The organism is Sinobacterium norvegicum (genome assembly GCF_923077115.1).
Classification (GTDB): Bacteria; Pseudomonadota; Gammaproteobacteria; order Pseudomonadales; family Sinobacteriaceae; genus Sinobacterium; species Sinobacterium norvegicum.
On the sequence record NZ_CAKLPX010000004.1, the window covers coordinates 287,891 to 380,595 of the forward strand.

Annotated in this window: 86 protein-coding genes (1 of these 86 cut by a window edge); 35 read left to right on the forward strand and 51 right to left on the reverse strand. The window is 50.8% G+C overall.

The features are described 5' to 3' along the window. Positions 1-537, reverse strand: the 5' portion of a protein-coding gene (locus L9P87_RS15895; protein WP_237445746.1) for an alcohol dehydrogenase catalytic domain-containing protein. 498 nt of this gene lie to the left of the window's left edge; the window shows 537 of its 1,035 coding nt (coding positions 1-537); its start codon is at positions 535-537; its stop codon lies beyond the left edge, outside the window. Positions 538-755: 218 nt separating this feature from the next. Here L9P87_RS15895 and L9P87_RS15900 point away from each other — a divergent pair, with 218 nt between their 5' ends. The 3 genes from L9P87_RS15900 (at position 756) to L9P87_RS15910 (ending at position 3,610) form a co-directional block, all read left to right on the forward strand. Beyond that, positions 756-1,517 (forward strand): SDR family NAD(P)-dependent oxidoreductase, encoded by a 762-nt coding sequence (locus L9P87_RS15900; protein ID WP_237445747.1) that lies wholly within the window; start codon positions 756-758, stop codon positions 1,515-1,517. A gap of 95 nt (positions 1,518-1,612) precedes the next feature. After that, the gene (locus L9P87_RS15905; RefSeq protein ID WP_237445748.1) at positions 1,613-2,392 is read left to right on the forward strand and encodes a ThuA domain-containing protein; all 780 of its coding nucleotides are present in this window, start codon (positions 1,613-1,615) and stop codon (positions 2,390-2,392) included. A gap of 30 nt (positions 2,393-2,422) precedes the next feature. Continuing rightward, positions 2,423-3,610: an acyl-CoA dehydrogenase family protein gene (locus L9P87_RS15910; protein WP_237445749.1), complete on the forward strand. Its 1,188-nt coding sequence runs from the start codon at positions 2,423-2,425 to the stop codon at positions 3,608-3,610. A 138-nt stretch (positions 3,611-3,748) separates the two neighbouring features. Here L9P87_RS15910 and L9P87_RS15915 read toward each other — a convergent pair whose 3' ends face one another. Both L9P87_RS15915 and L9P87_RS15920 read right to left on the reverse strand, forming a co-directional pair. Next, positions 3,749-4,255 (reverse strand): nuclear transport factor 2 family protein, encoded by a 507-nt coding sequence (locus L9P87_RS15915; RefSeq protein WP_237445750.1) that lies wholly within the window; start codon positions 4,253-4,255, stop codon positions 3,749-3,751. Positions 4,256-4,277: 22 nt separating this feature from the next. After that, entirely contained in the window at positions 4,278-5,060 is a 783-nt protein-coding gene (locus L9P87_RS15920) for an SDR family oxidoreductase (protein ID WP_237445751.1), read from the reverse strand. Between the two features lie 315 nt (positions 5,061-5,375). Between L9P87_RS15920 and L9P87_RS15925 the strand changes: the two genes are divergently transcribed. Next, positions 5,376-5,882 (forward strand): pyridoxamine 5'-phosphate oxidase family protein, encoded by a 507-nt coding sequence (locus L9P87_RS15925; RefSeq protein WP_237445752.1) that lies wholly within the window; start codon positions 5,376-5,378, stop codon positions 5,880-5,882. A gap of 169 nt (positions 5,883-6,051) precedes the next feature. Here the strand turns inward: L9P87_RS15925 and L9P87_RS15930 are convergent, their stop codons facing one another. The 17 genes from L9P87_RS15930 to L9P87_RS16010 all read right to left on the reverse strand — a co-directional run bounded on the left by L9P87_RS15930 (position 6,052) and on the right by L9P87_RS16010 (position 26,625). Continuing rightward, positions 6,052-7,305, reverse strand: a complete 1,254-nt coding sequence (locus L9P87_RS15930; RefSeq protein ID WP_237445753.1) for a cytochrome P450 — start codon at positions 7,303-7,305, stop codon at positions 6,052-6,054. A gap of 174 nt (positions 7,306-7,479) precedes the next feature. Next, positions 7,480-8,403 (reverse strand): alpha/beta hydrolase, encoded by a 924-nt coding sequence (locus L9P87_RS15935; protein ID WP_237445754.1) that lies wholly within the window; start codon positions 8,401-8,403, stop codon positions 7,480-7,482. A gap of 104 nt (positions 8,404-8,507) precedes the next feature. Continuing rightward, positions 8,508-9,020 (reverse strand): pyridoxamine 5'-phosphate oxidase family protein, encoded by a 513-nt coding sequence (locus tag L9P87_RS15940; RefSeq protein WP_237445755.1) that lies wholly within the window; start codon positions 9,018-9,020, stop codon positions 8,508-8,510. Positions 9,021-9,096: 76 nt separating this feature from the next. Next, entirely contained in the window at positions 9,097-9,852 is a 756-nt protein-coding gene (locus L9P87_RS15945; protein ID WP_237445756.1) for an SDR family NAD(P)-dependent oxidoreductase, read from the reverse strand. 142 nt (positions 9,853-9,994) lie between these two features. Next, positions 9,995-11,137, reverse strand: a complete 1,143-nt coding sequence (locus L9P87_RS15950) for an acyl-CoA dehydrogenase family protein (protein WP_237445757.1) — start codon at positions 11,135-11,137, stop codon at positions 9,995-9,997. A 40-nt stretch (positions 11,138-11,177) separates the two neighbouring features. Beyond that, the gene (locus tag L9P87_RS15955; RefSeq protein ID WP_237445758.1) at positions 11,178-13,319 is read right to left on the reverse strand and encodes a 3-hydroxyacyl-CoA dehydrogenase NAD-binding domain-containing protein; all 2,142 of its coding nucleotides are present in this window, start codon (positions 13,317-13,319) and stop codon (positions 11,178-11,180) included. A gap of 32 nt (positions 13,320-13,351) precedes the next feature. Then, the gene (locus L9P87_RS15960) at positions 13,352-14,560 is read right to left on the reverse strand and encodes an acetyl-CoA C-acetyltransferase (RefSeq protein WP_237445759.1); all 1,209 of its coding nucleotides are present in this window, start codon (positions 14,558-14,560) and stop codon (positions 13,352-13,354) included. A 99-nt stretch (positions 14,561-14,659) separates the two neighbouring features. Continuing rightward, entirely contained in the window at positions 14,660-16,288 is a 1,629-nt protein-coding gene (locus tag L9P87_RS15965) for an AMP-binding protein (protein ID WP_237445760.1), read from the reverse strand. Positions 16,289-16,324: 36 nt separating this feature from the next. Beyond that, positions 16,325-17,098, reverse strand: a complete 774-nt coding sequence (locus L9P87_RS15970) for an SDR family NAD(P)-dependent oxidoreductase (RefSeq protein ID WP_237445761.1) — start codon at positions 17,096-17,098, stop codon at positions 16,325-16,327. A gap of 21 nt (positions 17,099-17,119) precedes the next feature. Beyond that, on the reverse strand, positions 17,120-18,502 hold the full coding sequence (locus L9P87_RS15975) for an aromatic ring-hydroxylating oxygenase subunit alpha (protein WP_237445762.1): 1,383 nt from the start codon (positions 18,500-18,502) through the stop codon (positions 17,120-17,122). A 34-nt stretch (positions 18,503-18,536) separates the two neighbouring features. Further along, a complete protein-coding gene (locus tag L9P87_RS15980; RefSeq protein WP_237445763.1) occupies positions 18,537-19,679 on the reverse strand; it encodes a thiolase family protein in 1,143 nt (380 codons plus the stop codon). A gap of 50 nt (positions 19,680-19,729) precedes the next feature. Continuing rightward, on the reverse strand, positions 19,730-20,152 hold the full coding sequence (locus tag L9P87_RS15985) for a Zn-ribbon domain-containing OB-fold protein (RefSeq protein ID WP_237445764.1): 423 nt from the start codon (positions 20,150-20,152) through the stop codon (positions 19,730-19,732). A 25-nt stretch (positions 20,153-20,177) separates the two neighbouring features. Beyond that, complete coding sequence (lpdA, locus tag L9P87_RS15990) at positions 20,178-21,596, reverse strand: dihydrolipoyl dehydrogenase (protein WP_237445765.1); 1,419 nt, start codon at positions 21,594-21,596, stop codon at positions 20,178-20,180. Between the two features lie 24 nt (positions 21,597-21,620). Beyond that, complete coding sequence (locus L9P87_RS15995; RefSeq protein WP_237445766.1) at positions 21,621-23,099, reverse strand: dihydrolipoamide acetyltransferase family protein; 1,479 nt, start codon at positions 23,097-23,099, stop codon at positions 21,621-21,623. Further along, complete coding sequence (locus L9P87_RS16000) at positions 23,096-24,109, reverse strand: alpha-ketoacid dehydrogenase subunit beta (protein WP_237445767.1); 1,014 nt, start codon at positions 24,107-24,109, stop codon at positions 23,096-23,098. The genes L9P87_RS15995 and L9P87_RS16000 overlap by 4 nt, the downstream gene beginning before the upstream one ends. Positions 24,110-24,158: 49 nt before the next feature. Further along, entirely contained in the window at positions 24,159-25,130 is a 972-nt protein-coding gene (locus tag L9P87_RS16005; RefSeq protein WP_237445768.1) for a thiamine pyrophosphate-dependent dehydrogenase E1 component subunit alpha, read from the reverse strand. 85 nt (positions 25,131-25,215) lie between these two features. Beyond that, positions 25,216-26,625: a carotenoid oxygenase family protein gene (locus L9P87_RS16010; RefSeq protein WP_237445769.1), complete on the reverse strand. Its 1,410-nt coding sequence runs from the start codon at positions 26,623-26,625 to the stop codon at positions 25,216-25,218. Positions 26,626-26,763: 138 nt separating this feature from the next. Between L9P87_RS16010 and L9P87_RS16015 the strand changes: the two genes are divergently transcribed. Then, positions 26,764-27,216 (forward strand): nuclear transport factor 2 family protein, encoded by a 453-nt coding sequence (locus tag L9P87_RS16015; RefSeq protein ID WP_237445770.1) that lies wholly within the window; start codon positions 26,764-26,766, stop codon positions 27,214-27,216. An 87-nt stretch (positions 27,217-27,303) separates the two neighbouring features. Here L9P87_RS16015 and L9P87_RS16020 read toward each other — a convergent pair whose 3' ends face one another. Together L9P87_RS16020 and L9P87_RS16025 are read right to left on the reverse strand one after the other, a co-directional pair. After that, positions 27,304-28,044, reverse strand: a complete 741-nt coding sequence (locus L9P87_RS16020) for an enoyl-CoA hydratase (protein WP_237445771.1) — start codon at positions 28,042-28,044, stop codon at positions 27,304-27,306. Positions 28,045-28,081: 37 nt separating this feature from the next. After that, complete coding sequence (locus L9P87_RS16025; protein ID WP_237445772.1) at positions 28,082-29,095, reverse strand: NADP-dependent oxidoreductase; 1,014 nt, start codon at positions 29,093-29,095, stop codon at positions 28,082-28,084. A gap of 210 nt (positions 29,096-29,305) precedes the next feature. Between L9P87_RS16025 and L9P87_RS16030 the strand changes: the two genes are divergently transcribed. From L9P87_RS16030 to L9P87_RS16045, 4 genes are all read left to right on the forward strand, one after another. Continuing rightward, positions 29,306-29,647: a putative quinol monooxygenase gene (locus tag L9P87_RS16030; protein WP_237445773.1), complete on the forward strand. Its 342-nt coding sequence runs from the start codon at positions 29,306-29,308 to the stop codon at positions 29,645-29,647. Positions 29,648-29,704: 57 nt separating this feature from the next. Continuing rightward, positions 29,705-31,870, forward strand: coding sequence for a molybdopterin-containing oxidoreductase family protein (locus tag L9P87_RS16035; RefSeq protein WP_237445774.1), 2,166 nt, complete (start codon positions 29,705-29,707; stop codon positions 31,868-31,870). Positions 31,871-31,940: 70 nt separating this feature from the next. Beyond that, positions 31,941-33,407: an NAD-dependent succinate-semialdehyde dehydrogenase gene (locus tag L9P87_RS16040; RefSeq protein ID WP_290368524.1), complete on the forward strand. Its 1,467-nt coding sequence runs from the start codon at positions 31,941-31,943 to the stop codon at positions 33,405-33,407. 259 nt (positions 33,408-33,666) lie between these two features. Next, complete coding sequence (locus L9P87_RS16045) at positions 33,667-34,365, forward strand: TetR/AcrR family transcriptional regulator (protein WP_237445775.1); 699 nt, start codon at positions 33,667-33,669, stop codon at positions 34,363-34,365. An 87-nt stretch (positions 34,366-34,452) separates the two neighbouring features. Here L9P87_RS16045 and L9P87_RS16050 read toward each other — a convergent pair whose 3' ends face one another. Continuing rightward, positions 34,453-35,589 (reverse strand): acyl-CoA dehydrogenase family protein, encoded by a 1,137-nt coding sequence (locus L9P87_RS16050; protein WP_237445776.1) that lies wholly within the window; start codon positions 35,587-35,589, stop codon positions 34,453-34,455. A 206-nt stretch (positions 35,590-35,795) separates the two neighbouring features. Between L9P87_RS16050 and L9P87_RS16055 the strand changes: the two genes are divergently transcribed. The 7 genes from L9P87_RS16055 (at position 35,796) to L9P87_RS16085 (ending at position 42,752) form a co-directional block, all read left to right on the forward strand. Continuing rightward, positions 35,796-37,361 (forward strand): coniferyl aldehyde dehydrogenase, encoded by a 1,566-nt coding sequence (locus L9P87_RS16055; RefSeq protein WP_290368525.1) that lies wholly within the window; start codon positions 35,796-35,798, stop codon positions 37,359-37,361. Between the two features lie 108 nt (positions 37,362-37,469). Beyond that, positions 37,470-38,447, forward strand: a complete 978-nt coding sequence (locus L9P87_RS16060; RefSeq protein WP_237445778.1) for an NAD(P)H-dependent flavin oxidoreductase — start codon at positions 37,470-37,472, stop codon at positions 38,445-38,447. A 53-nt stretch (positions 38,448-38,500) separates the two neighbouring features. Further along, positions 38,501-39,271 (forward strand): SDR family NAD(P)-dependent oxidoreductase, encoded by a 771-nt coding sequence (locus tag L9P87_RS16065; RefSeq protein ID WP_237445779.1) that lies wholly within the window; start codon positions 38,501-38,503, stop codon positions 39,269-39,271. Positions 39,272-39,367: 96 nt separating this feature from the next. Beyond that, complete coding sequence (locus L9P87_RS16070) at positions 39,368-40,504, forward strand: CaiB/BaiF CoA transferase family protein (protein ID WP_237445780.1); 1,137 nt, start codon at positions 39,368-39,370, stop codon at positions 40,502-40,504. A gap of 28 nt (positions 40,505-40,532) precedes the next feature. Further along, positions 40,533-41,315, forward strand: a complete 783-nt coding sequence (locus L9P87_RS16075; RefSeq protein ID WP_237445781.1) for an enoyl-CoA hydratase/isomerase family protein — start codon at positions 40,533-40,535, stop codon at positions 41,313-41,315. Between the two features lie 88 nt (positions 41,316-41,403). Continuing rightward, positions 41,404-41,772: a nuclear transport factor 2 family protein gene (locus L9P87_RS16080; RefSeq protein ID WP_237445782.1), complete on the forward strand. Its 369-nt coding sequence runs from the start codon at positions 41,404-41,406 to the stop codon at positions 41,770-41,772. Positions 41,773-41,897: 125 nt separating this feature from the next. Beyond that, on the forward strand, positions 41,898-42,752 hold the full coding sequence (locus L9P87_RS16085) for a bifunctional transcriptional activator/DNA repair enzyme AdaA (protein ID WP_237445783.1): 855 nt from the start codon (positions 41,898-41,900) through the stop codon (positions 42,750-42,752). 74 nt (positions 42,753-42,826) lie between these two features. Here the strand turns inward: L9P87_RS16085 and L9P87_RS16090 are convergent, their stop codons facing one another. Together L9P87_RS16090 and L9P87_RS16095 are read right to left on the reverse strand one after the other, a co-directional pair. Next, entirely contained in the window at positions 42,827-43,831 is a 1,005-nt protein-coding gene (locus L9P87_RS16090) for a Rieske 2Fe-2S domain-containing protein (protein WP_237445784.1), read from the reverse strand. 74 nt (positions 43,832-43,905) lie between these two features. Then, on the reverse strand, positions 43,906-44,913 hold the full coding sequence (locus L9P87_RS16095) for a Rieske 2Fe-2S domain-containing protein (protein ID WP_237445785.1): 1,008 nt from the start codon (positions 44,911-44,913) through the stop codon (positions 43,906-43,908). Between the two features lie 285 nt (positions 44,914-45,198). On the opposite strand from L9P87_RS16095, the gene L9P87_RS16100 reads away from it, so the two are divergent. The 3 genes from L9P87_RS16100 to L9P87_RS16110 are packed head-to-tail and all read left to right on the forward strand — an operon-like array spanning position 45,199 to position 47,487. Then, positions 45,199-46,077, forward strand: a complete 879-nt coding sequence (locus tag L9P87_RS16100) for an SDR family NAD(P)-dependent oxidoreductase (protein ID WP_237445786.1) — start codon at positions 45,199-45,201, stop codon at positions 46,075-46,077. 60 nt (positions 46,078-46,137) lie between these two features. Beyond that, the gene (locus L9P87_RS16105; RefSeq protein WP_237445787.1) at positions 46,138-46,758 is read left to right on the forward strand and encodes a TetR/AcrR family transcriptional regulator; all 621 of its coding nucleotides are present in this window, start codon (positions 46,138-46,140) and stop codon (positions 46,756-46,758) included. A gap of 51 nt (positions 46,759-46,809) precedes the next feature. Continuing rightward, on the forward strand, positions 46,810-47,487 hold the full coding sequence (locus L9P87_RS16110; protein ID WP_237445788.1) for a nitroreductase: 678 nt from the start codon (positions 46,810-46,812) through the stop codon (positions 47,485-47,487). Here L9P87_RS16110 and L9P87_RS16115 read toward each other — a convergent pair. The 4 genes from L9P87_RS16115 to L9P87_RS16130 all read right to left on the reverse strand — a co-directional run bounded on the left by L9P87_RS16115 (position 47,484) and on the right by L9P87_RS16130 (position 53,689). Then, positions 47,484-48,860 (reverse strand): MATE family efflux transporter, encoded by a 1,377-nt coding sequence (locus L9P87_RS16115; RefSeq protein ID WP_237445789.1) that lies wholly within the window; start codon positions 48,858-48,860, stop codon positions 47,484-47,486. The genes L9P87_RS16110 and L9P87_RS16115 overlap by 4 nt on opposite strands. Positions 48,861-48,982: 122 nt before the next feature. Continuing rightward, positions 48,983-50,095: a ketoacyl-ACP synthase III gene (locus L9P87_RS16120; RefSeq protein ID WP_237445790.1), complete on the reverse strand. Its 1,113-nt coding sequence runs from the start codon at positions 50,093-50,095 to the stop codon at positions 48,983-48,985. 137 nt (positions 50,096-50,232) lie between these two features. Next, the gene (gene hexR, locus L9P87_RS16125; protein ID WP_237445791.1) at positions 50,233-51,096 is read right to left on the reverse strand and encodes a transcriptional regulator HexR; all 864 of its coding nucleotides are present in this window, start codon (positions 51,094-51,096) and stop codon (positions 50,233-50,235) included. Between the two features lie 550 nt (positions 51,097-51,646). Then, positions 51,647-53,689 (reverse strand): LTA synthase family protein, encoded by a 2,043-nt coding sequence (locus L9P87_RS16130; protein WP_237445792.1) that lies wholly within the window; start codon positions 53,687-53,689, stop codon positions 51,647-51,649. A 218-nt stretch (positions 53,690-53,907) separates the two neighbouring features. Here L9P87_RS16130 and uvrD point away from each other — a divergent pair, with 218 nt between their 5' ends. Both uvrD and L9P87_RS16140 read left to right on the forward strand, forming a co-directional pair. Further along, complete coding sequence (uvrD, locus tag L9P87_RS16135) at positions 53,908-56,070, forward strand: DNA helicase II (protein ID WP_237445793.1); 2,163 nt, start codon at positions 53,908-53,910, stop codon at positions 56,068-56,070. Positions 56,071-56,107: 37 nt separating this feature from the next. Then, positions 56,108-57,250 (forward strand): TRAP transporter substrate-binding protein, encoded by a 1,143-nt coding sequence (locus L9P87_RS16140; protein ID WP_237445794.1) that lies wholly within the window; start codon positions 56,108-56,110, stop codon positions 57,248-57,250. Positions 57,251-57,319: 69 nt separating this feature from the next. Here the strand turns inward: L9P87_RS16140 and L9P87_RS16145 are convergent, their stop codons facing one another. Genes L9P87_RS16145 through L9P87_RS16160 form a run of 4 tightly spaced genes read right to left on the reverse strand, consistent with a single transcriptional unit; the run spans position 57,320 to position 61,187 of the window. Further along, complete coding sequence (locus L9P87_RS16145; protein ID WP_237445795.1) at positions 57,320-57,706, reverse strand: acyl-CoA thioesterase; 387 nt, start codon at positions 57,704-57,706, stop codon at positions 57,320-57,322. A gap of 14 nt (positions 57,707-57,720) precedes the next feature. Continuing rightward, positions 57,721-59,097, reverse strand: a complete 1,377-nt coding sequence (locus L9P87_RS16150; protein ID WP_237445796.1) for a TRAP transporter large permease — start codon at positions 59,095-59,097, stop codon at positions 57,721-57,723. Continuing rightward, positions 59,097-59,627, reverse strand: coding sequence for a TRAP transporter small permease subunit (locus L9P87_RS16155; RefSeq protein ID WP_237445797.1), 531 nt, complete (start codon positions 59,625-59,627; stop codon positions 59,097-59,099). Before L9P87_RS16155 ends, L9P87_RS16150 begins: the two co-directional genes overlap by 1 nt. 21 nt (positions 59,628-59,648) lie before the next feature. After that, the gene (locus L9P87_RS16160; protein WP_237445798.1) at positions 59,649-61,187 is read right to left on the reverse strand and encodes a M48 family metalloprotease; all 1,539 of its coding nucleotides are present in this window, start codon (positions 61,185-61,187) and stop codon (positions 59,649-59,651) included. 91 nt (positions 61,188-61,278) lie between these two features. Between L9P87_RS16160 and L9P87_RS16165 the strand changes: the two genes are divergently transcribed. From L9P87_RS16165 to sthA, 4 genes are all read left to right on the forward strand, one after another. Next, entirely contained in the window at positions 61,279-61,740 is a 462-nt protein-coding gene (locus L9P87_RS16165) for a DUF4265 domain-containing protein (protein WP_237445799.1), read from the forward strand. Positions 61,741-61,800: 60 nt separating this feature from the next. Next, positions 61,801-62,568: a peroxide stress protein YaaA gene (gene yaaA / locus L9P87_RS16170; protein WP_237445800.1), complete on the forward strand. Its 768-nt coding sequence runs from the start codon at positions 61,801-61,803 to the stop codon at positions 62,566-62,568. 156 nt (positions 62,569-62,724) lie between these two features. Then, a complete protein-coding gene (locus tag L9P87_RS16175; protein ID WP_237445801.1) occupies positions 62,725-63,864 on the forward strand; it encodes an enoyl-CoA hydratase/isomerase family protein in 1,140 nt (379 codons plus the stop codon). 36 nt (positions 63,865-63,900) lie between these two features. Continuing rightward, entirely contained in the window at positions 63,901-65,292 is a 1,392-nt protein-coding gene (sthA, locus tag L9P87_RS16180; RefSeq protein ID WP_237445802.1) for a Si-specific NAD(P)(+) transhydrogenase, read from the forward strand. A 57-nt stretch (positions 65,293-65,349) separates the two neighbouring features. Here the strand turns inward: sthA and L9P87_RS16185 are convergent, their stop codons facing one another. The 3 genes from L9P87_RS16185 to L9P87_RS16195 form a co-directional block, all read right to left on the reverse strand. Beyond that, positions 65,350-65,892 carry a chalcone isomerase family protein gene (locus L9P87_RS16185; protein WP_237445803.1) on the reverse strand — a complete coding sequence of 181 codons (543 nt, stop codon included), beginning with the start codon at positions 65,890-65,892 and terminating at the stop codon, positions 65,350-65,352. A 76-nt stretch (positions 65,893-65,968) separates the two neighbouring features. Next, entirely contained in the window at positions 65,969-66,841 is an 873-nt protein-coding gene (gene ubiA / locus L9P87_RS16190) for a 4-hydroxybenzoate octaprenyltransferase (RefSeq protein WP_237445804.1), read from the reverse strand. A 147-nt stretch (positions 66,842-66,988) separates the two neighbouring features. Beyond that, positions 66,989-67,576, reverse strand: coding sequence for a chorismate--pyruvate lyase family protein (locus L9P87_RS16195; RefSeq protein WP_237445805.1), 588 nt, complete (start codon positions 67,574-67,576; stop codon positions 66,989-66,991). A gap of 238 nt (positions 67,577-67,814) precedes the next feature. Here L9P87_RS16195 and L9P87_RS16200 point away from each other — a divergent pair, with 238 nt between their 5' ends. Next, on the forward strand, positions 67,815-69,170 hold the full coding sequence (locus L9P87_RS16200) for an FAD-dependent oxidoreductase (protein WP_237445806.1): 1,356 nt from the start codon (positions 67,815-67,817) through the stop codon (positions 69,168-69,170). A 225-nt stretch (positions 69,171-69,395) separates the two neighbouring features. After that, on the forward strand, positions 69,396-69,671 hold the full coding sequence (locus L9P87_RS16205) for an HU family DNA-binding protein (RefSeq protein ID WP_237445807.1): 276 nt from the start codon (positions 69,396-69,398) through the stop codon (positions 69,669-69,671). Between the two features lie 49 nt (positions 69,672-69,720). On the opposite strand, the gene recG is transcribed toward L9P87_RS16205, so the two are convergent. Then, on the reverse strand, positions 69,721-71,796 hold the full coding sequence (recG, locus tag L9P87_RS16210) for an ATP-dependent DNA helicase RecG (RefSeq protein ID WP_237445808.1): 2,076 nt from the start codon (positions 71,794-71,796) through the stop codon (positions 69,721-69,723). Positions 71,797-71,903: 107 nt separating this feature from the next. Here recG and L9P87_RS16215 point away from each other — a divergent pair, with 107 nt between their 5' ends. After that, entirely contained in the window at positions 71,904-72,761 is an 858-nt protein-coding gene (locus L9P87_RS16215) for an NAD-dependent epimerase/dehydratase family protein (RefSeq protein WP_237445809.1), read from the forward strand. Between the two features lie 46 nt (positions 72,762-72,807). Here the strand turns inward: L9P87_RS16215 and L9P87_RS16220 are convergent, their stop codons facing one another. The 8 genes from L9P87_RS16220 to L9P87_RS16255 form a co-directional block, all read right to left on the reverse strand. Further along, complete coding sequence (locus tag L9P87_RS16220; protein WP_237445810.1) at positions 72,808-73,191, reverse strand: RidA family protein; 384 nt, start codon at positions 73,189-73,191, stop codon at positions 72,808-72,810. Between the two features lie 73 nt (positions 73,192-73,264). Then, positions 73,265-75,382, reverse strand: coding sequence for a RelA/SpoT family protein (locus L9P87_RS16225; protein ID WP_237445811.1), 2,118 nt, complete (start codon positions 75,380-75,382; stop codon positions 73,265-73,267). A 144-nt stretch (positions 75,383-75,526) separates the two neighbouring features. Continuing rightward, positions 75,527-75,781 (reverse strand): DNA-directed RNA polymerase subunit omega, encoded by a 255-nt coding sequence (gene rpoZ, locus L9P87_RS16230; RefSeq protein ID WP_237445812.1) that lies wholly within the window; start codon positions 75,779-75,781, stop codon positions 75,527-75,529. Between the two features lie 133 nt (positions 75,782-75,914). Next, on the reverse strand, positions 75,915-76,538 hold the full coding sequence (gene gmk, locus L9P87_RS16235; RefSeq protein ID WP_237445813.1) for a guanylate kinase: 624 nt from the start codon (positions 76,536-76,538) through the stop codon (positions 75,915-75,917). A 172-nt stretch (positions 76,539-76,710) separates the two neighbouring features. Beyond that, positions 76,711-78,855 (reverse strand): c-type cytochrome, encoded by a 2,145-nt coding sequence (locus L9P87_RS16240; protein ID WP_237445814.1) that lies wholly within the window; start codon positions 78,853-78,855, stop codon positions 76,711-76,713. A 2-nt stretch (positions 78,856-78,857) separates the two neighbouring features. Next, entirely contained in the window at positions 78,858-79,475 is a 618-nt protein-coding gene (locus tag L9P87_RS16245) for a cbb3-type cytochrome c oxidase subunit II (protein WP_237445815.1), read from the reverse strand. Beyond that, on the reverse strand, positions 79,472-80,887 hold the full coding sequence (gene ccoN, locus L9P87_RS16250) for a cytochrome-c oxidase, cbb3-type subunit I (RefSeq protein WP_237445816.1): 1,416 nt from the start codon (positions 80,885-80,887) through the stop codon (positions 79,472-79,474). Before ccoN ends, L9P87_RS16245 begins: the two co-directional genes overlap by 4 nt. After that, positions 80,884-81,228 (reverse strand): c-type cytochrome, encoded by a 345-nt coding sequence (locus L9P87_RS16255; RefSeq protein ID WP_237445817.1) that lies wholly within the window; start codon positions 81,226-81,228, stop codon positions 80,884-80,886. The genes ccoN and L9P87_RS16255 overlap by 4 nt, the downstream gene beginning before the upstream one ends. Positions 81,229-81,309: 81 nt before the next feature. On the opposite strand from L9P87_RS16255, the gene L9P87_RS16260 reads away from it, so the two are divergent. Next, positions 81,310-81,450, forward strand: coding sequence for a hypothetical protein (locus tag L9P87_RS16260; RefSeq protein ID WP_237445818.1), 141 nt, complete (start codon positions 81,310-81,312; stop codon positions 81,448-81,450). Here L9P87_RS16260 and L9P87_RS16265 read toward each other — a convergent pair. After that, positions 81,409-82,290, reverse strand: a complete 882-nt coding sequence (locus L9P87_RS16265) for a YicC/YloC family endoribonuclease (protein WP_237445819.1) — start codon at positions 82,288-82,290, stop codon at positions 81,409-81,411. The genes L9P87_RS16260 and L9P87_RS16265 overlap by 42 nt on opposite strands. A gap of 206 nt (positions 82,291-82,496) precedes the next feature. Between L9P87_RS16265 and rph the strand changes: the two genes are divergently transcribed. Continuing rightward, positions 82,497-83,216, forward strand: a complete 720-nt coding sequence (gene rph, locus L9P87_RS16270; RefSeq protein WP_290368526.1) for a ribonuclease PH — start codon at positions 82,497-82,499, stop codon at positions 83,214-83,216. Positions 83,217-83,266: 50 nt separating this feature from the next. Here rph and L9P87_RS16275 read toward each other — a convergent pair whose 3' ends face one another. Then, the gene (locus L9P87_RS16275; RefSeq protein ID WP_237445820.1) at positions 83,267-84,040 is read right to left on the reverse strand and encodes an exodeoxyribonuclease III; all 774 of its coding nucleotides are present in this window, start codon (positions 84,038-84,040) and stop codon (positions 83,267-83,269) included. Positions 84,041-84,318: 278 nt separating this feature from the next. Between L9P87_RS16275 and pyrE the strand changes: the two genes are divergently transcribed. Together pyrE and L9P87_RS16285 are read left to right on the forward strand one after the other, a co-directional pair. After that, the gene (pyrE, locus tag L9P87_RS16280) at positions 84,319-84,960 is read left to right on the forward strand and encodes an orotate phosphoribosyltransferase (protein WP_237445821.1); all 642 of its coding nucleotides are present in this window, start codon (positions 84,319-84,321) and stop codon (positions 84,958-84,960) included. 48 nt (positions 84,961-85,008) lie between these two features. Continuing rightward, the gene (locus L9P87_RS16285) at positions 85,009-85,635 is read left to right on the forward strand and encodes a hypothetical protein (protein WP_237445822.1); all 627 of its coding nucleotides are present in this window, start codon (positions 85,009-85,011) and stop codon (positions 85,633-85,635) included. Between the two features lie 28 nt (positions 85,636-85,663). On the opposite strand, the gene slmA is transcribed toward L9P87_RS16285, so the two are convergent. The 4 genes from slmA to coaBC all read right to left on the reverse strand — a co-directional run bounded on the left by slmA (position 85,664) and on the right by coaBC (position 90,991). Further along, a complete protein-coding gene (gene slmA / locus L9P87_RS16290; RefSeq protein ID WP_237445823.1) occupies positions 85,664-86,266 on the reverse strand; it encodes a nucleoid occlusion factor SlmA in 603 nt (200 codons plus the stop codon). A 91-nt stretch (positions 86,267-86,357) separates the two neighbouring features. Then, positions 86,358-87,257 carry an acetylglutamate kinase gene (argB, locus tag L9P87_RS16295; protein ID WP_237445824.1) on the reverse strand — a complete coding sequence of 300 codons (900 nt, stop codon included), beginning with the start codon at positions 87,255-87,257 and terminating at the stop codon, positions 86,358-86,360. 57 nt (positions 87,258-87,314) lie between these two features. Continuing rightward, entirely contained in the window at positions 87,315-89,708 is a 2,394-nt protein-coding gene (locus L9P87_RS16300) for a phosphomannomutase/phosphoglucomutase (RefSeq protein WP_237445825.1), read from the reverse strand. A gap of 83 nt (positions 89,709-89,791) precedes the next feature. Continuing rightward, positions 89,792-90,991, reverse strand: a complete 1,200-nt coding sequence (gene coaBC / locus L9P87_RS16305) for a bifunctional phosphopantothenoylcysteine decarboxylase/phosphopantothenate--cysteine ligase CoaBC (RefSeq protein ID WP_237445826.1) — start codon at positions 90,989-90,991, stop codon at positions 89,792-89,794. A gap of 100 nt (positions 90,992-91,091) precedes the next feature. Between coaBC and radC the strand changes: the two genes are divergently transcribed. The 3 genes from radC to rpmG all read left to right on the forward strand — a co-directional run bounded on the left by radC (position 91,092) and on the right by rpmG (position 92,381). Beyond that, a complete protein-coding gene (radC, locus tag L9P87_RS16310) occupies positions 91,092-91,766 on the forward strand; it encodes a RadC family protein (RefSeq protein WP_237445827.1) in 675 nt (224 codons plus the stop codon). Between the two features lie 196 nt (positions 91,767-91,962). Beyond that, positions 91,963-92,199, forward strand: coding sequence for a 50S ribosomal protein L28 (gene rpmB, locus L9P87_RS16315; RefSeq protein ID WP_237445828.1), 237 nt, complete (start codon positions 91,963-91,965; stop codon positions 92,197-92,199). Positions 92,200-92,210: 11 nt separating this feature from the next. After that, complete coding sequence (gene rpmG / locus L9P87_RS16320; RefSeq protein WP_123713664.1) at positions 92,211-92,381, forward strand: 50S ribosomal protein L33; 171 nt, start codon at positions 92,211-92,213, stop codon at positions 92,379-92,381. Positions 92,382-92,705 lie beyond the last annotated feature (324 nt).

A 92,705-nucleotide genomic window follows, 5' to 3' on the forward strand; every position in this document is an offset into this window, starting at 1 on the left:
TGCCGTGGTAAGGCCAATTGGGCCCGCTCCCATGATAAGAATACGGCTGCCAGCGGTGAGTTGCGCAACCCGAACGGCGTGCAAACTGACGGCCAGTGGCTCCACTAAGGTGGCTGTTTGTAGGTCTAGCTCATCGGGCAGAATCAAGGTCTCACGACTGCCGGTGGTGACAAACTCGGCAAAGCCGCCCTGATCGTCCACACCGGAAACTTTCTTATTGGCACATTGGAAAAATTTCCCCGAGGCACAGGGTAAACATTTGCCGCAGGCGATAAAGGGCATGGCGCAAACGCGATCACCGACCTTCCAGTTGCCTGATGATTCGCGGCCCACTTCGACAATTTCGCCGACATACTCATGACCTAATATCTGATCACAGCAAGCGGTGGTCAGGCCTTCTCGGGTGGCGTGTAAATCAGTGCCGCAGACGCCGCAATAGGAGACTTTTACCACCAGTTCTGATGACTCAGGAGCCGGATCGGCAACCTGTTCTACGTGTAAGGGTTGTCCAACTTCTTTGAATACCGCTGCTTTCATTGTGTTATCTCAGCCTCAATTTTTTATTATTACTTAGCGGTGTTTTTCCACCACTTCTGTGATCCACACTAGCCCACAGAAAATAAACAGTCAATTCTGATTGTTTTTGTTTTTTAGCTTTGATACCGTGATTTCAGTCACTGATTGAGTCATAACAATAACAACAGCCCGCGAACGGCATCGAAGTGGAACCGTTGCGGCATTTTTAGGAGAGCACTATGGACCTCGGACTATCTGGAAAAAAAGCCCTGATTACAGGTTCTACTCGCGGCATTGGCCGTGCCATCGCTAACTTGCTGGCTGACGAGGGCGTTGATTTAGCCATCTGTTCTCGCAACCAGGCAGAGGTTGACACTGCCGTCGCTGAACTCAGCGCCAAGGGCGTAAAAGTTACCGGTGCCGTTGTCGATGTAGCCGATAAGGCGTCATATCAGGCATGGGTTGCCAGCGCTGCTGATGAACTCGGCGGCTTAGATATCTTTGTACCCAATGTCAGCGCCGGCGGCGGTGATATGTCAGATGAAGGATGGATTAACGGCATTAACATCGATGTGTTAGGCACTACCCGCGGTATCGAAGCGGCCATGCCATACCTGGAAAAGTCATCGGCCGGCTCTGTCGTTATTATCTCCAGCACCGCTGGGGTGGAAACCTTTATGGGGCCGCAGCCCTACAATGCACTCAAGGGCGCCTTAGTCATCCACGGCAAACAGCTTAGCCAAGCTCTGGCTCCTCAGGGTATTCGCGTTAACTGTGTGTCACCGGGTCCTGTGTATATTGAGGGGGGTGCCTGGGAGTACATCAAAGAAAATATGGCCGATCTTTATAATGACACTGTTGCCCAAATTCCACAGGGTCGCATGGGCAGTGCAGAAGAGATTGCCAATACGGTTGCTTTCTTGGCCAGCCCAGCTGCCAGCCTGATTACCGGCGTCAACCTTGTCGCCGACGGTGGTTTCACCAAGCGCGTTCAGCTGTAAACAGTCACGGCCAGCGATAACAACAATGGCCCCGATAGCCAGGCTGGTAGCACACCAGCCTGGCCAGCCTCTTATTTAAAGTAAGGTATCAACCCATGTCAAAGAGCGATCGTATCGATGTGTATTTCATCGCCGGCGGCAAGTACCACAATATCGACTATGCGCGACTAGAAATCATGAAGTTACTGGCTGAGCAAAGCCAGATTAAAGTGCGAGTCAGTGAAGATTTCAGTGATATCGACGCCATCTGCGCCTCGGATTTTCTGATCACTTATACCTGCGATATCATTCCTACTGCCGAACAAACGGAACGCCTATGCGACTATATGCGCAGCGGCAAGAAATGGTTTGCATTGCATGGCACCAACTCAATTCTACGCTTCCTGACCAAAGAGGATGGCAGCTTTACGGTTGAGTGCCCAGAAGAGAACAAGCCTTTCATGGAAATGCTGGGCAGCCAATTTATGGCCCACCCACCTATTCAGGAATATCAAGTACAGGCGACCGAGCCCGATCACCCGCTGGTTAAAGATATTCCGACCTTTACCGTAGATGACGAACTGTACCTGTGTGAATTCCACGGTGAATACCAGACGTTACTTCACACCGAATGGTCTGAGCCGGTCGAGGAGTTTCTCTCCGACAGCTGGATGAAAGAAGACGCTATTCAGCCTGTCCTCTACATCCACCCCTATGGCAAGGGTCAGGTGCTGTATCTGACACTGGGACATTGTCGTGGAAAATATGACATGCAGCCGTTGATCGAGGAATACCCCGCCCCCGAACATGGCGCTTGGAAGACCGAAGAATTCTACGAGTTGCTCAGGCGTGGTATCGCTTGGGCGATGACCGACGAAACCCAAACAGACAGTTAATCAGTCGCAATAAATTTACAGGTTAAACCGATGAATTTAAATTTCACCGAGAGTGAACTTCAGTTTCAGGATGAAGTCAGACAGTTTCTCAATGATCACCTCCCTGCCCATATTGTTCAGGCCACCGGCAATAACAGTTCGGTGTTTGTCGACAAGGCTATTGCGCTAGAGTGGCAGGAGATCCTCGTTAAAAAAGGCTGGGCCGTGCCACAGTGGCCGGTAGAGCGAGGCGGCACAGATTGGACGCCTGCTGAAAAGTATATTTTCAGTAAAGAGTGTTATCTCGCTGGCGCCCCCATGCTCATTCCACTCGGGTTGCTGATGTTAGCGCCTGTTATTATGGCGTTTGGCACCGAAGAGCAAAAAGAAGAGTATCTACCGAAGATCCTCAGTGGCGAGCATTACTGGTGTCAAGGTTACTCTGAGCCTGGCTCTGGCTCTGACTTGGCCAGCTTGAAACTGAAGGCGGAATCCGACGGTGATGATTATATTCTCAACGGTTCTAAAATTTGGACTACCCACGCTCACTATGCCGACCATATCTTTTGCTTGGTGCGAACTGACAATAGCGAACGGCCACAAAAGGGAATCAGTTTCCTACTGATCGACATGAATACCCCAGGTGTTAAGGTCGACCCGATTATTACTATGGCCGGCGATCACGAAGTGAATCAGGTGTTTTTCCAGGACGTGCGAGTACCAAAGTCCAACCGTATTGGCGAGGAAAACAAGGGCTGGACCTACGCCAAGTATCTGTTGGAATTTGAGCGCGGCGGCGGCTTTTATTCACCCCGCATCACCTATGAACTCAATCACCTGAAATCATTAATCGGTGAACAAAAAGCGAAAAATCCAAGCTTTGACAGCAGCGGTAGCATCCAAGAGAAGGTTGCCCGTATCGAGATCAATCTTAAGGCATTGGAAATCACCGAGCTTCGCATTTTATCTGACGTTAGCAGTGGCGGTAACCCCGGCCCTGAGTCTTCTATCATGAAGGTTACGGCGGTGGATATTGAGCAGGCAGTCAGTGAATTGGCGGTGGAAGTCATCGGCTACGAAGGTGTGGCGATGACTCCGCCGGCAGATAACACCGGTTATCGTGAAGATTTCATTAGCTCAGTGGTGCCGAGTTATCTTAATACACGCGCAGCGTCTATTTTCGGTGGCTCACAGGAGGTTCAGCGAAATATCATCGCCAAGATGGTACTCGGTTTATAAACGACCGAAGTCGACAAAAAACGCCATAGCCGAAAGGCTATGGCGTTTTTTTTATGCGCTAAAAAAGCGCTGATATAATGTGTTAGTTGTTAAGAACTTGGCTGCGAGCACAAGACTAGCTCGCGGCCAACAGCCATCTTAGGCGGCGTTTTCAGCCGCTCTTTGTGCCGAGCGGGCAAACAGTTCGGCCTCACCAGAGGTCCAATGTACCGCCAATTTTGACCGGATTATCTTCCAGCCGGCATCGGTCTGTCGATAGTGATTAGTGTACTCTCCGACCAGACGAACGACATCGCCATCCAGTGCGTGTAAAAGCTCTGGGTGACTAAAGATCACGTGATCGGCATCGAGATAGACTCTACAGCAAGCCGTATCACCCTCGAGGCTGATACGATGGTTCGTCATCGTATGGCGAGTGATGTCAAAGCCATTGATAGCACTCTGCAATACCTTGACCCAATCGTCTGCCGACTGTAAAACATCAGGGGCTCCACCGGCGGCGCTCAGCTCACCGTAATCCAGTGCTACCTGGTCATCGAAGCAGGCGCGAACCATTGCCCAGTTCTTGCTATCAATACCTTCAGCGTAGGCATTACAGCTATCGATCAACGACTGCTGCAGTAATAATGCATTTGTATCAGACATGTTGTGTCATCCTATTCAGCGGTTAACCCGCGGCACCGGTCATGGGCACCGCGCCCTCAGTAATCGTGGTGGCATTGTCCACAACCATTTCTGCACCGTTGACGGCCTTGGATTCATCCGAGGCTAAAAACAGCACCATATTGGCCACATCATCCGGTTGACCAACCCAAATACCCGACATTTCTTCAGCAGTAACAGGGTCTATTTCGGCGAAGGTAGTCTGCATTTCGATCAGCATGGGGGTTTCCATATTGCCGGGATGAACCGAATTACAGCGAATACCGTAACCGGCCTGGGTGCTTAAGCAGGCAATAGATTTAGTCATGCCACGAATGGCGCTTTTGGAGGCTGCATAGGCGAACACCAAGGGGGCTCCCATAATAGAAGCCGTCGAACACATATTGATGATAGAGCCGCGACCCTTGGGCTTCATGACGCGCAGGGCGTGCTTACAGCCGAAAAAGGTGCCGTCTGTCCCCACGGCGTTCACTTTGCGCCAAAGGGCCTCTGTGGTGTCTTCAATGGTCGCCAACTCGGCAATACCGGCACAGTTTACTAACACGTCAAGTTGGCCGTGTTCGGATATGACCTGATCGGCCAGTGTCTGCCATGCTTGTTCTGAGGTTACATCCATACGGTAAAAGCTGGCCTGTGCGATATCGGCGGCGGCGGTATTACCCAGTGCTTCATTAATATCAACCATGATGACTGTGGCGCCCTCCAGGGATAAGCGCTTAGTAATTGCCAGGCCTAAGCCCGATGCTGCACCTGTGACTATCGCCACCTTGTTCGCTACTCTATCCATAATCCGTTCTACCTCTCTAGTGTAATTATTATTTTAGATAACTTAAGACAAACTGTATTTCGATTGCTGAATTTGATGATGTCGTCAATCTGTCTATCGTGCCATGACGACGGGCAAAGGCAAGCTATATACGCCGGAAAAACCCCGTCAAGCATTGCAAAAAAATCAAGCCGTGATAGCCTGACTAAGAAACAGTCAGTGCGTACGGTTTGTTTGATATTAAAGGAATATTAAGGGTGAGTAAACGTGCTGAGTAACACTAAATAAGATAATAAAGTTAAAACGTAAATCGAGTAGCAAACGGAGTGATAGCGGATGAGTTCTGAAAAAGTAGAAAACTACGACGACGTAACAATGTATGGCTTAACGGCCTCAAAAGAAGAGTTATTACTGCAGAAGCAAAATGAATTAACGTTTATCTGGAGCAATAAATCTGGCCACGGTGTTGGCGTGACAATGAGTTACATTTGGCGTAACGGTCGTATCTGGTGTACTGCGACTGAGCAGCGGGCGCGTATGAAGGCATTGGCCCGTGACCCCCGTTGCAGTGTGGTGATATCCAGTGCTGGCACCGACATCGATGTCAGCCAGTCAATTACCTTTAAAGGCACTGCAGTATTGCATCGCGATCAGGCGACCAAGGACTGGTTCTATCCTGATTTTTCACGCAGTGTGCACAGCCCTGCACCAACGCCGGAAGATTTTGCCAAGCTACTGGATACCGATTGCCGAATTATTATTGAGGTTGTACCAGAGAAATCGATCAAATTTGACGGTGGAAAAATGCGTGAAATGACAACTGCTGCCTTAGAAAACAGCTAGTACTTTTAGGGTGCTCGACAATGTTAAACATTGTCGAGCACTATAATTTTTACAAAAAAAAATTCAAACCAAAAAAGCCACCATCCTGACCAAGTTTAAGGATAGCGGCTGAAAAGACCTAAATGTAAAGCTATTCAGCGCCAGCCAAATGACCGACGCCTGTAACGATTTATGGCTCGATAACCACGCGAATTTCTTCCAGCCCGCGCAATAAAATATTAGGCATATACTCGAGATCCTCATCGGCTTCGGCAAGGCGGAAATTACTGCTATTGGCAAACAGTCTTTCCCAGGCAATCGTCATTTCTAATTTTGACAAATGCTGACCAATACAGACATGAGAACCGAAACCGAAGGCAATATGACGCTTAACATTCTTGCGTGTCACGTCGAACTTCAGAGGCTCGTCAAACATTTTTTCATCGTGGTTTGATGAGAAATATTTAAGTAGTACTGTTGAACCAGCAGGGATGGTAGTACCGCCAAGCTCGTAGTCGCTCTTACAAATACGCCACATATTTGATGTGGGTGATGCAATACGCAATGACTCGTCAACAAGATTGGGTATCAATGACAGATCTTCGCGAATCATTTTCTGTTGATCGGGGTTGAGGCAAAGCTGACGCATGCTTTCGGCCAGGGTCGCTGTCGTTGTTTCGTTACCGGCTACCATGAACTGCGTACAGTGCGAGAGTTGCTCTTCGATGGTTAATGGACGACCCTCGAAGGTGGCTTGCGAGATGAAGGTAATCAAGTCATCACGTGGGTTTTCTCTGCGGTCGTTCAACGCATCAACAAACCAATCGTATTCGTCTTTAAGGCCAGCATGGGCAGCTAATAAGGTTTCTTTGTCGCCAACTTGAGAGAGCGTGGTGACGTTATCGACAGTCCATTTAAACGCCTGATCGCGCATGCTTAATGGCATGCCTAAGACGTGCATAATAACGGAAAGTGGTAAAGGTCGAGTAAAGTTCTCAATGAAATTGAACGGCTCGTTTTTAGGCAGTGTTGAGAAAAGTGTATCTGCTAGGTCTTCAATCCATGGGCGATACTTAGCAACATTGTTAGCCAAGAAAAAAGATTTAAGCTCGTCGCGGTAGGTTTTATGCGCTGGGTCATCAATGGTCACCAACGTGCCTTTTCCCAGATCATAAGTGCGGGACATTGCCTCGGCAATATCTTCGTCCAGCTCTTGATTAGCACCCAGGGCCAGGGTGAATTCATTGGAGAAAACTTCCGGCGCCTTATGCGCTTCACGTACTAGATCGTAGGTGGATACGACATAGACACCAGACTCAGGATCCTGGTAGACAGGACTGGTATCACGTAATGTTTTGTCGTAGTGGTAAGGGCATTTAAGCGTTTCGCTGTCGAAGAGAGTCATCTCTGGCAGTGTTTTGTTATTATCTTTTGGTGAAATCACGAAAAATCTCCATAACTCGTTTTAAATGATTATGTTGCAGCACTAAAAACAGTCAGTTGTGATTGTTTTGATTTATTATGGCGCAACATTAAAAAACAGTCAACCCTGACTGTATTGTAATATGCAATTTATCTGTTTTTTTGCTGCCAATGAAGATGTTAGAGCACTGTACACTCAGTTATCGGCGCTAGGTATTGCCTTTGATACGGTGGAATCATCGGTAACTTTGGCTAAAAAATGCTGTACTCGGGCTAGTGCATCACCCTGGCTGAAGCGATAATCGCCATGGGTATAGCCGCGATAATGATAAAACTCTGAGGGGATATCATGTGCTAACAAAGCCTGGTGCATCAACTCACTGTGCAGCAGCGGTACCACCGGATCGTCATCGCCATGCAGTAATAATGCCGGTACCGATTGCTGATTTACATAGGCTATTGGATTGGTGCTGGCTGTCAGCGGATCACCGGCCACGGCCTGATGACCGAGGAGTCGGCCTATCGGTGAATCCTCATCTTGATAATCAATCAAGCCGTCGAAGTCGCCGACATTAAGAAAATCTGTTGGTGGATAAAAGGCAATCATTGCATGAATATGGTTTGATTGATTGTTGCACTCGCCCAAGCTGCCGTTGAGAAACTCATCATCGGCACTGGTACCGAGTATGCAGGCGGTGTGAGCACCCGCTGACATACCCCAGGCGATAAACTGTTCGGAGTTGATATTGAATCGCTTGGCGTTGGCACGTAACCAACGCACAGCAGCCTTGCACTCATGGGCTTGGACAGGCCATTGAGCGGCATCGCTAAGGCTATAGCTGACGCTGGCCAGGGCAAAGCCTCGTGACAGTTGCTTCAGCGCAGCGAGTTCAATGGATTCTCTGCTCCCCACCTGCCAACCGCCGCCGTGAAACCAGATGATTAATGGTGTGGCTTTATTGTCGCTGTTGTTCGGGAGAAATAAATCAAGCTTGAGGGGGAGGCCATCTCGTGTGGCATATTGATAGCTTTTAAAGGTGTGTTTGCGCCGTTCAGATTGCCCTTTAATAATACCGACAACCATCAACGTTAGAAATTTAATTTGACTGAATATCTTCACAACACACCCTACTGTTTCAATGTGATGGCCTGGCATAATCTATCCGTGATTCTAATAGCCAGTACTGACAAAGCCAGTACCGGCTTACCAAGAGATGTTAAGACTTAGACTTCTTGGCCTGGCACCTTGCCGGTATACGATGCTTGAGAAATCTTATCACCGTCAAACTTAATTGTTTTCTCCGGTACTAACTCTAAAACAACGCGTAGCGGGGTATCCAAGTGTACCATTGCAGCCTCAGGTGTCGGGGCTGGGTAGGGTGATATTACATCGGCCATGGCCGGGTAAAACCAATCTTTGGTGGCTTGATCTTCATGTATTTTAACCACGCCCTTATAGGTAATGGTTTTGCCTGCACCCATGTCGGTACCCATGCTTGAAATAACCACCGACGCACGCGGGTCACGGCGCAGCGCTTTAATTCTTGCCCGCTGACTGGTCGCCGTCAGCCAGATAGAACCGTCCTTGGCGACATAGTTCATGATGACGCCCAGGCCGTGGCCGGCTTTATTGGTCCAAATAAAATTACATTCGTTCTGCTTATCAAGCAGCTCTTGTTCACGTTCGTCAGATAATTCATAGACAGTAACGTCTTCATAACCCTGTGTTTTAGCCATGGTATTTTCCAATTATTATTATGTTCAGGGCGAGCAATTATTGGCTCGCCGCAGTCAAAAATGTGATTAACGAGATCTACACGCGCGGTAGATGTCCCATTTGTAAACCACCGGATAAGTCGATGACTTGGCCATTAATAAAGCCAGATCGTTTGTCATCCGCTAAAAACAATGCCGACTCTGCCATGTCATCCAGCGTTCCCATTCTGCCGGCTGGTGTTTCTCTCACGTGAGCTTGGATAATGGCATCCATGGTGAAAAGGTCACCGGTCATGTCGGTGTTAATCAGGCCAGCGGCTATCGAATTAAAGCGAATACGCTGTTGCTGATATTCCTGTGCTGCAACCTTGATGGCGTAATCGATACCCGCTCGAGCACCGGAGTAAGTCGCCATGCCTTCACCAGGAATACGGGCGGTGAGTGACGAGATGGTAATAACAGATCCGTCTTCCTTGATTGCCGCTGCTGCGTGTTTAAAGAACAGCAATGCACCGATAAAACTCACCTCTAGGGTGGGGCGAATAGACTCAGCGGTTAATTCGCTGATCATGCCCATTGAATAAATACCGGCCGAGTTCACCGCAATATCTACACCGCCGTAGACCTCAGTGGCGCGAGCAAATAATGCTTCAATTTGCGACTCATCACCCATATCACAGGATACTGCCAGGCCATTAATATCCGAGGCCAGTGTTTCAAGTTTCTCCTTTCGGCGAGCTGAAACAACGACATTGGCGCCTTCTTCTGCCAGACGTCGAGCGATGGCTGAGCCAAAGTTATGATCGCCTGAGGCGCCAACTACGACAGCTGTTTTTCCGTTTAACATTCCCATTATAATCTCCTACTGATTGGCATAGCACTGGCTACACTTTTCTATTTTTATTATTTAATGCACGTTGCCTTGTGCAATTTCATACCGCTGTACTCTCAAAATCAACCATTGAGCTTGTTGCCAAAACTGGCTGATTGTACTGCTACGCCAGACCTAAAGATCTTGCGATAATTTCTTTCATAATTTCCGAGGTGCCGCCAAAGATACGGGTAATTCTCGCATCACAGTAGGCCTGACTAATGGGGTACTCATCCATAAAGCCATAACCACCGAATAACTGCAGGCATTCATCGACAACACGGCCCTGCATTTCGCTGGAAAATAATTTTATTTTGGCTGCGTCTTCGGCACTGAGTTGATCGTCATTCAAGGCTTCGACACAGCGATCGATATAGACCTGACAAATATCTAACTCGGTGGCCATCTCGGCCATTTTGAATCGTGTATTTTGAAACTCTGCAACCGCTTGACCAAACGCCTGTCGTTCGTTGACATAGTCACGGGTCCAGTCAAAGGCCGACTGAGCAGAGGCATGGTTAATACACGATACAATCAGTCGCTCTTCGGCGAGACATTCCATCATATAGTTCAAGCCTCGACCTGGGTCGCCCAATAAATTAGCCTTGGGGATTGTCACGTCGTTGAAAAATAGCTCGGCGGTATCCTGAGATTTCAAACCCATTTTATTGAGATTGCGACCCCGTTCAAAGCCGGGCATATCGCGTTCGACGACTAACAAACCGATTTTCTCTTTACCTTCAACTTGAATCTTTGCCGCCACGATGACGTAATCGGCAAGTATGCCATTGGAGATAAATGTCTTGCTGCCGTTGAGTTTGTAGTGGTCACCACAGTCAACGGCGGTGGTCTTCATACCGCGAAGATCGCTGCCTGCGCCGGGTTCCGTCATGGCAATGGCGAGAATTTTCTCGCCGCTGATGCAACCGGGCAATAAGCGTGACTTCTGCTCGTCGTTACCAAACTTGTCGATATAGGGTGCGACCAGTGAACCATGCAAATGCAAGTAGAACCCGGTCTCACCGACACGGGCCATCTCTTCCATCATGATTTGAGAAAGACGAAAATCACGCAGACCTAAGCCGCCGTATTGTTCGTCTGCCCAATACAGTAGGAAGCCGTTTTCACCTGCCTTACGCCACACCTCGCGCGAGACGATACCATCCTCACGCCACTGCTCTTGATGCGGTACAACTTCTTTTTCGACAAAGCTGCGAAACGCATCGCGGAACATGGTGTGCTCTTCATTAAAACCTAAACGCTGCACAGTGAACTCTCCACTTGAATAGTTGAACTAGGCACACACATTAAAACTGTGTACCAGCTTCGGCCATTTGTAGTAATAACGCTGGCGGGGTGAATCTGTCGCCAAAGCGGTTTGCCAGATCCTGTGCGCGTTCAGCAAACTTTCTTACACCGACGCTGTTAACAAACTGCAGGTGACCACCGGTATAACGCGGGAAACCTAGGCCGAGAATGGAGCCAATATTGCAATCTTCTACGCTGCGCAAAACACCTTCTTCCAAACATCGAATGGCTTCAAGCGATTGACAGTACAGCAGGCGATCTTGGATATCTTGGTAAGAAATATCCTGTGTCTGCTGCGGCTGGATGTTACTAAGCTCTGGCCATAGGCGCTTGTTTTCACCCTGCGGATAGTCGTAATAACCACCGCCATGTGCGCGGCCCGAACGACCGTGTTCATTGACCATACGCTCCAGCCACTGGTAGGGCGCACGGTTGGTGTCATAGCTTTTACCGGCCTCTTCCAGCGCCAGTTTTGTCGCCTTTTTGATATCCAATAAAAGCTGCTGAGCGACTTCATCATTGGCGGCCAATGGTCCTACTGGCATGCCTGCTTGTTGTGCCAGGTTCTCGATCAGCGCTGGCTTAACGCCATCCTCAAGTAACCAACCGGCCTCATCCTGATAAATTTCATAGACGCGTGAGGTGTAGAACCCACGGCTGTCATTGACCACGATAGGTGTCTTGCGTAGCTGTTTAACGAAATCATAAGCCTTGGCCAGCGTTTCATCACTGGTCTGCTCGCCGCAGATAATTTCAACCAATGGCATTTTGTCCACCGGTGAGAAAAAGTGCAGGCCAATATAATGAGCTGGAGAGACACTGTGGGTGGCCAATTCGCTGATTGGCAGCGTCGAGGTATTGCTGGCAAATATTGTGGTGCTGTTTAACTGCTGTTGCGCCTCAGTCGTTACCTGATGCTTAAGCGCCTTGTTTTCAAACACCGCTTCAATCACCAAATCGCAGTCAGCCAAGTCGGCCATCTGATCGGTGGCCTGTATCAGGCTCAGCGTTGTTTGTTTGGCTTCCTCTGTTGAGCGGCCTTTGGCGATCAGCTTATCTAATACTGATTCGCTATAGGCTTTACCCTGCTGAGCCTTATCGGCACTGACATCACTCAGTACCACAGCGATGCCGGCGGTCGCGGCGCTATAGGCAATGCCAGCGCCCATCATGCCAGCACCAATGACTCCTAACTTAGTCACTTTGCTGCGTTCAAAACCTTCTGGGCGAGAAGCGCCTGCGCGAATTTTCTGTGTTTGGAAAAAGTAGGTAATGAGGTTTTTCGATTCAGGGCTGACGGCCAGGTAACCGAGGTAGCGACTTTCAATACGGCTGGCGGATTCAATATCAACGCGCATACTTTCGATGGCAGTATTGAGAATGGCGCTCTGTGCCGGATAAAGGCCTTTTTTCTGCGCCAATAATGTGGCACCGGCAAAGGGGATAAACGCTTCAACAGCACGGCTGTCGACGTTGCCGCCGGGGAAGGTAAATCCTTTCACATCCCAGCTCTGACAGGACTCAGGATTTTGTTTAATCCATTGACGAGCCTTGTCAATCATCGCCTCAGGGCTGTCGGCAATGTCATCGATCAAGCCGGCTTTTAATGCTGCCTGCGGGGTGAAGTTACGGCCATTGCTAAGCACGGGCAGGGCTGCCTGCAATCCTAACAAACGCACGGTTCTTACCACGCCGCCAGCGCCAGGCAATAAGCCTAAAGTCACTTCAGGCAGGCCAATTTGAACACTGCGATCATCCAGTGCAATACGGTGATGACAGGCCAAGCAAATTTCAAAACCGCCGCCCAGTGCCGCGCCATTAATTGCCACAACCACTGGCTTGCCCAGGGTTTCCAGGGTTCTAAGGCTGGCCTTGATTCTCATGCCAGTGCGACCATACTCGGCGGCTTGATGGGGTTCCAGCGCCAGGATTTCATCCAGGTCGCCGCCGGCAAAAAATGTTTTCTTACCCGATTTAACAATTACCCCGGCAATGTTATCAACGTCTTCTTCCAGTTGATTAACCGCCTGCTCCATGCCTTCGATATAGGCTGGATTCATTACATTGACCGAACGACTGCTGTCGTCCAGTGTCAGCGTTACAATATTATCAGCGTCTTTTTCTAACGTTACATATGTCATTTTAAAAACCTCTTATCAGCGTTGTAACGCTATTAAACTCGCTCAACAATGGTGGCAATACCCATGCCGCCGCCAATACACAAAGTGATCAGACCGAAGCGAGCCTGACGACGCTCCAGCTCTTCAATTACCGTACCCAAGATCATACCGCCGGTGGCGCCCAGTGGATGGCCCATTGCGATGGCACCACCGTTGACGTTGATTTTTTCATCGGGGATGTTGAGGTGTTTTTGAAAGCGCATGACCACAGAGGCAAAGGCCTCATTGAGTTCAAAAATATCGATGTCATCGACTGTCATGCCCGCCTTGCGCAACACTTTTTCAGCGGCCGGTGTGGGGGCTGTCAGCATAATGGTGGGCTCATCACTGGTCACTGCGGTGGCGATAATTTTCGCCCTTGGCGTCAAGCCTAATTCCTTACCCTTGGCTTCACTGCCAATCAATACCAAGGAGGCACCGTCGACAATACCAGAGGAGTTACCCGCGGTGTGAACATGATTAATCGCTTCAATTTCTGGGTAACGCAATTTAGCCACGTCATCCAACAACGCCTCACCGGGTTGTTTGAAAACGGCTTTGAGCTTGGACAGAGACTCGACCGATGAACCTGGACGAATCAATTCATCATGGCCGAGGATCAGTTCGCCATTAATGCCCCGAACAGGGATTATTTGATTATCAAAAAAACCATTATCGCGCGCATAAGCAGCACGTTCATGTGAGCGCGCAGCAAAAGCATCGACATCGGTACGGCTGAAACCTTCCAGTGTTGCGATAAGGTCTGCACCAATGCCCTGAGGAACATAATTCAGCTTTGCGTTAACATCTGAGTCGAGAATCCAAGCACCGCCATCGCTGCCCATGGTGACCCGTGACATCGATTCGACGCCGCCAGCGACAACCAAGTCTTCCCAGCCTGAGGCGATCTTCATCGCGGCGGTATTGACAGTTTCTAAGCCTGAACCACAAAAACGGTTGACCTGTTGACCGGCAACACTGACATCCCAGCTTGAGGCTAACAGGGCTAACTTAGGTAGTACTGCACCCTGTTCTCCAACAGGAGAAACGCAGCCCAAAACCACATCGTCGACCTGCGAGGTGTCGAGGTTGTTACGTTCTTTCAGTGCTTCAAGCAGACCGACAACCAGGTTGACTGGGCTGACTTCATGAAGGCCGCCACCGACCTTGCCCTTTCCTCTGGGCGTTCTTATTGCATCGTAAACAAATGCTTCAATAGGCATAACTTATTTCTCCAAAGTAGGCACACAACGACGGTGCCTGCTGTTTCCAATTCAGTAAAACGTAAAACGTTATTTCGCGGCCGGTTGAACCGCGGTGTATCAGCCTTCGCTGGCAGCGAGGGCTTCTTTTATTTTTATGCGTAGCTGATCTTTCTTGACCTTGCCGCTGGCTGTGCGGGGCAGATCGCTGACCACCTCAATATGTTCGGGTATTTTTTGTTTGGCCAATGCCGCACGGTCTGCAAATTGTGCAATTGTGGCCAGGGTAATGGTTTCAACACCGGCTTCAGGGATGATATATGCGCAAACACCTTCACCTAAGCGCTGGTGCGGCATGGCAACTATCGCAACCTCTTTGACATCGGGGTGGTCATGTAGCACATCTTCGATTTCCTTGGCACTGAGGTTTTCACCGCCGCGGATAATGATGTCTTTCTTACGATCGGTAATTAGAATGGCATTGTCCGGTGTGCGGTGACCAATATCGCCGGTATAGAAGAAGCCATCTTTATCGAGCTCGGCTTCGTTCTGCGAGGCGACAGAGTAACCCAACATCATGCCGGCGCCGCGTGCAATAATTTCACCATCTTCGCCATCGGCAACTTCATTACCGTTGTCGTCGATAATTTTGACTTCATAGCCGTAAATCATGCCATCGGTTTGCGCCGCCAAATCTTGCTGGTTGTCGCCGACAAAGCCCTGGGTAATGACCGGTGTCTCGGTGCTGCCATAGACTCTGAAGGCCTTACAGTTTTCCAATACCTCGTAGCATTCATGGATCAGCTGTGGTGGCACTGCCGCACCGCCGCAGGCAAAATATCGCATGGTGGGTAGCTTGGTTTTATTGCGGGTGGCCGAGGCGAGTAGTTCAACCAGAAATGGTGTCGCACCGACACTGGTGGTCGCGCCAACACGCTCAATAAACGCCACGGCTGCGTCGGCATCCCAGCGAGCCATTAAGGCAGATTTTACCGGGGTGACAAAAGGCAATACCATGCCTGAGCCGTAACCGGTTATATGGGTTACTGGTGACGGCATTAACATGATGTCGTCGGCACCTAGCTGCCAGTAATCGACCGAATTCATAATGACACGGCTCAAGGTATTGTGGCTGTGTAAAACCGCTTTAGGCGTGCCGGTGGTACCAGAGGTGTAAAGAATGGTTTTTATCGAGTTGGGGTCAACCTTGGGCAGGCTGGCCAGCTCGGCCAAGTCGTTATCCATCAGGTCTTCGAAGCGCACCATGCCGTCATAATCTTGCTCTGCGCGAACAGTGACAATGTGTTCAAGCGCCGGCAGGTCGGCTTGCAAAGTAGCCAACATGTTAGGGAATTCAGCGCTGCGAATTTTTTCAGGAATGAAAATTAATTTCGTATTGGCGTCTTTTAATATGAACCGTAACTCTCTATCGCGATAGATAGGAATCACCGGATTAACGATTAGGCCAAGTGCTGAAGACGCAATATCTAAAATGACTGCCTCACGCCAATTAGGTAATTGAAAACTAACAACATCACCTTGCTGCATACCCAGCTTGCGTAAGCCGGTAATCAAACGGCGGGCATCAGTGGCGATAGAGCCATAGGTAATGCTGGGGTCATGTTCTAAAAAAATGGCCACATCATCGGGTGTCTGCTCGGCTTTCTGCCAAGCACCTTCGGCAATGGTCATGTTTAACCATGACTGGCTATCGCGATCTATTCGGGTTTGGCTCAAGGGACTTTTCATTATTATACCTTTGGTCTAATTGACAGCGATGACGGTTTAAAGATCTGACAGCAGGTGGCCGCCATCAACAGTCAGCGTTGAACCCGTCATCCACGATCCTGCTTCAGATGCCAATAACAACAGCGGCCCATTGAGCTCGTCGAGTTCGCCGATCCGACGAGTCGGAATACGCTGAATCAGCGCCTGCCCGTCATCGGTGGCAAACCAGGCACTGTTGAGTTCGGTTTCAAAATAACCGGGACAAATGGCATTGACGCGAATGTCATTGCGGGCAAGCTCAAGGGCAGCGGCCTTGGTAAAGTGAATCACACCGGCCTTGGAGGCGGCATAATTGGTCAGTGCTTTCTGTACACGCTCACCGACGATAGAGGCGATATTGATAATGCTGCCACCAACATTGGCAGCGATCATCCGTTTACTCGCCTCGCGAGTGACAAAGGCCAGGCCATTGAGGTTGGTATCGATGACGGAATTCCACTCATCATCGCTGAGGTCGAGCAGCATTTTGGGGATGGTAATGCCGGCATTATTGATGACCACATCAACCACGCCGAAATACTCCTGTGCCATGTCTAATGCTGCCTTGATACTGTCGGTATCAGTGACATCCATATTGACCGCCAAGGCCTTGCCACCTTGATCGATGATTTCATCGCAGGCCGATTGAATACGGTCAGCGCGACGTGCGCCCAAGACGACTTTTGCTCCGGCCTTGGCCAATACACCGGCAAAGTGACGACCAAAGCCACTGGAAGCGCCGGTGATTAATGCTACGCGACCTTCGAGTGAAAAGGGTTTAAGAATATCCATGATCTAATTCGCTCTCGCTGATTATTTGGCTAAGTATTTATCGATGGTTTGATGGAAGTGACGAATCCGCACTTCCTGATAGTTACCCAGCGTCACCATTCCTTTCTTCGAACTCTTCATGCCACGTTGTACCTGCGGCAAGTTGGCGCCATCCTGGTTAAAGACATTGGCAAGACCGGCACCTAAAACCTCTGCCGCCTCGGTGAACGGTTGGTCTGACTCTAGGCGGAAGGTTGCCGCATCCGGTGGTGATTCGGTGCCCTCAGGGAAGCGCGCCAGGATGAAGACATCCATGATGCAGCTGTCGACATCGTTGCCGTTGGGACGGTGACGGTAGGTGATTACTGTGCCGTTGCCCGCCCATGGGGCCAAGTTTGGAAACAAGGAATACAGGGTGGAATCCATGAGCTCCGACATGGTGGTGCGATCGGTGAAGTCTTCGCCGGCCGCTTCGTTGGCCGCCGGTAGATTCATCAGTGCATAGGCTTCGCGTGCGGTTTGCCCCGGCGCTAATTGTGGCCGTTCTTCAGAGCCGATCATCGCCATCATGCCATCGAGGCAATCCTGCTCGCTGAACTGGTCGTTGTGTGAGGGGTTGACCACACCGTAAGCGCTGATACTACGGCTGACGTGGTCACCCCATACATCGTACTGAGAGTTATCAATGCCCTGATAAGGTAAAATCTGTGGGTGAGTAGCCAGTGCATGGTAGGACTCAATAAATGCCTCGAGCCCCGCCTTCCAGTTACAGGCAATCACCTTTTCCACATGGGCGGCGACGAAACGTTGCTCGTGCTTCCACTGGTCCATGTGCTGCGGTAAGACTTCCATATAATCTTTCAGCGAGGGTGCATTTTCATCCATGTTGATAAAGACCCAACCACCCCAAGTCTCTACCTTCACCTCAGGTAGTTTGGTGTTTTCTTTATTTACATGGGGGAAATCCCACTCGCATGGGGCGCCTTTAAATTCACCGTCGAGATCCCACGACCACGCGTGGTAAGGGCAGCGAATTTTATCGCTATTACCTGAGCCACGCTTTAACGCACGACCGCGATGCAGGCAGGAGTTATGGTAACCCTTTAACTCGCCGGATTCTGTGCGGGTTAATAAAATAGAATCGTCAACAATATCGTAGACAAAATAATCGCCCGCTTCGCGCAAACGGTTGACACGGCAAGCAGCTTGCCAGGTCTTGCGCCAAACTTTTTCCACCTCTAAATCAAAGAAATCCTGCGAGATGTAACGTGAAATGGCGATATCTTCAGAGCCGAGATAAGTGTCGGTACTTTCTAATAGCGCAGCGGGCACCTCCACGGTTTCAATTTTCAATAAATCCTGAAAAGAATCCGATGGATCGCGCGCAGCTATTTGTTCGTCTGTCAGTGTCACTTTAGTGCTCATAGCAAAACCTTTATCGTCAACCGAGTGCTTGAAATTAGCGTTCTAGAATTGTTACAGCGCTGATACCGGGTGCGCCATAGACGTGGGTGTAACCCAATTTGGGGTTGTTCGGTACCTGGCGGCTGCCGGCTTCGCCGCGCAACTGCAGGCAGGTCTCATAGACCTGTCGTAGGCCGGTGGCACCGATCGGCTCGCCACTGGCGATACAACCACCGTCGGTATTGATTGGCATCGAACCGTTAATGTTGGTTTCGCCGGCTTGAATCAGGGCTTCCTGCTCACCATGCTCACAGAAACCGTTCTCGGCCATGTGCATAATCTCAGCGCCAGACTCAGTGTCCTGCAGCTGTATCACGTCAATGTCTTTCGGGCTGACACCGGCCATTGCAAAGGCGGCCTTTGAGGCATCTACACTGGGGCCATCTACCTGCACCAATGCCTGCGACGGTGCGAACACCTCGAAGGAGCCATATCGACGCGAGCGGAACGCCGCACCTTTTAAGTAAATAGGCTTGTCGGTGTATTGTTTGGCCTTGTCGGCACGACACAGAATCAACGCGACGCCCCCTTCACCGGGTGCGCAAAACATGTATTTAGTCAGTGGGTCGCTGACCATCGGTGCCTCGGCGATAACCTCTGCCGGTATTTCTTCACGGCGCCAAGCGTTAGGGTTTTGGGTGCCGTTTTTAAAGGCTTTCTCTGCCACCTTGGCCAGCGTGCTTTTGCTGATATTGAAGCTGTCCATGTAGCGCTGAATCTTCATCGCAAAAAACTGCGTCGTCATCATCAGGCCGGCTTCGCCGTACCATTCACCAATACCCATTTCCGTCGGGTCGGCGTTAAAAGCACCGCGGTCGTGTTTATCAAAACCGGCGACCATACCGATATCATACTCACCCGACTTAATCGCGTTATAGGCAGAGATCAAAGAGCTGCCACCGGTGGCGCAACCATTGGCCACATTAATAAACGGCAGGCCGGTCAGGCCCAGTTCATTGGTGAGGGCGTCGGCGTTACCCGCGCTGACGCTGCCACCAAAACCGAATTCCATGTCCTGCCATTCAACGCCGGCGTCTTTCAGTGCCAGGCGGGCAGCATAGGCGCCCTGCTGAAGACCACTGCGCTCTTCAGTGCGACCGAAGGGGTGAATGCCGATACCAACAATTGCTACGTCCATCTTATCTCTCTCTAAAATTTGTTATTTATAATGGCGTCCTTCATCGAGCCTTAAACGGCTTTAAAGGAGAAACTGACCACTTCATTACCGTCTTCATCATGGCGCAGGGTATCGATAACCAGTTCCATCTCCATGCCGATTTTTAGCTCTTCGGCGGTGCTCTCCAGCAGTCGGCTCTCGACACAGACTGCTCCTGGCAGCTCCACATAACCGACGCCAAAAGGCTTGAAAGTCTCCATGGTTTCATCGGTGTGATAAGGTCGCTTGGGCATAAAGCTTTGAATGGTCCAGCTCCATAGTTTGCCGCGACGGGGCAGTTCCTCAACGGCAACATCTTCACTGCCGCATGCTGGACAGCTCAGTTTGCTAGGGAATTCTGCAATGCCGCATTGCTGGCAACGACTGCCAAGCAGGGCGGGGTTATCAGATGGCCAAGTAAATAAACCTTCGGCAATGGCTACACTATTTGTCATGGATTACCTCGTTAATAATGTCTGGTTAGGAATGGATGGCTTTATCGAAAGCATCCAATACAGATTCATGCATGGCTTCGGACATTGTCGGGTGAGCAAAAACGGTGTGCATCAGCTCCTCCTCTGTCGTTTCCAACTGCTGGGCAATCACATACCCTTGAATTAATTCGGTCACTTCGGCGCCCATCATGTGTGCACCTAATAACTCGCCGGTGTCATCATCAAACACTGTTTTAACAAAACCTTCGGTTTCGCCCATCGCCTGGGCCTTGCCGAGTGCGCTCAAATCGAACTGACCGATACGCACATTCAGGCCCTGTGCTTTGGCAGCCTGTTCGGTGAGGCCGACACTGGCAATCTGTGGCGAGCTGTAAGTACAGCCAGGAATAGACCGCGGATTGAGCGGCTCGACATCCTGCTCGCCGGCCAGCTTCTCAACACAGATCACCGCCTCGTGACTGGCCTTGTGAGCAAGCCAGGGTGGGGCGGTCATATCGCCAATGGCGTAAACGCCTTTGACCGATGTCTCAGACCACTCATTGACCACCACCTGACCACGGTCGAGCTGTACACCCTGCTCAACCAGGCCTAAGCCATCGATGTTAGCGGCGACGCCGACGGCCAGAATGACACGATCAAAAGTGCCAGCCTGCGCCTTACCGTTATTATCGGTCCAGCGGGCATCGGCAGATGTCTTGTTGATGTCCAGCGGTTCTAACTTGGCGCCGGTGACGAATTTAATGCCACGCTTTTTAAACGCCCGCAGTGCGGCCTTGGAGACGTCCGCATCCTCCTGTGGCAGGATTCTATCCTGAGCCTCAAGTACCGTCACCTCGCTGCCGAAGCTGCGATAAAAGCTGGCAAACTCAATGCCGATGGCACCGGAACCGATGACTAACAGTGACTGGGGCAGCTGCTTTGGCGTCATCGCCTCTCGCGCTGTCCAGACCACGTCGCCGTCGGGCGTAATGCCGGGCAAACTCTTGGCGCTGGCGCCAGTGGCAAAGATAATATGCGGGGCAGAGACCTCGGCAACAACGGCATTGTCAACGCTGACGCTGACCGTACCGGGGGCGGTTAAGCGGGCGAAACCATCGATGACGGTAATCTTATTTTTCTTCATCAAAAAGCTGATGCCGGCACTTAAACGATCGGCAATACCGCGGCTGCGCTGTACCACTTTCTCAATATCAAAGCCGGCGCCTTTAACGCTTAAGCCATAGTCTTCCGCGTGTTGCATCGACTGATAAACTTCGGCGCTTTTGAGCAGGCTTTTAGTGGGAATACAGCCCCAGTTCAAACACACACCACCCATGTGTTGCTTTTCAATAATGGCGGTTTTCAGGCCTAGCTGAGCTGCGCGTATTGCCGCCACATAACCGCCGGGACCCGCGCCGACGACGACTAAGTCGTAGCTCGAGTGCGGCGCGCTTGTATCAGACATTTGGTTAGCCATCAGATCGCCTCGCTACAACAACATCGAGGCAGGATTTTCGAGAAACCCTTTTAATGCCTGTAAAAATTGTGCCGCCACAGCCCCATCGATGGCGCGGTGGTCGCTGGACAGAGACACTCGCATCACGGTGGCCGCAACAATGCCATCGTCGCTGACCACGGCTTTTCGCTTGCCGGCGCCAATCGCTAGAATCGCCGCCTGTGGCATATTGATGATGGCGTCAAACTGATCAACGCCATACATGCCCAAGTTGGAGACAGAGAAAGTCCCACCCTGAAATTCATCGACAGTCAGCTGACCCTGCTGTGCACGGGTGGCCAAGTCTTTGGCCTCTGCTGAAATCTGCGGCAGGCTTTTGTTGCCGGCGTTGCGAATCACCGGGGTGATCAAGCCGCCATCAACGGCCACGGCCATGGAGATATCGGCGCGATCAAACTGGACAATACTGTCACCGGCAAACTGTACATTCACCGCCGGTACTTGCTGCAGAGCACTGGCACTGGCTTTGATAATGAAATCATTGACGGAAATAGCGTGACCCAGCGATGCATTCATATACTTACGCTGCTGCAGTAGGCTATCGATTTCGATGTCCATGCTGACGCGGTAGTGTGGAATGTTTTGCTTGGACTCAGACAGGCGGGCGGCAATGGTTTTGCGCATCGCGCTGAGCTTTTCTTCGCGGTAGTCGGCAACGCCGGTTAACGCCACAGCAGCCTTTTCAATATCTTCCTTGGTCACACGGTTGCGACGCCCAGTCGGGGTCACATCGTTGAGGTTGATATTCATCTTGGCGGCCAGTCGACGGGCGACCGGCGTGGCGGCAATACGTGAATCATCCGCCGAAGAGCGACCCGCGAGTGGCGATACGCTGGCAACGGTCTGGCTGGCCGATCTGGCCGCCTCAACACGAATACCCGCGGCCTGTTCAATATCCTGCTTGGAGACACGGCCATGGCGGCCGGTTGGGGTAATGTTGTGCAGGTTGATGTTGTGGGTTTTCGCGATACGGCGAGCGACGACCGATGCCTTTACATCACTGTCGTCTGGCCCCTGAGACAATGCCGATGGCTGTGCTTTTGGCGCCGCCTTGGCAACCACGGGTGCTGGTGCAGGCGCGGCGGCGGCCGGCTCAGACTCGGCAGCAGCTGGTGCGGCATCATCATTGCCGCCCAGGGGAATATTCAATGCAGCGGCATCGGGTATAAACGCCGCAATAAAGGCGTCAATCTCGGCTTCATTGGTGTCGCCCTCGGCAACCACGCCTAATAACATGGCGACGGGTAAGACATCGCCGCTCTGGCCAACCTGTCGAACCAGGGTGCCGGCGCAGCTGCTTTCAGCAGTATTAACGATTTTGGAGGTTTCGATATCGACCAGGTCATCACCGACTGACACCTGCTCACCGACGGCAACATGCCACTCGGCAATGGTGCCTTCCTCCATCGACATGCCCCATTTGGGCACGGTCAATGCATGTAATTTACTCATTGGCCATACTCCAGAACCTCACGGATGGCAGCTTCGATCTCAGCGTCCTTCGGCATCCAGTGTTGCTCAAGGTTGGGCGCAAACGGTACCGGACAGTGAGCGGCGGTGACTTTTCTGATGGGGGCACGCAGGGCGCCAAAAGCTTTCTCGGCAACGATGCTGGAGATATCAGCGGCAATACCACAGCGCGGAGTCATCTCATCGACAATGACCAGGCGACCGGTGGTTTCGACACTTTCCAAAATAGACTCTTCGTCCAGTGGCGAGGTGGTCCGGGGGTCGATGACATCACAGCTGATGCCTTCTTTGGCCAGACGATCGACCACGGGCAAGACCTTGTGCATTGGGTTGGACACCGCCACCACGGTAACGTCCGATCCTTCGCGGTAGAAGTTTGCCTCGCCAAAGGGCACGGCGTACATCTCATCGGGCACTTCACAGCTGGTGTCGTAAAGCATCTTATCTTCGACAAAGATGACGCAGTCGTTATCTTTGATTGCTTGAACCATCAAGCCTTTGGCGTCATAGGCATTGGTCGGACAGACCACTTTCAAGCCGGGTACCATGGTGACCATATTGGTCAAGTTTTGCGAGTGCTGGGCACCGGCGCTCCAACCTGCACCCACCGTACAGCGGACAACCATAGGGCACTGGGACTTACCGCCAAACATATAGTGGAACTTGGCCGCTTGGTTGTAGACCTGGTCAAAACAAACGCCGAGGAAGTCCATAAACATTAATTCGGCAACGGGGCGCAAACCTGTCTGCGCGGCGCCGGCAGCGGCACCAATAATGGCTGACTCGGTAATCGGCGTATCGATAACACGTGCTTCGCCAAACTCGGGAAACAGACCTTTGGTGACACCCATGACACCGCCGTAGGCATCACGTTCACCTTCACAACCGGCGCCACCGGAGACTTCTTCACCCAACACAATAACGCTGGGGTCTTCACGCATGCTTTGTCGCAGCGCTTCATTTATGGCTTCTCTATACGTCTTAACTGGCATTCTATCAACTCCAATTCTTATTCTTATTCGCTCGGTTTCCGGCTACTGGTTAGTATTCAGAGCTGTGAACATTGTCCATCAATTCAGATAAATCGGGCACCGGTGCTGCCAGCGCCGCAGCGGTGACTTCATTCATTAGATCGGCAACTTCCTGATCGATGGCGTCGAGTTGCTTGTGGGTGGCGAGCTTTTTCTCTGTCGCATCTTTACGGGCAATCTGTAGACAGTCATCTTCTTTCATCAGCGATTCTATTTCGGTATCACCGCGATAAGCCTGTGGGTCACCTTCAAAGTGACCTTTGAAACGAGGCACGCTGGCCTCAATAGTGACCGGACCCTTGCCGTCACGACAGTCCTGAACCACCTTCTTACACAGCTCGTAAACGGCAAATACATCGGTGCCATCAACGGTGTAGGCCGGCATGCCGAAACCCTCGGCACGCTTGGCAATACTGTCAGCACCAACGGCATAACTGGCATGTGTACCCTCGCCATAGCCGTTGTTTTCAAAGAAGAAGATCGCAGGTAATTTAAGCACTACCGCCAGGTTCATGGCTTCAAAAGTGGTGCCCTGGTTGGACGAGCCATCGCCGCCAAATGCGACGCCGACTTTTTTCGTGCCCAGTGTTTTGGCTGACAGTGCCGCGCCAACAATCAGTGGTGGGCCACCGCCAACAATAGCGTTAGCACCGAGCATGCCCTTGTCGAAATCGGCAATGTGCATAGAGCCACCCTTGCCGTCACAGATACCACCCTGCTTGCCCATGATCTCCTTCATCATGCCGCCAATGTCAGCGCCTTTCGCCAGGCAGTGACCGTGACCGCGGTGAGTACTGATCATGTAGTCCTCGTCAGTCAACACCTGACACAGGCCAGCGGCAACCGCTTCTTGGCCAGAGTAAAGGTGTAAGAACCCTGGGATATTACCTTTCATAAACTCTTCGCTGATCTTGTCTTCAAAATCGCGAATGGATCGCATGGTGCGATAGGCGTCTAGAAATTGTTTCTTGTTTAAGGACATTATCTGCCTCGTTTTATTATTAAGAGTTCGCTATTCATCGTTAAAGGCACTGCTCACCCCCTAGCAGGGCGGCAGTGATATAGCGTTAAAGTGTTAAGTCTTGCATCCAGTTGGCGTGGAAGCCATTGGGTATACGTGTCGGCACATACACTCTGGCTATTGGGCCTGCGGCAAAGTCGCCCGCGGACACAATAGAGAGGAACTGTCCCTCACCGGGGTTGTAGACATAGCACATCACCCAGCCATCTTCCTCGCGGTCGCTTTCTGGGTTGGCTACATAGACAGGCTCGCCGGCGTTGGCATCGAAACCGTAATCACAGAGGGTGGTTTCTCCGGTTTTAAAGTCGAACCGGCCGGTACAGTTGTAGCCGTGAATGCCTTCCCAGTCGTGATTGCTTGAGGCGGCAAAACCAAAGCGGTAGTCCTTGCCCATACGACGTTCATCGATGCGTGAAAACTCACAAAAAACATCGGAGAACTGCTCGTTAGAGACCACGGTTTTGGTCGCCTCGTCGAGGGTCATGCGGTACATGCGGCGCGGCTGTTTTTCAACGCCTGTGCCCTGAGCCTGAGTGAAGGGGATGGAGTTAATCCAGACATAATCGAGAATGATTTGTCCGTCTCGCTCAAAGCCGTTACAGAAGTGCCAGCTGAAAAAGGCGTCGGTTTCGTAGATATCGGGCTCGCTGCCACCGTCGCGGGGAATGACAACTATTTGCGTGCCTTTCTCTGGCTCCCACTCAAAGGGGTTCTCGCCGCGCAGAGCTTTTTCAATACTGTGGAAGGCAGGGGCGTAGAAAATAATGACGTAATTTTCAGTAATCTGTAAATCGTGAATAATGCCGCGGCGCTCAAACTCGTAGGGAATGGTTTTCTTGTGTTTGCCATCCTTGCCAATAATTTGAACCAAGTAAATAGGGCTGTCCAAGCGCTGAGTACAGGAGATTAAGTCACCGGTATCTGGGCAAACCTTGGGGTGGGCGGTCAGTGCATCACCGGGACGTAGCATGCCGTCATAGTCAAACAGGCCGACAGTCGATAAATCATTGTTGAGTTCGTGCGGGAAACCACCTTCCCACAGTGCCATTAATTTACCACCGTGCTGCAGCACGTTAGTGTTGGCGGTGTTGCGTACAGGGTGGGGGGCGCCGCCAGCGGCAATAATCTCTTCGGGCACCGGTAACAGTTTGCCGACGCTGCCGTAAATCATGCGGTCGTGCTTGCGCTCGGTCTGCAGGTGATGGGTATCAACCCAGCGGTTCTTGTATTCGACCTTGCCGTCTTTAAAATAGACGCCGTGGATCATGCCGTCACCGTCGAGAGGATAGACGTAATGGTTTGGCTGGTAGGCTACATTAGCCCCGTTGCGCATGAATGCCCCAACAAGGGCTTGCGGGATTTCGCCCTCAACGCGCAGGTCGGCTGATGACCAGTCCTGTTCGCTGTCGACTGGCGCGTAGTTATTCTGCAAATAAGGGAAGGTGCTTAAATCCATGACGCTATCCTCAAAATACTATGATTATTTATGCTTATTTTGTAAATTAAATACTAGCAGCTCAAGATTTTAAAAAACAGTCCCGATTGTTTCTTTTTTCAAATGCCGTATTATTCGCTGTAAACACATAGGGAATAGATGACGATGAACGATCAACAAACCACCCTGGTCGCAGATCAAATTGCACTGCGAAATCTGATGGACAAATACTGCGATGCGGTCAATCGAGGCGACGCTGAAAGCTGGATATCGACCTGGGCAGAAGACGCCAGCTGGAACCTACTCGGTACCGTGGTTACTGGCTCGGAGCAAATCTTAGGGTTGTGGCAGCAGATGATGGCAGGCTTTGAGTTTGTGGTGATGATGCCCAGTTCCGGTCAGTTTCAAATCGAGGGTGATACCGCCACCGGTCACTGGTACCTGCAGGAGTTCAGCCGCAACCTTGAGGGTGTCGGCAACACCCTGCTCAGTCGCTATACCGACCGCTATATCAAACAGGACGGTCAATGGTTATTTAGCCATCGTGATTACGTCTTTATCTACAACGGCCCGGCGGATTTAAGCGGTAGTTACCTGCCGCTGGATCAATAATTACCATTTCTTCATTCTGACGTGTAATAGAGCGATTGAGGGAGAAAGCAGCACGCGACGGATGATTGCGTCGCGTGCTGTAAAGTCTTAGCTGGACGATTGTTGCGCTTTGGCGAAGCGTTGGAAGGCGACCAAGCTGGCCTGCTGTTCTTGCTCAAGCCCCGACTCAATCGGTGCTTCCCAGCCCAGGTCCATCAACTCACGGATAGTACTCTGTGCGCTATGATCCGCCTGGGCCATCTGTTCAGCCATTGCCTGGGCCTCGGCTATCAGTTGATCGCGAGCGGTGACCCGGTTAACCAGCCCCCAATCGTAGGCGAGCTGTGCGTCAACCTTGCGTCCGGTCAGGCTCATTTCTTTGGCGCGATAGATGCCAATCGCCCGGGGCAGTCGCTGGGTTACTCCCCAGCCGGGCACGATACCCAGTTTGGCGTGGGTATCGGCAAAGACGGCGTCCTCAGACGCAATGATGACATCGCACAGCAGCGCCAACTCCAGGCCGCCGGTCATGGCAAAGCCGTTGACCGCGGCGATAATGGGTCGATCAAAGGCGGCGATCTCATCCAGCAGTTGCTGGCCGACAATGCCGTTGGCTGCAACCAGTGCTGCTGCGCCTTGCAGTTCGTTAAAGTCTAAGCCGGCACTAAACGCTCGCCCTTTTCCCGACAACACCACGGCTCTCACCGAGGCGTCGGACTTCAGGGCTTGCAGCGCTGCAACTAGCTCGCTGCGCAGCGCCTGGTGCATTGCATTTAATGCCTCTGGGCGGTTAAGCAACACCGTTGCCACGCCGCCATTGACGTGGGTTAACACCGATTGATTGGCCATAGTTAACTCCATGCTCGAACCATATTTAATGGCTCGCCTAGGGCTCTAGACGGACAACCAATTTGCCGTCGTTGGTGCCATTGAACAGCTTCATAAAGGCCGGCAAAACGTTATCCAGCCCGTCGACAATATCTTCTTTAAACTTGATCTTGTCCGTCATGACCCACTCGGCGAGTTGACCGATTGCCTCTTCAAAGCTGTCCAGGTAATCCAGCACGACAAAGCCCTGAATGGTGACGCTTTCAGCCACCAGCTGCCAGAGGTTTTTCGGCCCAGGGGCGTCGCTGTCGTTGTAGCTGGAAATCCAGCCGCAGACGGCTACGCGGGCGAATTTATTCAGACACAACAGGGCGGCATCGAGGATTTCGCCGCCGACGTTGTCAAAGTAAATGTCGACACCTTCGGGGCAGGCTTGCTGGATGGCCTGCTGATAATCGCCGCAGGTTTTATAATTAATCGCCTCATCAAAGCCGAGGTCTTCAGTCAGCCAGCGGCATTTCTCTTCGGAACCGGCCATGCCAACCACGCGACAGCCTTGCATCTTGGCAATTTGACCCACGACCGAGCCAACGGCGCCGGCGGCAGCACTGACCAATACCGTGTCACCAGGTTTGGGGAGGCCTACTTTCAGTATGCCAAAGTAGGCGGTCAAGCCTGTTGGCCCCAGTACGCTGAGATAGTTTGTCAGCGCGATGCCTGGCATGTCTGCAATCTTATTCAGGGCCGCTGCAGGTGCTGTGGTGTATCGCTCCCAGCCGCCAACTGTCATGACGATATCGCCTTCGGCAAAGCTGTCGCTGGCGCTTTTTACCACCCGGCCGATAACGGAGCTGCGAACCGGATCGTTGATGGCAATGGGTTCAATATAATTAGGGGTGTCGCTCATCCAGCCACGAATAGCAGGGTCTAGAGAGATGTAGAGATTGCGTATAACAACCTCTTCCGGCCCTGGTTCGGCAACGACTACATCGCGAAAAGGCACTTCTTCAGGTGTAGGAAACGCCTTGGGTCGCGCTGCTAGATAATACTGACGATTGATCAATTCACTCATTAAAACTACCTTTTTTTGTTATTGCCGCTCATTGCTATGCGCGGTGATTACACTATCAAGATCGCCATCCAAAGGGCTAGCAAAGTCGCTATAAAATATCGAAAAATAAAAAAGCAGTCAACCCTGATTGTTTTTTTCAAGGTAGTTTGATACCGTTTCTAAAGAATCAATAACAACCCCAAACTGTCGCCACGTAGAAGGGCCTGAAAAATGACAATACTTATCGCCGGCACGGTGGAAATTAAAGCCGAAGACCGCCAGCGCGCACTTGAGCAAGCAGCGCCTTTGATGGCTGAGACCCGCACCCAACAGGGGTGCCGCGACTATGTCTGGTCGGCAGACCCAACGTCTGAGACCCGGATCTACGTCTATGAAAACTGGGATTCGGTCGAGGATCTTGCCGCGCATCTTGCCGGTACTTATTACGCTCAGATGTTGACGTTGCTGGGCAGCTTTGAGGTTTATAACACGGTGGTATCTAAGTTCCAAACCACCAAAGAAGAGCCGGTCTATGACCCACAGGGTAGGCCGCGCGCGGACTTCTTTACCTAAATACACGATAACGCTTATATCAGGCGGCGATAGTCCGCCGCCAAGTTCGAGGATTTCATGGCCAGCGAAACCATAAAAACATACTGCCGCTTCTGTCACGCCAACTGCCCGATGGAGGCCACTGTTGAAGACGGTAAGCTCACCGGCGTTCGCCCAGACGTCGATAATGAGATTTTCGGCGGTTACACCTGTCTGAAGGGTCGGCAAATGCCCGAGCAGCTGTATTACCCTGAACGCATCCAGCAGTCGTTGAAGAAAAATGCCGATGGCAGCCATACGGCCATCAGCAGCAGCCAGGCATTGGATGAGATCGCCGAAAAGCTGAAGGTGATTATCGATCGTCACGGCCCCCGAGCTGTCGCCAGTTATAACGGCACGGTATCGTTTCAAAACTCAGCCACTCATCCGGTGGCCAAGGCGTGGCACACGGCGCTCAAATCGCCCTCTTACTACACCAGTATTACCATTGATCAGCCCGCCAAGGTGGGTATTGGCCAGGCTCGTATGGGCTTCTGGGGTGGTGGTAGTCATACCTGGGGTGATTCAGATGTGGCGTTGATTATTGGCAATAACACCCTGGTCTCCCACTTTTCAATCCCCGGTGGCATACCGGCATTCAGCCCCTCTAACGCCTTACGTGAAGGCAAAAAGCGCGGTATGAAGGTTATCTGTGTCGACCCGCGTCGCTCAGAGGTCGCCTCTCGCTCCGATTTACATCTGCAAATAAAACCCGGTCAAGATGCCGCGCTACTGGCAGGCTTGATCCATATTATTCTCGAGGAAGAGCTGCATGACCAAGCCTTCTGTGCCGAGAATATTGAAAACTTAGCCGAATTCAAGGCCAGCTTAAGTCGCTTTACTCCGGATTATGTTGCCAGCTGTACTGAGCTGGATCGTGAAGATATTATTGCCGCAGCGCGGATGTTTGCCGGCGGTACGAAGGGCACAGCCAGCACCGGCACGGGCCCAGAAATGGGGCCTAACCCCAACTTAATTCAGCATCTTACTCAGGCGATTAATGCTATCTGTGGCCGCCACTATAGAGCGGGTGAAAAGCTCCCCAATGCTGGCGTACTCTCACCCTTGGCGCCGCGTCTAGCCCAGGCAGTACCGCCACAGCCCGAATGGCTGACCGGTACTCGCAGCCGGGTCAGTGATGATATTGGTGAGGTCACCGTACTGACGGCCAATGGTCCGACCAAGGAAATGCCTACCGCGATTATTGCGGATGAGATTCTGATGGAAGGTGACGGGCAGATCAAAGCCCTGCTGTGTGTTGGTGGTAATCCGGCACTCGCCTGGCCTGGCCAGGACAAGGCCTATGCGGCATTAGACGCATTAGACCTGTTGGTGTGTATCGATTATAAGCTGTCCGCTACAGCGGAAATGGCCGATTACGTGATCGGGTCAAAACTCTGTCTCGAGCGTGATGACCTGACTGTGCTAACGGATATTTGGTATGAGAAGCCCTACAGTCATTATACCAAGACCGTGGTTGAGGCCGAGGGCGATGTGATTGAAGAGTGGGAGCTCTTCTGGGAGTTGGGTCAGCGCTTAGGCTTGACCATGACGGTTAACGAACAGCCTGTTGCCATGGATAGCAAGCCGTCTAAGTACGATATTCTCGCCATGATGACCCGCGACTCACGGGTGCCGCTGGATGAGATTTATCAGCGCGATGGCGGCCATGTTTACGAGGTGCCAGATGTCATCGTACAGGCGGCAGACCCTGCCACCAAAGGCTATCTCAATGTTTTCCCCGACGGCTTGAGTGAAGAGTTGGCCGCCGTTGTCGAACAGGCCGACGAGGCGTTGGCAGCCAAGCAGGACTACCCGTTCTTGTTAATCAGCCGCCGGATGAAGAATACCTTTAACTCCACCGGCCCTGAGCTCAGCTTTCTCGCGTCGAAGGGCACGACCAACCCCGCCTTTATGAACCCGGATGATTTGGCCGCGTTGAATGTGGCCAGTGGCGATATTATTTCGATCAGCTCGATCAACGGTGAGATACCCGCCGTTGCCCAGAGCGCCCCGGACATCAAGCGTGGTGTTATTTCTATGGCACACTGCTGGGGGGCTGCGCCTGGTGCAGGCACTGACGACAAGGTAAGAGATATTGGCGCCAATACCAATCGGTTGATCAATAATCTAGACGGTTCTGAAAAATACAGTGGCATGGCGCGACAGAGTGCCATTGCCGTTGCGTTAAAAAAACTGGCATAGTCACTGGACTTGCGGATCAATAAATTTACTGAACACAATTAATTATAAAACATAATATTTGAGGTCAATCATGCTAACGCTTTCCAATCCATCGTTACTTTGCTCACAGCTGTATATCAACGGCGAATGGGTTAATGCCGATAGCGGTGCCGTTATGCCGGTGTTCAACCCGGCAACGAAAGAAAAAATTATCGACATCCCCAATGCTGGTGCGGTGGAAACTCGTCGCGCCATTGAGGCGGCGGATGTTGCTTTTCAAAGCTGGCGCAACGTGGTTGCCAAAGAGCGCTCAGCGGTACTAAAGCGCTGGTTCAAGCTGATCATGGACAACCAGGAAGACTTGGCCATGCTGATGACGGCAGAGCAGGGTAAGCCACTGGCCGAATCCCGCGGCGAAGTCGCCTACGGTGGCGCCTTTGTTGAATGGTTTGCCGAAGAGGGTCGCCGAGTTTACGGTGACACGATTGCGTCTAACAATGCCACTCAGCGCATCGTCACCCTTAAACAACCGGTCGGTGTGGTTGCGGCAATCACTCCCTGGAACTTTCCCATTGCGATGATTACCCGCAAGGTCGCTCCGGCGTTGGCGGCCGGCTGTAGTATTGTGCTCAAGCCCGCCACCGAGACACCGTTGTGTGCCTTGGCACTAGCCAAGCTGGCAGAGGATGCCGGTGTTCCCGCTGGTGTCTTTAGCGTGGTTGCCGGTAATAAGGCTCGCGACATTGGTGGTGAGATGACCGGCAGCAGCATTGTCAAAAAATTGACGTTTACCGGTTCAACTGAAATCGGCAAGGTGCTAATGGAGCAGTGTGCCGGTACGGTTAAGAAGACCTCAATGGAGCTGGGTGGTAATGCGCCGTTTATCGTCTTTGAAGATGCCGACCTCGATGCTGCTGTGGTCGGTGCCATGGCTTCAAAATACCGCAACGCTGGTCAGACCTGTGTCTGTGCCAACCGCTTCCTGGTACAGGATACGGTTTTTGATGCCTTTACAGAAAAGCTTGTCGCCGCGGTAAAAGCCCTAAAAGTTGGCAATGGTGCCGATGATGGCGTAACCATTGGGCCGCTGATTAACGACGCCGCCTTCGATAAGGTCAGCTCCATCGTCGATCAAGCCACCAGCAATGGTGCGCGGGTATTGGTAGGCGGTGAGGGCAGTCAGGGTGAGGGTGAAAACTTCTATCACCCAACCGTGCTGGTTGATGTCGATGACAGCATGGATGTGTATAACGAAGAAATCTTTGGCCCTATTGCGCCAATCTTCAAATTCTCTACAGAAGAAGAGGCCATCCGCATCGGTAACGATACCCCGTTCGGACTATCGGCTTATTTCTACTCCCGTGATATCGGCAGAATCTGGCGAGTCAGCGAGGGTTTGGATTACGGCATTGTGGGTATTAACGAAGGTATTATCTCGACTGAGGTTGCCCCGTTTGGTGGTGTCAAAGAGTCCGGTATTGGCCGCGAAGGTTCTAAGTACGGCATCGATGATTACCTAGAAATAAAATACCTCTGCATGGGTGGCGTCAATCAATAAGCACCAGTAACAAAGAAGTTCCCAGCGTTTGCCCTCGCTTCGGCGAGGGCTTTTTTCCACTAATCATTCAACAATCAACGCGTTAATTTCGGGTTGACCGGCTATCACCGCTTGGTGACGATAGGCTTTTGGCAATATCAGGCATTTTTCACACAAAAAACCGGATTCCTTGTTTGGATTCACATATAATGCTCTAAAACCTTATTCAAATTAAACAGTACTGATTGTTTTAGATCTAATTATTCGGAGGACACTGGCAATGCCAAGGACCAAGGCCAAGCCAACAAAAGTAAAGGATAGTCAGAAAAAGTCAGTTGATGGCGTTAGCTGGCAGGCACAAAAAAGTGCCATGACTCGCGACCGTATTCTCGATGCCGCTCTTCACTCCTTTATTAATCTCGGCTATACCAATGTAACCACCGCCAAGGTTGCCAGCGAAGCAGGTGTTTCCCGTGGCGCAATGCTCCATCATTTCCCCGCCAAGACAGCATTAATACAAGCGGCGATAGAGTATCTGCACAGTAAATTACTGGCTGACTACACCGAAAAGGTGGATAGAATTCCCGCGGACTTAACCGGGACTGCCAGACGTCGTGCCGGTGTCGATGCCTATTGGGAGCACCTCAGTGGCGATTTATTTACCGCCTATCACGAGTTGAGTGTTGCCAGTCGCACCGATCCAGAGTTACTCGATATTATCCAGGAGTCTGTTGCTAAGTTTGAAAGCCATGTTGCCGAGACCAATTCCAGTTTATTTGCTGAGTGGGAAGGTCACGGTGAGCGTTATACTCTGGCGATGGATTTAACAAAGTTCTTAATGGAAGGCATGGTCATGGGGCAGATTGCCAATGATCGCAAGGCTCGTATTAACCGACTGTTGGATTATTTGATGGATCGCCTCGAAGAAATATTCGATGAGGATGACGATTCAGCGATTTCGCGACACGTCAACGGTTAACAACACAGGCAAAAAAAAACAGTGCATAAGCACTGTTTTTTTTGCCTCCAAGCACTGCACCGTGGCAGCGCTGGAAAGTCGGTTCTGTTACGCCATGCTCTGTTGGCGCTTGGTGTACTGCTGAAGGTAATATTTCTCATCACCATAAAGCATGCCCAAAACCAAAAGACGTTTATAGTAATGGCTGACATCGAGCTCGTCGGTCATGCCGACGGCACCGTGCAGTTGCACCGCTTGTTGAGACACATAGCGCCCCGCCTCCGCCAACTTAACCTTCAGCGCGGCACAGGCCAGAGCAGCATCCTCATTCCCCTCGGTCAGTTTAATCGCCGCATTGAAGAGCAGTGAGCGTGTCTCTTCAACCTTCAGATACATGTCGGCCATGCGATGCTGCAGTACTTGGAATTTACCAATAGGCTGGCCAAATTGCTGACGAATGCCGGTGTATTCAACCGTGCTATCCAGTAATTTTTGCATCGCAGCCAAGGCTTCACCACCCATGGCGACAATAGACTCATCGATGACCTGCTCAATCAAAGCGAGGCTCTGCCCGGCGGTACCGAGCAACTGATCTGCGGATAAGCGTACGCCCTCAAAGTGAATCACCGCGCCTTTACTGCTATCGACGGCAGCAAAAGATTCCAGCCGAATACCGGCTGCTGTGGTGTCGACGATAAATAGGCTGAGCGATTCAGGGTCATCGGCATTAAGGCGTGCGGTTACCACAAGGTGGTTTGCGCAGTGGCCATTGAGTACGGCAATCTTACTGCCGGTTAACACATACCCATCAGCGTCTTGCACTGCGACGGTGGTGATAGCTGACATGTCGTAACCGCTGCCATCTTCAGCAAAGGCAAATGCCCATTGCTCACTGCCGTCGATAATCTTCGGGATATAATGCTCTTGCTGTGCTGAGCTACCGGCCAAGCGAAGAAAGCCGCCGCAGGTGATGACGGTACTGAGAAACGGTTCGCGGGTAAGGCCCTTACCCAGGGCCTCGCAAACCACCATCACATCGGCGGCACTGCCACCAAAGCCACCCTGCTCCTCGGCAAAGGGCACACTCAACCAACCCAGGTCAGCAAATAACTGCCAAGTCTCCGGGTCAAAACCCTGGGCCGACTTGGATAGTTTACGATGACGTTCGGCATCATTGTTCTCTCGAACGAATTTGTCGATACTGTCTTTAAGAAGAACTTGTTCTTCAGAGAGGGAAAAATCCATACGCAGCCCACACTTATTGATCGTTATTATTATCGGCATTGTTGCGTGGCAAGCCAGTATATACAGCCTCCTAGCGCGCAACACCGCTACCGTTATGAACTTAATATTAACAAAGCAAAAACAACAAAACAATCAGTCAATACTGTTTTATTTCTTTGAATATTACATTAGACTGAGGACAATAGTGATAGCATATTCAGCGCCTATTGCTGCACGATAGCAACTGCGCTCATTCAAATAAATACACCGATAACACCATTAATGTTTTTGGTGAGCGTGCCAAAAAGATCTGGTTAAACAGGCGGGTAACACCTGATAAGGGGAAAGAAATGACAAGTGCAGGCCAAACATCTGTTATCGAAATGGAGCAGACTCTCGCATCACAAAAGCAAGCCTTTATCGACGAGGGTGCTGTCTCTGCCGCCACGCGCATCGATCGCATCGATCGCTCTATTTCTCAGTTAATTAAATACCAGGACAAGCTGGCTGATGCGATGAGCAGCGACTTCGGCCATCGCCCCGCCGAGCTCAGCAAGATGTTTGATGTGGCAGCGGGTTTAGGTCCGATGCAACACGCCAAGCAACATCTGAAGAAGTGGATGCGGGTGGAAAAGCGTAAGACGCTGTTTCCATTGAACCTGTTCGGTGCGCGTTCGAGAGTCGAATATCAGCCTCTGGGTGTGGTCGGCATTATCAGCCCGTGGAACTTCCCTGTTAACTTGGCTTTCGCGCCGCTGGCCAATGCGTTGGGCGCCGGTAACCGAGCGATGATCAAGCCGTCCGAATTTACCCCGGCCACCTCGGAGCTGATCAAGCAAATGATTGAGGAGGTCTACGACCCGACTGAGGTTGCGGTGTTTACCGGCGGCCCTGATGTCGGTCAGGCCTTTAGTGGTTTGGCCTTTGATCATATGATCTTTACCGGTGCAACCTCTGTGGCCAAGCATGTCATGGCTGCTGCTGCCAAGAATCTTGTGCCGCTGACGCTAGAACTTGGCGGCAAGTCGCCGGTTGTGGTCAGCCGTAGTGCGGATATGGCGCTGACCTGTAACCGCGTCATGTGGGGCAAGATTACCAATGCGGGGCAGATTTGCCTGGCGCCGGACTACAGTTATGTCGCTGAAGAGCAGTTAGAAGATTACATCAACGGCTTGAAGCAGGCCGCTGCGACCATGATGCCGACGCTGCTGGCAAACAATGATTACAGCTCTATCATCAATGACCGTCACTACGACCGTCTGCAGCATTATATTGCGGACGCCAAAGCCAAAGGGGCGACGATTATTGAGATCAACCCTGGCGCTGAAAACTTTGCGGTTCAGCCGCATCGCAAGATGCCACCCACTCTGATTCTCAATGCACCCGATGACGCGCTGGTGATGCAGGAAGAAATTTTTGGCCCGTTGATGGCGGTGCGAAGCTATCGTGACCTGTCGGAGGCTGTCAACCATATTAATGCTCAGCCCAGACCACTGGCGCTGTATTACTTCGGTAACGATGCCCGCGAACAACGCTATGTTCTCGATCACACAATATCCGGAGGCGTCACCATTAACGATGTGCTGATGCACGTGGCGCAGGAAGATCTGCCCTTTGGCGGTGTTGGTCCCAGCGGCATGGGCTGTTATCACGGTTTCGATGGCTTTAAAGAGTTGAGTCATGCTCGCGCCATCTATTCACAGTCAAAAATGGATCTCAACGGCATGACGGGTATGAGCCCGCCGTACAATGAAAAAACCTTGAAAACCATCAAGCAAATGTTAAAGCCATAACACGCAGCCGCACAGTGAATCCTGCCGCTCCTGCCGCGGTCGATACCACTGTGCGTTCGCTGTAGGCCAATACCTGGCAGGCGTTACCGCCGATTTTGGAGAATAATAATGAAAACGCGAATTACCGAACTACTGGGCATCGAATACCCCATCATCCAAGGTGGCATGATGTGGGTAGGGCGAGCCGAATTGGCCGCCGCCGTATCAAACGCCGGTGGGCTGGGCATACTGACGGCACTGACACAGCCAACGCCTGAGGCCTTGGCAGAAGAGATCCAGCGTTGTCGCGCCATGACCGACAAGCCTTTTGGTGTCAATCTCACTATCTTACCGTCGATCAACCCACCGCCGTACGAAGAGTATGTGCAGGTGATTATTGATAATGGCGTTAAAATCGTCGAGACCGCAGGCCGCAGCCCCGAGCCATTTATGCCGGCGTTTAAGGCCGCCGGCGTCAAGGTTATGCACAAATGCACCTCGGTACGTCACGCGGTAAAAGCTGAAAAAGTAGGCTGCGATGCCGTCAGCGTCGATGGTTTTGAGTGCGCCGGTCATCCCGGTGAAGACGATATTACCAATTTGGTGCTGCTGCCCGCCGCTTTCGCCAAGCTAACCATTCCCATGGTGGCCTCCGGTGGTATCGGTACCGGCTCGCAAATGGCCGCTGCCATGGCGCTGGGCGCCGAGGGGATCAACATGGGGACACGCTTTGTTGCCACCCAAGAAGCCCCGGTACACCAGAACATGAAACAGGCCATGGTCGATGCTGACGAAACGCAGACAACGCTGATGTTTCGGACCCTTAAGAATACCGCCCGAGTCTTTAAAAACTCAGTTGCTGAGGAAGTCGTGAGTATTGAGGCTCGCCCCGGCGATACTGATTTTAGCGATCTGCAGCCATTGGTTGCCGGTGTCCGCGGCCGCGAGCAATGTATCGAGGGCGGCGACATCGAGGGCGGCATCTGGACCGTCGGCATGGTGATGGGCGTTATTGATGATATTCCCAGCTGCGATGAATTACTCAATCGTATGGTCGCAGAAGCGAAGGCCGTCTTTGCAGAAAAACTAGCCAGTTTTGGTGGTTAACTAATAACACTGCCATTCCCTTAATTTAAATAATAAAACAATGAGGTTTGTACATGGATATTCAAGGTAAAACTGCCGTCGTCACCGGTGGCGCATCAGGGCTGGGCGAGGCAACTGTTCGCCTGTATGCCGCAAAGGGTGCCAACGTGGCGATCTTCGATATGAACGATCAGCGCGGTGCTCAATTGGCCGCAGAGCTCGGTGCGACCGTCATCTATCAAAACGTCAACGTTACCGATGAGCAGTCAGTGGCCAGTGCCATCGATGCGACAGTGACGGCCTTCGGCGAGATCCATATCTGTAATAACTTTGCCGGTATTGGCGATGCTAAAAAGACCCTGGGCAGAGACGGTGCCTTTCCGTTGGATATTTTCAACAAAGTGATCAACGTCAACCTGATCGGCACGTTTAACGTGTTGCGATTAGTGGCACAGCAAATGTCGACTCAGCAGCCCGTCACCGACTGTGGCAGCCGAGGTGTGATCATTAATACCGCCTCAATAGCCGCCTATGAAGGCCAGATGGGGCAGGCTGCCTACAGCGCCTCTAAAGGCGGTATTGTCGGTATGACGCTGCCCATTGCCCGCGATTTGGCGCAGTACGGCATTCGGGTCAACACCATTGTGCCAGGACTGGTACACACACCGCTGTTTGAATCGCTGCCAGAGGACGCCTTCGAAAGCCTGTCGAAAAGCCCGCTCTTCCCTCAGCGTCTCGCTCGCCCTGATGAAATTGCCCACTTATCGCAATTTATCGTTGAAAGTGATTACACCAATGCCGAATGTATTCGTATGGATGCCGGTATTCGGATGCAGCCGCGATAGCGTAACTGGGGCCGGCGTGTCGACATGCCGGCCTGATGACAGCGCTGAAAAAACGGGGCTGTGTCGCCAATATTGACCTAAAAACAGAGACGAAAAATGGGACCATTAGCAGGCATTAAGGTTATAGAAATCAAAGGTATTGGCCCTGGGCCCTATGCTGGGCAACTGTTGGCTGACCTCGGTGCTGAGGTGATCGTGGTTGAGCGGGCATCAAAGCCTAATTCCATCGCGCCACCGTCTGCCAAAGATGTCAGCTCCCGGGGTAAAAAAAGCATTGCCTTGGATCTCCGCCATCCACAGGGGTTGGCAACCTTATTGACCCTGGTAGAGAGTGCCGATGTGATCTTTGAGGGCAATCGTCCCGGTGTCGCTGAACGTATTGGTTTTGGCCCTGATACCTGCCTAGAGCGCAACCCTAAAATTATTTACGGCCGGATGACGGGTTGGGGACAGGACGGTCCACTGGCACACGCAGCCGGCCACGACTGTAATTATATTTCACTGACTGGCGCCGCGGCGGCGATTGGCACCAAGGCACAGCCTATTATGCCGCTCAACCTGGTGGGCGACTTCGCCGGTGGTAGCATGTTTTTGGTGGTCGGTATTCTGTCGGCACTCCTGGAGGTGCGTCAGTCTGGCAAAGGTCAGGTGATTGATGCGGCGATAACAGACGGCTCAGCGCATTTGATGAGCATGTTTTATACCATGACGCAGGCCGGCAGCTGGAACACCGGGCGAGAAAATAACCTACTCGATGGCGGCACCCCTTTTTACCGTGCCTACCAAACTGCCGACGGCAAACATGTATCGGTTGGGGCGCTAGAGCCCAAGTTCTTTGCCGAACTGATCACCACTCTACAATTGCCCGAGCGTTACATTGAACAGCAACACGATAAAGGCTGTTGGCATGAATTGACCCATGCGCTGAGCGAGGCCTTTAGCGCACAGACACGAGATCATTGGGTTGCTCTGTTTGAAGGCAGCGACGCCTGCGTGGCTGGCATCCTGGATTATCAAGAGGCGGTTGATCACCCCCATAACCAAGCCCGTGGAACCTACATCGAAATCAATGGCGAGGCGCAACCGGCGCCGAGCCCGCGATTCAGCCGCAGCCAACCCGATACACCCTCGGCACCCTCTGCCGAAGGCGCTGATACTGCAGAGGTTTTATCGCAGTGGGGGCTTGATTCGGCATCAATCAAACAGCTGGCAGACAACGGCGTACTCACCTAATACTCGCGACTAAGCGGAGAAACTAACCATGCATAACTTTGAAACCATTCGCTATACGGTTGAGCAGCGCGTCGCCACCATTAGCTTAAATCAACCCAAGACACTCAATGCCATCAGCCAGCGTATGCGCCAAGAATTGAAGCAGGCGATTGACGCCTGCGAGGCCGATGACGAGGTTCGCGTCGTCGTCCTGAGCGCTCAGGGCAGAGGCTTTTGCTCGGGCACGGATTTGTCTGAGGGGCTGGCGGGCTATGACAATATAGAGGCCCAGTTGCTGGAAGAGTACAAGCCGGTATTAATGGCCATCCATCAATCAGACAAACTCTTTATCGCCTCGATACACGGTGTTTGTGCCGGTGTCGGCGCCGCTTTGGCAATGACCTGCGACCTTGCGGTGATGGCGGATGACGCCTACTTGTTCCTGGCCTTTGCCGGCCTGAGCTTAGTCCCCGATGGCGGCATGAGTTTTCATTTGGTCAATGCCATGGGGTATAAGCGGGCGATTCAGCTGTTCGCCGAGTCAGGGCGTTTAAGCGCCGAGCAATGTGTTCATTATGGCCTCGCCAACAAACATTGCGCCGCGGAAAACCTTGTGGCCGAAACAACCCACTTTGCGCAATCCTTGGCGCAAGGCGCTCCGTTGGCGCAAAAGTTTGGCAAACAGATTATGCGCTCTGTGCACGACAGTGATTTTGAGACGATTTTTCACGCCGAGTCTCGCCTCCAAACCACCTGCATGGATAGCACCGACAGTAAAAATGCCGTAGCGGCCTTTTTCAAGAAAGAAAAAGCCGTCTTTATCGGCGAGTAAGTCGACCGCTCAAGGGGCAGAGAGTGTGGGCCAGTATTGGAGAGTTGGCCCCGCTTGACCTATCTTTTAGCCACCAGCTGGTGAGGAGATGACGATGACCCAGGATGACTTACAGCAATACAGCAGCGCTTGGAGCAACCATGATATCGACGCCATTATGGCGTTTATGACCGATGATTGCGTGTTTGAGACCGGCGGTGGCCACGACCGTTTCGGCACCCGCTACGTGGGGCGGGAACAGGTGCGGGCACGGTTTGTCGAGGTGTGGACCGATATCCGTGATGTCTGCTTTACCCGTGAAAATCATCTGGTCGATGGCGACAAGGGTTGTTCTGAGTGGACGCTGACCGGCACGGCCAAGGATGGCTCGAGCATCGATGTTGATGGCTGTGACCTCTTCACCTTTGTCGGCGACAAGATCCAATCGAAACGGTCGTATTTAAAACATATCCACTAATCATACTTGCCGAACCGCAGGCTGCTATCGACCCCCCCCCCGATAACATCAGGCCGCAAGTTTCGGGTCGCCCTCTGTCGGCGTTCGGCTTACACTGGGTATTCTTTTATTAAGATCCTTGCCCCATGAACCCGCAACATCGTAACTACCAACGGGTGGCTGCTGCCATCAGTTATTTACAGCAACATGTGATTGAGCAGCCCAGCCTCGAACAGCTGGCCGAGGTGGTGCATCTGAGCCCGTTTCACTTTCAGCGTTTGTTCAGCGACTGGGCCGGCGTGAGCCCGAAGAAATATTTACAGTATCTCAGCGTTGAATATGCCAAGGGTTTATTGGCCGAACAGCACAGCCTCTTCGAGACAGCCTATCAGACCGGCCTCTCCGGCACCGGCAGATTGCACGATTTGTTTGTCAGTATCGAGGCCATGACGCCCGGCGAATTCAAGCGCGGCGGCCTCGACCTAGCCATCGATTATGATTTTGTTGCAACCGGCTTTGGTCGGGTCTTGGTGGCTTCGACCAGCAAGGGTGTATGCTACTTGGCCTTTGTCGACGAGGCCATTGAGGAGGATTCTCAAGCTGTGGATAAACTGCGTCAGCGTTACCCGACAGCGCGACTGGAGGCGCGTCAGACGGCTTTGCAGCAGCAAGCGGTGGCGGCCATCAGTCAGTTATCCCAGCCCGGTCAGCAGCCGTTAAAGCTGCATCTTAGCGGCACGCCGTTCCAGCTCAAGGTATGGCAGGCGTTGCTCAAAATCCCCCTTGGTCAATTGACCAGTTATGGCAGCATTGCCAATGAAATCAATCGCTCCAGCGCTGCACGCGCCGTCGGCACGGCGATAGGTGCCAACCCGGTGGCGCTGTTAATCCCCTGTCATCGAGTAATACAACAGAGCGGTGTGAGTGGTAGCTATCGCTGGGGCGGCGAGCGCAAGGCGGCGCTGATCGGCTGGGAGGCGGCCTGTTTAGGCAGTGATTAAGCCGCTGGGGATAAAACTGGGGACATAAAAAACCGGTCGGCCAATGGCGAACCGGTTTATATTGACGGTGAACACTAGCCGGCGACGATTTTTATTTTATCGCTGTCAGCATAAAATTGCTTAAACCATTTTCGGTATTGAGCAATCGGGCCGTCACCATCACAGAGGATCGGGTCGGCCTGATAAATCTTGTGCTCCCAGATCGGGATATCGTCTTCCACATCGCTGGCAATCTTATCCATCAGGCCATCGGCCATCATGATTTGATCGTCCCGTTGCCCTTTGCGCTGAGTAAAGGCGAAGGTCATGCTCATGGTCTGGCTGTCGATCGGTGTGATCAGGCCTACCATCAGCGTATAGAACAGGCCGTTAAAAGTCTGCCAGGTTTGACCGGGGCCGCAGTTGGAGGTTTCGAGCACCGAATCGATATATTCGTCGCGGTTAACATTGCCCTGTTCATCCACTACCTGGGTCCGCATATCGAAGCGGGCTGAGCGGCGATGACCGTCGAGAGTGACCTCACCCTGGGGCATTTCATCGGAGTTATGCACATAGATGAAGTGGGCGGTATCGGCGGCGTTTTCGGCGGTTTCTTGTACTGTGGTGTTAATTGTCCAGTTGAAGCGCTTGAACTCGCTCCAGTCTTCGCCGTGTGCTTCCAGCTCGGGGAGTCTGGCAACGTCAAACAGTGGCTCGACACGATCCGGATGATACCAGACCCAGATAACGCGGTTGGCCTCGATCACTGGGTATTGAAATAAGCACTGCTGGCCTGCGGCCTTGGGGGGAATATTTTTAGCGTAGGGAATCGAGTCGACCTTGCCATCGCCATCGAACTGCCAGTGGTGGAAGGGGCAGCGAATATTATCGCCAACGACTTCGCCGCCGTGGCCTAAGTGGGCACCGAGGTGAGGGCAGAAGGCCTCGCTGACGTGGGCGACGCCATCATCGCCGCGATACAGCACAATATCCTGGCCGAAGTATTTTAATGGCTTAACATCGCCGATGGCGAGGTCGTCGGTAAATCCGACACCGTACCAACCGAAGGGCACGGGAAAGCTGTAACGTTGATCACTCATGGGTATTCCGTTGTTATTATTGTCTGCGTGAGAGCAAAAAGCCGCTGTCGATAACGCAGCGGCCTGTTGCTCGATTAGGCGGCGGAGATGATTTTCTCTTTGTCGCCGTCGGTATAGAAGCGTTTAAACCACTTGCGATACTGGGCGATGGGACCATCACCGTCACACAGGATGGGGTCTTCTTGGTAGATTTTGTGTTCCCAGATTGGGATGTCATCCTCCACGCCGCTGGCAATCTGCTCGTTCATGCCGTCGGCCATTACCTGTTGCATCTCAGATTGTTCCTTACGCTGAGTAAAGGCGAAGGTCATGCTCATGGTTTGGCTGTCGATCGGTGTGATCAACCCGACCATCATGGTGTAGAAAATACCGCTGAAGGTCTGCCAGGTCTGGCCCGGGCCATTGTTGGCCGTTTCCAACACGCTGGGAGTGAACTCGGTTTCGCTCATGCTGCCATCGGCATTCATTGCCGGCGTCATCATTTCGAAGCGCGCGGCGCGCTGGGCGCCGTCATACACTACCTCGCCCTCGGGCATGGTGTCTGAATTATGAACATAGAGGAAGTGGGCTAAATCGGCAGCGTTCTCAGCCGTTTCCTGCACTGTCGTGTTAATCGTCCAGTTATAAGTTTTAAACTCGGTCCAGTCGTCGCCCTGCTCTTCCAGTTCGGGATGCTTCACCACATCAAACAATGGCTCGACGCGATCGGGATGGTACCAGGCCCAAATAACTCTATTGGCCTCAACCACAGGGTATTGGAACAGGCACTTCTTACCGGCGGCCTTGGGGGGAATGTTCTTGGCGTAGGGAATCGAGTCGATCTTGCCTTCGCCATCAAACTGCCAGTGGTGAAAAGGGCAACGAATATTATCGCCAACGACTTCGCCGCCGTGACCCAGGTGGGCGCCTAAGTGAGGGCAGAAAGCCTCGCTGACCCGAGCGACACCGTCTTCACCGCGGTAAAGCACGATATCCTGACCAAAGTATTTTAACGGCTTAACATCACCGATGGCGAGATCGCCGGTGAAGCCAATACCATACCAACCATAGGGAACCGGGAACTTATAGCGTGGTTGAGTCATTTCTCTCTCCGAGTCTGCAAATTGTTATTACTATTTATTGTTATTGTCAGTTAGTCGATATACAGCGTTTTGATGTTGGTGGCCGCTCTGGCTTGCCAAGTTTTGATAAACGATGTAAAAAAGGTAACAGATGTGTAAATATAAATACAAGTCTACCTTCTCGTCAACATCCGGAGGGCGAGATAAACTGATTTACCCTAATGATTTTGGGGTTATTACCAAAAAATAATAAAAACACTCGGTGCCCGTTCCGTGTCCCGACCAGCGTTAATAAGGAAAGAGTTTATGCAAGATTTCAATAACAAGGTGGCTGTGATTACCGGCGGCGCCAGCGGTGTTGGCCGCTCTATTGCGTTTAAATTGGGGGCCGAGGGTGCCAAGGTCGTTATTGCCGATATCGATCAGTCCGCCTTGGATAAGACAATTGTCGAGCTTGCCGACGCCGGTATTGAGTCGATTGCCGTCCGTGCCGATGTCACCAGCCAAGAGTCCTTAGAGGCATTGGCCGATGCTGCAATAGCCCGCTTTGGCGCTATTCATCTGATGTTTGCCAACGCCGGTATCAGCTCTGGCGAGGGTGGCAATATGTGGGAATACAACAAAAACGATTGGAACTGGGGCTTTAATGTTAACACCTGGGGGGTAATCAACAGTATTAACGCCTTTATCCCTAGGCTGATTGCCCAGGATCAAGAGGCCCATTTTATCATTACCGGCTCTGGCAATGGCGCCATGATTATGCTGCCTGATCAGCCCATATACACCGCCACCAAGGCGGCGGTCATGGCCATTACCGAGACCTTGCACTTTCAACTGCAGGCTCAGGAATCGAAGGTTAAGGTCAATGCCTTGTTCCCCGGCCCGCACGTGGTCGATACCGGTATCTTCGACTCCGATCGTGTTCGTCCTGAAGATCTCCCCGTCGATGTGAACAAGATTGACTCGGGCATTCACAGCGTCGAGGACATGAAGAAAATCATGAAGGAGTACGGCATGGAATTGCAGACCACGCACCCTGACCACGTGGCAGATAACGCCCTGCAAGGCCTCCGTGATGAGAAGTTCTGGATTGTCGAATTCAGCGAGAAAACCGCGGCGGCGATTGCCGAGCGCGCGCAGAATATTCTTAATCGTGTCACGCCAGTGCCACCCAACACCCTGTAATGGGTTAATATATACCGCCCTGTTGGGGGCGGTATACCAGCGATTAATTAAGGAGCCTCTGTGTCGACGCTAGCTGAAGTAGAACCAACGCGCCGTGAGCGCAGAAAACTCGAGGTACAGGCGAAGATTACCGAGGCTGCGGCGGCATTATTTGCCCGCAGCGGCTGTGACGATATTACCGTCGAAGAGATCTGTGAGCAGGCCGATGTGGCGCGTAAAACATTTTATAATTATTTTCAAAGCAAGCAGCAGCTGATTCATTTCTTAAGCCAGTCGGTGCTGACCGATGAGCCTCGGCAAACAATGGATGAGGCAATAGCCACTTTTGCCACAACCGCCGAACGCCTGGGTTATTTCTTTTCCCATATGCGGACCAAGTTAGTGGAATATCGCGAGCTGGAGCGGACTTTAATCCTCCATTCGATGTTTCAATTATCTGAAAACGCCAGCTCAGGTGGCAGTCAAATTATGGCCCAGAACAGCGTCATTCTAGAGCTTTATCAACAGGGTTTGGTGCTGGGCGATATCAATACCGACTTTGCCATCGACTTTCTTGCTGAAATCACAGTAGGTAGCATTAACTCAATTATTATCAACTGGATACATACAGATGATTACCCATTGGTGGAGCGGCTCAACGAGCTTGAACGCTATGTAAAAGCCGTTGTATGCCGTCCCTGAGTCGATCTTTAAGCAAATTTGTTCAACAATAAACAGCAGTGGATAAGTGGTATGAGTCAACAACAAGCCAATGTTTTTAATGACATTATCAAGAGTCGTCATTCCGTCAGAGGGTTTCAGCAACAGGCTGTGGATAATAAGCTGTTAACGGCTATTTTCACCACCGCTCAGCAGTCGCCATCGAACTGCAATACCCAGCCCTGGCAGGTCTTTGTTGCCAGTGGCGAGAGAACCAATAACCTGCGTCATCAGCTGTCGACCGCGATGATGCAAGGCGAGATGGATATGGACTTCCCCTTCGACGGCGTCTATCGCGATGAGTACAAACTGCGCCAGCACGAGGCTGCTGCTCAGCTGTATCATGCCATGGGTATTACCCGTGAAGACAAGGCAAAACGGGGTGAGGCATTTATGCGTAACTTTGCCTTCTTCGATGCCCCCCACGTGGCCTTTCTATATTTGCATCAAGATTTCGGCATTCGTGAGGCGGCAGATCTAGGCATGTATGCGCAGAGCCTGATGCTGTCCATGCAGGCTAATGGCGTTGGCTCCTGTCCGATGACAGCCCTCAGTTTTCATGCCGACAAGGTCAGGGCAGAGTTGGATGTGCCGGAGCAGTACAAGCTGCTTTTCGGTATCGCCTTTGGCTATGAGGACCCCGACCACCCGGCCAATGGCTGCCGTGTTGAGCGCGCCCCGCTGGAGCAGGTGGTTCACTTCCGAGACTAGTGTATGGATGAGATCTGGTGGCTGCGTTGCTGTAGATCCCGCCACAGTAGCCACGCGACCGGTATGGCAATAATCAGGTTGGATAGCGGCAGTGCCAGCCAGATACCATCCAACCCCCACAGTAAGGGCAGTACCATCAAGACTGGGATTTGTACGGCGATATTGCCGCCGTTAACCCACATGGCAATCTTGGTCTTGTGGATGGCCTGAAAGTACACGCCACAGATAAAAATCAAGCCGTCTAAAAACATCAGTATCAAATGCAGTCGTAGCCCGTTGACGGTCTCCTCGATGAGAGCCTGATCGTCGTTGTTAAATATATGGGTAATACCGTAAGGCATCAAATTAGTGATGATGACAATGACAATGCCGGTGCCCAAGGCGATGGCCATGGCCATCTTGATGGTGGCAATCACCCGGTGCTGCTGGCCGCTGCCCTGGTGGTAACTGATGATGGGCTGAATGCCGGTGGCAATGCCTTCGGCCAGATAGCCGTAAAAGGCAAAAAAGTACGACACAATAGAGAACGCCGCCACCGCAACGACGCCGCCGTGATGCATAAACAGAGCGTTGTGCACAATCATGAAGAAGATGAAGTAGCCAAACATCATCAGACTGGGCATGCCGGCAGATAAAATGGTTTTGCAAGTCTCGGCGTCAGGGCTGAGGTCGGCGCTGGTAAAGGGGATTGGCCAGTCGGGGCGGGTAATATAATACAGACACAGTAGGCAGACCGTGCCCTGGGCAATAATCGTGGCCAGAGCGGCACCGCTCAGGCCCATATCGAGTAGCACAATCAGGTAGAAGCCGACCACCAGGTTGATCACTGCGCCGAGCACCATAATCCAGGTGGTGATTGAGGGTTTGTCACCGTTGCGCAGTATCAGCGGCAGCGCGCCGTTGGCCAGCAACACGATTGATGATATCGAAAACACATTCATATAGTCGATGCCATTCTGCAGAGTGGCGTCGGCGGCGCCCATCAGGGCGATCAGATAGGGGCTGGCAAAGAACACCACCGGCCCGAGTATCAGTGAGGCCAGCAGCAGTAGGCCGAAGACGTTACCGATCGCCTGACCGGCGGCGGCGGGGTTGTTGGCACCCCGGCGCAGGCCGATCAGCGTGCCAGCTCCCATACCGATCATCATGCCGACGCCGATTAGAAAGCCAAACAGTGGCCAAGCCAGACTGACGGCGGCGAGACCTTCTGCACCAATGGCGTGGCCAATCAGAATGCCATCGACAACGGCATAGATACCGTTGACTACCATGGCGGCGACGGCAGGGGTGACATAGGTGAAGAACAATCGTTGGTTTGACGCGGTCTCCATCACGCTGTCGGCGATGGGGGTGGCGTTAGCGGTAATGGGCATGACTGCAACCAGGGCTTAAGGTGTATTGGGTCGAGAGTATAAGGGGTTGATTGCAGTAGCGAGCGCACATAGAGATTATATGCCGACAGTAAAGAAGATTACTGTCGGGGCACTACGACAGGCTAAGCCTTGGGCGAGCGGGCGAAGTTAACCGTGCCTTCAGCGGTTGCCTTTAAGCAGCCGTCGATGGCGGTTTGAATCAGTTCGGTGGCGGTCTTATCGCAGGGGGGTAGCTCGTCATCGATGGTGTTGATTGGAGTGACACGGTCGCCCCACTTAATAACCATGCCGGCATAGGTCAGACCGGCGCCAAAGGCCGCGGTCAAGATGTTACTACCGGGCTGAACACGGCCCTGTTCCACGGCCTCGCAGAGGGCAATGGCGACGCTGGCGGCGGAGGTGTTACCGTATTTTTCGATATTGACCATCACCTTATCCATGCTGACACCCATCTTCTTGGCCAGGGTCTGAATAATACGGAGATTGGCCTGGTGGGGCACAATGACATCGATATCATCACCGCTGAGACCGGCGCTTTCCAGCGCCGAGGTGCAGGCACCGTTCATGCCGTTAATGGCGCGTTTGAAAATCTCTGGGCCTTCGAAGGCAACGTTATAGCAAGCACTGGTGTGGAAGCGGTCGACATAGGTGCCGGGCCCTTGAACCTCGAGAATGTCACGCTTCTCGGTGTCGCAGCCGAGCTTGGAGGCAATCATGCCTGATTTTTCGGTGCTGGCTTCTAAGACTACAGCGCCGGCGCCATCGCCAAACAGCACGGCACTGGCACGGTCTGCCCAGTTGATGAAATAGTTGAGCCGGTCGGCGCCAATAACAACAGCGCGTTGGTTGCTGCCGTTTTGAATCAGTGCTGTCGCCATCTGAATGCCATAGAGAAAGCCGGTACAGGCAGCGTTTGAGTCGAAGGCTGCGGCTTGATGGGCACCAATGTTACGCTGAACTGCGGAGGCCGTATTGGGGATGAGACTGTCGCCACTGGCAGTACAGAGAATCACTAAATCGATATCGCTACCCTGTAAACCTGCGGCGGCAATGGCTCGCTTAGCGGCTAGGGTGGCCAGTTCAGAGAGTTGCACATGGGTTACTCGTCTCTCTTCAATGCCGGTGCGAGAAACAATCCACTCATCAGTGGTCTCGACAAAGTTGGAAATTTCAGCGTTGGTTAAAACGGTTGGCGGTACACATTTACCCCAGCCGGTGATTTTGGCGTAAGTCATGTTGATACTCGATACTGGTGAATAGGATGATGACATATTTGTATGCGATATTAGCATAGTTAACATCAAATCGGTGTTGATATTTACAGTCGTCAAGATTGTCTTGTCGGCGCAGTGGTTGTTGGCGTCAGACCTTGTCAGCGCTGGTGTTTAGGCTGGATGCGCAGTGGCTGCAGCCCCGATTTAATCTTTTTCAAATGGTCGGTTAGTTCCGCGCCACGTGACTTGGCAACGCCAACGGCGAGGATGTCGATTATCGATAGATGGGCAATCCGCGATGATATCGGGGTGAAGATCTCGGTGTCCTCATCGACATCGATAAAGATAGGAATGTCGGATTTGCTCGATACAGGTGTGCCGCTGGGTGACAGTGAAATCACCGTGGCGCCAGCCTGCTGCGCCAGGGCAATTGAATCGATCAAGGCCTGAGTTCGGCCAGTCTGTGATATTGCCACCACCACATCTTTTTCGCCCAGGCTGAGTGCTGACATGGTCTGAATATGTGCATCGGAGTAGGCGGCTGAAACCAATTGCAGGCGGAAAAACTTATGCTGGGCATCTTGGGCGACTGAGGACGAGCCGCCAAAGCCATAAAAGTCGACTCGGTTGGCCTTGCTCAGTGCGGTAATCGCTTGATCCAGCGCCTGTGGGTCGATGGCATCTCTGACCCGGGTCAGAGTTTCGATGGTGGCATCGATAACCTTGGCCGAGTAGGTCTTGATCGAATCGTATTCCTCGACGGTGTATTCGACAAAGCTGGGGGCCGATGCCAGTTGCTGGGCCAGTGCCAGCTTGAAATTCTGAAAACCATCACAGCCAATGGCCCGGCAGAAGCGTACCACAGTTGGTTCGCTGACATGGGCTTCCTGGGCGAGGTCTACGATCCGCATATGAATAATGTCCTGCGGCTTACTGAGCACGTACTCGGCGACTTTACGCTCAGATCGGCGCATATTCTCCATATTACTATCGATGGCGTGCAGTAGGTTGGTAGATCTCACAACGGCTTCCCAGTATTTGTAATCGAGTGATCGGCATCAATCTGCTGATGCAGCCTATTGTATCAGCATCCAAGGTGAAACACAGTTTTGCCAAGAAAATAGCTAACCATATGAAATCATTAGCTATGTATATTTTTTGCACACCGGGGTGTTTATGGTGTTTATTTGCTTGTTTTTTGATCGTTTTTTACGGATTTTTGTTTTTATAAATTTTTTATTTTTGTTTTTATTTTGGTTTTTTGTTGATTGGATTAATTGATTTTTTATTAAAAAAATAGTTTATTGTATTTTTTGTTTGTTAAATATTTTAATCGTAAAGCAATTTATGTCTATTATTTTTTGAATAAAATCTATAATTCTTTGGTTTTTATAATATATTTTTTATAAAATAATATTTTTTTTGATATCTAATAATAGTCAATTTAAAGTTTTATATTAATAATTTAATTTATTCTATTTAATATGTTTTTTTTCGCAGGTTTTGGCGTAATGGCGGTTAATGTGGTGTTGCTCGCGGACGGGCTGGCGTTTGGCCGCGAGCACGCCGGGGTTAAGCTTCCATATCGTGGCCCGTCTTCCGTTCGTTAAGGCAGAGAATAGCGGTTTGCAAGAAGGATCCCAGCTGTTGGTAGCGCGGGTCGCCCGTCGCATCCTTGCTGAGTAGTTCATCTCCAGGGGGGAAGCCTAGGTCAATGCGGTAGCACTCTGGGGTGATGTCGGCGCCTTTGACGACGATTTCATTGCCTCTGACCATGGCAACAGTTTTGTCGCTGCCGGAGGGCTTCATCATCGCATAGCCAGGGTCATCATCGGCCAGATCAAAGACATTACGCCCCCAGCCAGCCTGCACAAAGGGTTTGCCCAGTAAGCTGACGGCAGTATTGGCCATATCGAGCTGTGAGCAGGTCTTGTCAAAGACTTTGCCTACCTTGTTCTGAATACCCGGTGCGATAAACAACGCAGGCACATGAAAACTCTGCAGATTGATGGAGGAGACCTGACCCGGAACGCCAAAGCCATGATCGGCCAGCACCACAAACAAGGTGTTGTTATACCAAGGTTTGGTCTTGGCCTGCTCAAAGAATTTACCCAGCGCCCAGTCGGAATAACGCATGGCCGTCAGGTGTTTATTGAGGCCGCCAAATTCGGTGACATCATCGACCGGCAGTTGCTCTGGCAGGGCATAAGGCAGGTGGTTGGACAGTGTTTGCAATAAGCCATAAAAAGGCTTGCCCTGGTCGTGCAGCAGATCGAGCTCTTCTACGGAGCGGTTGAACATGTCTTCATCGCAGACGCCCCATGTCTTGTCTTGAAAGACTGGGTTGACGTAATCATCGCGTCCAATAAATCGGTTCATACCCTGGGCGCCGAAGAAGCCCTGCTGGTTGTCCCAGGCAAAGTCGCCGTTATAGACAAAGACGCTGTTGTCATATCCCATGCCGGTCATGATTGCGGGCAGGCCAGAAAACATGCCGGAACCTGCGGGTTGCTGCATCAAATACTCGGTGTCAGGCAGATTGGGAAAGCTGGAGAAGGTGCCAAACATACCTTGATGGGTGTGGGTGCCGACGGAGAACATATGGCGGCATAGGCAGCCATCCTCAGCCAGCTTATCGAAATAGGGGGTAATGTTGCCCGGGGCCCCTTGGGCGCCGACAAAGCGTGAGGTGAAACTCTCCATGAGAATGAAGACAATATTATCGACGCCGTCGAGCTTTGGCCCCTGCGGTGTTGTTTTGCGCAGCAGTGGCGAATTGTTCGGGGCGAGTAACTGGTCTGCGGGTTGAAGCACAAGCTGGCGGGTAATATCGAGGGCTTTATCCCGGTCACTGAAGCGCATCCAATCCTTGGCGGCATCGTTTTTCCCCCAGCCCTGCCAGGCCTTGAACAGGGTCATAATGCCGTTGATGCCAAGGTGGTTGGCGAATAGATAGTCGGTGGTAAAAGCGTCACCCCAGCGCAGGGGTGCGCCCTGACGCAGGGTGCCACGGGCGCCGAGTACCAGCAGGCAGAGGGCAGCAAAGGCCAGCGGTATTCGCCAGGCATAATTCACCATTAGGCTGTCGGTGGCATGGCTGTAATTATGCATGGTAATCATATTGATCTCATTAACAGCAATGTATTCTTGCAGGCCAATGACCAATGTCGCGACGGTAAAGGCCAAGACTGGGCCGCCTGCTAATACCATGCTGATAACAGTCTTGGTATCCTCGCTGAGGTACTGAATAACAATGCTGTTCAGTCGTGCCTGGAACTCGCGATAAAACTCCGCCTCAACCAAAAGCAAGAGGCTGGCGATCAACAGAGTGACCAGCAAATAGCCCAGCCAGATACCGCGAAAACTCAGTCCGTTGGGAAGCAGCAGGCCAAACCACAGCGGCAGCATTAGTACCGAGGCAATCTGTAAATCGAAGCGTAAGCCGTTGCGAAAACCGGCGATAATGGCGCTGCGAGGAACATCGGCAGCACAGCCACGGTTCCAGAATAAAAGTATGCAGCGGCCAATGGTGAACAGCACCATGAAAAGGCACAGCGCCAAGAGAATAAAAGTGAGGTCGGAGACCAGCCCGGGGGCGGATATAAATTGCATCATAAAGCAGCTTTTTCAGTGTCGAGAAGTTTTTTTAAGGAATGTTTCTTAGTTAGAATCTAAACGGAAAAGTTCTAAGAAGATAGGAAGTGGTAACGATAACCGGAAAAACATTGCCGAGAATGCAAATATCTGTATATACATACAGCAAAGCTGTGATTAAATAATCGTGCTTTGCCTGTATAATCACCTCAACTTTAACCAGTAGACCAAACTGCCCTATGACAGACTTACTCGCCTCATTGAATGAAGCACAGCGTGAAGCTGTGGCTGCCACCCCTGGGAATCAATTAATTCTGGCCGGTGCCGGCAGTGGTAAGACAAGAGTGTTGGTGCATCGTATTGCCTGGCTATTACAAAATACCGATATTACCCCACACGGTATTATGGCGGTCACCTTTACCAATAAGGCTGCGCGTGAGATGCGAGAGCGCATTGAAGAGGTCTTAGGCTTTCCGGCCAGGGGTATGTGGGTTGGTACTTTTCACGGTTTGGCCCACCGCCTTTTAAAGGCGCACTTTAAAGATGCCAAGCTACCTGAGAGCTTTCAAATCCTCGATTCCGATGATCAGCTGCGGTTGATTAAAAAATTGGTCAAGCAGTTGAACATCGACGATGAACGCTTTCCGGCCAAGGATATTCAATGGTGGATCAGCGCTCAAAAAGATGAGGGTTTACGGGCTGCCCACATCGAGGCTTATGATCCCCATACGCAAGCACAATTAACCGTTTACAGCGCTTATGAAGAGGCTTGTTTACGGGGTGGGTTTGTGGATTTTGGCGAATTACTTCTGCGCGCCCATGAATTACTGCGCGACAACCAACATCTGTTAGAACACTACCGTCAACGATTCCAATACCTGTTAGTCGATGAGTTTCAGGATACCAACACGATTCAATATGCCTGGCTGCGGTTGCTGGCCGGAGAGACCGGGGCGGTTACAGCTGTCGGCGATGATGACCAGTCGATATATGGCTGGCGCGGTGCCAAGATCGAAAATATACAACAATTTGAACAAGAGTTTAGCAATGTTCGTCGTACCAAGCTTGAGCAGAACTACCGTTCTACCGGCTCGATTCTGACGGCAGCCAATGCTGTGATTGAGAACAATACCGATAGGCTTGGCAAGGAATTGAGGACTGACAGCGGTCCCGGTGAACCCCTGTCTTTGTACACCGCCTTTAATGAGCAGGACGAGGCTCACTTCGTGGTAGAGCGTATTCAGCAGTGGGTTGATAACGGTCATCGACGTGACAGCTGTGCCATTCTCTATCGATCAAATGCGCAATCAAGGGTGTTAGAAGAGGCGCTGATCCGTAACGGCGTGCCCTATCGCATCTACGGCGGTCAGCGATTCTACGATCGTCTCGAAATTAAAAACGCCTTAGCCTATCTGCGTTTGATCATTGGTCGAAATGATGACACGGCGCTGGAGCGTGTCATCAATGTGCCAACTCGCGGTATAGGCGGCAAGACGGTTGATATCGTCCGTGACTTTGCCCGAGATCATGGTTGTTCGATGTGGGAGGCAATGCAGCAGGTGATTCAGCATAAGCTGCTTACCGCCCGTGCCGGTAATGCCTTGATTAGCTTTATGCACTTGATCGACCAAATGGATGAGGCCACCGATGATTTAACCCTGGCCGAGATGGCAGAGCAGGTTATCGAAATGAGTGGGCTAAAAGACCATCATATGAAAGAGAAGGGAGAGAAAGCGCAGGCGCGATTAGAAAACCTCTCTGAGCTGGTCTCTGCTGCCAAGGTATACGACTACGATGACGAGGAACCGACCAGCCCATTGCGCCAGTTTCTCGATGACGCCGCGCTTGATGCCGGTGAACAGCAAGCCGATGAGCACAGTGATAGCGTTCAGTTGATGACGTTACACTCGGCTAAAGGCTTAGAGTTTCCGTTAGTCTTTATGGTGGGCGTCGAGAAAAACCTATTCCCACATAAAATGTCGTTTGATGAACCCGGTCGGTTAGCCGAAGAACGACGGCTCTGTTATGTTGGCATAACTAGGGCGATGGAAAAATTGTATATCTGTTATGCCGAGAGTCGGCGCTTGCATGGCAAGGAGAGTTTTAACGGGCCGTCGAACTTCATCAAAGAAATCCCCAGTGAGGTGATTCAAGAAGTACGCTTACGCACCGAGATCACCCGGCCAACGACTGTTGCCAGTGGCTATGCCAGCCAAGAAGCCGCCAATGATTTAGGGCTCAAAATCGGCCAGCGTGTTTTCCATCAAAAATTTGGTGAGGGTGTGTTGACTGGAGTCGAGGGCAGTGGTGGCAATGCCCGTGTACAGGTAAATTTTGATTATGAAGGCAGCAAGTGGCTGGTGATGCAATACGCTAATCTAAGGCCTATGGACGAGTTTTAGCGACAATAATAAACGTCAACATGAAAAAGATAACGATATGAAGACCCATACAATCAACCGTTCCATGCCGATAGTTATCCTTGGCCTCATCGCCATTATTGTCACCATGGTGGCATACTATGTCAGCAGTGCTGCAATGCAGCAGCAGCGTACTAAACAGGTCTTGGCTGAGCAGCAGACAGAGCAGGTTTATCATTGGAAAATGGTGACAACCTGGCCAAAGAACTTCCCAGGACTTGGCACCTCGGCAGAACTGTTAGCGCAGTGGATAGATCAGGCGAGCGATGGTCGTTTACAGATTACTGTTTATGGCGCCGGTGAAATGGTGCCAGCATTACAGGTTTTTGATACCGTCTCCCAGGGCACTGCTGAGATGGGTCACGGTGCCGCCTATTACTGGAAGGGAAAAATACCTGCCGCGCAATTTTTCTCGTCCGTACCATTTGGTATGACGGCGCAGGAAATGAACGCCTGGTTACACTATGGTGGCGGCATGGAGTTGTGGCGGGAAATCTATCAACCATTTAACCTGATTCCAATGGCTGCGGGTAATACGGGTGTTCAAATGGCCGGTTGGTTTAACCGTGAGATTAATTCTATTGAAGACCTGCAGGGTCTAAAAATGCGTATCCCAGGCCTGGGCGGTGAAATTCTAAACCGAGCCGGCGGTACTGCGGTAAATTTACCCGGTGGCGAGATATTCACCTCATTACAAACCGGTGTGATTGATGCCACTGAATGGGTTGGCCCCTACAACGATCTGTCTTTTGGATTGTATAAGACGGCGAAATATTACTACTACCCCGGTTGGCATGAGCCAGGTTCGACACTGGAGTTGTTGGTCAATAAGCAGGCTTTCGACGCGCTACCGCAAGACCTTCAGCACATTGTCACTGTCGCCACACGGGCAATAAATCAAGACATGCTCGATCAGTATACGGCGCTGAATAACCAGGCATTGAATGAATTGGTCAACCAGCATGGTGTTATCGTCAAGCCATTGCCCGATGACGTGATTGCCAGTTTAAGGGAGATATCGGCGGAGGTTTTTGCCGAGTTAATCGCCGAAGACCCGCAGACTGCAGAGGTCTATCGTTCGTTTAAACAGTTTGCCGACAGCGTCAAAGACTATCACCAGATCAGTGAGCAGGCCTACCTCAACGCCAGAGAGCAACAGTAGGGAACCCGCGATGTTTGCGCGGGGTGTTGGTGAGGGCTGACTCTCACTAACACCCGTTGTTGCTGTGGGTTAAATCGCCCGAGTGCGACCGGTATTATCGATGGCAACGAAAATGAAGGTACCTTCGGTCACTTTATGGGTCACATCCCGGGACGGGTAGGACGCCCAAACCTCGACACTGATTTCCATCGAGCTTTTACCAATAGAGGCGACGGTGCAGTAGCAAGTAACGACGGCACCGACTTTCACTGGCACCATAAAACTCATCTTCTCGATAGACACAGTGGCAATGCGCCCCTTGGCGACCTTGGCGGCCACCACTGAACAAGCCATATCCATTTGCGAAACCAGCCAGCCGCCAAAGATATCGCCGCTGGCGTTGGTGTCTGCTGGCATGGCCATTGTTTGAAGGGCTAACTCGCCGGCAGGTGTCGGGCTTTCGTCGTGGCTGTTCATTTTTATAACCTTTTTTATCCGTAGACAACGCTGGGTAACCAAGTGGCCAGCGCTGGCCAGTAAGCTATGAGTGCTAATAACAGTAGTTGTATCACAATAAATGGCGCAACGCCTCGATAAATATCCGTGGTCGCAACTTGCTCTGGCGCAACGCCGCGTAAATAAAACAGTGCAAAACCAAAGGGCGGCGTTAGAAATGAGGTCTGCAGGTTGAGGGCGATCATAATACCAAGCCAGATGGGGTCGACTCCCATGGCAAACAAGATTGGGCCAACAATCGGCACCACGACAAAGGTGATCTCGATAAAATCGAGAATAAAGCCGAGAAAGAATATCACCAGCATAACAATCAGTACGGCGCTGAAGACACCCCCCTCAAGGCTGGCGAAATAGTCGGTAATCAGTTCGTCGCCGCCGTAGCCCCTGAAGACTAATGAGAAAATAGCCGCGCCGATTAAAATCATGAACACCATGCTGGTAATCTTCAGCGTCTCGGCGGCAACCTGCTGTAACCGTATGATATCCAGTTGTTTCTTATAGAAGGCTAATAGGCTGGCGCCCAGTGCCCCGATACCGGCAGCCTCTGTCGGCGTGGCGGCGCCGGCCAAAATAGAGCCCAATACGACGACGATTAGCAATATTGGAGCGACTACGGTTGCCATCGATATGGTCACCTCGTTGCCGGTATCAGATTGCTCAGTCATAGTGCCGCCTGCCTGATCAGGTTTCAGCTGGGAGAAAATCACCACGTAAATAATATAGAAAACCACCAATAATAGGCCCGGTACAATAGCGCCGACGAATAAATCGCCGACGGAGACCGTATCGGGGCTGTAATTACCGAGGTTGATCTGCGCCTGTTGATAACCGGTAGATAAAATATCGCCGAGCAACACCAGCGCAATTGAGGGCGGGATAATCTGGCCGAGGGTGCCGGTGGCGCAAATGGTGCCGGTGGCAAAGCTGGCGGAATAGCCGCGGCTAAGCATAGTCGGCAGTGATAGCAGCCCCATGGTGACGACTGTGGCGCCGACAATGCCGGTACTGGCTGCCAATAACATACCGACAATAATAACGGCGATTGCCAACCCTCCGGGTTTGTTGCCCAGGCCAGCGGCCATAGCAGTTAATAGCTCTTCGGCAATTTTGGAGCGCTGCAGCATCACCCCCATTAAGATGAACAGTGGCACGGCGATCAGCGTGTTGTTGCTCATGGTGCCAAAGATGCGATTGGGCACGGCGGCCAAGAAACTGGCATCAAAAATACCGCCGGCAATACCGATGGCGGCAAATAACAGTGAGGCACCGCCAAGGCTGAAGGCAACGGGATAGCCCAGCAATAAGACACCGCAGATAAAGGCGAATAAAAATAACGGCATTAATTCAATCATCAGCAGGCCTCTCCATAGTGGCGGCTGAGCAGGCTCATATTTTGTGTAATATCAGCAATGGCCTGCAGTGACACGGTGGCGGCCATCACGGGTATCAGCCCCTTTAACAAGTAAACAAAGGCGAGGCCGCCGGTGTCGCCGGAGCCTTCTTTAATGTGCCAAGAGTCACCGACCAAGCCCAGGCTGGAGAAAAAAATAAAACCGCACATGGGAAGTAGTAGCACGAGGCCGCCAATGCTATTAACCCAAGCTTTTTTCACCGGACTATAGCGGCGATAAAAAATATCGACACGAACATGATTGTCAGTTTTTAATGTGTAAGCCGCACCGAGCATAAAAAAAGTAGCGTGCAGATAAGCGGCACTTTCCTGCAGGGCCACAGAGCCAATATTAAAACCATAGCGCAACACGACTACGCTGCTGACGATAACCATAAGGGCAATGGCAAGCCATGCATTGACCTTGCCGATGGCGTCGGTAAAACTGCCAACCACTGCGCAAAAAGTCGGTGGCTGTAGATTGTTGTTCATGATCAGTCCGTTTTTAGAATTTTATTTCAACTCGGCGCTAATGACGTTGCTGCGATAGTTTTCAAGCTGATTAATGTTGGTGATTTTTTTATTCAAAGCGATATTTTTTTGTTGGCCAGGATTAAGGTTGACTGTTACTTTCTTGATACTGGTGAGCTTACCGTTTTTATACTGTTGAATATTGATTCGAATATTTTTTACTGCGACGTTACCGCGATTACCAATGATAACAAAAAGTTCACCCTGTTGGTTGGCGCGTACATCGCTGGGCAACCAGCTGTCTGGGTTGGTTTTTAAGTCGATCTTCATCAGATAACGTTTGGCCTCTGCACCGGATTCGCCGCCGGCGTTGGCGCTGCTGTTAAAGTAGTTTCGTGCGCTGTTACTATTGCCTGCTGCGAGAGCTAGCTTGCCGAGATTGTTGTTGGCTGCGGCGGTGGGTAGCAACTCATTGCTGCGTTTTAAATCACTATTGGCGCCATGGCTATCCCCCATGGATTTTCGTAACAACCCACGGTTTAAGTAGTGGCTGTAATAGTGATTATTGAGAGAAATTGATTTATCAAATGATTTTAGTGCCGATTTTTTGTTTTTCGAACTTTCATAGGCCATGCCCTGAAGTTCATAAAACAGGCTTTCCTCCGGCTGTTTCTTTATCGCCGTGTTGGCGAAATTGAGGGCTGATTGGCTATTACCTTTTGCCAGCGCGGCAAGGCCTTTGTCGTAAGCTTGGTAGGCAGGTAAATCACGTTTCAGTTTGGCGATGTGGCGCTGATAAATTTCGCGGTTTCTAATATTGCCAGGTGGTAAATCGGCGGCTGTTTTGAGGTTTTCGCTGACTCGTTCCTGCGAGGGGGGGTGGCTGGCAAACAGGCCGGATATGAAGTCGCTCTGTTGGCCACTAGAAAGGCGAACAAAGGTTTTTTGTAATTCGATGGCACCGTTTAAGTCATAGCCAAGTTTCGACATGTAAATCATACCGTAGTGGTCTGACTCTAACTCGGCGCTGCGGCCATACTTGCTGTTGACTAGATTGGCGCCGAGGGCGGCACTGCCCAATATCATATTGGCCTGTTCGTGATCGCTGAGTGCGATGCCGGCGGCGGCGACACCAATGCCGATAACCATCGACCGGTCCATCTGCTGAGCGCTGTGGCGGGCGGCGGCATGTACAATCTCGTGACTGAGTACTGCTGCCAGCTGCGCCTCGTCATCGAGTTCTAACAGCAGCCCGCGGTTGATCGCAATTTTTCCTCCGGGCAGGGCCCAGGCGTTAGGTACAGAGTTGTTGAGGATGACGAATTCGAACGGTAGCTTGCTGCGATCGCTGACGGCGGCGAGTTTGTTGCCAACCTGCTGGACATAAAAAGTCAATTCAGGGTCGAGGTAGTACTGGCCACCTTGAGACTGCTGTGTCGGTAGGTATTGGCTGCGCCCAATATTGAGTTCTTCATCGGCTGAGGTTAGGCTCAGCTCATGGTCACCAGTGACAGGGTTGACGGTGCAGGCGATAAGGCTGGCAAGTGCCATGCTCAGCGTTAAATATTTCCAAGAGCGCATCGAGGCGATACCTTCGTGTGGTTATTTGTTAGAATAGGTATTTGATCTTTGTTATATCTGTGAATAGTAAACATTCGGCGGTAAATTATCTATGAAACAACACGCTATTATTGAGCTGCCTGCCGGTCAGCGCCCAGACGGTAGTCTGGTGATGGAAAAAGTCGCCGTTCGTTATCTAGAGGATGGTCAGGTGGAAATGTTGCATTCCCCGGGCTTTGTTAAAGGCGTTGCCCGCGGCGATTTGCTTACTCTTGGTGATAACGGCTTTGAGGTCACTGTGCGTGCAGGGCTGGTGGCCATTCAAATTTATAAGCGCGAGAATATTGAGCAGCTGGAGCCGAGTTTGACCGAGCAGCTTAAGACGCTCGACGGCCGCCGCGATATTAAGACCGAGCGAGTGTTGGCTTATTCTGTCCCTGCTGAATCTGGCTTTGCCGCGATTGAACAGGTGATGAATGACTTGGCCAAGGCCAACGATGATGTGCAGTGGGTTTATGGCAATGTCTACGACGCCGATGGTGAGCCGCTGAATTGGTGGATGAACGAGAAGTAGTTCGCGGCGTATAGTCGTCGTTAGACACTGTGTGAATAATTGATTTGAGAGCAAAGTCCTATGTTAGTTGTTATCTCCCCCGCAAAAAAACTCGATTATGACGCCGCCCCGGTGACTGAGCAGTTCACCCAGCCTAGGATGTTGGAGGATGCTGCCCAGTTGATAGAACAGCTGCTACCGCTGGCCCCTCACGATGTTTCAGCATTGATGCACATCAGTGACAAGTTGGGCACGCTAAATTATGAGCGTTTTCAGAGCTGGTCTCAGCCGTTTAATAGCGATAATGCCAAGCAGGCACTGCTGGCCTTTCGAGGCGATGTCTACGCCGGTATGGATGCGGACTCATTCAGTGATGACGATTTCAATTTTGCTCAGCAGCATCTGCGACTATTGTCGGGGCTATACGGTTTACTACGCCCGCTCGATTTAATGCAAGCCTATCGCTTGGAGATGGGAACGAAGTTCAGCAATAACCGCGGCAAAAACCTCTATGAGTTCTGGGGCGATAAGATTACCGAGTTGCTCAATCAAGATTTTGCCAGCGAGGGCAGTGAGGTACTGATTAACCTGGCATCGACCGAGTATTTTAAATCGGTCAAGGCCAAGCAGCTTAAGGCTGAGATTATCACCCCGGTATTTAAAGAGCGCAAAGGTGATGACTACAAGGTAGTGGGCATTTACGCTAAAAAAGCACGCGGGATGATGAGTCGGTACATTATTCAAAATCAGCTGGCGCAACCCGAGCAGATCAAGGCCTTCGATGTCGATGGCTATGCCTATAATTCAGCGCTATCGACGGATAAGCAGTGGGTATTTACCCGCGGCTAATGACAACGTTGATCCATCGTACGTTGAGTTGTGTTAACCGGTGCCGATTTTTGCCTGTTGCGCCTACTTATCGCAAATTGTGTTATACACTTAAGCGATAAAAGTAGAATAAAAACAGCCACTATTTCACTCTATCGAGTCTCGCAGGGGGACGATATGCAGCTTTTACCACTGCCGGCGGTGTTAAACGATATTATTGCGACACCAAAGGGTCATATCGGGGTGTTAACCCTCAATAACCCTGAGCGTCTGCACGCCTTAACCGATGAAATGATACAGCTGTTACAACAGGCTCTCGATCAGTGGCGCAGTGATGACAGCATAGTCGCCGTACTGTTGCTGGGTGACGGCCACAAAGCGTTTTGCGCCGGTGGTGATGTGCGTTCGGTACGGGAGAACGCTCAGTTATCCCGCGGTGAATACTGCGAGTACAGTGAGCACTTCTTTGAGGCTGAATACCGCCTCGATTATGCCATCCATCACTACCCCAAGCCGATTGTCGTCTGGGGTGAGGGTATCGTCTTGGGAGGGGGCTTGGGCCTGCTAGCCGGCGCCAGTCACCGTGTTGTCACTCCCAGTAGTCGCCTGGCGATGCCAGAAATTGGTATTGGTCTATTCCCCGATGTTGGTGCCAGCTACTTCCTCAACAATATGCCAGGACGCAGCGGTTACTTGCTGGCCTTAAGCGGTAGTGTATTTGCGGCCTCAGATGCTATCTATGGTGGCCTTGCCGATTACTGTGTGGGCGATGAAAGCCGGGCGCAGTTCATCGAGCAGCTCTATCAGGCATCGTGGGTTGACGTTGCAAAAGATGATAGCGCCGAGAAAAACAGCCTGATACTGTCCGATATTCTATCCACCATGGCCGTCAGCGCTGGCAGTAGCTGGCTGGCGGCAGATCAGCTTGAAATCGATCAGCTCTGTGACGGTGAGGATGAGCTGACTATTATCGAGCAACTATTAAGCTATAACGGTAGTAGTGAAACGTTACTGACAGCGGTCGCCGGTCTGCGACGGGGATCGCCACTGAGCGCGCGTATTATTACCCGTCAATTACTGGCCAGCCGCGGTAAATCCCTATTGGATATTTTCAGTAGTGAGCTTATTCTAGCGACAAACCTGGCCAGCCATGCTGAATTTCAGGAAGGCGTTAGGGCACTGCTGGTCGATAAAGATAAGAATCCGCAGTGGCAGCATCAATCTGTTGTGGCAGTCAGTGAGGATGAACTCAGCGCGGTGTTTACCCCGCATTGGAACTGTTCGCCACTGGAAGATCTTACTAGGCACGATGATTAACATTTATTACAACGATAATTTAGGAAATAAAGCACAATGAGCTATGACTTTGACGCCATTGTTATCGGCGCCGGCCCCGCTGGAGAAAGTGCAGCTATTAATGCTGCTAAACATGGTCGCAGGGTGGCCATTATTGAAGATCGACCACAGGTTGGCGGTGGTTGTACCCACAAGGGCACCATCCCGTCGAAGGCGCTGCGTTCGGCGGTTAAGCAGTTGGTGCGCTTTAATCGTCACCCGTTGTTCCACGAGGGGGTCGACCCGAATTGGTTTGATTTCCCTAAAATCATGAAAAACGTACAGACGGTGATTCGAGAGCAGGTCACTATGCGTGAGCGTTATTATGGCCGCAACCGAATCAAAGTCTTTCATGGCCAGGCCAGCTTTACCGATCAGCATAGTGTGCAAGTTAAGGCGCTGGATGGCGAAAACTTAACGCTGACGACGGAAGACTTTATTATTGCCTGCGGCTCTCGGCCCTATCGGCCTGACAGCATTGATTTTAGTCATGCTCGCGTTTACGACAGCGATACAATTCTGGAGATGGCCCACAACCCGAAGAAGTTAATTATCTATGGTGCCGGTGTCATTGGTTGTGAATATGCTTCGATATTCTCCGGCCTCGGTATGAAGGTGGAGTTGGTCAATAACCGCGAGCGGTTGCTCGAGTTCTTGGATGATGAAATCTCCGATGCGTTAAGTTATCAGCTACGTGATCACGGCGTTATGGTTCGCCACCGGGAAGAGTTTGAAAAGCTCGAAACAACGGATAATAACATTACTCTCCACCTTGCATCCGGTAAGCGTATTGTGGCCGACGCGCTACTGTGGTGTAACGGGCGTAGCGGTAATACCGATACATTAAACCTCGATGTTACTGGATTGACCGCCGACCATCGTGGCCAGCTTAAGGTGAATCAGCGCTATCAGACAGAGATTGATAATATCTTTGCCATCGGCGACGTTATTGGCTGGCCCAGCCTTGCCAGTGCCGCCTATAACCAAGGGCGTTCGGCTGCGGCAGCAGCACGGGGCAAGGAGAATTCTCGTTTTGTTGCCGAGGTGGCAACGGGTATTTATACCCTGCCAGAGATTAGTTCTGTCGGCGCCACCGAGCGTGAGCTAACAGAGAGCAAGATACCTTATGAGGTTGGTCGAGCCTTCTTTAAAGACTGTGCACGGGCGCAAATCAGCGGCTCCAATGTTGGTATGTTAAAGCTGCTGTTCTGCCCAGACAGCTTGAAGTTGTTGGGTATTCATTGCTTTGGTGCCGAGGCGACAGAAATTGTGCATATCGGCCAGGCTATTATGAATCAGCAGGGTGAGGGTAATAGTATTGAATACTTTATCAAAACCACTTTTAACTATCCGACCATGGCAGAGGCTTATCGGATAGCCGCTTTAAATGGCATGAACAGGCTCGACTAAGCAAGGCTCAAAACCAAAAAAACCCGCTATTGCGGGTTTTTTTAACGCTGCTTAACGCTACAGGTCAAGCATGTCTTCACGTAGATCTTCATCGATACCCTGCTCTCCCAGCCAGATACTGAAGAATACATTCTTAAAATCTTTGCCTTCAATAGTCGTCAAAAGTTTACCATTTTGGCTGACGGCAACATTATTATCGCTGTAGCTAAAATCAAGAATGTCACCCTCGTTAACGGGAGCGCTGAGGGCGTCGAGCAATTGTTTGATTTTGTCGTCAATGGCGCTGGTGTCGCCATTGGTGACGGCATCGAAGCCATCGGCGGTGGCGCTGCTAAGTTTTTTGCTATCGATCAGGCCAGAGGTGATTTCGAGCTGAATCGCCATCGGTTTGTCGGCGGTGAAGTCTTTGTCTTCACCATAAAAGGCGGCGTTATACAGCTTGATAAATAGCTTCTTACGAGTGCCATCACCAATTTGTTTCAATTCTGTGCCGGCGACAGTGAGCTGTGCAGGCAGTTTATCACCGGCCAAAGCTGGCGTGCTAAGTGAGGCAGCAGTTAGTGTGGCGGTAAGAAGTAAGGTGCTTAGTGTCTTTTTCATGGTGGCAATTCCCAACTGTTATCTTTGTTATTTATACAACCGTGGAGAAGGCCCACTAGTATAGAGTTGTCGATGATTACATTAAAAAGCCATTAAGTAAAATGCCAATAAATATCGCCATGCCGACCCAGTTATTGTGTAAAAAGGCCTGAAAGCACTTGTCGCGCTGACGGTCCTTGATCAGCCATTGCTGATAGCCGCAGAGCACTGCAGCGGCTAGTAGACCGAGGTAATAGGGGTAGCCGAGGCCAAATTGCTTGCCGGCCATCGCCATGGCGATTAAAAACAATAGCTGTAGAGTGGCGGTAATCACTCTGTCTGCGTCGCCAAATAATACCGCTGTTGATTTGATACCAATTCTGAGGTCATCCTCACGATCGACCATGGCATAGAAGGTGTCATAGACCACAATCCATAGCACAGAGGCGGTGAAAATAAGCCACGCCTCTTTAGGGACGGCCTGCGTTTCGGCGGCAAAGGCCATCGGTACCGACCAGGAGAAGGCGGCACCGAGTACCACCTGTGGCAGGTTGGTAATGCGCTTCATAAAAGGGTAGATCGCCGCCAATGCTGCACCGGCAAAGGATAGGTAGATAGTTGCTTTGTTAGTAAATAAAACCAAAATAAAAGAGATGACACAGAGGCTAACGAATAAAGTGAGCGCCTCTTTCTCATTAATTTTACCTGTCGCTAACGGTCTGTTTTTGGTGCGTTTTACATGGCCGTCGAGGTTTCTATCGGCATAGTCATTAATGACGCAGCCTGCGGATCGCATCAGTAGGCAGCCGAGCAGGAAAATAATGACATTACCAATGCCTGGGCTGCCGTTACTGGCCAGCCAAAGGCTCCACAATGCCGGCCATACCAGCAGGTAAATGCCGATGGGACGGTCGAGTCGAGTGAGGGAAATAAAGTCGGGCAGGCGCTGTTGAATAGTTTGAGATGTCATATTAAGGGCATGGGTATCTGTAAAATATGCAGCCTACTATACGTCAGAAGCCTCTATGATGGCAGGTGCTGATTCATGCCAGGGGAGAAAAAACGGTGTTCTCTAATGCCTGTAGGTCAGTAATCCCGCGATGAATTAACGCTGTGCTTATAGCAAGTCATTGTCAGGGATAAAGCTGGGCAGAAAGATCTCACAGACAAGCAGTGGCTTACCCGATAACTCAAACTTGGAGCGGCGCCCCCATAACAGTTGCTGCCCACGAAACTGGGGTGGGAGGATGTGACTGCTTTTAGCAATCCGGGCAATCTGGAAACTGTGGCGTCGCATCGTCTTATCGTTGAAGAGCCACTGCCCAAGTGGCCGTTCCTGAAGATTTTTTAAGCAACGATAACGTCCTGTTAAGGTGTTGGCGGGAATGACGCTACGGGCAAAGACCCAGGGTTGATCATTGCACATCAGCAGCACTTCACGGATAAGGGCGGCGCGATGGGGAGAAACATTGAGGCTTTGAGCCTCGGACAGAGTCGGTCGCTGCCAGCGCTGACTGACAACTTCAACGCGGAAATTCTGATTGGACGCTTTTATCAGCCGTTGGGTTAACGAGGATTCATTTAACAGCCACTGCCGGGTCTTGCCATCTAAGCTTTCTAACCTAAATTGGCGATAATTGCGCCAACAGTCCGTCTTGGGCTGGTACTTGTATTGGCAATGGTCGTAAAATACTCGCGCATTCATCTTGTAGTGACGCCGTATGGTGTGTCTGTTAATCTCCGCAGTGCTTTGGAGTGATGCGCCAAGTCAATTCGAATGATCATCTAAGTATTAATACTTAGTATTGAGCTGGCATATAAGGCGGAGCATGGGTGATAATAGGACAACTTGCAACTATTTGATTGGTAACACTGATCATAGTGGTATTCATTTTTGCTGATGACGAATGTATCGTCCAGCTCAGTAATAGGTAGGCTAAAAAATGGCTAAGTGGGAATGTATTGTTTGTGGCTGGATTTACGATGAAGTAACTGGCGACCCTGATAGTGGCCTTGCGCCGGGCACGAAGTGGGATGATATTCCCGAAGATTGGACCTGCCCAGACTGTGGCGTGGGCAAGGAAGATTTCGAGCTGATCCCCGGTGACGAAGATGATACCGCTGAGACAGAGCATCACTCTGCAACAGCCAAGCCGATTGTTATCATTGGTACCGGCCTTGCCGGTTATAACCTGATTAAAGAGATCCGCAAAAACGATAAAGAAACCCCGGTTATTATGGTTACCGGCGATGACGGTCGCAGCTACTCGAAGCCAATGCTGTCGACTGGCTTTACCCGTAATACCGATGCTGACGGCCTGATGCAAGCTGATGCAGGCAAGATGGCGATTCAATTCGACGTGAGTATTTGGACCAATACACAGGTTACTAACATCGATACTGCGCAGCAGACAATTACCGCCGAAGGTGTGGTTGTTGAGTATGCCAGCCTGGTTCTTGCCTGGGGTGCTGATGTCATTCGTCCGCCGATTGGTGGTGATGCAACTGACAGTGTTTTTTCCTGTAATGACTTGGTTGACTATGCCACTTTCCGTGCCGAGCTTAAAAAGCGTAAGGCTAAGAAGGTCGTTATTATCGGTGGTGGACTGATCGGTTGTGAATTCACCAACGATTTATTGAACGGTGATTTTGATATTGAGACTGTCGACCCTCTCGGCTACTGCCTACCAACATTGTTACCAGAAGCTGCAGGCAAGTCAGTACAGGCTGCACTGGAAGAGAAGGGGGCTAAGTTCCACTTCGGCCCGCTGGTAACCGAGGTTAACCACAAGGATGGCGCGCTGGGTGTTACCTTGAATAACGGTGATGTGCTGGATGCGGATATCGTGGTTTCTGCCGTCGGTGTACGTCCACGTACTGAGCTGGCTGTGCAGGCCGGCATTACTACCAATCGTGGTGTTGTCGCCAACCGTCTGCTTGAAACCAGTGCCGCCAATGTCTACACCTTGGGTGATTGTGCTGAGGTTGAGGGCAACGTATTGTTCTATGTCGCACCGCTGATGGCCTGTGCTCGCGCCCTAGCGAAAACGTTAACTGGTACGCCGACAGAGGTTAGCTACCCAGCAATGCCTGTGACAATTAAGACGCCGGCTTGTCCTGTGGTGGTTTCACCTGCACCGCGTGACGTTGAAGGCGAGTGGACGATTCAGCAAGAAGGCAACAATGTTGTTGCTGAATTCCGCAATGCTGCCGGTGAATTGCTTGGCTTTGCCTTAACTGGCGAAGGTACCAGTGAAAAAATGCGTTTACAAAAAGAATTGCCAGCAATTATGGCATAAATGTTCTTGTTGACTAAAAAACCGCGCTACAGCGCGGTTTTTTTATGCCTGAGTGATAATTTATCATTGCAAGCCCTAGTTAAAATGGTTAACTTGTAGGGAGTGGAAGGGTTGTGGCTACTAGCTTGGAGCTGCACCTGTTATCAAGGGAGCAACCAAATCTTCTCTTTTCCCTAACAAAATAAATAACTAAAAAAAACAACAACACAGTCAAGGAGTTGTATTATGCGCAAGCCAGAGTTGGTCGCCGCAATAGCTGACAAAGCTGATTTAAGCCAGGATAAGGCAGCACAGGCCCTAGCCGCAATACTCGAAGAAATGTCTACGGCCCTCGGTCGCGATGAGTCAATTTCACTGGTCGGCTTCGGTACTTTCGAGCAGCGTCATCGCGCAGCACGCACCGGTAAAAACCCTCAAACCGGTGAAGCGATCAAAATTAAAGCGAGTAACACCGTTGGTTTTAAGCCCGGCAAAGCGCTGAAAGAAAAAGTCGCAGAATAGATTTCTCGTTTTAAAAAAAGCGGCTTAGGCCGCTTTTTTTGTCTTTGCTTTAGGCGTGGCCATAGCGCGCCGCATCGGGTAACCAACGACTGATGATACCCTCAAGGTTTTCTGGGTACTCTGCTATCAGTGTGTCGGCCGCCGCTTTGACGGGTTCAAGCAGGGCCTGATCTCTGGTTAAATCGGCCATTTTAAACTGCATCAAACCCGTCTGCCTCGTGCCTAATACTTCGCCCGGGCCTCTGAGTTCTAAATCTTTTTCTGCGATATAGAAACCATCGTTGCTTTCACGCATGGCGGTTAGGCGCTCTCTGCTTTGCTGTGACAGTGGCGGCTGATACATCAGCACGCAGTGACTGGCGACAGAGCCTCGGCCGACTCGGCCTCGCAGTTGATGCAATTGTGCCAGGCCAAGGCGCTCAGGGTTTTCGATAATCATCAGGCTGGCATTGGGGACATCGACGCCAACCTCGATGACTGTTGTGGCGACTAATAACTGTAACTGATTTCGTTTAAATTGCGCCATGATGTCAGCTTTCTCGGCGGGCTTCATGCGTCCATGAACCAGGCCAACGCCGAGGCCCTTGAGTTTTTTCTGCAGTTCTTCATAGGTGTCTTCTGCGGCTTGAGCTTGCAGTTGCTCGGACTCCTCTATCAATGTGCAAACCCAGTATGCTTGTCTGCCATCGATGCAGTTTTGTCGTACACGTTCGATCACTTGTTCGCGACGGCTGTTGTCCATGACCACGGTGTTGATCGGTGTTCTGCCCGGTGGCAGCTCATCAATAATTGAGCAGTCGAGATCGGCGTAGGCGCTCATGGCCAGCGTGCGTGGAATGGGTGTTGCTGTCATGATCAGCTGATGAGGGTAGAGGCCGAGATGGGCGCCCTTCTCCCTCAGCGCTAATCGCTGGTGTACACCGAAGCGATGTTGTTCATCGATGATAGCCAAGCCCAATTTGGCAAAATGAACCTCTTGTTGAAATAGTGCGTGGGTGCCGACGACGATGGGGGCCTCTCCCGAGGCGATTAAGTCGAGTTGCTGCTGGCGTTTTTTCCCCTTCAATTTACCGCTCAACCAAGCTGTTTTTATCCCCAGAGGCTGGAACCACGTGGTGAAGTTGATGAGGTGCTGCTCGGCTAATATCTCTGTGGGCGCCATGATGGCAACCTGATAATCATTCTCGACAGCGGCCATTGCTGCCATTGCTGCGACCACGGTCTTACCCGAGCCGACATCCCCTTGCACCAGTCTCAACATCGGCAAGCTACTGGCGATGTCGGTGAGAATTTCGGTGCTGACTTTTTGTTGTGCGGCCGTTAATTGAAAGGGTAGGGCGTCAAGAAACTGTTGTTGTAATTTGCCGTTAGCCGGTAGTTTGGGGGCCGGCTGCAGTTGGGCGATATTGCGCAGTTTCAACAGGCTAAGATTGTGGGCCAACAATTCTTCGAAGGCGAGACGCTGCTGAATCGGGTGTTTACCGTTGCTCAGCGCCTCGGTATTAGCGTCGGTAGGGGGCTTGTGCAAAAACTGAATGGCTTGTTCCAGTGTTGTTGTTGCAATGGGGCCACAATTTTCAGGCAGCCACTCACGCAGACGATGCTTTTTGAGTAAAAGCAGTGCCTGTTCCGTTAGCTTGCGCCAGCCTGCCTGATGCATGCCTTCTGTGGATGGGTAAACTGGGGTTAAGCTGTCATCACCGCCTTGATAACTATCGGTGACGAGTTTGTATTCGGGATGATAAAACTCGATACCGCTGGCGCCTCTTCTGGCTTCACCAAAGCAGCGGATACGAGTCCCAGCCGTTAGGTTGTTTTTTTGTGCTGCGGTAAAATGAAAAAAACGCAGGGTTACTGTACCGGTATGATCTTGCAGCTTGCAGACGAGGCTACGACGGCGCCCCATGACCACGTTGCAACCTTTGACCTCGCCTTCTATCACCGCCTCGCTGCCCATCTGTAGTGCGGCCAACGGGGTAATTTTTGAGCGATCTTGATAGCGCATCGGCAGGTGGAATAACACGTCTTGCACGCTGAATACGCCAATTTTATTCAGCTTTTCTACCATTTTTGGCCCTACGCCTTTGAGAGTAGATACCGTCAGTTGGTCGAGATAGTCGCTCATAAAGGTTTGCCGGTCGTTATAAGTCTGTAAAATGTTGAATTAGATAGGCTAAAAGTAACACTGGATATATCTACAGTGCAAATTATTGATGATAATAGGAGCTGCTAATGGCAAGGGTTTTACTGGTGGGTTGCGGTCGTTTGGGCTTGGCTGTGGCGAAGTTGCTGCACAAGAAGGATCATAGCGTGACCGGTTTGAGGCGCGATATATCGCAGCTGCCTGATTATATTACCGGTATTTCTGCGGATATCACCAAGCCTAAAACGCTACAGCAACTGCAGTTGATGACCTTCGAATACATAGTGGTTGCGACGACGGCGGGTGAGTTTAATGATGCGGCTTATCGGCGAACTTATGTCGACGGCTTGGCTAATTTGTTGGCCGCTATAGCGGGCCCTGTTAAGCGGTTGTTTCTGGTGTCGAGCACCAGTGTCTATCATCAGTGCGATGGCTCGGTTGTTGACGAGCAATCGGCAACGCTGCCCAATCACTTTTCTGGTTGTCGTCAACTCGAGGCAGAGACCATTGCCAATAATGGGCCAATTGCCAGCACAGTGGTACGTTTCTCAGGCATTTACGGCCCTGGCCGTTATCGTTTGATCGAACAGGTATTGAATCATCAAGGCGGCAGCAGCGAGCTTTTTACTAACCGAATTCATATCGATGATTGTGCTGCTATTTTAGTTTTTTTATTAAGCCAATGTGAAAATAAAAAATCGGTTGATTCTGTTTATATAGGGACAGATAGCTCGCCAGTGACGATGGCGGAAATAAAAAATTGGTTGGCTGTAATGTTAGGTGTCGATAAGAATGATTTGATTGCAGCAAAGGACGGCGCAAGAAGGTCGAGCAAAAAGATATCCAATAATAAGTTGTTAGCCTTGGGTTATCATTTTAAATACCCTGATTATAAGTCAGGATATGGCCCGGTTGTAAAAAATTGGCTAGACAAGAATAAGAAATAATTTTCTCAATATATGGGCTGCTACAAATAACAGCCCATGAAGAAATTTATAAAACTAAAATCATTTCTATTTCCACCGGCACGCCTTTGGGTAGGGCGGCGACCTGAACACAGGCTCGGGCGGGATAGGGCTGTTCAAAATACGAGGCCATAACAGCGTTGACCGCAGCAAAATCATTCAAGTCAGTGACGGATATATTGAGCTTTACTGCATCTTTAAGGCTGCCGCCTGCAGCTTCTGCAACGGCTTTTAAATTTTCAAAAACCTGCGTTGTTTTGGCACTGATATCGCCCTCTGCCACTTCCATTGTTTCTGGTACCAAAGGAATCTGACCAGAAATATAAACCGTGTTGTCGGCCTTGATAGCCTGAGAGTACGGGCCGATAGCGGCGGGCGCTTTTGAAGTGTGGATGGCGGCTTTATTGCTCATAATACAATCTCGAATAATAATAAAAGACAGACCGTAGGCCAGCGAGTAGCAACGGCAAGTGGTTATAGTATTGTTATTGCTTGACGCGGTTAACCTTAACAGCACCTTGTATGGCTCGAATATGTCTAATCATCCGGGCTAGGTGGACGCGGTCATTGACGGCTACGGTCAAAAACATGGTAGTAAACTGGGAGTCACTATCGCCGGTGGTTATCTTATCGATATTAGCGCCGAGGGCATTAATACGAGAGGCTAATAATGCAAGCATGCCACGGCGGTTTTCTAATTGTAGACGAAGCTCTGCCATGAACTCACCCTCGACTTCTTCAGCCCAGTTTAGCGGCATACACTTGTCGTGGTTGTGGCGTATATCCTTAACGTTGCTACAGCCATCACGGTGGACTACGATGCCGCGTCCGGCATTTAAATGGCCGACAATGTGGTCTCCCGGTATCGGGGAGCAGCAGCGAGCGTAGCTGACAATCAGCCCTTCTGTGCCGGAGATTATCAGTGGCTCAGGGGTGGTAATTTCGTCACCCTCTTGGCTGTCGACATGTTGGGCCAGCGTTTGTGCGGTTAAAAATGCCACGCGGTTACCGAGGCCAATGTCTTCGAGTACAAAATCAAAGTTACTGTGGCCGCTTTGTCGAAGTAAGGGTGCCAGTTGTTCATTGGTTAAATCATCGAGGCTGGTGCCAAGATTGTTGAGCGCCTTTTCGAGTAGTTTACGGCCAAGGGAAATTGATTGTGCGTGACGCTTGGTCTTCAAGAAGTGTCGAATGGTTGAGCGTGCTTTGCCGGTGGTAACGAATTTCAACCAGGCTGGGGTCGGGTGTGCCGATGGCGAGGTGATGATTTCAACGGTTTGGCCGTTTTGCAGTGGCTCTGACAGCGGCGCCAGCTGCTTGTTGAGCCTGGCTGCAACACAGCTATTACCGATGTCGGTATGCACGGCATAGGCAAAATCGAGGGCGGTGGCACCATTGGCTAATTCGAGAATTTTACCTTTAGGGGTAAAGACATAAACCTCGTCGGGAAACAGGTCAATCTTAACGTTCTCGATAAATTCGAGAGAGCTGGCCGCATTAGCTTCCATCTCGAGCAGGCCCTGTACCCATTTTCGCGCCTGTGCATGGCTGACATCGAGGGCGGCATCTTCAGAGCTTTTATACAGCCAGTGCGCAGCAATGCCGCTGTTGGCCATGTCTTCCATATCGGTGGTGCGAATTTGCACCTCAATTGGAATACCATGTGGGCCGAATAATACGGTGTGTAGAGACTTATAACCGTTGGCTTTAGGGATGGCGATGTAGTCTTTAAATTGACCGGGCACTGGCTTGTAGAGTGAGTGGATTACACCCAGTGCGCGGTAGCATCGGTCGACAGAGTCAACAATCACGCGGAAGGCGAAGACATCCATAATATCGGAAAAAGATTTCTTCTTGCTGCGCATTTTCTGATAAATGCCGTAGAGATGCTTTTCTCGACCGATGACTTTAACGCTGTGATTCTCCTGCTCGAGCTTTTCGATCAGGCTGGTACGGGTTTTATCGATCAGCTCGCGACGGTTACCGCGGGTGGCATCGACGGCAGCTTTAACTCGGGTCGAGCGCATCGGGTGCAGTGCTTGAAAACCAAGCTCTTCGAGCTCTAGACGGCATTCGTTCATGCCTAGGCGGTTAGCAATGGGGGCGTATATTTCCAATGTTTCCTTGGCAATGCGGCGCTTCTTCTCGGGCCGCAAAACACCTAAGGTGCGCATATTATGCAGTCTATCGGCGAGCTTAACTAGGATGACGCGAATGTCTTTCGCCATCGCCAAGGCCATCTTCTGAAAGTTTTGTGCCTGTTGTTCAGCGCGAGTCTCAAAGGTGATTTGCGTCAGCTTCGATACCCCGTCGACCAAATCGGCGACGGTATCACCAAATTGTTCGGCCAGGGCTATTTTGGCAATGCCGGTGTCTTCGATCACATCGTGTAGCATCGCAGCCATTAAGCTTTGATGATCCATATGCATATCGGCAAGAATAAAGGCGACAGCTAAGGGGTGGGTCACATAAGGTTCGCCGCTGCGACGAAGTTGGCCGTCGTGGGCTTGCTCGGCATAGAAGTATGCGCGGCGGACTTGCTGGATTTGCTCAGGCTCAAGATAAGAATTGAGCTGATCCGAGAGTAAAGCGATGTTTTGCACTAGTGCCCCATATCGATACGGTTATCGAAAACTGCTAATAATCAAGACGCTTGTACTGTATAAAGTTGCGTTATAGATGATTTATAACGCAAAACCGACGACCTGAATAGTGTTTTTTCAGGTCACCGTGGAGTAGCCCTAGGCTTACTCTTCTGAAGCGAACTCAGCCTGCGCTTCATCGAAGGCTGCCTGACGCTCTTCGTCATCCATTTTTTGCTGGCTAACAAGGCCGGCGGCAATCTCGCGAAGAGCGATAACCGTAGCCTTGTCAGAATCCTCTTCAACCTTAGGCTCTTTTCCGCCAGTGGCCAATTGACGGGCGCGCTTGCTGGAAACCATCACTAATTGAAAGCGGTTTTCAACGTGTTCTAAACAATCTTCTACAGTAACTCGGGCCATAATAATCTCGCAGTGTTAAACCATGTCAGGCGGCTGTTGATAAACAGCTACCCCAATTTAAGAGAGTATACAAAAAACCAAGGCCAGTTTCTAACCTTGGTTGAAAAATAGTCGATATTTTGTGTTCAAGCGGTTAGCTCGACAGTAGCTCACCGATTAAGGCGGCCTGCCTAGCGTGTTGTGGTTCTGCAAACAGGCGTTGAGCGCGGATAATACAGCGCAAATCCTTGAGAGCTGTGTCGAAGCACTCGTTGACGACTAAGTAGTCGGCCTCAACATAGTGTGACATCTCGCTAATGGCCTCATCCATTCTGCCGGCGATGACGCTGGCTTCATCTTGGCCGCGTCCTGTTAAACGCTCAAGCAGTGCCTCTTTAGAAGGAGGCAAAATGAAAATAGAGCGGGTTGCTGGCAGCAATTTTTTAACCTGTTGTGCACCCTGCCAGTCGATCTCTAGAATGACATCGATACCCTGAGCTAAGGTTTCTTCCACCCAGAGCTGGCAAGTGCCGTAGTGGTTGCCGAACACTTCTGCCGACTCAATGAACTGTCCTGCCTCCAGCATAGTTTGAAATTGCTCATGGCTGACAAAGTGGTAGTTAACACCGTCGACCTCACCGGGGCGTGCCGGGCGGGTAGTGTGAGAGACAGAGACTTGGACAAATGTTTTGCTTTCGATTAAGGCCTTTACCAAGCTGGTTTTACCGGCACCTGAAGGTGCTGCAATGGTATATAAGGTGCCGCGTTCACTGCTCATAACTGTACTCTAAATCTGGGCGCAAAAAATGGGAGGAGCATTTTAGAGGCGGCAAGATCCATAAAAATTAGGTTAAGCGCCACATAAAATTCAATCGACCATAATAACATTGATTGACTCGGCATAGGTAGGGCTAGTGTTATTTGAAGGTTTGGTCGCTGGATTCAACAGACTAATCGACATCGATATTCCTGTCGCGGCTATCATACATGTCGGGTGTGGTGTGAAGGTTTCCGGCATACCCTGCCTTTTGTAGCTTCTCGCGGACATCTTTGACATCGTCAGCACTGACGATGTCGTTGCGGTCGCCAAGATATTGACGGATGTAACTGATCAGCTGTGATAGCTGCGCATCGGTTAATACGTTTTGGAAGCTCACCATCGGCATGAAGTTTTTCTCTTCGGTCAGATAGCTGGGTTCAAGCCCACGGATAGTCACAGCGATGGTGTTGTAAGGGTCGCTGTGCATAATAATACCGTTATTGAGCAATGTCGGTGCTATGGGTGGGCGTCCTTTGCCGTCGTCGCCATGGCAGACGCCACAGGTTGTGGTGAAAAGGGAGTACATTTCTGATTGCTTGGCTTGTTCGGTAAAGCCGGTGGGTTGAAGTTGTTCCGTGCCCGGAGGAATGCTATTGCTGCCATCGCCAGTCAACAGGTATCCGGCCATGGCCTCGACATCTTGCCTGGTCATAAAACTGGTACTATTTTTGACTACATCTGCCATGCCGCCGAAGGCGGAGCCTTTATCTGAGTGGCCGGTGTGCAGGAAGTCGCTCAACGATTTTACATCCCAGCGATCCTCGTATAGCTCTCGTGCTGAAATATCAGGGGCATGCCAGCCATCAATAATATTGCCCTGGAATATGCGATCGGTCTGTAGTGCTTGAGCAATATTACGAGGCGTATGGCATTCTGAACAGTGGCCCAAGCCCATGACTAAATACTTTCCTCGAGACCAAGCCTCTGCATCCTGCTGCGGGGCATTGCTGGTGAGGTCCAGCGGCGCGGTATCCATAAAAACCAAATTCCAGCCCAGTAAGGCTAGGCGGATGTTGGAGGGAAACAACATGCTGTTGTCGTCGTTGCGGCGTGAGACGGCGGTAATAGACTGCAAATAATCCCACAGGGCCAGGACATCCTCTTCGGTAACATATTGATAAGAGGTATAGGGCATAGCAGGGTAGAGATAGCCATGCTTGCCCTTGCCATCATAGAGTGCGGCCTTAAAGTCTTGATAGCTATAGTCCCCAATGCCTTCGGTGACATGCGGGGTGATATTGGTGGAATACACGGTGCCAAAGGGGGTGACAAATGGTAGGCCGCCGGCAAAGGGTTCGCCACCTTCGGCGCTGTGACAGGCAACGCAGTCACCGGCATAGGCGAGGTATTCACCCCGGTTTATTTTTTGTTCAGCAATGGTGGCAATCTTGGCCTGATGCGCCAGTCGTTCGGCGGTGATAAAGGCGGCAGTGGCCAATATCTCACTGTCGTTTAATTGGCCAGAAAATGCTGGCATGACATTATTGAGGCCATAATTGATGGTGTGCTGAATCTCTTCAATGCTGCCACCATGAACCCAGGCGCTATCTGAGAGGTTTGGTGCGCCAATCGCTTGGCTCCCTCCTGCGTCCGCGCCGTGACAGGCGGCACAATTGTTAAGGTAGGCCGTTTTACCCAAATCGATTTTGACGCTGGGGGCGTTGAGTGGTCGATGCTGCAAAGAGGCGAGGTAGTACGAGATATTCTGTACATCTTCTTTTGGCAAAATAGCTTGCCAGCCAACCATGGCTCCATTTCTGCCTTGCTCAATAGAATGAATAATCGCATCGTCACTGCCACCGTATAACCACACATCGTCGACTAAGTTGGGAAAGTGTTTTTGCCCCTGTCCGTTGGCACGGTGACAGGCGGCGCAATGGGTTTGAAATAGCGCCTTGCCAGAATTAACAATGGCTGGGTTTGCAGCAAGGGCGGTTAAGCTTGGTGGCGAGACATTGCCGACTTGCTCTGTCAGCGAAGTATTGTGTTGTTGTGCAGTATCGTCACTCTGCTGCCAGCCCAGCAGGCCAGGCCAGTTACCCAAGCCAGGATAGAGTAATAAAAATACGGCCGAGCCAGTGAAGGCGACAAGATAGCCCCAAAACATAATCTTGGGAGGAGGGCCGTCGTTCTCGTCGATATTGTCAAAGGTGTCCAGTGTATGTTCTTCGTCGGCAAGATGATTGCTACGCCAATATTTAACCACGACGAATACCATGAAGAGCAAGAAGATAGCGGTGAGGGTAATAACCCATATATTCCAAAAAACCGTCATGGCTATTGCTCCCGGTCGTGCATGGTATCGACGCCGAGGCTTTGCAGGTACCTGATCAAAGCTTCCCCCTGAGTTTTTCCGACTATTTGGATTCGACCGCCATCGATGTCGCTATCGCTATAGGGTACGCCCAGTGACCTTAGTGCGCGCATTTTATCTGCGATATCATCGCCATCAAGTACCGTGTTAAAAAGCCAAGGATAAGATGGCATAATCGATGTGGGGATTACATCGCGAGGGTTGATAAGGTGAATGGCATGCCACCGATCGGAATACTTTCGCCCTATATTGGTTAGGTCTGGCCCTGTCCGTTTAGAGCCCCATAAGTTAGGGAATTCATAGATGTCGTCAGCCTCTTTGTTCGCACGACCATTTCGTAAAATCTCTGGCTCCAGCGGTCGTACCATTTGAGTATGGCAGACATGGCAGCCTTCACTGATGTATATATCACGTCCTGCCAGTTCCAGCGCGGTCAGTGGCTTGGCCTGAGATATCTTGGCCAACTCTGGCGCTAATAAAACGTTGGGCAATACCCATACTAATGCCGAGAGAGCAGCGACGGCCGTGGTGGCAGCGATGAGTATGACGACAGATTTGGTGAAGTCCTTGCTGAGTATCATTGCTTCGCCCCCGCCATGGCAGCCGACGTCACTTCGCTGGCCACTGTCTTGTAGAGGTTGAATACCATCATTAATAAACCGACCACAAAAAAGGCACCACCAACAAAGCGAAGAAACAGCCATGGCGCCTTGAAGTCCATGGCTTCAACAAAGCTATAGCTCAGCGAACCATTGTCCGACTGTGTCAGCCACATATAGCCCTCGCCAATACCGGCAACCCACAGAGCGATGGCGTAAAGTGCAACGCCTATGTGAGCAAACCAAAAATGCCACTTTAATAATCGTACTGACCACAGCTCTTCTCTGCCCCAAAGACGAGGAATAAAGTAATAAAAGACGGCAATAGCTGACATGGCGACCCAGCCAAGTGCTCCTGAATGGACGTGACCGATGATCCATTCGGTATTGTGAGCCACCATATTAAACCAGCGAATAGCTAGCAGAGGCCCCTCAAATGTCGCGAGACAGTAATAGAGTATGGCCGAGAAGAAAAACAACATGATGTAGTCTTTTTTTAGCTTTTCTTTGTTGGATAGCAGAGTCATGGCGCTGTTGTAGGCTCCAGCCCAAGAGGGGACCCAAAGAATCAGCGACATGATGATACCGATATTTTGCACCCACACCGGTACAGAGGAGTAAATCAGATGGTGGGTGCCTGCCCAAGTATAGAACCCCACCAAGCCCCAGAAATGAATAATAGATAAGCGATAGGAATAAATCGGCCGCTGCGCCACCTTGGGGATAAAGTAATAATTCATACCAATGACGCCAGCGGTCAATAGGAAGCCGACGGCGTTGTGGCCCCACCACCACTGTACGATCGCATCCTGGGCTCCTGCGTAGATGGAGTAGGACTTCCACATGCTGACGGGTAAGGCGAGATTATTCACAATAAATATCATGGCAACAACAATGATAAAGGCGCCAAAAAACCAATTAGCAACAAATATGTGGCTGACTTTCCGAGCACCTACTGTGCCGAAAAACAGTACTGCGTATAACACCCAGACCACGGTAATCAGAATATCGATAGGCCACTCAAGCTCTGCGTATTCTTTGCTGGAGGTGAAGCCCAAGGGCAGGGTGATCAGCGCCAGTATGAGAATGAGCTGCCAGCCCCAAAACACCATCCATGACAGGCTTTTGTTAAACAGTGGTGTCTGCCCGGTTCGTTGCACGATATAGAGGGAGGTCCCCATCAAGATATTGACAACAAAGCCAAAGATCACTCCAGAGGTGTGAAGAGGACGAAGGCGTCCAAATTGTATATAGGGTGAATCAAAATTCAGTGCTGGCCAATACAGTTGAGCGGCTAAAAGCACGCCAATAGCCATACCTGCAACGGCCCATATAACAGCGGCAATGATGAAATAGCGAACGACCTTGGTATCATACTCACAGGTTTCAGTCATTTTGTTGACTCATTCTTATTCTTTTTAGTACCCAGCATGGAGTAGTAGTAAGCAATATCCTTCATGTCTTGATCGGTCAACGCGTCGGCCTGCTGTTGCATTAAAATAGCAAGTCCACTGGTGCGCTCTCGAGACTTATAGTCCTTAAGGGCAGAGATGAAATAAGAGGCGCGTTGACCGCGAAGATTGGGATAGGGGTCGGTGGTAGAGATGCCATCGGCACCGTGGCAGGTCATACACACTTTGGCTTTTTGTTGGCCAATAGTAAATTGATCCGTTGTTTCTGCTATCAAGGCGGTGCTGAACAAGAGTATGCCGCAGGAGAGTATTCGTACTTTCATTATTTGTGCCCCATTAAACCTTTAATAAAGTTAGTTTATTAAAGGTTTAATGGGTAGTTTTCAGCGAGAAGTTTTATTCTAGTGACTGCTTTTGTCTGTACGATGGCGATGGCGATGGCGATGGCGATGGCGATGGCGATGGCGATGGCGATGGCGATGGAATGGGAGTCGGCTGGTTTCTTATTCTATATTTTGAATCTGCTCGCGCATCTGTTCAATTAAGACTTTTAGCTCAACGGCAGCCTGGGTAGTTTCGCTGACGATAGATTTTGATGACAAGGTATTGGCCTCGCGGTTGAGCTCTTGCATAAGAAAATCCAGTCTTCTGCCGCAGGCTCCGCCCTTTGTCAGTACGCGTCGAACCTCTGCAATGTGGGTATCCAGGCGGTCGAGTTCTTCGGCGACATCCGATTTTTGCGCCAAATGTACCATTTCTTGTTCGATGCGGTCGTTATCCAAATCGGCTTTTAAGGCGTCGAGTTTGTCGATTAATTTCTGTCGTTGGGCGGCTAAAATAGTGGCGATCTTACTGCGAATATCCGCGGTTATTGCCGCGATGCTGTCCAGTCGTGATAAAACGACGTTTTTCATTTCCTCGCCTTCGCGGGCTCGGCTGTCGACCAGCTGTTCAATGGCTAGCTCGAATAATGCTGTGGCATCGCTCTGCATCTGCTCGCCGTTGAGTTTTTGCTCGGCTAACACACCCGGCCAGCGCAGTAGATCGAGAGAGTTGGGCTGCTGTTGTTCCCCGCCAAGTTGCTGCAGCTGTGATACCGCTGCGAGAAGTTGCCCGGCCAGTTCAGTATTGACGTTGAGGTTCTGCTGCTCTGTTTGCAGGTGAAACCGAAGTGCGCATTCTACTTTGCCGCGAGCTAAATGCTTTTTTAGTGATTCTCTTATCGCCGGCTCCAAGCCTCTGAGCGCCTCGGGTAGTTTGAAGCTGGGCTCAAGATAGCGATGATTTACTGAACGTAACTCCCAGGTTAATTGCCCCCAATCATAGTCGCCCTGCTGACGGCTGAAGGCGGTCATGCTTTTAGTCGTGCGGTTGTTGATGCTCATAGCTAAATGTATCTTCGTTATAGACGAGTAATAGCCACTAATCTTAACGTAAGCTTGGGGAGTTTCCCACTGTGTGGCATGTGGCTGATGGTGTTTGGGGGTGGCGAGCTAAATAGAAGGGTTGTGTTGTTTGCTCGGAGCGGCAGGGGACCACAACTTCACGTATACTGTCGACAAATTTTAGTTCACACAAAGAGGATTACCCCGTGATCAGACCCAGCGGCCGTCAGCCAGATCAACTTCGCCCCGTTACTATTACTCGCCAATACACCTGTCATGCTGAGGGCTCAGTGCTGGTTGAGTTTGGCAATACCAAGGTTATCTGCAATGCCAGTGTTGAGAAGGGCGTACCGCGCTTTCTTCGCGGGGAAGGTAAGGGTTGGTTAACGGCAGAATACGGCATGCTGCCGCGCTCGACGGGTAGCCGCATGGGGCGTGAGGCGGCCCGCGGTAAACAGGGTGGCCGCACTGTTGAAATTCAACGTTTGATTGGCCGTTCGTTACGCGCAGCGGTTGATCTCAGTAAATTGGGTGAATACACCGTATATGTTGACTGCGATGTTATCCAGGCCGATGGCGGCACTCGAACGGCATCAATTACTGGCGCCTGTGTTGCCATTGCCGATGCCTTTAAGAAAATGCAGGCTGACGGTTTGGTAAAAGACAACCCCATGAAAGAGATGATTGCCTCGGTGTCAGTGGGTATTTATCAAGGTGTACCGGTATTGGATTTAGATTACCCTGAGGACTCGAATGCAGAGACCGATATGAATGTCATCATGACCGAGAACGGCGGTTTTGTTGAGGTACAGGGAACAGCCGAGGGCGAGACGTTTAGTCGCCAAGAGTTGAATAGCATGCTGGAATTAGCTGAAAAGGGGATTGCCGAGCTCTCTGAGATGCAGAAAGCGGCACTTGCCGGGTAACTGATTGGCTATTGGCTCGGGCAATCAGCGGATTGTCCGAGCCAATATTGCTAGCTTGGATTGATTTCGTAATCGTAATCCATAATGACCGGTGCGTGATTGGAAAACTCTTTTTTCTTGTAGGCAACACCGTATTCGACTGTCGAGCGTAGGCCGTTCGAAATAATCTGTAAGTCGGTACGCCAGCCATTCTCTTGACGGTTGCCATTGGGCCACCAGGTAAACTCGTCATCATCGCTGTTGACGGTGCGAAAGGCGTCGACGTAGCCCAGTCTGTCGTACAGATTATCCATCCACTGGCGTTCAGTCGGCAAAAAACCCGAACTGTCCTGATTGCCGTCTGGGTCTTGTAAATCGCTTTCATGGTGGGCAATTTGCCAGTTACCGCAGATGACAAATTCGCGTCTTTTATTGCGAATTTTATTCAAGTGACCACCTAATTGCTCAAAGAAAACTTCTTTATTTTCAACTGCCTGAGGGTTGCCGTCGGCGGTATCTGGGGCGAGGATGCAACCGATGCTGATGTTGTCATAATCCGCCTGCATATAGCGGGCCTGGATATCGCTCTCACCAAACCCAAGACCGGTCATAATCGCCTTTGGGATCTCGCGGACATAAATGGCGACGCCGTTGATACCATCGGGAGAATCAAAAAAGTAGCCGTAGTAACCTTCGGGGAAAAATACGTTGTCAGTTAAGTCGTATTCTTGGCAGCGCAAATCTTGAATACAGATGATATCGGCATCCTGGTCAACCACCCAGTCAAAAAAGCCGTTGGATGTTGCCTGTTTTATACCGTCTGCGCAAAAACTAATTATTCTCATGAGTCCCTCGTTATTAAAGCTGCAGCGATTTTAACCGATATCGATAGGTTAGTGGATACGTATAAATAGTAATTTGTTAGTAATCTTACGGTTAAGCTATATTTTATCTTTCTATTTGTTGTCGCAGAAGTTGTAATCAATGCGACATTGAAACCGTGACACGGTAAACTACGCTGTCAAATAGCCTGATATAATTTTTAGGGCGATTTGAGCGCTGTTGCTATAAAAGATAGCCGCTTTTTTTAAAAGATGAAATACGATTTTTTACTGGTGTAACTATGCAAAACTACCAACAAGACTTTATTGATTTAGCGATTAAATATAGCGCCTTAGGCTTCGGTGAGTTCACCTTGAAGTCAGGCCGAGTGAGCCCTTATTTTTTTAATGCAGGCCGCTTTGACAGCGGTGCTGGTCTCGCGATGTTGGGTCGCTGTTACGCCGATGCTATTGTTAAGAGTGGGGTGGAGTTCGATGTCTTGTTTGGCCCAGCCTACAAAGGCATACCGCTAGGCGCGGTTACCGCGGCAGCACTGGCTGAGTTTCATGATATTGACATCCCCTTTGCCTTTAATCGTAAAGAGGCCAAGGATCATGGCGAGGGCGGTACGATAGTTGGTGCCGAGTTGAAGGGGAGAATATTGATTATTGATGATGTGATTACCGCTGGTACAGCAGTGCGAGAAGTCATTGATATCATTAGTGCTGCAGGGGCGACAGCTGCTGGTGTAGTGATTGGCCTTAACCGTGAAGAGCGGGGCAAGGGCAAGCTGTCGGCAATACAGGAAGTAGAGCAAGATTTTGGCATTCCTGTGGTGAGTATTATCACGCTTCAGCATATAGTAGATTATTTGCAGTCAGGCGAAGAGCAACAGGCGTTAGTTGGTCGCATTGATGCCTACCGCGAGATGTATGGAATTTGATCAGTAAGTTGGCGGAGCATTGTGTTCCGCCATTCAACGAGGGTTGCCGTGAATTATAATAAAACAGCTCAGTTACTCACTCTTTTGCTGGCGACATTGAGCGTCTCAGCGCTGGCTGATTATTACCGTTATGTCGGTGATAACAACCGTGTGGTAGTGGTTGATCATCTCAATGAGGACGCTATTCGGTTGGGTTATGAGCGGTTGAACAATAGTGGCCAGGTAATTGAGGTTGTTGACCGCGCAATGACGCGAGAAGAGTCGGCGAAAGTGAATGCCGATAAAATTGAGGCGCAAAGGCTGCAGGAGTGGGATGAACAGCTGCTGCTGAAGTACTCCACTATCAGCGATATCGAAGCCGCTCTGAAGCGAGCACAGCGAGATATTGATGTGCGCTTAGGGATACTAAAAAGTAATCAAAGCGTGCTGAAAACACAGTTATCCAACGAGCGGACTAAGGCGGCTAATCTGGAACGCAATCACCGAGAGGTGCCGGAAGACTTGCAGTTGAGAATTAAAAACCTGGGTCTTGAGCTGGACAGCGTTCGCTCGACAATTGCGATGCGAAGAAAAGAGAAACTCACCACATCTGAGTCCTTTCAGCGCGATATTGAGCGTTTTGAAGAGTTGAAAGCGATTGCAGGCTCTCGAAACCTATATCACTCGGCAAATTAAGAGCGGCCAATCCTTGGCCCGTCGATGATTAGCGACCTGTTTGCTTGAAAAATCCCTGCATAATCAGCGGCCACTGATCGGCCCAGTATTCGGTTGGTTTGCGCTTAAAGTTACTTCGCACGTATTGGTTGATGCGGCCGTCAGCCACCGACATCAGCAGATTTGCCGCAGTGTTGATGGTGACTGTCGGTCTCAGGCCTTCGCGCATTTCTGCCTCACGCAGAATTTGCTTTAGTTGGGTTTCTAGTCGGTCGAAGAACTGAATCACCCGAGAGTGTAGCTTTTCGTTTTCACCGGTCAGGGCGTCGCCAGTTAATATTCGAGTAATGCCTGGGTTGCGCTCGGTAAAAGCCAGTAGCAGAGAGAGAATGGACTCGCAGCGGCTCTCGGCACTGGAAGTTTCCTCCATGATGATTTTAACGCGACTGAAAATAGTCTCTTCGATAAACTCGATCAACGCCTCAAACATCTTCGATTTGCTGGGGAAGTGTCGATATAACGCCGCCTCGGAGACCCCAACCTGCTTGGCCAGTGCCGCAGTGGTAATGCGAGCGCCCGGGCTGGCCTCTAGCATGTGCGCTAACGCCTCAAGGATCTGTTGTCGGCGTGAAATTTTTTGTGCTTGGGTCATAGACTATTGAAAACCTTAAGAGACGGACTCTTTACTATCTAAAATCAACATTCGTCACCGATATTGATGACGAAACTTCGTGGATTGATATTTAACCGCGGTTGGTAATGAGGGTGCCCACACCATCGTCGGTAAATATTTCGAGTAATACTGCATGAGCGACGCGACCATCGACGATATGAGCGGCAGTGGCACCGCCCTTTACCGCGTCGAGTGCGCATTGGATTTTAGGTAGCATGCCGCCATAAATAGTGCCATCTGCTATCAGGTCGTCAACTTGCGGTGTTGTTAAGCCGGTGAGAATGTCACCTTCCTTATCGAGCAAACCGCTTACATTGGTCAATAGCATCAGTTTTTCGGCGTCCATCACCTCAGCAATTTTACCGGCAACCAAGTCGGCATTAATATTGTATGAGGCGCCATCAACGCCGACGCCAATGGGGGCAATCACGGGGATAAAATCACCGCCAATTAGCGTATCGATAACATTACGGTTGATGTAGGAGACCTCGCCAACATGGCCAATATCGATAATTTCAGGGACCTGCATATCGGGTGTCTTATGCTTGACCTCCAGTTTTCTTGCTTGAATAAAGCTGCCGTCTTTACCGGTAATCCCGATGGCCTTGCCGCCGTGTTGGTTGATGGTATTAACAATCTCTTTGTTCACTGAGGCGCCGAGTACCATTTCAACGACATCCATAGTCTCGCTGTCGGTTACACGCATGCCGTTCACAAAACGAGTCTCGATATTAAGCTTGTCGAGTAAACGACCAATTTGTGGGCCGCCGCCGTGAACGACAATGGGGTTGATGCCAACAGTCTTCATCAGCACAATGTCTCGGGCAAATTGCGCGTTTAGTTGGGGGTCTGTCATGGCGTTACCACCAAACTTCACAACAATGGTTTTGCCGGCAAAACGCTGAATATAGGGCAAAGCTTCGGTAAGAACGCTGGCAATATTTGACGCTGCTTTTAAATCTAAAGACATGTGTAGATAAACCTTGAAAACTTAATCTGGGTTGTTGAGGTACTTATTATTTTTCAATTAGAACGTAATATTCTGACTGTTTTCAATATTAAGTAATTGTTCTTTAAATAATTGTTGGATTCTCTCAATGCTTTCTTGGCTATTACCTTCGAATCGCATGGTAAGAGCAGCGCCTGTATTTGAGGCTCTGACCAGTCCCCAGCCATCGGAGAAATCGACACGGACGCCGTCGATGGTTGTTATTTTACCACCACTGAAATCCCCAGTGTTGATTAGCTGGTCGATAATTGTAAATTTAATTTCCTCGGCAACGGGGAAAATCAACTCTGCGGTCCCGATAGGGCTGGGCAGTGCGGTTAGTAAACTATCTAAGCTGCTATCGGTTGTCGATAGTATTTCCACTAATCGGGCGGCGCTGTAGAGGCCATCGTCGAAGCCGAACCATCGCTCTTTGAAGAAGAAGTGACCAGTGAATTCCCCGCCGAGCAAGGCTCCGGTGCTGTGCATTTTATCTTTGATCAGCGAATGACCACTCTTCCACATAATGGGGCGGCCGCCGTAAGAGCTAATGAGTGCGTTGAGGTGGCGGGTACATTTCACATCAAAAACGACATCGGTACCAGGGTTGCGTGAGACGACATCCTGAGCGAATAGCATCAGCAGCTTGTCTGCGTTGATGATTTGGCCAAGATGGTTGACTACGCCAAGGCGATCACCATCACCATCGAAGGCGATACCTAGGTCGGCCTCATTTGCTTTGACGCTGGCGATAAGCTCTTTCAAATTATCGGGGTTGCTTGGGTCTGGATGATGGTTGGGGAAGTTGCCATCCACCTCACAGTACAAAGGGATGACTTCACAGTTTAGGGCTTCAAAAAGGGCTGGTGCTGTTTTTCCTGCGATGCCATTGCCGCAGTCAATAACGAGTTTAAGTGGTTGAGCAATGGCGATGTCGCTGGCGATAAAGTCGATATACTGCTCTTCGATGGCCAGAGAGCTGAGCTCGCCCGTACCTTGCCGATAGTTGCCATCGATAATTCTTTGCTGCAGGGCTGCAATCTGCTCGCTGTGTAATGCCTGTTGGTTGATGACTACCTTTAAGCCGTTGTCAGCAGCGGGGTTGTGGCTGCCGGTAATCATGACACCACTGGTTTGTGCTGAGTTATGAGTGGTGAAATAAAGTAGTGGCGTCGCCAGTTCTCCAATATCGACAACATCAATGCCGCTGCTGCAGAGACCATCGATTAATGCCTGCTTAATACGTGGGCTGGATAGACGACCGTCACTGGCAATTGCAATACTTTGTTCGCCTTGTTCTTGCGCGGCGGAACCGATGGCCTGGCCTATCTGTTTAACGACCGAATCCTGCAGCTGCTTGTCGGCGTTGCCGCGGATGTCGTAAGCGCGGAATATAACGTCATCTGGCTGGCTATCTTCGGTGATGTCGAACATCGCTTCCAGTGGCTCTTCTTGCTCTGCCGCAGGTGCGCTAGGGGTGGGTATCACTTCAGTCGCTGTCTCACTGGCAGGGGGGGTGACAGCCTTAGGCTTGCTTGCTGTATTCGAACTGCCGGTGTTGTTTCTTGCCGCAATTTTCAGTTGTTTTTGCAATGCATCAACGTCTTCTCGGTGCTGGTTTTTCAATAGCTTACCAACGATTAAATAGCCTACGAGGCTGAGGGCTGCAATCAATGCGGCAACGAGAACAGTCAGTAATTGTAGCAGTCCTCGATCGAGTAATAGTGCGCTGGCGGCAGTTGAGCTCAATTGGGAGTCGATAACTAATTTGGGCAGTGTTTGAGAGGTTGATTTTCGACTATAGCCATCACTGGAGATAGCCCCATTGTTAGCAATGTTTTTGCCCGAATAACTTAGGTTGATAATGATATTTTTATTCGGTGACAACAGCTCTGCCGTAATTGCCTTGAGGCTATAACGGGTGAGAATAACACCGGCGATATCACCGTCGCTGCCGGTGACAGGGGTGCTAACCAAGAGTATGTTTTTTTCGTCGTGAAAATAAGCATCGACAACGGTGTTGTTACCCTTGATGGTGGTGTTGCCCACATCCCCCTCAATATTATTCAGCAGCTGTGCCCTGCTGTTGGTATCGAAGATATCGTTAGTGACCGTTAAAATACGAGTATCGATAGCCTGAAAACTATTTGCCTGTAGCATTTTCTCGATACTCTCAGCATTACTGGCTGTGAGTACTATCGATTGCGCCTTGTGTTCCAGGTCATTTTTGAGGGCGGAAATTATCATATCGAATTGCTCGATCTGCCTCTCTCCTAGGCGGTCAGTGATTAGCTGTAACTGCTGGTTCTCGTATGGTGAAATGATATTGCTATCGACGAAACGAAAGCTGAATAGAGTGACGGCGAAAATAATCGCCGGCGTTAAAATTACGGCGGCAAGAAATGGTGAAACTGCTAGTTTTTTATTATTCATAGTGCTTAATCAAGCCTTAAGTCATTATTATTCTGTGCAATAATAGCTCAGCAGGGCGATTAGCCCAGCTCAGCAGAAATAAATTATTGCTTATATTGCGATGCGATTTTAGCAATCAACAATCGGCCAAGCTGTTGCTTGGATGTTTGCGCGATTGCCATGCTGTCGTCGTCGCGGCAAAAAATGGTGACCGCGTTGTCGTCACTGTTGAAGCCAATATTATTGTTGGCAACGTCATTGGCGACAATCATATCTAGGTTTTTGCGCTGCATTTTGTCTTTGGCGTAACGCTCGACATCTTGGGTTTCGGCAGCAAAGCCAACGGTAAAAGGTCGATTTGAATGTGAGGCAACAGCACTGACAATATCGATATTTTTAGTTAGTTGAATGCTCATTGTGTCGTCATTTTTCTTGATTTTTTGCTCTGCCACGGTTGCCGGTCGGTAGTCAGCGACGGCGGCTGTGGCAATAAAAATATCGCACTGCCCGATTTGCTGCATTGCCGATTGGTACATGTCTTGTGCGCTGGTGACATCGATGCGCTGACAGTTTTCTGGGGTAGCTAAATTGACCGGGCCGGCAATAATCGTTGTCAGCGCGCCTGCCTCCGCTGCGGCATTGGCAATAGCGAACCCCATTTTGCCTGAGCTGTGGTTACTAATATAACGAACAGGGTCAATGGCCTCACGCGTGGGACCGGCAGAAATAACGACTCTAATGCCGTCGAGTGCATTGCTTTCGAAGCAATTTGCCACGGTGTAAGCTATGTCGCTGGGCTCCAGCATGCGTCCAGCGCCGACATCGCCACAGGCTTGCTCGCCCTGGTCTGGGCCTGCGACTAGCATTCCCTGCTGCTGCAGCTGTAGAATATTTCGCTGTGTATTTTGATCGTGCCACATTGCCTGGTTCATCGCTGGGGCTAAGACAATGGGGGCGTTGGTCGCTAGGACGAGTGTCGGCAGAAGAGATTTGGCGCCACCGTTGGCAAATTGGGCGATGATGTCTGCTGTTGCCGGTGCAATGACAACAATATCTGCCCAGCGAGCCAGCTCGATATGTCCCATGGATGCTTCGGCTTCAGGGTCTAACAAACTGGTGTGAACGGGGTTGCCAGACAGCGCCTGTAGCGTTAACGGCGTGATAAACTCCTGCGCTGCAGGGGTCATGACGACGCGGACATTGGCGTTTGCTCGTTTAAAAAAACGGATAAGCTCGGCAGATTTGTAGGCAGCAATGCCGCCGGTGACGCCGAGCAAGATATTCTTGTTGGTCAGTTGTTTCATGGGCTATAAGTTAGTAAATGCTAAGTTGTTTAATAAGATACCACTGCTGGGGTGTTATACGAAGTAACAATTTACTGCTATGTGACAGGGAGGTTGCATAATGGCGATTACAGATTGGCCTGAGAGCGAGAGGCCACGTGAGAGATTGATCAGTTACGGTGCTGAGGCGCTGTCTGATGCCGAGTTATTGGCAATATTTTTTAGAACGGGGGTCAAAGGAATGACGGCGGTGGAATTGGCGAGGGGGGTTCTCACTAATTTTGGTGGTCTGGCGGCTATGTTGAATGCCGGCAAGGAGGAATTTTGTCGGGCTCATGGCTTGGGGTTGGCGAAGTATGCACAATTACAGGCAGTGATGGAGCTTGCTAAGCGATACTTGGGAGAGGAGTTGAAGCGTGAGGCGGTGTTGACCACAACTGAGCTGACAAGAGACTATTTGACGTTAAGGTTGCGGGATATTCCACACGAGGTGTTTTTGGTGGTTTTCCTAGATAGTCAGCACCGAGTGATAACCACGGAAGAATTATTCAGGGGGACGATAAATTCAGCCAGTGTTTATCCCCGCGAGGTGATAAAAAGAGCGCTGCACTTCAATGCGGCAGCAATCATATTTGCGCATAATCATCCGTCGGGTGTTGCCGAGCCGAGCCAGGCGGATATTGCGCTGACGAAGCGCTTAAAATCGGCCCTGGAGTATCTTGATATAAATGTTTTAGATCATGTGGTTATAGGTGGTTGCAAGGCTGTTTCTCTGGCTGAAAGAGGACTTGTATAGCGCGAGATCCGGATTAAAAACTGCACATCAAATAAGCTAAAAAAGTTGTTTTTTGAAAATCGATCTGGTATAAAGCGCCCCTCTTGTACGGTCTGGTACTAGCGAGGTGTGCGACACGCCTGAGATTGCCGACCCTAAATTGATTCAAGATTTCGTTAAATTTAAGGTACCCATTTTAGGGTGTGAGGCGATCAGAATGTCTAAAGTCTGTCAGGTTACTGGTAAACGTCCAGTAACAGGTAACAATGTTTCTCACGCAAAGAACCGCACCAAGCGTCGTTTTTTGCCAAATCTTCAATCTCACCGTTTTTGGGTTGAGTCTGAGAACCGTTTCGTAAAGTTGCGTATTTCTACTAAGGGAATGCGTGTTGTTGATAAAAAGGGTATCGATGCAGTTCTTGCTGATCTTCGTGCTCGTGGCGAAAAAGTCTAAGGGGATTTATCATGGCTGCTAAAGGTGCTCGTGAGAAGATCAAGCTAGTTTCAAGTGCTGGTACTGGTCACTTCTACACAACCGATAAGAACAAGCGTAACACTCCAGATAAGATGGTATTTAAAAAGTACGATCCTGTTGTGCGTAAGCATGTTGAATACAAAGAAGCTAAGATCAAGTAATCTTATTTTCTTTACACCCTGTCAAAGGGGTGACATAAAAAAACCGGCGTCAGCCGGTTTTTTTATGTCTGGGATTTTGGGGCCGGTGTTTGGTTTGGGACTGTATCGAGGCTTGTAGGGTGTGGGCTACGGGTAATCCCCTATCTGTGGCGGCTTTCCAGCTTGTTTGTGCTGCTTTTTTGAGCGACTTTTGCCGCGGCTGTAGTTTTTTTACTTTTCTCTCAAAAAGCCCTTGCGTGATTCAGGGCTCGTCCGTATAGTTCGCATCCGTCGTCACCGAGACAGCTTTTAAAGCGCCTCAGGCGACACCGTGAAGACCTTTAT

Bases quoted from the DNA above. Each gene is read 5' to 3' on its own strand.
- L9P87_RS15920 (WP_237445751.1), bottom strand. From the start codon at position 5,060: ATGGATAGAGTAGCGAACAAGGTGGCGATAGTCACAGGTGCAGCATCG.
- L9P87_RS16080 (WP_237445782.1), top strand. From the start codon at position 41,404: ATGACGATGACCCAGGATGACTTACAGCAATACAGCAGCGCTTGGAGC.
- L9P87_RS16215 (WP_237445809.1), top strand. From the start codon at position 71,904: ATGGCAAGGGTTTTACTGGTGGGTTGCGGTCGTTTGGGCTTGGCTGTG.
- L9P87_RS16010 (WP_237445769.1), bottom strand. From the start codon at position 26,625: ATGGATTTAAGCACCTTCCCTTATTTGCAGAATAACTACGCGCCAGTC.
- L9P87_RS16200 (WP_237445806.1), top strand. From the start codon at position 67,815: ATGGCTAAGTGGGAATGTATTGTTTGTGGCTGGATTTACGATGAAGTA.
- L9P87_RS16095 (WP_237445785.1), bottom strand. From the start codon at position 44,913: ATGACTCAACCACGCTATAAGTTCCCGGTTCCCTATGGTTGGTATGGT.
- L9P87_RS16120 (WP_237445790.1), bottom strand. From the start codon at position 50,095: ATGACTTACGCCAAAATCACCGGCTGGGGTAAATGTGTACCGCCAACC.
- L9P87_RS16100 (WP_237445786.1), top strand. From the start codon at position 45,199: ATGCAAGATTTCAATAACAAGGTGGCTGTGATTACCGGCGGCGCCAGC.
- L9P87_RS16265 (WP_237445819.1), bottom strand. From the start codon at position 82,290: ATGAGCATCAACAACCGCACGACTAAAAGCATGACCGCCTTCAGCCGT.
- L9P87_RS16085 (WP_237445783.1), top strand. From the start codon at position 41,898: ATGAACCCGCAACATCGTAACTACCAACGGGTGGCTGCTGCCATCAGT.
- L9P87_RS15995 (WP_237445766.1), bottom strand. From the start codon at position 23,099: ATGAGTAAATTACATGCATTGACCGTGCCCAAATGGGGCATGTCGATG.
- L9P87_RS15965 (WP_237445760.1), bottom strand. From the start codon at position 16,288: ATGAAAAGTCCCTTGAGCCAAACCCGAATAGATCGCGATAGCCAGTCA.
- recG (WP_237445808.1), bottom strand. From the start codon at position 71,796: ATGAGCGACTATCTCGACCAACTGACGGTATCTACTCTCAAAGGCGTA.
- gmk (WP_237445813.1), bottom strand. From the start codon at position 76,538: ATGAGCAGTGAACGCGGCACCTTATATACCATTGCAGCACCTTCAGGT.
- L9P87_RS16090 (WP_237445784.1), bottom strand. From the start codon at position 43,831: ATGAGTGATCAACGTTACAGCTTTCCCGTGCCCTTCGGTTGGTACGGT.
- L9P87_RS15970 (WP_237445761.1), bottom strand. From the start codon at position 17,098: ATGGATATTCTTAAACCCTTTTCACTCGAAGGTCGCGTAGCATTAATC.
- L9P87_RS15910 (WP_237445749.1), top strand. From the start codon at position 2,423: ATGAATTTAAATTTCACCGAGAGTGAACTTCAGTTTCAGGATGAAGTC.
- L9P87_RS16150 (WP_237445796.1), bottom strand. From the start codon at position 59,097: ATGATTGAATTAATGCCGTTATTTTTATTCGCCTTTATCTGCGGTGTC.
- L9P87_RS16045 (WP_237445775.1), top strand. From the start codon at position 33,667: ATGCCAAGGACCAAGGCCAAGCCAACAAAAGTAAAGGATAGTCAGAAA.
- rpmG (WP_123713664.1), top strand. From the start codon at position 92,211: ATGGCTGCTAAAGGTGCTCGTGAGAAGATCAAGCTAGTTTCAAGTGCT.
- L9P87_RS16110 (WP_237445788.1), top strand. From the start codon at position 46,810: ATGAGTCAACAACAAGCCAATGTTTTTAATGACATTATCAAGAGTCGT.
- L9P87_RS15900 (WP_237445747.1), top strand. From the start codon at position 756: ATGGACCTCGGACTATCTGGAAAAAAAGCCCTGATTACAGGTTCTACT.
- argB (WP_237445824.1), bottom strand. From the start codon at position 87,257: ATGTCTTTAGATTTAAAAGCAGCGTCAAATATTGCCAGCGTTCTTACC.
- L9P87_RS16065 (WP_237445779.1), top strand. From the start codon at position 38,501: ATGGATATTCAAGGTAAAACTGCCGTCGTCACCGGTGGCGCATCAGGG.
- L9P87_RS16300 (WP_237445825.1), bottom strand. From the start codon at position 89,708: ATGAATAATAAAAAACTAGCAGTTTCACCATTTCTTGCCGCCGTAATT.
- L9P87_RS15975 (WP_237445762.1), bottom strand. From the start codon at position 18,502: ATGAGCACTAAAGTGACACTGACAGACGAACAAATAGCTGCGCGCGAT.
- L9P87_RS16165 (WP_237445799.1), top strand. From the start codon at position 61,279: ATGAAACAACACGCTATTATTGAGCTGCCTGCCGGTCAGCGCCCAGAC.
- ubiA (WP_237445804.1), bottom strand. From the start codon at position 66,841: ATGACATCTCAAACTATTCAACAGCGCCTGCCCGACTTTATTTCCCTC.
- L9P87_RS16145 (WP_237445795.1), bottom strand. From the start codon at position 57,706: ATGAACAGCCACGACGAAAGCCCGACACCTGCCGGCGAGTTAGCCCTT.
- slmA (WP_237445823.1), bottom strand. From the start codon at position 86,266: ATGACCCAAGCACAAAAAATTTCACGCCGACAACAGATCCTTGAGGCG.
- L9P87_RS16070 (WP_237445780.1), top strand. From the start codon at position 39,368: ATGGGACCATTAGCAGGCATTAAGGTTATAGAAATCAAAGGTATTGGC.
- L9P87_RS16025 (WP_237445772.1), bottom strand. From the start codon at position 29,095: ATGAGTGAATTGATCAATCGTCAGTATTATCTAGCAGCGCGACCCAAG.
- L9P87_RS16175 (WP_237445801.1), top strand. From the start codon at position 62,725: ATGCAGCTTTTACCACTGCCGGCGGTGTTAAACGATATTATTGCGACA.
- L9P87_RS16160 (WP_237445798.1), bottom strand. From the start codon at position 61,187: ATGCGCTCTTGGAAATATTTAACGCTGAGCATGGCACTTGCCAGCCTT.
- rpoZ (WP_237445812.1), bottom strand. From the start codon at position 75,781: ATGGCCCGAGTTACTGTAGAAGATTGTTTAGAACACGTTGAAAACCGC.
- L9P87_RS15960 (WP_237445759.1), bottom strand. From the start codon at position 14,560: ATGCCTATTGAAGCATTTGTTTACGATGCAATAAGAACGCCCAGAGGA.
- L9P87_RS16075 (WP_237445781.1), top strand. From the start codon at position 40,533: ATGCATAACTTTGAAACCATTCGCTATACGGTTGAGCAGCGCGTCGCC.
- L9P87_RS15925 (WP_237445752.1), top strand. From the start codon at position 5,376: ATGAGTTCTGAAAAAGTAGAAAACTACGACGACGTAACAATGTATGGC.
- L9P87_RS16220 (WP_237445810.1), bottom strand. From the start codon at position 73,191: ATGAGCAATAAAGCCGCCATCCACACTTCAAAAGCGCCCGCCGCTATC.
- L9P87_RS15955 (WP_237445758.1), bottom strand. From the start codon at position 13,319: ATGACATATGTAACGTTAGAAAAAGACGCTGATAATATTGTAACGCTG.
- L9P87_RS16050 (WP_237445776.1), bottom strand. From the start codon at position 35,589: ATGGATTTTTCCCTCTCTGAAGAACAAGTTCTTCTTAAAGACAGTATC.
- radC (WP_237445827.1), top strand. From the start codon at position 91,092: ATGGCGATTACAGATTGGCCTGAGAGCGAGAGGCCACGTGAGAGATTG.
- L9P87_RS16255 (WP_237445817.1), bottom strand. From the start codon at position 81,228: ATGAAAGTACGAATACTCTCCTGCGGCATACTCTTGTTCAGCACCGCC.
- L9P87_RS16140 (WP_237445794.1), top strand. From the start codon at position 56,108: ATGAAGACCCATACAATCAACCGTTCCATGCCGATAGTTATCCTTGGC.
- lpdA (WP_237445765.1), bottom strand. From the start codon at position 21,596: ATGTCTGATACAAGCGCGCCGCACTCGAGCTACGACTTAGTCGTCGTC.
- L9P87_RS15980 (WP_237445763.1), bottom strand. From the start codon at position 19,679: ATGGACGTAGCAATTGTTGGTATCGGCATTCACCCCTTCGGTCGCACT.
- L9P87_RS16115 (WP_237445789.1), bottom strand. From the start codon at position 48,860: ATGCCCATTACCGCTAACGCCACCCCCATCGCCGACAGCGTGATGGAG.
- L9P87_RS16195 (WP_237445805.1), bottom strand. From the start codon at position 67,576: ATGAATGCGCGAGTATTTTACGACCATTGCCAATACAAGTACCAGCCC.
- L9P87_RS16130 (WP_237445792.1), bottom strand. From the start codon at position 53,689: ATGATGCAATTTATATCCGCCCCCGGGCTGGTCTCCGACCTCACTTTT.
- sthA (WP_237445802.1), top strand. From the start codon at position 63,901: ATGAGCTATGACTTTGACGCCATTGTTATCGGCGCCGGCCCCGCTGGA.
- coaBC (WP_237445826.1), bottom strand. From the start codon at position 90,991: ATGAAACAACTGACCAACAAGAATATCTTGCTCGGCGTCACCGGCGGC.
- L9P87_RS16155 (WP_237445797.1), bottom strand. From the start codon at position 59,627: ATGAACAACAATCTACAGCCACCGACTTTTTGCGCAGTGGTTGGCAGT.
- L9P87_RS16275 (WP_237445820.1), bottom strand. From the start codon at position 84,040: ATGAGAATAATTAGTTTTTGCGCAGACGGTATAAAACAGGCAACATCC.
- pyrE (WP_237445821.1), top strand. From the start codon at position 84,319: ATGCAAAACTACCAACAAGACTTTATTGATTTAGCGATTAAATATAGC.
- L9P87_RS16240 (WP_237445814.1), bottom strand. From the start codon at position 78,855: ATGACGGTTTTTTGGAATATATGGGTTATTACCCTCACCGCTATCTTC.
- L9P87_RS16205 (WP_237445807.1), top strand. From the start codon at position 69,396: ATGCGCAAGCCAGAGTTGGTCGCCGCAATAGCTGACAAAGCTGATTTA.
- rpmB (WP_237445828.1), top strand. From the start codon at position 91,963: ATGTCTAAAGTCTGTCAGGTTACTGGTAAACGTCCAGTAACAGGTAAC.
- L9P87_RS15945 (WP_237445756.1), bottom strand. From the start codon at position 9,852: ATGGGAATGTTAAACGGAAAAACAGCTGTCGTAGTTGGCGCCTCAGGC.
- L9P87_RS16245 (WP_237445815.1), bottom strand. From the start codon at position 79,475: ATGATACTCAGCAAGGACTTCACCAAATCTGTCGTCATACTCATCGCT.
- L9P87_RS16015 (WP_237445770.1), top strand. From the start codon at position 26,764: ATGACGATGAACGATCAACAAACCACCCTGGTCGCAGATCAAATTGCA.
- L9P87_RS16060 (WP_237445778.1), top strand. From the start codon at position 37,470: ATGAAAACGCGAATTACCGAACTACTGGGCATCGAATACCCCATCATC.
- L9P87_RS16040 (WP_290368524.1), top strand. From the start codon at position 31,941: ATGCTAACGCTTTCCAATCCATCGTTACTTTGCTCACAGCTGTATATC.
- L9P87_RS16005 (WP_237445768.1), bottom strand. From the start codon at position 25,130: ATGTCCTTAAACAAGAAACAATTTCTAGACGCCTATCGCACCATGCGA.
- L9P87_RS16035 (WP_237445774.1), top strand. From the start codon at position 29,705: ATGGCCAGCGAAACCATAAAAACATACTGCCGCTTCTGTCACGCCAAC.
- L9P87_RS15940 (WP_237445755.1), bottom strand. From the start codon at position 9,020: ATGGCTAAAACACAGGGTTATGAAGACGTTACTGTCTATGAATTATCT.
- ccoN (WP_237445816.1), bottom strand. From the start codon at position 80,887: ATGACTGAAACCTGTGAGTATGATACCAAGGTCGTTCGCTATTTCATC.
- L9P87_RS16185 (WP_237445803.1), bottom strand. From the start codon at position 65,892: ATGAAAAAGACACTAAGCACCTTACTTCTTACCGCCACACTAACTGCT.
- yaaA (WP_237445800.1), top strand. From the start codon at position 61,801: ATGTTAGTTGTTATCTCCCCCGCAAAAAAACTCGATTATGACGCCGCC.
- L9P87_RS16020 (WP_237445771.1), bottom strand. From the start codon at position 28,044: ATGGCCAATCAATCGGTGTTAACCCACGTCAATGGCGGCGTGGCAACG.
- L9P87_RS15985 (WP_237445764.1), bottom strand. From the start codon at position 20,152: ATGACAAATAGTGTAGCCATTGCCGAAGGTTTATTTACTTGGCCATCT.
- L9P87_RS15905 (WP_237445748.1), top strand. From the start codon at position 1,613: ATGTCAAAGAGCGATCGTATCGATGTGTATTTCATCGCCGGCGGCAAG.
- L9P87_RS16000 (WP_237445767.1), bottom strand. From the start codon at position 24,109: ATGCCAGTTAAGACGTATAGAGAAGCCATAAATGAAGCGCTGCGACAA.
- uvrD (WP_237445793.1), top strand. From the start codon at position 53,908: ATGACAGACTTACTCGCCTCATTGAATGAAGCACAGCGTGAAGCTGTG.
- L9P87_RS15915 (WP_237445750.1), bottom strand. From the start codon at position 4,255: ATGTCTGATACAAATGCATTATTACTGCAGCAGTCGTTGATCGATAGC.
- L9P87_RS16030 (WP_237445773.1), top strand. From the start codon at position 29,306: ATGACAATACTTATCGCCGGCACGGTGGAAATTAAAGCCGAAGACCGC.